Raw genomic sequence first — 115,343 nt, 5'->3', positions numbered from 1 at the left:
GTCGACGCGGGCCTTCCCGATCGCGCGCTGCCGGTCGCCGATGCGATGGCCGATGCGTCGAGGGCCGAGCGCGGCGCGGATGCTACCACCGGGGACGCCGGCGAGGCGGCGCGGGGCGACGCGAGCTCGCCTGACGCCAAGGTCGTGCTATCGACCCGCCTGGCGCAGACGGGACAGCGAGGCTGCTACTCGGCCCTGGGGGCGGCGCTGGACTGCGATGGCACCGGTCAAGACGCTGACGAGCGCGCGGGTCTGGCCTGGCCTTCGCCGCGTTTCGTCGCGGCCGCCGACGGCACGATCTCGGATGCGTTGACCGGCCTCGTCTGGTTGGCCGACGCCAACTGCATGGCGACGCACTACGCGGCCGTCGACACCGACGCGACGGCGAGCGTGGCCGGCGACGGCCGGGTCACCTGGCAGCACGCCCTCAACTTCGCGCGCGGCGTCCGCGAGGGCACCTTCCCCCTCTGTGCGGCGGGCACGAGCGACTGGCGCCTGCCGAACCTCAAGGAGCTGCAGAGCCTGCTCGATGCCGGCCAGCCAGATACCAGCACCTGGCTCGGCGCCAACGGCTTTCTCAACGTGGTGGGCATAACGCCCTATTGGTCGTCCAATACGATGGCCAGCCAGCTGAAGAAGGCCTGGACCGCCGAGCTGGTCGGGGGCAGCGTCGGCGGCTTCGACAAGACGGGCGATCATGGTCTCGTCTGGCTGGTGCGAACGGGTGCCAGCGCGGGCCCCGCGCCGGTCGCCCGCACGGGCGCGGCTCTCTGTTACGACGAAGCCGGCAGCGCCGTCGACTGTGACGCCACGGGGCAGGACGGAGAGCGGCGCGTCGGCCGCAGCTGGCCCGTCCCGCGCTTCCTCGATCGCGGCGATGGCACGGTGAGCGACGCCTTGACCGCGCTGACCTGGTTGCAGGACGCCAACTGTATCGCCACCCGCTACCCGGGCTTCGACAGCGACGGCACCGCGGATGGCCAGGTCGGTTGGGAGCGGGGCCTGAACTTCGTCCGGGGCCTGAATGACGGAACCTACCCCGACTGCGCCGCCGGCCACAGCGACTGGCGCCTGCCGAACCGCACCGAGCTTCAGAGCCTCGTCGACCTTTCGCGCGCTCAGCCCGCGCTGCCCGCCGATGCGCCCTTTCTGAACGTCAGCGCCACCGGCTACTTCTGGTCGTCGACCTCAGACCCGCTGCTCGCGCGGGCCGACTACGCCTGGGGTGTCTACCTCTTCAGCGGCTTCACCACGCGCTACCTCAAGGGTAGTGAGGCCCGGCGGGTATGGCCGGTGCGCGACACGCCCTAATCCCTGAGCAGACGCGGCGCACTCGCCACGGGTGCGTTTCGCCTCGGGGTGAAGGGCGCGATCGGAATGAAGGGCGCCGTCGAGGTGGTGACGCCCGAGCCGACGCGGCTGCCAGACGGAGCGCGAGACCACGAGCGCTGTGAGGCGGCGACGCTCTTTGAGCCAGTCCGAAGGGAAGGGAAGGCGATGAACGCTAGCCACTCAAGGACGGGCGCGGGGCCTGCGCGGCGCCGCAGGTGTGGCGTCGGGGTGCTCGCGCTGCTGGCGGTCGTGGCGGTCTCGCGATCTGGTGCTGCTCGGCAGCCCTGCAAGCTCGACCCGGAGGCGCCCGGGTTCCAGGCCGACGCGCGCGAGGCGGCCGAGCTCCGAACGATTCGGCGCTGGATGGCCGCTCATTTGGCCAAGGCGAGGGCGCGCCACCCCGAGGCCACCTTCGTCTTTCTCGGTCTGCAGCAGAACGACGCCGGGACGATCGTCGAGCAACGCAACTCATTGGATGGTGCCTGCCGCGAAGGGTACTGGGTCGTCCAGCTGACGCTGGACCGCAGGCGCTGCGCGCTCTCCGTCGAGCAGGCGCGACCCTACGCGGAGAACTGCTGCCCCAGCGAGCGCTGCCCAGATCGCACGCCGGCGGGGTGGATGTTGGAGCTCTTTCGCCGCAGCAAAGCAGACGATACCAAGGGTCTGCTCGCCCTCATCAGCCCGAGCTCTGGCTACCAGGAGACCCTCGCGCCGCCCTCCGAGGGCGAGGGCGGGACCAGGACCTTTACCCGCCGACAGGGTCGACGGGCCGCCAAGGCGATCAGCTCAGCCTGGGACCCGATCGAGAACCTCGACTGCCCGGCCGCGTTCTCTGCGGCAGGCGACGCGACCTGCAGCACCGGTCGCAGCGGCTCGCTGGCCAGCTACCGCTGGAAGCGGACGGGCGATGGCGCCTACCTGCTCAGCTATGCCTACGAGGATACGGGAGAGTAGCACCTGCCTCGGCTCGCCAGGCTCGGCCTCCCGCACGACCGAGGATTCAGCGCCGACGACGTTGCACCCGCACCACGTCGTCCCGCACCACGTCGTCCCGCACCACGCCCGCCCCGACCAGAGCCGAGGATCAAGGCAGGCTTTGGACGACCGGGAAGGGGCCGGTCAGGGGCGGGCAGGGGCAAGAGGCGCTTCACCGCGCCGCGGCGAGGCTCAATCAGCGGCGTAAACGGTAATCTCGTAGACGCTGAAGCCGGGGTGCTGCTGCGCTCTGGAGTCGCTCGCCCGGATTTCTTCGAACCCACCTGCGGCGCTAGACAAGCCCGCCGCGATGGCGTTGTGCAGGGCTGCGTTGGTGAGACGGTCGGCGCTCGGAATGAGCACGCGAACCTGTTTCCGCGTTCCGTGCGAGAGCGTGTCGCGAACCGCCCCCAGCCATTGGGTGGCGGCCTCCCTGGCCAGCGTGCTTAGCGCCCGCGGGTTCGCTCCGGGGGTGTCGGTAGCCGGGGAGAAGGCGACGATGGCGGCCGTAGCTGCGTAACCCCTGTCAACCGTCTTCAGCGAGAGGGCTGCGCTGCTGTAGTCGCCGACCACGGCTGCAGGCTGGTTGATTTGCTGTTGCAGGATCTCGGCCCCCAGGCCCTTCAGCCCTGCGCGCGGGCGCGCGATGGGGTGGACGTCGGCGGAGAGGACCGATGCCTCGCGGGGCTTGTTTTCATCGAGCTGCCGCTTGAGGGCCTCGTGCAGCGCCGCCCGAAAGTTAGCAAAACGGTAGTTGTTGGATTGCTTCGTGCCGCCCACCTCGGCCCAGTACGCAACGGCCGCGCCCAGTCTTGGGTCGTCGATCGTGATAGTGGCGCGGGCCTGTTCTAGGTCAATCGCCTTCCCCTTCTGCATCCCCCCTGCGACGAGGAACACCGTGGCTCCCGCGAAGCCGCCAGCGGGCGACAGCTTCGGCAGCAAGACGGCGCCGTCATTACCACCGCGGACGTCTCGGAGACCAAAGCCCGGGAGCAGCTCGCCCGCTGCGGGACCCCCGGGAGCCGACAGACCCCTGACAATTTCCGGATCCGTTCGCTGCTGCCCCAAAGAGTGGGTCAGTGCCTCGCCGGCGGCCGCCCGCGCGGCTCTCTGCGCGGCGGCATTCCCGGCCGGAGTGGAGTAGTAGATCGGCGCATGAATCAGCAGTTTGGTCGCGTCCCGGGGCGCTGTGGGAAGCTTCAGGTTGAACGCCGCGGCCAGCGCACGGGCGGCGTTGCTCTGCAGCAGAATCCTCTTCGCGGAACGCTTGCCGCTCGACGAGTGGCCACTTGCGGGGCCAGCTCCGAGGTGACGTTCAGAGCTGCCTTCGCCGCGCTTCTCACCCGGTGCGGACACGAAGAGCCTGCGCAAAGAGGTCAGCGTCCCCCCCCTGGTGCCGGCCCACAAGGATGGTCTTGGAACCATCCGGCAGCGTCTTCACCCGGACAACTCGGCCCGAGGAGGCCCGCGATCCGGTAAAGCGAGTGTCGATCGTCCGCACTGGTGGAGGCCCGCCCCGGCCCCCGCCGGCGCTGGCCGTGGAAGGCGCGCCCGCCGCGAGGGTGGCGATGCTCGCTGCCAGCAGCTGGGTAAAAAGCTTTCTTGTCGTCGAAGTCATTTGTTTTTCTCCAGGGGCGCGATCGCTCCCTGCGATCGGCGGAGCAGGGCAAAGCAAGGAGGATGCCATTCGGGGAGGCGAAGCCCGAAGCCCCCGCGCCGGCACTCGCCGGCACTCGCTTGCGCACCGGCATCGCGTTTGCTCCGCCCTTCTTCCGTGGCATGGCCCCGCGGTCGCGAGAACTCCCTCGTCCCGGCGGGTTGTCCTCGAAAATCACAGTTCGCCAGGCCTCCGCGCGCCGACCGCGTGGTCCTGACGGATCCTCCTGGGGGGGGCAGACTTCGAGGTGTCGCCCGTCACACTGGAGGACGCGCGCGGCGGTGGCGTGCTTTGTGGCCTCTGCCACCCGCGCAAGGACGCCGGCGACTCCGAAGGGACGATCTCAGCATGATCAGGCTCATGAGCACCAAGATCTTTCGCAACGCAATCCTCGCCGCCGCAATCGTGCTGGCAGGGCGCCCTGCGCGGGCCGACGTGGCGATCGAGGACTTCGAGGACGTCGCGGATTGGAGCGGGCTCGACGCCGAGCGGCTGACGATTCATGCGGGCCTCGGCGCGGGTCGCTGGCATGGTCACGAGCGCACGCCGACGATCAAGAAGGTCTTCAGCCCCGCGCTGGACCTCTCGCGCGAGCGGATGCTCTTTGTCTGGGTCTGGTCAGCGAAGGCCAATAACGCAGCGATCACCGTGGTGCTCGACTCCGAGGACCGCGCTGACGCCGAGGGCCGCGACTACTACCGGACGGAGTTCGTGGTGGATTGGCGCGGGTGGAAGCTGCTTGAGCTGCGCCTCGAGGACTTCGAGCGGGCGCGCCAGCCGGTCGGCTGGCAGCGGATCAACTACATCAGCTTTCACGCCAGCGGCTGGGGCAACACGCCGCAGGCCGACACCGAGCTCCTTTTCGATGACCTGGCGTTCAGCACGGGCGCGATCGCCGAGCTGCAGGTCGAACAGGGCTGGCAGGGTGCCGAGTTCGTCTACACCTACAGCGTCACGCTGGAGGATCGGCTCGGGCGGGCGCGCCGGCTGGGGCTCACGCTCGAGGTTGGGCCGGGCCTCCCCTTCCGGGCCGCCGTAGCGAACGCCGTCGTCTCGCTGGCGGCGCGCGGGCGGCAGATCGCGGTCGCGACGATCACCGTGCCGGCGTCAGAGATCACCGAGGCCAAGCGCCTGGTGCTGCAGGCGGCCCTGCTCGTGGTGCAGGAGGATGGGGTGATGCGCGACGCGCAGTCGCTCGCCGCCGCCGTGCCGCTGGCCCAGCGGGAGCACCCGCGTGTGCTCTTGACGCGGGCGGACTTCGCGCGCATCGGCGCCTGGGCCGACGCTCACGACTGGGCGCGAGCGGCGCGCGACGGCGTGGTGGCGGCGGCGCAGGGCTGGCCCGCCTCGTTTCTGAAGAAGTACGGCCTGAGCCAGTGGGCGCTGCCGCCCGAGGGTGGGCAGTGGGTTGGTTGGTATGTTTGCCCGGTGCACCACGTCAACCTGCAGTACGCGCCGCCGCTGACGCATCGTTGTCCTGTCGATGGCGCGACCTACAGCGGCTGGCCCTACGATCAGGTGGCGTACGCGCGGATGCACACCGATCTCGCCCAGGCCGCCCGTGATCAGGGCTTGGCCTGGCAGCTCGTCGGCGATCGACCGTCGGCCGAAGGCGCGGCACAGATTCTCCTAGCCTACGCTGATGCCTACGCTCTGCTTCCCCTTCACGACAAGGACGGTGGCGCGGCGAAGTCGGGCGCGCGGGTGAAGGCGCAGACGCTCGATGAGGCCGCCTGGCTGGTCGAGGTGGCCTGGGCCTACGATTTGATCGCCGACGCTGGGGTGCTGACGGCGTCGCAGCGCCTGCATGTCGAGCAACACCTGCTGCGGGCCGCGGCGGCCGTCGTCGCGCGCTATCCGCATGGTATTTCCAACTGGCAGTCGTGGCATAACGCCGCCATCGGCGCCGCGGCCTTTGCGATGGAGGATCCCGTCGGCATCGCCCGTGCGTTTCGCAGCGCCAGTGACGGCTTCGACTTCCAGTTGAGGAAGAGCATCAGCGCGGACGGTGTCTGGTACGAGGGATCGTGGGGCTACCACTTCTACGCGCTGGATGCGCTGATCAACCTGGCAGAGATGGGCGCCCGCGCCGGGCTCGATCCCTATGGGGGCCCGCTCGGCGCGAAGCTGCGTGGGATGTTCGAAGCGCCGCCGGGGCTCGCGCTGCCGGATGGGACGCTGCCGGCCTTCAACGACAGCCGCTCTCTGAGCCTGTGGAGCACGGCCCGCTACTACTCCGAGGTCGGCTACCAGCGCTATCGCGACCCGAGCCTGACGGCCTTCATGCGTCCGAGTGGTCGCGGACGCGACGCGTTGCTCTGGGGCGCCGAGGAGGTTCCCGCCACGCCGCCGCTCGTCACCCCGAGCCGTGTGCTGCCGGCGGCCGGCTTCGCCGTGCTGCGTGCCGGCGCGGGCGCAGAGGCGTCCTGCCTGGCTTTGGATTTCGGTCCGCACGGCGGCTCGCATGGACACCTGGACAAGCTGGGCCATGTTTTCTACGCCAAGGGCGGGATCCTGGGCGTGGATCCGGGGACGCAGGCCTACTCGGTGCCCAGCCATAAGACGTGGGATCGGGTCACTCTGGCGCACAATACGGTGGTGGTCGACGAGCAATCGCAGGTCGAGGCAACCGGTGCGCTACAACGCTTCGTGGCGGCGCCAGCACTCTCGATGGTCACGGCGAACGCCGGGCCGGCGTATGCGACGGCCTCGTTGACGCGCACCTTGGTGCTGTCGCCCGAGTACGTGGTCGACGGCTATCGCGTCGTCGCGACCGACGGGCAGGCGCACCAACTCGACTGGATCCACCATGCCCCGGGGACCCTGAGCAGTCCGGTCGCGCTCGAGGCGTACGGCGAGCTGCCTGTCGCGCAGGGCTATCAGCACCTGCGCGACCCGCGCGGCGCGCTGGCTGCGGGGGCGTGGCAGGTCTCGTTCGACCAGTCGCCGGAGGGGAAGCCCTACGGGTCGGTGTGGGTCAACGACAAGGAGGTCGTCGCCAGCTTCGCCCTGGCGCGCGAGCCAGCCGCGGAGGGTCGTGGCTCGGGGCGCCTTGCCTACGACTTCAGCGCGGCCGCGGGCTATGTGCTCTACAGCATGCCAACGCTCGAACCCATTGCCGAGCGGCCGACGGGCGTTCGGCTGCGGGTCTTTGGCGACGGATCGGGTAATCGGCTCGGCCTTCGGCTCTACGACGCGACCGACGAGCGCTTCTTGCGCGACGTGGGCCCGATCGACTGGACGGGCTGGAAGACGCTCGACCTGGCAGCGGTCGAGACCTGGCGGCACCACAGCGGCAATGCCGACGGGGTCTTCGATCTGCCCGCCACCCGGGTCGCGGTGGAGCTGACCGCGCAGGCCGCGGGAGGCCGGCAGGGGGCGCTTTACCTCGACGATCTGCGGCTGAGCTACGCGGACGCCGGCGACGTCTCGGTGGCTGACTTCGAGGGCGAAGCCCGGGGCCTGCGCCTCAGCATGCTCGGGCAGGAGGGCACGACGCTGGTCGTCGGCGAGGCGCCGGGCCCCGACCCGCTCGTGGCGTTGCCCTTCGCGATGGCGCGCCGGCGTGCGCAGGAGACCACCTTCCTCAGCCTGCTGGAGCCCTACGGTCAGGCACCGGTCCTGACCGAGTTTTCGTCGATCGAGAGCAGCGCGACGGCGAGCGACCAGGCCCTCGCCGTGGCCGTGCGCGGCCCGAGCTTCGACGACCGGCTGCTCGCGCTCGGCGCGGGGCAGGGGGGCAGTGAGCGCTCGTTCGGCGCGGCGGCCTGCGACGGCGTGCTCTGTCAGCTGCGGCGCGGCCCCGAGGGCGTGCAGCGCGTGGTGCTCGCGGAGGGGCGCTGGCTGCGCGATGGCGCCCGGCTGCTCGTCCGCTGCAGCGAAGCGTTGACCGCGCTCCAGCTCGACTGGCAGGCGACCGGCACCCGCCTCGAGCTCCTGGGCGAGGGGCCAGCGGGCGCCGAGCTCCGCGTCTGGGGGCCCCAGCTCGCGCGGATTGTGATCGGCGGCGCCGAGCGGCCCTTCACGCGCGATGGTGACTATGTGCTGCTGCGGCTCGGGCCGAGCGAGGCGACGGCCGGGCGCGATGCCGGCACTGGCGAGCGCGATGCCGGGCCCTCGCTCGTCGCGGATGGCGGCGGTCAGGGCGATGGCGCCCTCGGGCCGCCGGCCGAGCCCGGGGGCTGCGGCTGTAGTCAGGCGAAAGGCGGGGACCTGGCGCAGGCCTGCACCCTCCTGGCCTCGGCCCTGGGCGCCCTGCTGCTGCGGCGGCGCCGGCGCGGCCGTGGTCGCGGCCCGGCCTAACAGCGCTCTTCGGGGTCAAGGCGAGCTAGAGGGTTACCGCGCGGGTTGGATGCGCGGGCGGATGCGCGAGCGGGCGAGCGGGCTGACGCTGGACGCGCGCGGCCTGATTGCTGCGACCGCGGCGCCGGCCCCGGAGCCGGCCGCGATGCGCTATGCTCGCCGGCCACCGTCGGCCCGAGGCCGGCGACCGCAAGGGAGCATCACGGATGGCCGGATCGTTCGCGCACCTGCACCTGCACAGTCAGTACAGCCTGCTCGACGGGGCGATCCGCCTCAAGGATCTCTATCCGCGGCTACACGAGCTCGGCATGAAGAGCGTCGCGCTGACTGACCACGGCAACATGTTCGGCGCGCTCGACTTCTATAAGACGGCGCGCAAGGCGGGGATCAAGCCGATCTTCGGTTGCGAGGTCTACGTCAGCGACGGCGCGATGAATGATCGCGCCAGTCGTAAGACCTTCCACTGCGTGCTGCTGGCGCGCACGCTCGAGGGCTACCGCAATCTCGTCTTCCTGGTCAGCAAGGCCTATCTGGAGGGCTTCTACTACCATCCGCGCATCGACAAGCAGCTCCTGCGTGAGCATAGCGCGGGGCTGATCGGGCTCTCTGCTTGTCTCGGCGGCGAGGTGGCGCAGACGCTGCTGCGGCAGGGCAGCGCGCGGGCGCTCGAGGTCGTGCGCGAGTATCGTGAGCTCTTCGAGCCCGGCGCCTTCTTCCTCGAGGTCCAGCCCAATGGGCTGAATGAGCAGAACGAGGTCAACGAGGCGCTGGTGAAGCTGGCGGCCCAGACAAACCTCCCGCTCGTCGCCACCAACGATTGCCACTACCTGGCGCGCAAGGATGCGCGCGCCCACGACTGCTTGATGTGCGTGCAGACCGGCAAGCAGATCGAGGACAAGGACCGCATCAAGCACGAGGTCGACGAGTACTTCCTCAAGTCGCCGGAGGAGATGGAGCAGGCCTTCTATCACCTGCCGCAGGCGATCGAGAACGCCGCCCGGATCGCCGAGTCGTGCAACGTCGATTTGGCGCTCGGCCAGAGCTTCCTGCCGCGCTATCAGGTGCCAGCCGGCTTCGAGCTCGGGCCCTTCCTCGAGCAGCAGGTGCGCGAGGGGCTCGATCGTCGACTCGTCGAGGCGCGCGCGCGCGGGCAGGCCGTCGACGAGAAGGTCTACCGCGAGCGGGCGGCGCATGAGCTCGAGGTGATCGGGAAGATGGGCTTCTCGTCCTACTTCCTGATCGTCTGGGACTTCATCAACTACGCCAAGCAGCGCGGGGTGCCGGTCGGCCCCGGACGCGGCAGCGGCGCGGGGTCGCTGGTGGCGTACGCGCTGCGCATCACGGACATCGATCCCTTGCCCTACAACCTGCTCTTCGAGCGCTTCCTCAACCCCGAGCGCGTCAGCATGCCGGACTTCGATATCGACTTCTGCATGCACCGCCGCGATGAGGTGTTGCAGTACGTCAGCGAGAAATACGGCCGCGACAACGTCGGGCAGATCGTCACGATGCATCAGCTCAAGGCGCGCGGCGTCACCCGCGACGTGGCGCGCGCGATGGGCTTCTCCTACGCCGAGGCCGACCGCGTCGCGAAGCTGATCCCCGAGCCGATCCAGGGCCGCAGCGTGACGATCGAGCAGGCCCTCGAGCAGGAGCCGCGGCTGCGGCAGCTCGCCGGCGAGAACCCACGCGTGGCCGAGTTGCTGGACGTGGCGTCGGGTCTCGAGGGGCTGAACCGCCACGCCGGGACGCATGCCGCTGGGGTGGTGATCGCCGAGCGCCCGCTCTGGGAGTACGTCCCCTGCTTCCGCGGCCCCAACGGCGAGCTGGTGACCCAGTACGCCAAGAACGAGGTCGAAGAGGCGGGGCTGGTGAAGTTCGACTTCCTCGGGCTGAAGACCTTGACCGTGGTCGATATCGCCGCGCGCCTGGTCTGTCGCGAGGTGCCCGAGTTTCGCCTCGACGCGGTCCCGCTGACGGATGCCGAGACCTTCGCGATGCTGCAGAGCGGGCTGACGACCGGCGTCTTCCAGCTCGAGTCGAGCGGCTTCAAGGAGCTGCTCAAGCGGCTCCAGCCCGACTGCTTCGAGGACATCGTCGCGGCCGTCGCGCTCTATCGCCCGGGCCCGCTCGAGGGGGGAATGGTCGATGACTTCATCGATCGCAAGCACGGACGTAAGCCGGTCGACTACCTGCACCCATGGTTGGCGGAGATCCTGAAGGAGACCTACGGCGTGATCGTCTACCAGGAGCAGGTGATGCAGATCGCCTCACGCCTGGCCGGCTACACGCTCGGACAGGCCGATCTGCTGCGGCGCGCGATGGGGAAGAAGAAGCCCGAGGAGATGGCCGAGCAGCGCAAGATCTTCCTCGCCGGCGCGTCGGCGCGCGGCGTCGGCGATCGGCTGGCAGAGCAGATCTTCGACCTGATGGATAAGTTCGCGGGCTACGGCTTCAACAAGTCACATAGCGTGGCCTACGCATTTCTTTCGTATCAGACGGCCTGGCTCAAGTGCCACTACCCGGTCGAGTTCATGGCGGCGATGTTGACCTGCGACAAGGACAACACCGACAACCTGACCAAGTACATCACCGAGGCCCGCAAGATGGGCATCGAGGTCGTGCGACCCGACGTCGACGAGTCGGAGTCCGACTTCTCGGTGATCGCCCGCGGCGGACCGAAGTTCATTCGCTTCGGCATGGGCGCGGTGCGCAACGTCGGCGAGGCGGCGGTGCAGGCTGTGCTCGAAGTGCGTCAGGAGCGGCCCTTCGGCGGCCTCTTTGATTTCTGTGAGCGCGTCGACGGGCGGCGCGTCAACAAGCGGGTGGTCGAGGCGCTGATCAAGGCCGGGGCCTTCGACGGCACGGCCGAGCGGCTGAAGCTGCATCGCGCGCAGCTCGTGGCGGCGCTCGATGAGGCCCAGGAGCAGGCGCTGACGGCGCAGCGCGATCGCGAATCGGGGCAAACGAGCCTCTTCGGCCTGCTCGACGGCGGCTCGACGGACCAGACGACGGCGACGCGCCAGGTCGTCGAGCGCTACCCGATCGTCGCCGAGTGGGCACCGCGCCAGCGCCTGGCCTTCGAGCGCGAGAGCCTCGGCTTTTACGTCAGTGGTCACCCGCTCGATCGTTACGCCGAGGACCTGCGGCGCCACGCCTCGGCGACGACCGTGACGCTCGCTGAGCTCGCGGACCGCGCCGAGGTGAGCGTCGGCGGTATTGTCGGCGACTATCGGGAGCGGCCGCTGAAGAGCGGCAAGGGTCGCATGGCGATTTTTGGGCTCGAGGATCTCGAGGGGCAGGTCGAGGTCGTGTGCTTCTCGCGCGCCTTCGAGGAGCACGAGGCCACCATCAAGTCCGGCGAACCGCTGTTGGTTACGGGGCGACTGCGCTTCGAGGGCGAGGGCGAAGGTGTACTGCCGCGGATCGACCTGCAGAAGGTGATGACGCTGGATCAGTTCCGCGTGCAGAAGACCAAGGAGGTGCACCTGACCTTATCCGGCGAGGGCTTGGCGGAGGCGCAGCTGGAGGCGCTGCAGCGGGTGCTGCGCGAGCATCAGGGCGACTGCCGGACCTATGTGCACCTGCGGCTGGCGGAGCGCTCGACCGCGCTGCTCGAGCTGGCGGAGCGCTGGGCGGTCAACCCGACCGACGACTTCTTGTTGCAGGTTGAGCAACTCTTCGGCGAGCGCACGGCCCTCCTGCGCTAGCCGCCTAGACCATCAGCGATAGCGATAGGCGCTGTTGGAGTAGTCGCCGAGGGTGCGCGGGCCGAGGCGAGCGCCGAGGTCCCTGGGGAGGGCGGGGCGGCGCTGACGTAACGCTGACTCGAGGGGTGCAGGATGTCGGGCTCGTAGAGCCGGTCGAGACCCGCGCCTTCCCGGTACCAGCTCGAGCGCGCCAACACGTTGAGGAGAAAGCGGTCGCCCTGGAGGCGGATCAGGCCGCTCCGCCGCAAGCGGCCGGCGTGCCGTGCGCGCCAGAAGCCGAGGCGACTGACCGCGCGCCCACCGACGCCGCCAGCGTTATAGGCCGTGATGCCGCCGTCGCGGCCGTAGCGGTTGATCAGGTGGGCGAGCAGCTCGGCAGCCGCTGGAATCGCCTCCTCGGAGATCCGGGCCCGATCGAGGTCGAAGAACAACACCCGCGCACCGCGCCGCCGCCGCCGCGCGCGCAGCCGATTGACGCCGCGAACACCGGCGGCCGTGAACTGGGCGATGCCCAAGGCGCCACCGCTGACCAGCAGCCGCCGCCCGCCATGGGTGGCATAGCTGCGCTTGCTCATGCGGCTCGGATCGAGCTCCGATTCGTTGTCGAGCAAGCCCTTGAGCAGGAAGGGGTCCAGCTTCCAGCGCAGCGCGGCGGCGAGGATCAGGTCGTCGAAGGGTCCGTGCTGCGTCTCGAGGAAGATGGCCGCCTGGCGCTTGCGGGCGCTGAAGACCTGTCGAGTGCTGGCGCGCTGCTCCGGCGGCAGCGGCGCTGCTTGCGCAGGGGAGGGGCGGGCGGCCCGCGCCGACCGGGCCAGTCGCGAGGGCGCGGCGCCCGAGGCGGGGCCAGCCTGCTGCTGGTGCACGATCGCGCGCCAGCGCAGACCCACCGCGCCGACCCCGAGCGTGGCCAGGCCGAGGAGCGCAGCGAGTAGAAAGAACGAAAGTCGCATGACGAGTAAATGCCAAAAGGAACGGAGCATACGCGCTGCGCCCGAGCGCGGCAACCGGCTGATCAGCGGCCTGTAGCGGGCCCGTTGTAAGGGCGTTGACACGTTGTAAGGGCGGACCTTGCTGCACCGCGGCCGGTGTCGCATGCTCGGCGCCGATGGAGCGAGTTCTGCAATGGGCCTACTTTGGTCGCGTCGACTACGGGCGGGCGCTCGCGCTGCAAGAGGCGCTGCGGGCGGCCGTGCGTGGCGCGACCGCGCCGGACACGCTGATCCTCCTCGAACACCCCCCGGTGATTACCCTCGGGCGCAGCGCGGACCTGGTCGATGTGCGGGTCAGCCCGGCTGAGCTCGAGCGCCGCGGGGTGGCCTGCGCCCGCATCGGGCGCGGAGGGCAGGTCACCTACCATGGGCCAGGGCAGCTTGTGGGCTATCCGATCCGCGCGATCGGCCGCGCGATCCGGCCGCATGTCGACGGGATGGCCCGCGCGCTGGTGGCCTACCTCGGCGAGCTCGGCGTGGCAGCGCGCTGGGAGGCTGGTGAGCCGGGGGTCTGGACCGACGCTGGGAAGATCGCCGCCGTGGGGGTCGACGCCCGGGGCGGCGTGACGATGCACGGCTTTGCGCTCAACCTGGAGCCGGCGCTCGACGACTTCGCGATGATCGTGCCCTGCGGGAGTCCGCGGCCGGTGGCCTCGGTTCGCTCGATTGTCGGGCGCGCGCCGAGCCTGCCGAGGCCGCGCACGCGCTGGCGCAGCGGCTGGCCATCGAGTACGAGAGCAGGGCGATCGCGCTGAGCGCGGCCGAGGCGGAGGCGCTGCTCTCCGCGGCTTCGCCCCGAAGCGAAGCCTCCCGATGAGCGCCGCAAAGCGTCCTCAGCACGTCGTCGTCGCAGCGGTCCTGATTTGCGGCGCGCTGGCGTGTCGGCGCTCGGCGGTGTCGCGCGCGCGCGCGGCCGTCGAGGTGGCGGCGATCGAGGTCAAGGCGCAGGGGTGGAGGACCGCCGGCGCGGCGCCCTCGCCAGGCGAGCTGCGGGCCTGGATCGCGGCGGCCCTGCCGCGCGAGGGGGTGCTGGCGGAGGGGGCCGGCCGGGCAGCCGAGGCGCTGGTCTATCAGCTCAGGGTCGAGGTGGGGTTGGTCGCCCTGAGCGCGGAGGAGGACGCGGGTGCGGATGATCCGCCGGCGCTCGGGCTGGGGGTGCGTGCGCGGGCCACGCCACGCGCGGCGGGGCGCGGCCCGATCCTGCAGAGCAACCTGGCGGTGCGCCTGCCGGCGGGCCACGGTGGCGGTGCGCGGGCCTTGCGTGAGGTCACCCGCCGCGCCGTAGAGGGGTCGGTGCAAGAGCTGAGACTCCGCGCCGAGCTGCTCGTGGGGAGCGAGCAGCGACTCCTCGCCGCGCTCAAAGAGCAGCGCTCTGATCGCCTGACGGACGCGATCGATACCGCTGCCTGGCGCCGCAGCCGCGCCGCGGTGCCGCGCCTGATTGCGCTGCTGCGGCACGACCATGAGGCGATCGCCGATCGCGCCATCGGCGCTCTGGCGGCCATCGGCGATCGCAGCGCGGTGCCGGCGCTTACCCGTCTCGCGCGCTTCGAGGACACGGCCCGCCTCGCCAAGCTGCTCGATGCGGTCGGCGCCCTTGGCGGCGACGAGGCTCGCCGCTACCTCGCGTTCGTCGCGCGTGGCCATCCGGACCCTGATCTCGCGACGATGGCGCGCGAGGCCCTCGCGCGCATGCGGTAGTCGCGATCGCGTGCGGGCCGTGCCACAGCCGTTGACGGACGTTGACGGTCGTTGACGGTCGAGGCGCGCGGGTGGGAGCGGCGCCGTGGCTGGGAGACAACGCTAACCTACTGCGAATACAGCGCTGCTTGTCAGCAATCCACGGGCTGCGTATGGTTGGCACCTGCATTGCGTGGGGCTGGGTCGTTGTCAGTCGCCAGGCGCCACTGCTGCGGCGGGATCCGACAACAGGAGGAAACCTCGATGCGTATTTGCAAGACCGCTTCCGTCATCGTGCTCGCCGTCGCCATGGTGGCGCTGTCCTCCGCCGGCTCACCGGCTGCCGCCCAATACGCCCAGTACTACGGCCCCGGCCCCGCGCCGACCTATCAGCCGCAGCGCCCGCGGCGGCTGGCCTTTCGCCATCGCGTCCACGCCTACCTCGGCGGTCAGCTCTCCGGCGTCGCCGTACTGGCGCAAACGACGGACTACACCGATGGCTACCTCGGCAGCGGTGGCGGAGCCGGGCTCTTCGGCGGTGTGCGGCTGGGCCCCTTCTTCTCGGTTGAGGGCAACTGGAACACCAGCTTCCACGACCATCGCAGCGTTCAGGGCGACACGCTCTTCATCGACCTCGACGCGCTCTACATGATGACCTTCAGCGTCGACGGCAAGCTGCACCTGCCGACCTACGGGCCGATCGAACCCTATGCGCAGGCGGGGGTCGGGTTTGGCTATCTGGGCGCCACCTATGGCAGCAACACCCAGGGCAACTCGGTCTTCGCCAGCGGGCCGATTTTCAATCTTGGCGCCGGCCTCGACGGCTGGCTCAGTCCGTGGCTGACGCTGGGGGGGCGTGTGCTCTACCGCGGGCTCGCGTTCGGCGATGTGAACACCCGAACGGGCTCCGGGCACTCGAATTACGTCAGCGGGCTGTCCTTTGACGTCAACCTCGCCCTGCACTTCTAGCGCTCTCAGCGCTCTCAGCGGTCTTGTGCGAGCGCGTCCCGCTCAGCGCGAAACGACGACCTGGCGCGGCAGGAAGAAGGTCGCGTTGAGCCCAAGGAAGAAGTGGTGCTCGATCGACTTGTCGTCGCCATCGACGGAGGGAACCCCGTTGCGCTGCTTCTCGGCGGCCGAGAGACCGCGCGTCGTATCGCCGCCCGAGGGATTGTCGGCGAAGATCAGGTCCTTCAGCTCGATCCCGATCGCGACGTAGTTGTTGGCGAAGATCCGCGCGCCCAGGCCCCAGGCCGCTCCCGGCTGAAAGCCCTCGTTCGCCGCATCAACGCCCGGGTCGTCGCTGCCGTTGCTCAGGATTCCCATGCCGAAGCCGGCGAAGAGATAGCAGTCGTAGTGCAGGAAGAGCGCCGAGAAGAGCGAGAGCTTGCCGCTGATCGGCGTGAAGATGGCCCGCAGGTCTGCCGCGAGCTGGACGTCGGAGAGGCGGCTGTGCGCCGCGCGCCAGGCGGCAGGCTCAGCAGCATAGCTGGCCTTGAGCTCGTCGGTGAGTCCGGTGTCGAAGCCCACGCCATAGGCGACCTCGCCGCCGAGCGCGAAGGCATCGGTGAGGTGGTAGGCGAGCTTGGCGCCGAGCAGCACGGAATGCCGATAGCTGCGATTGAGGCCGAAGGCGATCGAGGGTCCGATCTCGAACCGGTCGTCGCGCAGCTCACGCCGTAGGCGCACCGCCGGCTGGCCAGCGAGCGGGCCACCTTTGGCTGCGGCCGCGAGACCGTCCTGGGCGCCGAGCAGCTGCGCGCCGAGCGGGGGCGCCAAGATCAGCGCGACCACCAACGCGGCCTGGAGCAAGAAGCGAACACCACGAGCATGCATGGCGGATTCTCCGGTGGTGGTCAGCGCGGGCTCGTGTAGCTGAAGCCAGTCGGCAGGAAGAAGCTGAAGCCGACCGTGGCGAAGACGTTATGAATGAACTGCGTATCGCTCTGCTGGGCCTTGGCCTCGGCCGCATCGGGCAGGGTGCGTCCTGCCTGTTCCAGCCGGTCGAGCATCATGTTGTCGCGCAAGGCCACCTGAAGCGCCATCCAGCGGTTGAGGTAGAGGCGCGCGCCGATCGCCACCGGGAAGGTCAGCGAGTAGTTGGAGAACGCTTCGTTGACGAAGTCGCGCGGGATGACCTCTGTCCGGGTCACACCGACGCCGCCGCTGAGCCACAGGTCCCAGTGGAAGATCGGGCGATTGAGCAGCGTGAGCTTGCCCCAGATCGGGATGTACGAGAAGTTGCCGGTCGCTTCCCAGTTGTACTTGTTCAGGCTGGGCACGCGGCCGAAGTGATAGCGGACGTAGAACTCCTCGTCCGCGACGTTGTGCAGGTAGTAGGCGCCCCGCAGCCCGACCGCGAGGATGTCGCTGATGAAGTAGTTCAACTCACCGCCGAGCGCCGTGTGCTGAATCAGCGTGTCGTTGATCGTGCTGCCGACGAAGGGAACGACCTCGAGGCGATGGCGGCGGAGGAAGGCCTTGCGCTGGACGACGACGATGTCGCGCAGCATCGAGGCGCGGGCGCGCAAGCGGGCTTCAGCCGTCGTCGTGGCCGTCGCGGCGCTAACGTCCTCGCTGCTCGCGGCGGCCGCACCGACGGCATCCTTGCCTGACAGGTCGGCATCCGTGGGTGGCGGGGGCTCCTCGGGCAGCTCGGGGATCTCCGGCTCCGCTGCCGGCTGCTCCGCGGGGCTAGCGACGGCCGCTGCCGAGGCTGCCGTCGCCGGCGGCGCCTGACGTGCCCGCCTGGCGTGCCCAAGGCCGGGAGCCAGGCCGAGGGCGCCCACGAGCAGCAGGGCGGTGATGATCTTTGCGCTCTCGCAGTGCGGAGGATGCCTCATGCCAACCTCGGACGTCTTTCGCAGCCTCGGGGGTTTACGCCTGCTAGCGGCGGATATCTCTGCGATTGAAAGCAATTACCCCGCGCAGCCAGGCCCGGACCTTAGCACGGGCGCTTATGGCCAAGCAATTAATACCAGGGGGCTATTCGTTCTCTCGAGGTGCGGCGGCAGCCTTGCGGTCCGGGCTGAAGAGCGCCTCGGCGAAGAGGGCGGCGTCGAAGGGCCGCAGGTCGTCGACTTGCTCCCCGATCCCGATGAAGCGTACCGGCAGCTTGAGCTCGTTGGCGATCCCCAGGACCACCCCGCCCTTGGCTGTGCCGTCGAGCTTGGTGAGGACGATCGCGCTGACCGCGGTGGACGCCTGGAAGAGCTTGGCCTGGACAATGGCGTTCTGGCCCGTGGTGGCGTCGAGCACGAGGAGGGTCTCGTGCGGCGCCCCCGGCGCCTGCTTGGCGATGGAACGGTGGACCTTCTCCAGCTCCTCCATCAACTCGACCTTGGTGTGCAGGCGCCCGGCGGTGTCGGCGATGACGACGTCGAAGCCCTCAGCCTTGGCCCGCTGCAGCGCCTCGACGATGACCGAGGTCGGATCCGCGCCCTCCTTGCCGCGGACGATCGCGGCGCCGGCCCGCTCGGCCCAGATGGCGAGTTGTTCGGCGGCCGCGGCGCGGTAGGTATCGCCGGCCGCCAGCAGCACGCGCCGGCCCTCGCGCTGCAGTCGGGCGGCGAGCTTGCCGATGGTGGTGGTCTTCCCCGTGCCGTTGACGCCGACGACGAGCAGCACCGTCGGCGGCGTCGCGGCAAAGCGAATCGGAGGTCCCTGGTCCAGGCCCTCGAGCATCGCCCGTGCGGCGCGTTGTAGCTCTTCCCAGGCGCGCTCGGGCGTGCGGTCGGCGCGATCGAGCTCACGCCGCAGCCCGTCGATAAGCTGTTGCGAGGTGCGCACGCCGATGTCGGCAGTGAAGAGCACCTCCTCGACCTGCGCCAGCAGCGCCTCGTCGAGGACCGCACCGCCGCGGAAGAGCTGGCCCAGCCGCGCGACGAAGCCGCCGCGGGTGCGGGCCAGGCCGCGGTCGATGCGCGCGCGGTCGTCGGCACGATCGGCCGCGCGGTCGGGGGCCCGCTCGGCTGCGCGATCGGCCGTGGTCGGGGGTCTGGCCGGCGCTGGGGCAGCGGGGCGTCTGCCGCTCCTCCGGCCCGCTTGGCTGCTGCCGTCTTGCTGCCGCCGCGGTGGCCGCGCTCGTCGCTCGCGTCGCCGGCGTCGCCCTCATTGGAGCGCCCTCGCGCCAGGCGCCGAATCGCCCGCGCGACGACGAAGAAAAACGCGATCCCGAAGAGCAGCAAGATGATCGCGCCCCAGTCGATGCCGTGGGCGGAGCTCGGGGCGAGGATCGGCAGGCCAATCATGGTGGCGCGGACTATAGCCGAGGGGCGATGGGGCGTCACGTCGAATGGCGCGCGCCTGCGAGCGATGGCACCAGCAATGGGTTGTTGACGAATTGCTGGCACAAGATGTGGTGTCCGCGCCCACTTTACAGGCCGGCAGATCCTCTGCTATGGCTGCTGCCCTATCCCTCCCAAACCGTGGACGCGGGCTCTGCCCTCAGCAGGAGCAGTATGCGCATCAAGCGAATTGATCTGAGCGGCTTCAAGTCCTTCTGTGATCCCGCCTCGCTGGACTTGCGGCAGCCGGTCTCTGCGGTCGTCGGGCCAAACGGCTGCGGCAAGTCGAATGTCGTCGACGCGCTGCGCTGGGCGATGGGCGAGCAGAGCGCGCGGCACCTGCGCGGCAAGACGATGGAAGACGTCATCTTCAACGGGTCGGACTCGCGGGGCCCGTCGGGGATGGCCGAGGTGTCGATCACCTTCGAGGTCGATCCGCGAAGCCCGGTCGCCGTGCTCGACTACAGCGAGGTTACGATCACGCGCCGGCTGCACCGGGACGGCAGCAGTGAGTATCTGATCAACAAGATCCCCGTGCGCTTGCGCGACATTACCAACCTCTTCCTCGGCACCGGGGTCGGGACCAAGGCCTACTCGATCATCGAGCAGGGGCGCGTCGGGCTGATCGTCAGCGCCAAGCCGGAGGAGCGCCGTCACTTCATCGAGGAGGCGGCGGGAATTACGAAGTACCAGCGGCGGCGGCAGCTCGCCGAGCGCAAGATCGAGGGGACGCGCCAGAACCTCCTGCGGATCACCGACGTGCTCGGCGAGCTCAGTGGCAGACTCGGCTCGCTGCGCCGGCAGGCGCAGAAGGCCGAGCGCTACCGGCAGTACAAGTCGGAGATGCGCGATATCGAGCTCTGGACCGCCTCGCATCAGCTGCTCGAGCTGACGGCCGAGCAGAAGTGCGTCAACGCCGAGCTGGTCGCGGTGACGCAGCAGCGTGAGGCGGCCGCCTTCGCGTTGGAGCGCTGCGAGCTGGCGCTGGAGCAGGAGCGCATCGCGGTCGTCGAGCAGGAGCGGGCGCTCAATCAGCTCCAGGAGCAGCTCTATCAGCTCGACAATCGGATCCGCCTCGGAGAGAGCCAGATCGAGTTTCAGTCGCGCGAGGCCGAGGAGCTGCAACGCAACGCCGGGCATGCGCGCGGCGAGGTGGAGGAGCTGCAGCGGCAGCTCGTCGACGACGAGGCGCGGCTGCAAGAGACGCGTGGGCGCGCCGCCGCGCTGCAGCAGGAGCGCGCGGAGCACGCGGGCTCGCTCGCGGGGCGGCAGCAGGGCCTCGACAGGTTGCGGGGAGCCCTCGGCGAGGTGCAGGCCGCGATCGACGGCGAGCGTCAGGCGCTGACGACGGCCGAGCGGGAGGCCGCGCGGGCCGAGGCGGATCAGCGCGCCGCGCGCCAGCGGCGTGACGATCTGACGCAGCGGGCGGCCCAGGGGGCGCAGGACCTGGACCAGCTACGGGCGCGCGGCGAGCAGCTGCGGGCGACGGCCGAGGAGCTGCGGGCTCAGCTCGAGGAGCTGGGCGGCGTCTGCGAGCAGCTCGAGGAGCGCCGGCGCAGCGCGACCACTCGGCTGGACGAGCTGCGGCAACAGGTCGGGCGCGGCGAGGCCGAGCTGGAGGTGCTGCGGACGGAGCTGCATCGTCGGCGCAGCCGACTGGCCTCGTTGCAAGAGATCCAGGCCCGCTACGAGGGCCTGGGTAAGGGCACGCGCGCGGTCATGCAGCGCCACAATGGATCGTCGCGTGAGCGTGGTGTGCTCGGTGTCGTCGCCGACGCGATCGAGGCGCCGGCAGGCTTCGAGTTGGCGGTCGAGGCTGTCTTGGGCCATCGGCTCGGCGCCGTGATCGTGGAGAGCGATGAGGTCGGCATCGACGCGATTCGCTATCTCAAGGAGAGCGCCCAGGGCCGCACCAGCTTCATCTCCCGCGCGGCTGAGCGCGGTGAGTCCTACCGCCGCGCGCTCCTGACCGACGCGCCGATTGGCTTCGTCTGGACCTCGAAGCCGGATGATCCCGGCAGTGAGCAGCCGCGCTGCGCAGAGGACCACCAGGCGGCGGCGCCGCCGCTGCTGGCGCCCGCGGCACTCGCCTACCGCGCGCCTGGGGTGCACGGACCGCTGCTCGGGCTCCTGAGTTGCCAGGACCAGTATCGCCCGGTGGCTGAAGCGCTGCTCGGGGACGTCATCGTCGTCGATAGGATCGAGACCGGTGTCGGGATCTGGGACCAGGTCGGGCGTCATACCGTCGTCACCCTCGAGGGCGACATCCTCGATCCCGACGGCACCGTGACCGGCGGCTCGCAGGATGCAGAGAACTCGGGTGTGTTGCACCAGAAGCGCGAGATCAAAGAGCTGAAGGCGATCATCGGCGAGCTGCAGGATCAGTACGATGCGGCGCTGGAGCGGCATGTCTCGGTCAAGACCGAGATCGCGACCCTCGAGCAGGTGCTGCGCGAGACCACGCAGCAGGCCCATCAGAGCGAGAAGGAGACGCTCACGCGCGAGAAGGATCTCGGGCGGGCGCAGTCGGAGCTGAGCGAGGTGATGGTGCGGCATCAGCGCCTGAGCCAGGAGCTCGAGCGCGCCGCGCTCGGGTTGGCGGAGCTCGACCGCCAGGATCGCCTGCTCGCGGAGACGCTGGTCGTGGCCTGCGATCGTCGCTGGGCGGCGGGTGATACGCTGGCGCTGCTCGGACGCGAGCACCGGCGCCTGGCCATCTTGGCGGATGACGACGCGGGCAGCGTGACAGATTTTAAGGTGGCGCTGGCGCAGGTCAACGCCACCTGCGCGGCGACCGAAGAGGCGCTGCGTCAGCTCGAGCGAGTGCGGGCGGAGCGCCAACGTCGGGTCGAGCGCCTGCAGCAGGGGATGACCACGGGCCTGGCGCGCGCGGAGGGGCTGAAGCAGGGCGTGGTCGGCGCGCGGACCGAGATCGACGACCTCGTCGGTCAGCGCGCGCAGCTCCAGGACTCCCTGTCGGGCGGTCGCACGGGCTACGAAGCGCGTGCACAGGCGCTGGGGGCGAGCGAGTCCGCCGTCAAGACGGCGCGCGAGGAGGCGGGCAGCCTCGGCGGAAGCCTGGGGCGGCTGCAGCTGCGTGGCAGCGAGCTGGCGCTGCGGCGCCGGCACCTCGACGAGCAGATTTGGGAGCGCTATCGCGAGGAGCTACCGCGCGTGGCCGGCGACTATCACCTGCGCCCGCCGGTCGGTGAGCCCGAGCGCGAGCGCATCGACCAGCTCCGCGAGCTGATTCATCGGATGGGCGAGATCAACCTGACGGCGATCGACGAGTACAACGAGCTCAGCCAGCGCCACGATCAGCTCGATCGGCATCGCCTCGACCTCGAGCAGGCGCTGGGGCAGCTCCAGCGGGCGATTCAGAAGATCAATCGCACCTGCCGCGAGCGCTTCCTCGAGACCTTCAATCGCGTCAACGAACAGTTTCAGCAGGTCTTTCCGCGCCTCTTCCACGGCGGCAAGGCGCGGCTGCTGCTGACGGAGGCCGAGGACGTGCTGCAGGGCGGTGTCGAGATCGTGGCTCAGCCTCCCGGCAAGAAGCTGGTCTCGATCGACATGATGTCGGGTGGCGAGAAGGCGTTGACGGCCACGAGCCTGATTTTCGCGATGTTCCTCGTCAAGCCCACGCCCTTCTGCCTGCTCGATGAGGTCGACGCGCCGCTCGACGATGCCAACGTCTTGCGCCTGCGCGAGCTGGTGAAGGAGCTGTCGACCGGCTCGCAGTTCATCATCATCACGCATAACCATACGACGATGGAGATCGCTGACCGGCTCTTCGGCGTGACGATGGAGGAGCCCGGCGTTTCGAAGCTGGTCTCGGTCAACCTGAGCGAGGCTCAGCTCGTCGCCGCCTGAGCCTCTCCTCTCTCTCCCTCTCCCGCGCAGAGCCCCGCGGGGCGCGCGCTCAGAGCTCCTTCAAGAGCCGTTCGCGCGTCTGGCGCAGCGCCCGCAGCGTGCGCCAGAGCGGGCTGTTCGCCGCGGTGGCGATGACGAGATAGTAGCCCTCGACGACGCGTCCGATCACGACGCGGCGCTCGGCGAAGCGCAGCACCAGGTTGGTGGGGGTGCCGAGCTCGAGCTGCTCGCACGCGCGCCGCATCAAGTTGTAGGCGATGCCCCAGTGGGCGCCGACCAGGCGGATGTTGGTCGCGCCGAGGTCGCCGGCCGAGTGGTCGACGGACTCGCCTTCCCAATCGATGAAGATCGCGCCGAGCGCCTCGGGAAGCTCGCGCAGCAGCTCGTCGAGGATCTCTGAGAAGACCGAAGCCACGTGCTCTCGTGCTCTCCCTTTCGGCGCGCGCGGGCTGCTCAGCCGCCCTTGGGCGCCAGGGCGCGCTCGACCGCGGCTTCGTCGACGACGACCGGGCCGCGCTGGCGCAGCTCGCTCAGGCGCTCGTCGAGCACGACGCGGCGCGCGTCGGCGAGGATACGCTTGCGCACCTCCCCCTCGACCTCGGCGAGCGCGGCGTTGCGGGGCGGCGTGATCGCCTTGAGGTAGATGACGTGATAGCCGAAGTCGGTGCGGACGACGCCGCTGTGCTGGCCCGGTCGAGCCAGCGCGAAGGCGGCCGCGGAGAAGGGCGCGATCGTCTCGCCGGGCGCGGTGGTGAACTCCTCGACGCGCAGCTTGATCGGCGCGCTCGTCGCCTTGAGGCGCTCGCCGAGCGCCTTGAACTCGGCAGCGCTCAACGCGGCGCGTGCGCCCGCCAGCGCCAGCGCCTTACGCGCCACCGCCCGGGCCTGGCGGTGGTGCTCAGCGTCGTCTCCCTTGGGGTCGGCGACGGCGAGGATATGCACCAGCTCGCGCAGCTCGGGATGGACGTAGCGCGTGCGGTTGAGCGCGTAGGCGCGCTCGACCAGGCGCCGTGGGATCGCGCTCGGCGGCAAGCGCTCGATGAAGTCACGCGTGATCAGGCGGCGCGCCAGCGCACGACGTTGCTCGCGGGCGATGCTTGGATCGCGCGCGAAGCCGCGTCGCACGGCCTCTTGGGCCAAGAGCTCCTCGTCGATCGCCCGCTCCAGCGCGCGCTGCGCATTCGCCGCGCCGCCGAGCTGGAGCGCTACGTCCTCGCGCAGCAGCGGGGCGCCATTGACGCGCGCGACCACCTGCTTGGGGTCCGTTACGCTGGCCCTCGTGGTGACGGTCGTGGCGGCGGGATGGGCGGTCGGCGCCGGTCGGCAGGCGGGCAGGGCGAAGAGGATCCCCAGCGCCAGCGCGCCCCGTGGCGCGACCCAAGGCCGGTGCCGGCGCGACGCCCGCCGCTCCGCCCGCCGTGTATAGGGTCTGCTCGCGACGTCGAGATCGGGGCGCAAGGCGCGTGCGGTGCAAGTCCTGGGCGCGGTGCCGGTCGCTGTGGCGATTGAGCGTGGAAGGGTGCGCGTCAAGGTCGTTCCTCTGGGCGACAGGGGCCGCGAGTATAACGGGCCCGCGCGCCGGGCGACAGCGCGGAGCGGCGAGAGTGTAGCGGAGCGGCGCGAGCCCAGCGCGGCGCGAGCAGGTGCCCCTCGGGTCGCCCCACCGCGACCGCTGGGCCACGCGCAGGCAGGCAGCTCAGGGCCGGCAGAGGCGCCGGCGCAGCTGCTCGAGGTCGTCAGCGAGCGGCGCCGCGAACGAGAGCGCGCTGCCGTCCAGCGGATGACGCAGCCCCAGGTGGGCTGCGTGCAGGGCCAGGCGGGGGGCCAGCTGCTCGCTGCCCCGCGGGCCGTAGAGCGGATCGCCGAGGACGGGAAAGCCTCGCTCGGATAGGTGTATCCGCACCTGATGCGTGCGGCCCGTCTCGAGCTTGGCGGCCACGAGCGACGCGCGAGGACCGAGGCGCTCGACCAGGCTGAAGCGCGACACGGCCTCCTTGGCCTGGCCCTGATCGGAATCGTCGCGACTGCCCCGCAGTCCATCGCCGCGGTCACGCACGAGCTTGGTCCTGACGCGGACCGGCGCCGCCGGGAAGTGGCCGCGCACGATCGCCAGGTACTCCCGCTCCACCTCGTGGCGGAACAAGAGCGCCTTGATCTGCGCCTGGCAGGCCTCCGTCAGCGCGACCATCATCAGCCCCGAGGTCGGCTCGTCGAGGCGGTGGACGGCGAAGGCGGAGCCGAGCAGGTGGCGGACGGCCTCGATCACGCTGGTCTCTTGCCGGCGCCCGGGTGCGTCTACCGCCAGCATCCCCGGTGGCTTGAGCACCACGGCGAGGTGGCGATCATGGAAGAGCACCACGAGGTCGCGATTGGGGCGGTGGCGGGCTGCATTGAGCGAAAGCACCACGCGCGCGGGGTCCACCTGGCGCCCCTCGTCGGCGGTAGGCGCGCCCCCGTAGGAGACCTTGCCGCTCGCGAGCAGCGCACGCGCAGCGCGGTTGGTGTAGCCCAGCGCGCGCAGATGATCGATCAGTCGCGGGCCTGGCGGCGCGCTCGATGCTGGCCCCCGGCTCAAGATGGCTCCCTTAAGGGTGAGTCCCCTCCGCGTCGCGGTGCGATCCACCCCGGCGCTGCGCGGCGGGTAGGGAGCGCCGTATCGGTCAACGACAAGGCGACCGTTCGTCGGCGCATCTCCTGCAGCGTCTCCTCGCGACCAGCAGCGTCGCCTTCGTTGGCATGTCCATCCGGGTCTCGGTCGGCGTGAGCAAGCCGCGCGCCGCGTAGCGGTGGCCGTGGTTGTACCAGCCGAAGAAGCGGCGGCGATAGGCGGTTGCGATGGCGATGGCGATTGGACGCTGTCCCACGCTGTCCCCGACCCGGGTTAAGGACGCTGTCCCCGACCCGCGACGCTGTCCCCGACCCGGGTACGACGCTGTCCCCGACCCGGGTTAATATGACGCGTGCAACATAGGTATGCTGGGCAGCGCAATGCGCTCGCTCTCTAAGGGCAACGGTGCGTTTTCGGGTTTGGAACGGGGCTGCTTGACTGGGGAAGAGCGCGGGTCGGGAACAGCGGGCACAGCCAGACGGCGCGCGCGACGGGCCGACGAGCCGTGGCTATTCGTACTCGATGGCCTCGATGGTTACCTCGATGACGCCCTTGGGGCGGTTGATACGCACGGTGTCACCCTCGGCCTTTCCCAGCAGCGCGCGTGCCATCGGTGCGTCGATACTGACGCGGTGCTGTTTCGGATCGTACTCGTCAGGCCCGACGATCTGAAAGCGTGAGGTCTCGCCGGTTTCGTCCTCGACAGTGACCCAGGCGCCGAAGAACACTCGTCCCTGCTGCGCCTCAGAGGGTCGCACCACCTCGAGCTCGTCGATGCGTTTGCTGAGGAAGCGCAGTCGCCTGTCGATCTCCCGCAGGCGCTTCTTGCCGTAGATGTACTCGGCGTTCTCCGAACGGTCCCCCAGCGCGGCCGCCTCGGCGACCTCCTGGGTCACGCGGGGACGCTCCACCTTCCACAGCTGGTGGATCTCATCGGTCAGCAAGCGGTAACCGCGGGCGGTGATGTAGCGCGTGATGCTGCCGGAGGCCGACTTCGTCGGCCCGGTGGGCAGCCTGGGTTTCATCGAGAAGCGCGACATGGGAGTGTTTCGTCGTCTTTCGGCGGTAGAGGGGCTCAGGCGGCCGGGGTTAATATCACGCCTGCAACGTACGCGCTGTGCCCGCTGTACGCGCTGTGCCCGCTGCACCAGTACCCCGAGCTATCTATTCCCTACGCGTCAGCCTAACCCCGCGTCACACTAACCCGGGCCGGGAACAGCGCCGTGATTCAGTACGGCAGGGACGTGGGCTTGGTGAGCGGGCAGCTGATCTTTGAGCTGGGCTATCGGCCGGCCACCGATGCCGTCCATCTACGCCTGACCGGGGAGGGGTTGGTGTGTGAGCATGCTGGGGTTCTTGCTGGCTTTGGCGGCGTGGTCGGCGAGCGGGACCCCGCTGCCGAGTTCCTGATCGGGCTCGTGGCCTATTTGCCGCTGCCGCTGGACCAGCGCTCGGCGGTCAAGCTGGAAGTGACCTTCGGTGGCTTTATGCGCATCGAAGCGGCGCCCCCGCGGGACGGCTTCTTCGTCGGTGGCCGGCTGCTCTTTCGGCACCTCTTCGGCGACGTCTGAAGGCGTCCTCTCGGGTGGCGCTGTCCCCCTGAGGTCGACGGTGCGTCTTCAGGTTTGAAGCGGGGCTGCTCGACGCGGGGTCGGGGCCGCGCTTGGACCGGACGCGAGACCTCGTGGACTCAGATTGCCATCGTTGGAACAGCTCGCCTCATACTGACCCGGGTCGGGAACTGCAGGGGACGGCCGGGCGATCGCTGGGTCAGTCGTGCTCGAAATCCAGGGCCAACACGCCCTCGCTGATCGGCTCGACGTAGCGCTCGACGACAGTCCGATGGGCCGGGTGCGGGTGGTAAGCCTCGAGCGCCGCGCGATCGACAAAGCGGGCAACGAAACCGTGCGTGTAGCCGGCGGCGCGGCCCGAGTAGTCGGCGCCAGCGCTGGCCTCGATGATGCCGGGAATGCGCTCCTTGAGCGCTACCAGCTCGGCCATCAGGCGCTGCTTGTCGGCCTCGGGGGCCTGAGCTCGCAACTTGAACCAGACGATGTGCTCGACCATGGGGTGGAGCCTACCTTCTGGCGTCCCACGGACGGAAGCGAAAAGGGGCATTGGATCCGGCCCTCGATCTGTGCGGCTCGACACCGCGCGCCTGGGCGCCAGGGTAGGCCAAAACGCCGGCTAGCGGCCGAAGAACGTCCCTAGAGCTGGCCGCAGGCGAGACCCGGGACTGGAGAGCAGATGCGACAGCCGGTGACGGCCGTCCTCACGGCGACGCTCGGCGGTCCGTGCAGTTCGGCTTCGACTCGGGCTGTGGACCCGACAGGAACCCGCTGCTCCGCACACGGAGCACGGCATCGCGACCACGAACATGTGCGGCCGCATGGTGACCACGGCGTCGGCGGAGCCCACCACGCATTCGCCGACGCGGCCGCGTTGGCCCAGGTGCTTGATGATCCGGCGCGCCACGAGTGGCAGTGTCCCGGCGATGTACTGCGCGCGATCCAGGCCACGCCGACTGCCTCGGGCCTGGCCCCGAGTAGCGTCGACCGTATCCTCGTGGTGCACGTGTGGCACCACCTCGGTGATCGCGGCGAGTACGCGCGCGGCCTCGCGGCTGCGCTCCGACCGCACGGAAGCCTGTTCGTCGTGGACTCAGCTCCAGCGCCCTCCGTGGCCCGCCGGCGAGCATGCGCGTCGTGCCCGAGGCGGTCCTCGTGGCACTCGAGGGCGCCGGCCTTTCAGCCAGGGTGTCGCCGATTGCGCTGCCCGAGCAGTACATCGTGGAGGGGTGTCGGCAACCTTCAGGGCTCCACGCCCTTCACCAGAAGCAGGAGCCGCGCGTGACTGAATTCTGGGAGACCGCGTTCACGGATATGCAACTGAATATGCAACTGGCGTGGCGAGCGGAGCCGACCGGGTCTGCTGCGCTTGCGCGCCTGCTGGAGCGCCGCTGCCGGGTCGGGGTTGCGCGCGGTCGCTCACTGCAAGAACTCCTGCAGGTTCGTCTTGCCAAAGCGGCTTCCGGTAGCTCTCTCGTGAAGCTGCTTGGCGATGAGCCCCATCAGGCGCTTCACGCCGACGGTCTTCTCGGGATCGGTCGCCGGGAGCAGCCGCACGGTGATCTGTCGGTCCTTCTGCGAGAGCTGCACGAAGAAGGGCTGCGACCGCCCCTCCTCGACCACCACGCAGTCCACGAGCGCGGTGTGCCCCGACCGGTTCAGGTAGACATCGACGACCTTCAGGATCTCACTCCCGTTTCGGACCGCCGTGAGCTGGATACTCGGGCAGGCGACTGGGAGATCGATGGCCTCTTCAAGCACGACGTGAGGCATTGGGTGCTCCTTTCTTCAGCTGATGTCCAGTGGCAGCCAGAGCAGGACGAGTGCGTTCCACAACAGGTGAGCCACCAAGGGTGGTACGAGACTCGCTGTCGTGGCGCGCAGGGTGCCCCACGCCAGTCCGCAGAAGAACGCGGCCGCCACCAGCACGGGCGAGCCGAGAGGCGTGTGCACCAGCGCGTACACGACAGCCGCCAGCGCGACGCCCCTCCAAGCTCCCAGGCGCTGGACGAGCGCAGCCTGAACGACGCCGCGCCAGACCAGCTCCTCTCCGAGGATGACGGGGACGAGCGCAACCGACGCGACGACGAGCGACGGCCTCCGAAACGCCGCGTACAGCTGCATGGTGTCGCTCGCGATGAACGGCAAGCTGCGCGCGAGCAGTGGATAGAGCAGGTAGGTGGCGCCGGCCATCAGGCCCCCCGCTGTGGCACCGAGCAGCATGAGCCTGGGGCTCGGCTGCAGCAGCGCTAGCGGTGCGGGGCGTTCGAACAGCAGGACGGCGAGGCCGAGCGCAACCGCCGCACCACCGATGGCCGGCCAGATGCCGAGTGGCCCCGTGACCGCGGCAGCAGCAAGCCACGCCGCGATCGAGGCGAACGCGAGCGTGGTGCTTCGCGACCTCGCGGTGACAACGCTGGTGACCGGGCGATTCATGCCGAGCTCTTCGAGAGGCCCCTCGCGCGCTCGATGGCGCCCCAGGCTCCTTGGACACGGTGGTCGCCGCGCTCGGCGTCGAGGGCCGACCTTGCCGCCTCGGCGAAGGACGAGCGATGTGGATGGCAGATGAGCACCCAGAAGCGGTCGTCTCGTGCCAGCAGATCCTCGGTTAGGCCGACCACCACTTCGCGTGCCACGGACCACTGTGCGCGCGTGACGAAGCGAACCCAGAGCGACGACAAGCGAGGCGATAGGAGAGGCACTTCGATCATGCGTGGGTGCCGAAGGCCCATGACCCGCGCGGTCTCCTCGAGGATCTCCTTTCCGGAGAGCGTGACCGGTCCCGCGATATCATACCAGACGCTCGCCGCCAGGGGCAGCTCGAGCGCCCGCACCAGCGCCACGACGACATCGTCGATCGCGACCGGCTGCGTGCGCGACTTCAGCCACCGCGGCAGGACCATGAAGGGCAAGCGGGCCGCCAGGTCGCGGACGATGAGCCAGCTCAGGCTGCCGTGCCCGACGATCATGCTTGCGCGCAGCTCGATCGTCTGCACCGAACCGGCGCGCAGCGCCTCGCCCACGTCGAGCCGGCTGCGCAGGTGATCGGAGCCCGTGCCGATCGGCGCGACGCCGCCGAGGTACACGATGCGTTCGACGCCCGCTGCGGCCGCCGCCTTCGAGAAGGTCGCTGCGGCCATCACCTCGTGCCGGTGGTAGTCCCCGCCCTCGCCGATCCCGTGCACGAGGTAGAGCGCTGCCTGGCATCCGTCGAGCGCGCGAGCACACGAGTCCGGATCCGCCACGTCGCCCTGCACCCAGTCGAGGGCGGGCTCGCGCTGCTGGGCCCGCGCGGCATCCCGAGTCAGGCACCGCACGCGCCAGCCCTCGCGCGCGAGGGCCGGTCTCACCGCGCCACCGACGAATCCCGTGGCGCCGGTCAGGAGCAGCAAGCGCTCTGGCTGGAGCCCCGTCATCAGCTTCTTTCCCGCGATCGAGAGTCGCCCGCAGGGGGCGGTCCCGCGACCTGTAGCGTTCGTACGATCCGGGAGGTCTGGTAGCCCTGGGCCTGGAGGCGCGTGATGAGGCCCCGGTAGCTCGCCTCCGCCATCGTCGGAGTGCGGGCGAGGATCCAGAGGTAGTCGCGACCGGGGTGACCGACGACGGCGGACGAGTAGTCGTTGACACGTTCCGTCGCCGCCACGCTCGCCCCATAGCTCGTCGCCCACCGACGGAACAGCGCCTCGAACGCGCGAGGGTCCATGGCCGCCAACATGCGCAGGAAGGTATCTTGCGAGGGGATGCCATGTTGCAGAGCACAACGGCGTCGGAACCACTCTTCGTTCTCGATACCGAAGATCTCGATGGCATCAGCGCCGTCAGCCACGGCGAGAGCTCCGACGAGCGCGACGAATAGAACTTCCCAGATCGGATGTCGCAGCCCCCGGCGTTCCCGTGGGTCTGGCATGGCACGCGTGATCGTGAGCAGCTTGTCGAATCGTGAGACGGTCATCGCAGAGGCTCCAGTGCTGGACGTAACTCCGCCCGGCACCTACCTTGGATCACGGTCGCGATCGGCGGTCAATCACGATCGCTCTGCTTGAGCCTCAAACCACCCAGCCATCGCGCCGTGCCGGTCCCCGCTAGGTTCCTCCCCCCAATGGGTTCCCGTCGACCGTCGGGACTTTGCGATCGCCCTGGGGTCGTCAGGGCCGCGGGTCGGGGTCATCAGGGCCGGGGGCGTCTAACGGATCAACTCGGGTCGGGGTTGCGGGTCGGGGTTGCGCGGGTCGGGGTTGCGCGGGCCGCGCGGCCCTTTGCCCGGCGATGCTACGCTGGCTGCCGGCATCAGCGGCGACCGTGGCTGGCCCCCGAGGCCTGGCGGGGGGGCCGCGTCAAGGGTCAAGGATGGACACTCTTCGACAAAAGATGGCGCGTGCGCTTGTTAGCAGGCGGTGGCCGCCAGTGGTCTTGGCGCTGGTATTTGTCGGCGGCGTTGCCTGCTGGTTCGTCAGCGGCCTCCCGCTGGCGCTGCGCGCGATCCTGCTCGCCGCCGCTTTCCTGGCTCCCTTGCTGAGCAACCGCCTACGCCGCGCCGCGCTCGCAACGCGCAGGCTGCGCGTCGAGGTCGATGGCGTCGGGCTCCGGCGACTGCGGGGCGACGAGGTCCTCGAAGACGTCCGCTGGGATGAGCTGGTCGCGGTGTCGATCGTGACGAGCGACGAGGGGCCAGACGCCGACGACTTCTTCCTCTTGCTCCGCGGCGCCGAAGGCGGCCGCTGCGTCATTGCGCTCGACTGCGCGTGCGAGCTCGACCTTCTCGCCAGGCTGCAGCAGCTCCCTCGCTTCGATAACGAGGCCCTGGCGTCGTCGGCCGGCAGCGCGCGCTGGCGTGAGTTCGTCTGCTGGGAGGGCGCGCCGGGCGAGGGACTCGCCGCGTCCGAGGCCGCGCCGCAGGCAGGGTCTCAGGCGCAGCAGGGGAGCGCGCAGGGCTGAGCGAGGTGGCCCAGCGGCGGCGACGGCCTGAGGTCGGCGCCCGCACGAGCGACGGGCGACCACCGCGGGCTTCCGAGCAAGCGCGGCGCTGGCGGGTGCTACCTGATCAACAACGCCTTGCCCTCGAAGGCTGCCAGCCTCAGCATCAGGCGACCGCCGATCAGTCGGTCGTCGTGGTTCGCTGGTTCGAGGAGGTTGGCGAGCGAAGACTTCCCGGCGACCGCGCTTAGCCTTAGCGACTCGCTGACGGGACCGCGGCCGAAGTTGACGGCGGTGACCTCGATGCCGCCCCCCGCAGGCAGCTGATGCACCAGCACCAGCAGACCCGGGTTTCGCACTTCCGGCACCTCGAGCTGCTTGGCCTGATTGATCCGATAGCGCTCGCGGACGGCGAGCAGCCGCTTGAGCTGAGAGGCGAAGGAGTCGGGCTGGGCGAGCTGCAGCGGCACGGGACCGTAGAGCGTCGCGGTGCGGGGTATGCCCGAGGTCGAGGTCGTCGCCTTCGGATTGTCGCCCAGGAGATCGTAGGCGCCGCGGTTGATCCAGCGCGTGTCGCCGTCGGCCATCAGCGTGCTGACGGCGGGCGCGGGCAGCGGCAGCGCGCCGACGAGATCCCAGCCCGAGAGCGCAAAGACGCCCGGCTGGAAGGCGTTGTAGAAGGCCAGGAGCAGGTGCAGCTTGCGGACCTGCGCCTGCTGGTCCTTGCTCAGCGAGCGCAGGTCCTTCAACCCCAGCGCAGCGCCGATCACCGAGGCGGTGGTGCAGGCGACGCCGTTAGAGGCCTTGAGGTTGTAGGGCACGGCGAGGAGCTTCTGCAGTAGCTCGTCGCGGATGATGGTCCGCAGCGCGGATCCCTTGAGTCGCTTGCCGCGGAAGGAGAAGACATCGTCCTTGTGCTTATTCCAGAAATGCACCAGCTCGAGCGTCAGCTCATCGTGGTTCTGCAGCGCGTGAATGAGCGTCGCAGGATCGATGCCGTGCTCGCGCGCCAGGTTGAGCATCAGGCGCAAGAAGCGCGCATCGCCGGTCACGAGCGCATGGTGGTAAGCCGGGCGGGTGACGAAGTCGTAGGAGAGATCCGCGCCGCCGCTCTGCATCAGGCGCAGGTCGTCGAGCGAGAGGTTGAGCTCCTGAAAGGTGAAGGCGCCGAGCCTGCGCGCGGTGCCGGCGATCAGCTGATTTCCGGTCACCGAGAGCGGATGGCCCTCTGAGAAGGCCGGCGCGCCGCTCGGATCGACCTCGATACCGAGGAAGCCGTTGGCATCGAGGCGCAGCATGCCGATGCCGAGCTCGCCCACGGCGTGGAGGAGGTCGCCGATGACGAGCCTGGCGGCGGCGAAGGTCGGATCGATCCAGTTGAGCGTCGGTTGGCCAGCCTTGAAATAGTGCAGGTAGACCCAGCGACGGCGCTTGCCGTCGGCGCCCTCGACCACGTCGGTCGCGCTCCAATTGGTCTCCTTGACCTTTGGCTCGAAGAAGATCACGCGGTAGAGCCGGCCGACGAGGTAGCCCTTGGCCTTGAGCTGGTCGACGACCGCGGGCTTGAGGTTGGCGCTATCCTCGCCGGGTTGGACGGGTGGCAGCAGCCCCCAATCCTTCTCGTCGATCTCGACGATGTGATAGATGCCCGGGTAGTCTTGGTAGCCGCGCTCGGCCAAGCGCCAGTCGGGGCCCTTGCCGGTATGGCCGGGGATGACGTCGGCGATCACAATCGCGCCGTTGCTGCGCGCGTGGGCCACCAGCGCGCGATACTCAGCCTCGTCGCCGAAGCCGGGGTCGATGCGCATGCTGATGCGGTCGAAGTTACCGTCGATCGTCGGGGTGAAGCGCCGCTCCGTGACGCCGCCCGAGCGCTTCATCGGCCCAGTGTGCATCGCCTTGATGCCGATCGACGCGAAGGCCCGCCACAGACGCTCGTCACCGAGCGTCTTGAGCACGCTCGCGCCCTCGCGCGTGATGGTGGCGCCCGGATAGGCGGTGAACCAGGTCGACGCCAGCGCGGACGCGGCCCGGGGCCGAATCGCGGCGTAGGGGTGCCGCCACAGCAAGCCCTTGCCGGAGTAGCGCTGCGCCAGCGCCTCCGCTTGCTTCAGCATCGAGTGCCGTTCGAGCCATTGCAGGTAGGCTGCCTGCCGGCTCGGCCGAGCGTCCGGTCTAGCCTCGGCGCTCAGCTGCCCGAGGCCCTTCTGTCGACCGAGCGGCGTCTTGGGGCTGTGGCAGCACGCGCTCAGTCCCAGCGCGCTCAGTCCCAGCGCGAGGGTCAAGGCCAGCGCGCGCGCTGGCGCTTTGCACCGGGCAGAGGGGCGGCGCGGCGCGAGCTCTGTCGCGGGTTCGTGGAGTCTTCGCATCAGGTCCCCTTTCTTCGCCGTACGCGCTGCGACGGCGGCGCCGAGCTGCACGGTTGTCGGCCAAACGAGGCAGCGAGACGATGCAGGCAGACGGAGGCGAACGCAATCCGGCGCGTTGCGGCCGGCCGCGGAGCGCACGAGCGCCGACGGCGTCGCGCGGCGCCCTCGCGGGTCTGGGGCGAATCGGCTGAACGTCGACCCAAGAGGCGCGGCGCTTGCGGAGGCGACGCTCGGGCCCGTATCGTCGGGCTTTTCGGCAGGGAGGTGCGTCGCAGCCGGGGCAGCCGGAGGCGGCCGCATGCCGTTGCCGATGCGGCGAGGTGTAGCGGTGGAACGAAACGCGGGGCCTGAAGGGGTGTTCTTGGTGGTTGCGATCGACGGGCCGGCCGGCGCTGGCAAGTCAACCGTGGCGCGCCGGGTGGCGCAGCGGCTTGGCGCCTTGCTGCTCGACTCGGGGGCGATCTATCGCGCCCTGGCCGTGGTGGCTCAGCGTCGGGCGGTGCACTGGCAGGACGAGCAGGGCTTGGCGGCGATCGCCCGTGAGTTACGGCTCGAGTTCCGTGCCGAGGGCGGCGAGCAACGGGTGTTCTTGGTCGACGGCGCGGGCGCGGAGGACGTCAGCGCGGCGCTGCGCACGCCAGAGATTGCCGCCGGGGCGTCCGCCGTCAGCCGCTGGCCGGCCGTCAGGGAGGCGTTGCTCGTGCCACAGCGCGCCTTCGCCGAAGCGGGCGCGGTCGTCGCCGAGGGGCGCGACACGGGCACCGTGGTCTTCCCGCGGGCGGCGGTGAAGATATTTCTCGTCGCCGATCCGGTCGTGCGCGCCGAGCGGCGCAGCCGTGAGCTCTGCGAGGCTGGTCATGCGGCCACTGTGGCAGAGGTCTTGAGCGATCAGCAGCGGCGCGATGACGCCGACACTTCGCGCGCGATCGCCCCATTGCGCGCCGCGCACGATGCCGTCAGGATCGATACCAGCCGACTGACGATCGACGAGGTCGTGCAACAGATCGTGGCGCTCTGCGCGTCGGCCGAGGGCGGCGCGCCGGCGCCAAGCGCTTCGAGCGAGGTGGCCCCAAAGTGACCAACGCGCAATCGCAGCAGCAATACACCTGTGAGTATCCGGCGGGGACGGTGCTCTTTCGCCAAGGCGAGCGAGGCGAGCAGATGTACGTCGTGCGCTCGGGCAAGCTCGAGCTCACGCGCAACGTGGGTGGCCGCGAGGCGCGCCTCGGCGTGCTCGAGGCCGGCGAGTTCTGCGGGGAGCTCTCGGTATTGGCGAAGGCCCCTCGCTCCGCCACGGCGCGCGTAATCGAGCGTGCGCGCCTGCTGGTCATCGAGGCCAGCACCTTCGAGACCATGATCGAGCACAGCACCGAGGTCGCCGTTCGGCTGATCCAGCAGTTGGCGACCCGCCTGGTGGACTCGAGCCGTCAGGTGGAGCTGTTGCTGCTGCGGCATCCTCATGCGCGCGTCGCGAAGTACCTGCGCCAAGAGGCGGAGGTCCGCGGTCAGCCCGACCCCGAGGGGCTGGCGGTCGAGCTCACGAGCGCGGGGATGGCGACGCACCTGGGCCTGACGCGCGATGAGGTCAATGCCGGACTGCAGCGCCTGGAGCGCGCGCGGCTCCTGCGCCAGCGCGCGGATGGCGTGTTGGTGGTCGCCGATGGTCAGCGCACGCAGGATTTCATCGATTTCCTCGAAATGAAGCAGCTCCAGGGCGGCAGCCCGACCGGCGCCGCCACCGCGCTGCCCTCGTCCTGACGGGCGCGTCGTGACCCACGGATGGCCGCGATGGGGCCGCGTGGTGCTTGACGTCTTCCTGCCCCGGGTGCGATGCTCTTGTTCTAATTTGTGTTACCGGGCACTGAATAATGCTGCGAAAGAGCGGCATCTGCGAGGTAGCAGGTAATGCGCGAGAGGTCTCACGCTCTTCGTTGGGGGGCGCTGGTGGCGACGATCGCCTGGCTGCTCGGGTCCTCGCCGCCGCTCGCTGCGGCGCCAGTCGAGGACCGTTTCGCTGGCGAGATTGTGGTTTTGCGCAAGCGCCCGCCGCCGCGCTTTCGCAGTCAGGCGGCCTTTGCGGAGTTTTTGCGGCAGCACCGCAGCACACGCCTGGCTGCCGACCGCAACAACGCGAAGCGTTGGACGCTCGAGTTGATGGCCTTCTTCAGGCGGCCGGTCGACGACTTCGAGGTCAAGGTGAAGTTCTTCGACATCACCAAGGGCCGCGTCTTCGTGGCCGGCGACAGCATCCTCACCTCGGCGAGGGGCCAGCGCATCCTGGCGACGAGCCTGGCACTCGACGGCCCCACCTTCGCCCCCAAGCGGCGCTACAAGATGTACCTGCTCGATGCCCGTGGCGTGGCGCTCGCCAGCACGCAGTTTGAGCTCGAGGGGGAGACCGAGCGCTACTCCGGCCATGTCGAGTTCAGCGACGCCGACACCACCGAGTGACGCGCTGGCGGGGCTGCGGTCGGGCAGGGCGCTTGACGGGGGCGCGGCCATCTCGTTTAGTGGTCGCTCGCGTTTCACCAATGGGACCTCGCCTGCGGCCAGGAGCTGGTGATGGGTGCGTCGATCTTCCGGGTGGCAAAGGCCCTTACGCTGGCGGCGCTGCTGAGCACCGCGTCGACGGTGCGCGCCGCGGTGCGCGAGCTGCCGACCGCCCTGGTCGATGCGCTGCATGGAGCGGACCTCAACCGCGCAGTGAGCGCAGCCGAACAGCTCGGTGTGTTGGCCACGCCGCCCGCCCGGGCCGCCCTGGTGCGCGTGCTCGGGCTCGGCGCGCCGCCGCCACTGCTGCTCGCGGCCCTTGGCGCGCTGGGGCAACCCGGCGCCGCCGACGCGGTACCGATCTTGCGCCATTACGCGACCTATCGTGCGCCCGCGGTGCGGGTGGCGGCGCTGCGGGCGCTGGCCCGCGTCGGCGGGCCTGAGGCCGACGAGACGATGATCGCGGCGCTCGGCGACGGTGACGCGGCGGTTCGCGAGGCGGCCGCCGGGCTCGCGGCAGAGCTCGGCCTGCGCACGGCCGAGGGCGCCCTGCTGATGCTCGTGCAGCGCGGCGAGGTGACCCTCCTTCCAGCCCTCGCGCGGGTGGGCGGTGCGCGCACGGTGGCGGCGATGACGACCGACGCCTCCCTGCAGGCAGCCGGGCCGGCGTCGCGCTCGATCCGCGCTCAGCTCCTGGGTGCCCTGCTGGTGCGCGAGGATTTCGGCCCCGATCCCCTGCGCGTGCGGGTCGTCCAAACGCTCGCCGCGTCGGGCGATAGCGAGGCCGCTGCCGCCTTGGCTCGCTACCTGGCTGCGGTGCCCGCGGAGCAACAGCGACCGTCACGTGCGGCCGCGGCCCGGGCGCTGCAGCGCAGGCGCCGATGACCGCGCGCGATCCCGAGGCGATGCTCGACCACTGGCGCCGCGCTGCAGGCGCCGTGCTCGTCGCCGCGCTGATGATTACGGGGCTCGAGGGCTGCGCGGGGCCGCGCGGGCTGCGGGAGTTGGCGCCGGTTCCCGATTCAACGCAGCTCGCACGGGCCCTGGCGCCCTTTGGCTCGGGCCTCAGGGCGTCGCCGCTTGCCGCCAAGGCGCCGACGGTCTGGTTGGTGGCGCAAGCGCCGCTGCGCCTCGCGGCCTACGATCTGCGTCGGCGCAGCTTCCGATTCATCGTTCGCGCCGACGTCGCCTCGCGGGTTGTCGTTGGCGGGGCCTTTGGCGCCTGCGCGCTGGACGAGGGGCGATCGCTCGCGGCCTTCGATAGCGAACACGGGCGCCTGCTCTGGCGTACGCCGGCGCCCCAGTCCGGATGGCGCGTGCTCGGTTTGGCGGCGAGCGGCAGTCTGGTGTTCGCGGTCTGGGGGCGGCGCGCCGCGCACCGTGCCCCGCGCAGCAGCGCGGCGGCGACGCCCCAGGCCGCCCTTGTGGCCTACGACGGGCGTAGCGGCGAGCGCCGCTGGGCCGTGCCGTCGTGGGTGCCGATCGGCGCGCCCCGTGCTTGGGGCGACTACCTCGTCCTTCCAACCCAGCGCCAGGGGTTGGCGCTGCTGGAGGGGCGAAGCGGCGACGTCCTTGTCCAGCTCCCCTGGCGTGGCGAGGCGATTTCCTGGATCGAGGCCAATCGAGATGGCGTGTATTTTGGCGGGCGCGCCAGCGTCAAGCGCCTCGCTCCGGGGATCGGCGCTGGGGCCGACGGCGCTGCAGGCGCGGCGCCTGTTGTGCCGCCGGTGATCACCGGGATCGCCCCGAGTTGGGGTCGCGATAGCTACGACGGTGCACCCTGGGACTACGGGGCCGGCGACCGGCAACGCTGGTTATGGCGGCGGCCCACCGGGTCTCGCCCGGCGGCGAGCGGTTGGGCGGACGATCGACTGCTGCTGCTGCACTACCGTTTTCTTCTCGGCTTCGCCGTCGAGGGGGCGCGTCCGCAGCGGCCGCAGTTGGCGTGGGTGCGGCGCGCCACACGTGGGGACTTTGTAGCGGCGACGCATACCGGCCGAGCCGTGATGCTGGTCGGCGCTGGTGGTGAGCTGCTGGTGGTCGATCCGCGCACGGGGGCGGAGCGCGAGCGCTCCGAGCTCGGCCTGCGCGTCTGGGGCGCCACCTTCGACGCGGAGGGCTTTGGCGACGTCCAGCCCGCGGCGCCGCCCGCGGCCGCGGCCGCGCTGCGCGATGCGCTGATGGGGGCCTTGCTCGAGCCCGATCGGCGCTTTCCTGGGCTCGCCAGGTTCTTCGTCTCGAGCCTCGCCGCGAGCGCGGGCCCGCCCCCAACGGCGGCCTTATTGCGGCTCGCGCGCGAGCCGCTGGTGACGCAGGAGGTGCGCGATCAGGCGCTCGACTACCTCAACGAGCACCCTGACGAGCGCGCCAGCGAGCTGTACCTGTCGCTCCTCGCCGAGCGCAACGACCAGGTCCTGGGCACGCACGCAGCCTCGCTTGAGCCGGCGGCGCGGGCGGCCGCCGCCCTGCGACTGCCCGAGGCCGTGCGGCCGCTGCTGCTCCAGCTCGCCGACCCGCAAACCCCGTTGCCGGCGCTCGCCGCGGTGGTCGACGCGCTCTGGGCGATCGGCGACCGACGGGCAATGGAGCCGCTGCGGGAGCTGCTGCTGACCTACCGCTGTGAGCCTGAGTTAGGTTGGGCGCCCCGGATTCTCGCCGCGGCGGCTGCGGCGGTGATGGAGTGGGGCGGTCGGACTGAACGCGAGCTGGTCGACTTCGTGGCCCACGATCCACACACCCTACCCGCCTTGCGCCAGCGGCTGGATCGCCTGTTGGAAGCGGCGGAGGAGAGCGAAAGACGGCCTTGAATCGGCGCAGCGGATCGACCGCCCTACGGCCGTCTTGGGCATCGCAGGGGTTATTGAGAACGTGGACCCGCGCCCCCCGAACCGCCAAAGGATTGCGTCGCGCGCCCGGCGTATGGATAATCACCCGCGCGCTGCTGCGCACCTGCCCAGCGCGGGCGATCGGCGTCGGGGATCGAACGACGCAGCGTAAGGCTAAGGCGAAGGCTGAGGCGAAGGCTGAAGATGAGGTTTGAAATGAACGCAGAATGCGGGGTTTTCGACGCGTGCCGTTGGCTGGTGCGCCGGTGTCGCGTGGTGGCTGCGGCGAGCGGCTTGGCGCTGGTCCTCGGCGCTGGCGGCGGCTGCAACAGCGAGCCGCAGGCGGGTCAGCAGCAGCTCGACCGGTCGCTCGAGGCGCTGCGCAAGTGCGAATCGGAGCGTGACCGGCTGCAGGAGGACCTCAACGCGCTCAAGGTCAAGCTGGCGCAGGCGCTGGCCAACCCGGGGACGATCAAGGTCGATCCGGCGCTGCTGACCATCGAGGGCAAGTCGCTGATGGCCCCGGCGCGCGAGGGCACGCTGACCCAGGAGCAGGTCTTCGCGGTGATCGGCCGCAGCAAGGGCTCGTTGGAGGCGTGTTACACGCGCGCGCTCAAGCGAAACTCGGCCCTCCATCATGGATCGATTACGCTCAACGTTTCGTTCAGCGTGCGCAGCACCGGTCGTCCGACACGGATCGACATTCAGCCGAATCGCGACGGACCGATGATCGCCTGCATGGTCAAGGCCATTGAGCGCTGGCCCTTCCCGGAGTTCGAGGGCCAGCCGGTCGACGTCGAGGCCCCCGTCACGTTGCTCCCCAAGCGCTAGTCGCGCTCGAAGCGGCCCTCCTAGCCCTGTCGCCGGGCCTTCGCCGCGACAGGTGGCGGCGGCGGGCTACCGGACACGCCCGACCCGCGCTGCGCGCGCGTCGTGACGCGTGCCCTTCTCATTGCTCGATCGCCAGGGGCTCGACGTCGGCGCGGTAGGGCGCGGGCGGAGGGTCTGGTGCAGGCCCCGCCATCCCAGGCGCAGGCGGCGGGCCGGTGCCGACCCGGATGATTTGCTGCGTCACGGCATAGCGCAGCGAGCGCGTTTCGACGCGGCGCGGCTGGTCGGAGCCCGCGGCAAAGAAGAGGCGTTGTCGCTCGACCAGGAAGCCAGGGACACCGCGCTGAGTGACGATCCGCTGGCCGCGCGGCAGCGTGGCATCCGGACGCTCGATCTCGCCGAAGGGATCGCGTTGCTTGACCTCACGGCGGAAGACCACGCGCTGCCATGGGCGGCGCCGACCGAGGATCGCCACGCGCACGCGTCCCTCGCTGACCCGCACCTGCAGCGCGACCGGGAAGGGATAGGGATTGCCGAGCCGCAGGTCGGTCTCAGGGTAGGCCACAGCGGCGTCGAGTCCAAGGCGGATGTACGAGCTGGGCATCGTATGCGGGCGTGAGCTGAGCAGGTCGAGGCCCGCGAAGAACGCGGCGGCGAAGAGCGTACTGGAGATCTGACACGCGCCGCCGGCCATCCCATCGATTAGCTCGCCCTGCTGAATCACCGCTGCGGTGCGGTAGCCCTGCTCCTCCGTCCGTGCCCCCACCGTGGCGTTGAAGGAGAAGCGCGCGCCCGGGGCGAGGAGCTGCCCGTCGATCCGTCCGGCGATCAACCTCAGGTTATGCGCCCTGTGGCGATCAACGTCGGCCTGGCTGTACACGGTCATGAAGTGGCCGAGCACCTGACTGACGTCGATCCCGGCCAGTGCCGGAGCCCTGGCGGCCCGCAGCCGCACCAAGGGGAGCTGCACCTCGGCGCTGCCGGCGCGCAGCGCTGCCTCGGTCGCCGCCAATGCGCGCAACGGGTCGAGCCGCAGCCCCTGGCGGCCGGGCCGGACACGGCGTCGCTCGAGGTCGAGCCGCGGCGCCGCCGGCTCACGGTCGATCGCGCCCGACAGGTCGTTGAAAAACTGCAGCGCGCGGGCCTCGTCGAGCTGGAATTGCCAGGGCACGTCGAGGCGCCCGCGGCGTGCCTTCCAGCGCAGCAGCAGCCTGGGCAGCCAGGATCCCGCGTGGCCGATGCTGAGCAGCGCCATGGCGGTCTCTGATGGGTCGGCGGTGACGCCAAGCCGCGCGAGGGCGACGCGGCGTGATCCCGTCGCCCAACGCAGCAAGATGGTGTGCGCAGCAGCCGCAGGGGCCAGTCGCGCCAAGGCGCGTTGCAGCTCGGAGGCATCGCGCCCGCCAACCTCGGCGCCGGCGAGTCGCAAGCCCGCGATCGTGAGGTGCTGCTCGACGGCGCCGTGCTGGCAGTGCGGTGCGAGCAGCCCGCCGCTGACGACAAGGACGAAGGCGGCTGCCGCCAGCAGCAGCAGCGGCAGCGCGACGCGGCGGCGGCGAGACATGCTGGGCCGGTTGCTTCTGGTTACTTGAGGTGGAACTCGACGCGGCGGTTGGCCTCGCGGTTCTGCGCCGAGAGGTTGGGCTGCGTCGGCCGCTCGGCGCCATAGCCGCGTGCCGTGAGGCGCTCGGCGGCGACCCCGCGCTGAATCAGGTGCTCGCGGATCGCGTCGGCGCGCGCCTGGCTGAGACGCTGGTTGGCGGCGGCGGGGCCGTTGCTATCGGTGTGCCCCTGGATCTCGACGTGGGTGAGCTGTGGATTGGCGAGCAGGACGTCCGCCACGACGTCGAGCATGCGCAGGGCGTCGCCGCGCGGGCTGGCCTTGCCGCTGGAGAAGTGAATCTTGCGCCGCAGCAGGAGCGCGTTGGCGGTGAGCTGGACCAGATCGCGGCTCGCGGCTGCCACGGGCTTGAGGACGGCGCCGCGCTCAAGGGCGAGGATCAGCTGCTGGGGAGCTCCGGGGTTCAGGCGAAGGGCGCGCTGCACGCGGACGTAGCCTGGCGCCGTGACGCTCAGCGTGTAGTCGCCGGGCTGCAGCTCAGTGGCGACCGCTCCAGCGGCGTCGCAGGGGAGGGCGATCGGGGTCGCTGATTCCTTGAGTCCCTTGAGCTCGACGAAGGCGGCGAGCGGCTTACCGTCGGGGTCGGTGATGCGCGCGGCGAAGGCGACCGGCTGCGGCAGCGCCGGCTGCAGCATCACATGGAGCTTGGCGGTCGCGCCGGCGGCAACCGTGACGCGTGTCTGCGTCGCCACGTAGGCGTGGTGGCGGAAGAGCACGGGCGCGATGCCCGGAGGAAGCGCTGGTGACAAGAAGCTGCCATCGGCGCCGGTCGAGAGGTTGGTCAGATCGCGTCCCGGGAAGCCGACGACCACGCCCTCGATCGGTCGCAGCGTATCGGCGTGGACGACCTTGCCCTGGATGCGGCCCAGCGCGGGGTCGGTTGCCCGGGCCGCGGCCACCGGGATGCTGGTCGGCGTACAGGGCCCCTGGGAGCGCTGGCGCAGCGGCAGCAGCGGGTCGTAGGCGAAGCCGAGGCCAGCGATCAGGTTCCAAACCGGAACGGGTGGGCCGTAGCCAAAGCCGGGGCTCGTGATTCCGAGGTCGCTCGCGACCGTAAGGCTGAGCCCGCGGAGCGGACGCACGCGCGCGCCGACCGTCAACCACGACGCCACGCGACCGCCGAACTCGCCGGCGGGGACCCGACCGGCGAAGCTGCCGTCGGCCGAGCCGGTGCCGAGATCGAGTCCCCACTCGAGCAGGGGTCGAAGGTCGATGCGCGTCCAGCGCCCGAGCAGCCCCTCGGCGCCGAGCTTGAGCTGAAGGCGGCTGCGGTTGATGCCGAGCGCGAACTTCTCGACCTGCAGGCTGGCCAGATCGTAGTTCGGCGCGAAGCTGCGCAGGTTATCCGACCGGTCGAGACGGAAACCGAGGTTGGCGTGGAGGCGCGCCGGTATCGCGTAGCGCAGCGCGTCGAGGTGGAGCGAGGTGAGCGTGCCGAGGTAGAAGCCGGTGGCCGCGCCCTTATAGAAGACGCCACCGACGGCGTTGAGCAGGTTGAGCTCGAGCTGGCCACCCACGGCGAAATAGGGCTGCAGCGGCAGCTCGACCTTGCCACCGAGCGTCAGGTCGCCGAGCGCGAAGATCACCGCCGGATCGCGTCGGTCGCCGCTGTCGGCGCGCTGGTTGTGGTTGGCCTGGCTGCGCAGATTCGCGAAGAGCTCGAGGTGGCGCCAGGGGGTGTAGGCCAGTGAGAGCGTGCCGACCAGCCGAACGTGGCGATCACCCGCCACGAGGAAGCCCGAGCGTTGCAAGAGCTCCGTATGCAGTCCGAGGCGAAAGGTGTGGGTCATGCCAAGCCCGGCGCTGACCACGCGCACGAGCCCGCTCAGACCGCCGATCGTCGAGGCCCGATCGGCGGGATCACGTTCGCCGGGGACCCCCTCGTCGGGAGCGGCCTCGCGGGTGGGGGCGGCGGGCTGGGCGGCGGCGTCTGGCTGGGCTGCGGCGGCGCGGGGCGGCGGCGCGGGCTCGGCGGCCCGCGCTGAGCGGCCCGGGAGCGAGAGCAGCGCCGTCAACAGGCCGATGGCCAGGAGCAGGGGCAAAGGCAGCGGACGGGCCGGCACCCCCGGGGCGGACGCGGGGCCTAAGGGGGGTGCACTGTGCATCGTATCGACCTCCGGCAGCCGCGACCGCCTCGAGCGGCAGCGCGGGGGTTGGCTGAAGGCCAGATTAGCCGGGGCCCTGTCCGAGCGCAAAGTCCCAGCGCAAAAGAGTGCGCGCGCGCCGGCCGCCGGCCGCGTCGTAATACGCGTCGTAACGCAGCTTGATTCTCCTCGCTGAGCGCGCCTATGCTGCGCGGCCACTGTGGGTATGGGGACGAAGGTGGAAGCAGTCAGCGAGCGCGAAGACGGGACTGTAGGGGCGGGCGCGGGGCCTGAGGCGGGCACAAAGCGCAGCCCGGAGGGGCCGTCGCCGGCGGCGCGTGGCGAGGAGGCCGCGGCCTGGCGGCAGGCGCTCGAGGCCGAGGCCGTCGCCGCGCTGAGCGGACTCGAGGACCTGGCGCTGGTGCAGCTCTCACGCCTACCGGCGAGCTATCTGGCGGTCGGGCGGCAGCGCGGGGCCGAGGACGGCGCCCGGCGATCGGTGGCCGCGCGGCAGGTCGTCGACTTCTTTCGCCAGCGTCGGCTGACGGTTTATCCGGCGCTCTACGCGCCGACGTCGTGGGCGGCCCTCGACACCGTGCTGCCACGGGGAAGCTGGGCGGAGCGGCTCTCGCCCGCCTGGGGCGTGTCGCGGCAGCTCGACTTCCAGCGCGACGCGGCGCCACAACCGCGACAGACGCGCCAGTGGTTGCTCGCCCTGCTCAAGGGCCATCGCACAGTGATCGATGCGCTGCGCGGCGGCGACCTGCCCGGGCATATCGTGCTTGGGATCTGTGCCGGGATCGCGCGTGACGTGCTGGAGCTGCTCTTCGCCACCCGTGGCGAGGCCTTCGCGGACGATTACAGCAGCCTGGCCGCGTTTGCCGCGTTCACGACGGACGGGCACTTCGCCGCCGAGGACGGCTACAGCTACTTCGAGCTGCGGGCGCTGGCCGAGCAAGCGGCGCGTCACCAGCGCTTCTTGCCGCGCGACGCCGAGGTGGAGAGCTTCGAGACTGGCAGCGCGGTGGACACCACCGAGCGCCTGATCGCGGGCCTCGAGGGGTACGCCAAGGCGCTCTATACCAGCGCAGAGGAGCGGCAGCGCCAGCGGCGTTGGCGCTTGGCCGCGCTCGCGGTCTGCGGCGCAGTGGTGCTGGTAGCGCTGGGCTTGGCGGTGCGGAGCGTCTGGCCACTGGCGCCGATCGCGAATCAGGCGCTGATCACCGCGCCGGGCGGCATCACGGGTACGTACTACCGCGGCGTGGCCTTCGAAAAGCAGGCCTTCTCGCGGGTCGACGAGCGGATCGACTTCGACAGCACCGGCGCTTTCGATCCGCGCCTCGAGGCCGACCGCTTCAGCATTCGCTGGCGTGGCTACCTCCGCTTCCCGGAGGGTGGCGCGCAGCAGCTTTGTATCAAGAGCGATGATGGCGGGCGCGTGCGCCTCGGCGGCGCGCTGATCGCCCAGGACTGGGGTGACCATCCCGAGCGCCTGGCCTGCGGCAAGGTGCGGGTACGGGCGGGGTGGTACCCGCTAGAGGTCGAGTACTACGACGCGAGCAGTCGCGGCGTCGTGCGCTTGCAGACCGGGCCCGACCTGCAGCATTTGGCCACCGTGCCGGCGGCCGAGCTGTGTTGCCGCTAGTGAGTCCGAGCGCAGTCATGATCGACTCGCACCCGTCCGCGGCGCCGCCCGCCGTCGGCGGGCTCCAGCTCTCGATCATCATCCCCGCCTTCAACGAGGCCGAGAGCCTGGTGCCGCTCTGCCAGGAGCTGGGCGAGGTCATCGAGCAGCGGCAGTATCGCGCCGAGGTGATCATCGTCGACGACGGCAGCCGCGACGGTTCTCACGCGCTCTATCCGCAGCTATGTGGGCAGCATCCTTGGTTGCGCGTGCTGCTCCTGCGGCGGAATTTTGGCCAGACCGCGGCGATGATGGCCGGGATTCGCGCGGCCCGTGGTGCCGTGCTGGTGCCGATGGACGCCGACCTGCAAAACGATCCGCACGACATTCCGCGCCTCCTCGACAAGATCGGTGAGGGCTATCAGGTGGTCAGTGGCTGGCGCCGGGAGCGACAGGATCGCCTCTTCAGCCGGCGCCTGCCCTCATTCGTCGCCAACAAGCTGATCGCCTGGATCTCCGGCGTGCCGCTGCACGATCTCGGCTGCACGCTGAAGGCCTATCGCAGCGAGACGCTCGAGGACGTCGTGCTCTACGGGGAGATGCACCGCTTCATCCCGATTTACGCCAGCTGGGAAGGCGGACGGGTGGCCGAGCTGGCCGTGCACCATCGCGCGCGGCGCTTCGGTCGCTCCAAGTACGGGTTGAATCGCACGCTCAAGGTCGTGCTCGACCTGGTGACCGTGAAGTTCCTCGGTGGCTACGCGCAGAAGCCGATCCACTTCTTCGGCATTCCCGGGATCATGATGGGCCTGGTCGGCTTCGCCCTCGCCAGCTACCTCTCGCTGCGCAAGCTCTTCTTCGGGATGGAGTTGTCGCGCAGCCCGATGCTCTTGCTGGCCATCTTGCTGCTGCTCCTCGGCTTCATGAACGTGATGCTGGGCGTGCTGGCCGAGGTGATGGTGCGCACCTATCACGAGTCGCAGGGGAAGTTCACCTACCGCGTCGCCGAGGAGCTTGGGGCCGGCGTGGACGATCCTTCGGCCCCGCGCGGGGAGCCGGTGGCGCCGTCGCCGTCGCCAAGCGCTACGAGCGCGCCCGAAGCGGCCGCCGCAATCGCGTCGCGGACGCCCCCCCCGGCCTAACGCAGCCAGCCCCTTGTCGATAGCTCGCAACGCGCGGCGGGGCGCTGCCCGGGTTGATGCACTCTCCAGCGCTCTGCCGCTGCGGCGCGCACGCCTGCAGGGCGGCGGGCTCGCGGCGTGGTGCCGAGGGACGCTCTGGCTGCTCTGGCTGCTCCTGACGGTCGTCGCCTGCGGCTATCGGCCGGTGCACGGTCCGCGCAGCCTGTTGGGGCCACGGGCGCTCTGCCTCGAGCCTGTGCGCGCGACGCGGGTCGATGAACCGCAGCTCGCTGGCGTGCTCGGATCCGCGCTGAGCGCGCGCCTCGCGGCGCAGGGCTGGCGCTGCACCGAAGCCCGCGCCCTGCGGCTGCGCGTGCAGCTCGTACGCTTGGCCACCGTCGCTACCGCGCTGCAGGCCGGTGAGCTCGCCGCCGAGCGCCGCGAGTTGATCGTCACGGCGTGGTTGCGCGACCACCTTGGTCGCACGATCTGGCGCAGCGGCCTCGTGCGTGTGCGCCGCGGCCATGCCCTCGACCGCGCAGGCGGCATCGCGCTCAGCGAGCAGCTCCGGGCGAGCGCTGGGGCTAGCTTGGCCGTGGCCGCCGCGAGCGAGCTCGCCGCCCTGCTGCAGGTCGCCGCCGAGCGCAGCCCCTAAGATCCTGCGAATCGCTGCCAACGCTGGTCAAGCCCGCGGTCGGGGCGGCTGCTTCCTCGTGGCGCTCGCAGCGCGGCCGTCGCCGTTCCGCTCAGCGCGCGCCAGGGCGGTCGCGCCAGTACTGCATCAGCACCCAGTCGACGCGGTTGGCGTCTGCGGCATCGGGTGCCAGCTCGAGGTAGAGCTGGTAGGCGCCGGCGGCCCGCGCCAGATCCTCTTCGCGCGCGCGGGCGATGCCGAGCCCGCGGTGAGCACGGGCGTTGGACGGCAGGGCCTCGATGGCACCCTCGAAGAGCTGGACCGCTTGCCCGAGGCGGCCGGCCAACAGCTGCTGGTAGCCGGAGGCGCTAAGCTTGGCGCTGTCGCGGGCGGCCGTGGGAGAGGGGGAGAGCTGCGCCGGGAGGTGCATCCCCGCCGCGCTGAGACGATCGAGCACCGGGCGTAGGGGGGTCTTCAGCGGAGCAGCCCGCAGCTGGGCCTCGAAGATGGTCTTCCAGAGCTGGACCAGCGCATAGGGTTGGTCGGGGTGCTCGACCAGCACCTGCGTCAGCGCGCCCAGCGCGGCGTCGTAGCGTCCGATGCGGCGATAGAGCAGGGCGAGGACGAGCTGAAGGCGACCACGCGCGACCTTCAGGCGGCCCGCCGCGCGAAGCTGCGCATAGGCGCGGGTCGGGTCGCCCGCGCGGGCGTAGAGCGCGCCGAGCGCCAGGTGCTGTTCCCCGATCGTCTGGGCCTGGTTGTGCATCTGCGACAGCAGCAGTCGCGCCGTTGCCGCCGTGCCCGAGCTACGCCGCTGTGCCGCGGCCTCGGTCTGCGGTGCCACCCACGACACCAGCGCAAGCCCGACGAGCGCGCCCGTCCCGCCAAGCGCCCACCGCGCGCGCCGTGATTGATCCGCCTTCAACACGCGCGCGACTCTAACGCGGCTCGCGGCCCCAGGCAGCAGAAGATCCAGACGCCGAGCGAAACCGGCCAGCTGGCAGGGTCGGCCCCCGACCCTGCGAAGGCTAGATTGGGACAGGGACCGTCGGTCGCAGCACAGCTCGCCCGTCCACGAGCCCGGACGACGGCATACGCGTCGCGCAAGCGCGCCAGACCCACTCCTGACCCTGCCAAGGCCAGAAGACCGCACCTCCGCCGCGGATCATGTGATCGTCAGCAGCTTGCGTGGGCGCTGCCACGTCGTAGCTGGTCCGAAATTGGTCGGCACACCACTCGCCGAAGAAGATCGCGCCAAGTCCGAAGGCCTTCGACGGCAATGCATTGGGCTTGGTCAGGGCAGTGACTGGCCGTAGATCTCGTCGAGGAAAAAGGTGGCTGGTGTTGTCGCCAACGAGAGGAATCCGATCCAGGTCAGGTGTGAGAAGGTCGCCGCGCCGCAGCGTAGCTGGCCGAAGACCTGTCGTTCACCATCCTCTGGTTGGACCACGAGCTCGAACGTTCCGTCGGCCGCAGCCCCCAGTGGCGCCGTGATCTCGTAGCTGACCCACCTGTCGGTCGGAACGCTCGCCAGCGAGCGACCGGCGACGACGAGGGTCCCGTCAGACCTGATGGTGAGCACGGGGCCGATGGTGTAGGGATCGGTCCGCCAGTCGCGCAGCTCGATACGTGCCGTGGAACCGGCCTGGCGGAGGAGGGCGAAGGTCAGCCGGTAGGTGCCTGCTCCATGATCGGTCCTCAGCTGGTAGTACGGTTTGTAGCTCTGCTCGATGTCCGCTGCATCTTGGAATAGCAAGCTCTGCTTCGTGCCCATCGCGCCCGCCTTGTCGCTGACACGAAGTGAGCCCGACCCAGCGCCCGCATCCGAGATGCCGCGGGTGGGGACGGCTCCGGCCAGCATATCTTCGAAGTCGACGTGCAGCGGCGCCACAGTAATGGCGGCGGGAAACGCGGCGGGCGCTTCCGGCAAGTCAGTGCTTCGGGGCCGCGAGAGCCTTCCGCTGCGTGACAGATCGACCTGCCGAATGCCAAGCAGGGCTGCGGGCGATTCGGGAGAAAAGGAAAACTCACGTGCGGCGAAATCGACGAACGCGGGATCTGCAACCAGCGAGTGCAGATCCGCCCCTTCGGCCTGCCACTGCGCGAAGCTTCGGCCACCGAAGTCGAGCGGCGAACTGCCGTAGGTCCAGTAGAGGTTGCGGTCGAAGGTGTAATTGCCGTCGGCCCAGCTGCCTTGCTGAACCGCCGCACCCGTCGACACCAGCACGTTGCGCTCGACTGTCAGGGCGTGTCGCGCCTCGGCTTTGCCCCGTCGCAGCGGGGCAGGTCCCTCGGCAACGAGAACGTTATTGAGAAGGGTGTTGTCTTCGCCGTAATGGATGATGAAGGGGGCATCCTGTGTGGCGTAGACGACATTGGAGTCGGCGACAATCCCCGAGCTGGCCTGATCGAAGTAGATGCCAAAGGCGCCGTAGTCACTGCGCGTGATCTGGTGCAGGAGGTTGTGGTGAAGGCGCGTGCCAGGCGAAATGCCAAGGGTGTAGATGCCCGCCAGATCGCTGAGGACCTGTTGACCGAGCTGGTGAGCGTGGTTGTAAGCGATCGAGTTGTGATGCGCGTTGCTGGGTGTGTAGCCCCAGTTCCAACCGACTGAGATGCCGGAATAGTAGAAATCCCGGATGTCGTTGTGCTCGACGGTGGTGTGCGACGCGTTGGTGACCAGGACACCCACCCCGGCCGGGTGCATGCGGCCTCCCGTGCTGATCAGGTTATCTCTGACAGTGTTGTCACGCGGGACCTCGGTCTCCTCGACGAGATGGGATGGGTGACCGATCCATACGCCGCCGGCACCGAGGTCCTGGAGGACTGAGCTCTCGAGCAGATTGTCGTGGCTGCCGATTCCGACGATGATCCCATGGGCGCCCGTGTGCTGGATTGTGCAGCGGCGGATCGCACAACTCCGGGTCCTCCGGAACTCGACCGCCGCGGAAAGCAACAGGCCCTCGGCTTGGCGCGATGAATAGCCCTCCGGCGGCGTTGCCCAGTGAGTGTGAGCAGGCCCGGGCCGCGCCGCGCCCCCCGCGGGGGGGGCCCCCCCCGGGGGCGGGGGGGCCCCGCCGCCCCCCCCCCCCCCCCCGGCCGGGCCCCCCCCCCCCCCCGGGCCGGGCCGGCCCGGCCGCCCGGCCCCTCCCGCGGCCCGCCCCCCGGCCCTCCGGGGCCGGGGGGGGAGGGAAGCCGAGGTCTTCGAACGAGACGTGTTGAGCGGACGGCCTGGCCTGCGGGGTCGTCGAGGGTCAAGAGGTGCTCGAGCCGCGGCGCGATCACGACCGTGGTGGCCGGTGTTTCTCCGAGGATAGGAAGATAGGTCAGCTCGCCGTTACTGGCGTCCAAGTACCACTGGCCGGGCTCGACCAGCGCCTCTCGCACGTTCTCGACGAGGTAGCGCGCGCCCTCAAGGAGCTGGCACTGGGACTGAGCACAGCGCGTTGACCCGGTGAAGGCGACAACGTGGCGGGCCGCGTCGATGGCGTGGATGCGCAGGCGGGAGATGGTCCACTTGTGCCAGGCGAGCACCTCCACGTCTCGCAGGTTGTGCCAGTCCGCACGCAGCTCGTCACGGAAGCCGAAGCGGTCATCACTGCCATCAGTGCCGGCGCTGGGCGGTACCCGCCGATCGATGAAGTGGTAGTCCTTGGTTGGCAAGCGCGGGCGGTAGCGACGTTGACCGTTGACCCACAGCTGCGTGAAGACCCAGCCGTCCTTGACGACCTGCGGCAGGGTCAGCTTCCAGCGACCCTGACTGTCGACGATCCAGCCGTCCAGGCGACGTCCTCCGCTAATCACCGGTGCCTCAGTGGCGAAGGCGCGGAAGATGGTTGGTGACAGCGCGGCGCCCGAGTCCGCGGCCGTCAGGCGGAGGGTGTCGTCCAAGAAGTAGGTCCCGCCGCGCAATCGCACCACCACCGGGTTTGTGCGGGAGGGCTCGGCGGCGCGTAACGCGCGTACCGCCGCCAGCGCCTGCTGCACGGCCGAAAACGGGCGGTCTCGTCCGCCATCACCGTCGGCGCTGCCGTGCAGGGGATCGAGGTAGAAATCAGCCTGCGAGGCCGCACAGCCCTCGCAGCTGCCCCCGCAGTCGACGTCGTCTTCGCCGCAGTCAGTGTGGCCATTTCGGCAGTGCTCGCGGCAAGCGGCGCGCCCGTCCTCCTCGGCCAGGTCTCGGTGGGCGTCGCGGGCCGTGGCGTCGGGCGCGACGCTGCCGTCTGGGCGAAGCCGGTGTGCCGACTCGCACCCGAGCAGTACGACGGTGGCCGCGACAAAGAGATACGAAGGTGTCCCCCTCTGCGGCCTCCCAGCACGGTCTGCGGGCGGGAGAAGCGCTGCACGGCGCGGACGTCGCCGCTGGTCAGGTCGAGCGCCTGCGAACCCGGTCGGTCGCCGAACCCCTCCGGATATCCTCTCCGCCAAAGCAGTCATCACGCACGTACGAAACCGTCTTTCGAAGTGTGCGAGCCTGGCGTAGCGGGTGTAGTCTTTCACGATGGGCTTCACGTGGCCGCCGGGTAAGCAGAAAGTCGTCGGGGTTCGCTGCCCCAGTCGCGGTGGCTTGCGCGAAGCCGGCCGCCTACTGACCGCCGTGATATCTCTACGAAAAAATCGCAAATTCATCCCACGCGGCGTCTATCGCTTTCGCTCGTTCGAGGAGGCCACCGAGTGGTCGATCAAGATGATGGCGCGCCGGTAGATAAGTCACAATCCCGTCCTCCCACAGTGGATGACCTGCTGCGGGTCTGTGATGCCCTCAATCGCGCTGAGGCTCGATACGTGGTCGTGGGCGGAATGGCGGTCATTCAGCTCGGCTTTGTCCGTGCCACGGAGGACATCGACCTGCTCGTTGAGAGCTCTAACGAGAATCTCGACCGCCTGAAGCAGGCCCTGTCGGTGTTGCCCGACAAGGCGGTGCGAGAGATCAACCCCGGTGACCTCGACGAGTACGTCGTCATACGTGTCGCTGATGAGGTCGTAGTCGATCTAATGAAATATGCCTGTGGAATCGACTACGAAGCTGCTTCGCGCGAGGTCGAGGTCGTGGATATCGAGGGGGTGGCGATTCCCTTTGCCAACGCCCGCCTGATGTGGCGGCTGAAGCAGACCGTACGCGTCAAGGACGAGTTGGACCGAACCTTCTTGCGGCACGTGCTGGCCGAGCAGGGGGCTGAACCTCCGCCAGCCGCGGTCGGCACCCGTGGTGGAGCGGCGTCGCCTGTCCGCAGGGCAGCCTTCGGTGTGGTGCTGGCGGTGCTGATACCGGCTGCGCTGTTGATGGTCTACCTCTGGTGGCACCGCAGTCCCCCTTGAGGCGCGGCACATGCGGCGGAATGGCTCCCCGCACCATGGCTCCCGCTGGGGGGATGCCCCAGAGCGTGTTGAAGGGGTGAGGTAGCGGCGGCTCCTTGGAGGCCCGAGAATCGGGTCGACCAAGACAACCGGTCCACAGGACCCAGGAGCCGCCATGAAGAGGAAAGCCGCAGAGACGGGCAGAAGGCAAGAGGTCTGTCCGCAGGAGCTGTCGTTCGCGATGCAGCAGCTTGCGCTGCCGATGGTGCTGGCGTCGGAGGCGATCAAGAAGGGGCTGTTCGCGTTCGTGCAGCAGATGGGCATGCTGGCGTTCACGGAGCTGCTGCAGGCCGAGGCCGAGGCGATCGTGGGTGCGAAGGGGCGCCACCTGAAGGGTCGTACGCACCACCACTGGGGCGCGGCGAGCACGCCCCTGCCCTTCGGAGGGCGCCAGGCGGTGGTTGATCCCATGTTGATCGCATGAGCGACGCACACTGCATTTCTGCGGCAGCGCGGCGATTCCTGGAAGCCGTTGATCGGTTCAAGATCTGGGCATCGGGCACTCCAGAGAACGAACGGCACGGGGAGTGGGAGTGCGACTACGCAGACTGGTCGGAGATCTACGCCTCGTGGAAGAACCTCATAGCGGACACTCCCATCCAGCAGTGGAACCAGGCGCTAATGGACCTCGCTCTTTACGCGATCGCTCGGGACAACGAATGCCAGGTCCTCGCCAACCAAGTGCCCCGGGAATCACTGCGCGCTGTCGCGGAAGCGGCGTGCACCTGCTCGGAGCCCGACGCTAGGTGGCAATTGGCTGTGGAGCTAGGCGAGCCGCCTGGCGACGGCGAAGACCTACTCTTGAAGTTGGCCAATGACGAGAATGAATACGTGCGCAGAAGGGCCTTGCAGAGTCTAGCTCGGCTCGGGTCGCCGGCGGCCACCGAGCTCGCCGTTTGCGAGTGGGAGCAAGCGGGCGACGACTTCCCGTGGTCGCGGATGAACGCGCTGTGGGTGCTGCATCGTGTCTCGGACCCGTCCCTCGAGGCCTACCTGGCAAGGGCCCAGGAATCGCCGAACTCCCTGCTCCGGGAGTACGTGGACAAAGTCCGGCGCGGCGACATCGAGGCGTGACCGGGCGGCCGCGGCCGCAGTAGCTGTCCCCCGCCCAGCCCCTCGGCGCTTTGCCCCTGTGGAGACCCTTCTCCCGCGGGCAGCGCATGGCAGACCGTCTCGACTACTACTTCCGCCATAAGGTTACCGGTAACCGTTCAGCAGGTGCAGCTGGTCCAGACGCAGCATCAGCGCCAGCTCGTCGACGCTGTCGGCCTCCGGCTCGTAGTACAGGCCCGAACGGCTCAGGCGCAGCAACTCGCACTGACGGCGGACCGAGGGCTGAGCCTCACGGTCCACCATCGTGCGACGCTGCGCTAGCGGAGCCGCGCGAGCCCGTGTGCCAAAAGATCGCGCTCCACCGTCAGCTCGCCAATCTTCTGCAGCAGCTCCCGCTCGCGCTCGCCGCCGTGGCTCGGCTCGGCCTCGCGCTCGAAGGCCTGGGCTGCCTGCTCGACGAGCTGCCGCTTCCATTTGTAGATTTGGTTCGGATGCACGCTGTACCTTCGCCTTGAACGCTGCCGTGTGTCGGGTCCGGGTGCCTTTCATCGCTGCTGCTCCTTCTTGCTGAACAGCAGGCCCCCTTTACCACCCTAGCTCCTGGTCCAAAATCCGGGGTCCACTTCAGTCTTCAGCGCAGGGTTGACCGTCTGGCGGTGGCCCGCTAATCATCGGGCCGCCGATCATTGAGCCGCCGGTGGGCGGCCCCGTTGGCGCGCTTACGAGGTGCGGGCTTTGTGCCCGCGGACATACGATCGGTCCTCATGCTTCGCTTTCACGACCGGATCCAAGGACACGCCTGGCTCAGGGGGAGCGCGCTGCCGCGGCGGGGGCGTTACGCCGCCGGCTACCTCGCGGCGGTCGCCGTGCTCGGGTTGCTCTGCGCCTGGCTGCGGCAGCCGGCGCTGGAGCAGGACGTCTTCCGCAACGAGGACGTCGCCGGCATCACCTACAACGCGGACCTGCTGCGCCACGGCAAGCTGCCGCTGGTCGACAGCCTCGAGATCAAGGAGCCCGGCTCCTACTTCGTCACTGCCGGGCTCTGGCGGGTTTTTGGCCGCAGCCTGACGGTGTTGCAGACCTTCGGCGTGTTCTGGGCCTGGCTCGCCGCGGTCGGCGTGCTGGTCGCCGGGCAGCAGCTCTTTGGGCTGAGCACGGGCGTGCTCGCGGCGCTGCTCTACACCCTGCTGGCGCCGATCAGCGACAGCCTCGACGTCAACTACAACGCCTGGATGATGACGCCCTGCATCTGGGGCCTGGCGCTCTTCGCGCTCGGCCTTCGTCGTGGTCGGCTCGGCTGGTTTGTGGCGGCAGGGATCGCCGTCACCGTCAGCGCGGTGTTCAAGCGTCAGGCCGGCCTCGCCGCGCCCGCCTATGTGCTGGTGCTGTTGATCCTGCCGAGTCTGCGCGCCGCGCCCGCTCGGGCGGCTTTCTCCAGGCGTCGTGCGCTTGCCGCCTATATCGTCGGCGGCTTGGTTGGGCTGTTGCCGATCGCGACCTTCTACGCGCTGCACGGGCAGCTCGGCGCGCTGCTGCACCAGTTTTTCATGTCCGAGGGTGGGTGGGGCTATGTCAGGGGCGAGGTCGACTGGTCCGGGCGCTGGGAACGCCTCGAGGACGGCGTGCTCGGCCTCTGGGAGTATCTGTCGCTGCCGGGCCTGCTCGCTGCGTTGAGCCTCGCAGCGCTACCGCTGCGGCGGCGCAGCAACTTCAGCGCGGCCGAGATCCTCCTGGTCCTTCATCTGGCCTGCGACGCGCTGGCGGCGAGCGTTGGCTTCCGGTTCTACAAGAGCTACTACCAACAGCTCCTGCCGCCGCTGGTCTTGTTGGCTGCCCACCCCCAGGGCGTGCTGCTGCGCTGGTTTTCGGGGGCGGCGCGGCGCGCGTGCTGGCCCGAGCTGGCGCGCCGCCTGGCGTTGGTGGGCCTGCTGGTCGTCCTCGGCGTGCCCGCGGCGCTGCGCAGCCTGGCCGAGGTCAGGCATTCCCTGCGCACCCGCAACGAGTTCTCCACGCCGCACTATGAAGCGCGGCAGATCGCGAGCTTCATCGCCCGCCACACGCAGCCGACGGAGCGGATTTGGATCTGGGGTCGCTGGGGCTGGCCGATCTACTACCACGCCGATCGACTGGCGCCGACGCGCTTCTACAAGGTGCTGGGGGTGGTCACGACCAACCTGACCAACACCTGGCGCCGGCCGACCGAGATGACGCGCTTCGTCCCGCGGGGGCCCTGGCGCGAGCTGGCGGCGGAGCTGAAGCAGACACTGCCGCCCTTCATCGTCACGGCGAATAACGAGAGCTACGCCGGCTTCACCCCCTTTGAGAGCCTGCTGCGGCAATCCTACCGGCCGCTGAGCGGGGCCGGTCTGTCGGGCTTCGTGGTTTGGGTCCGCAGCGATCGGCAGGTCCGCTGGCCGTGAGCGCCCGAAGGGTGGCGCAGTCAGGGGCGGCGGAGGGGCGGGTTGGGCTGAATCATTGGGCTGATTCGTCGGGCTGGCGCGATTGCGCTAGGCTGCGCGGCTCAACACCGACGCTCGGGGGTTGCTATGTTCCGCATCCGCCTGCTCTCCCACGACGACATCCCCAGCAGCCGTGCGGCGATCGCGCACGTGCAGGACATCCTGCGCGGCCAGTTTCCGGCGCTGCGTGAGACGGATGTCAAGAAGCTTCCCGACCAGCTCCGCGATCCGATCAAGTACCGTCTTCGCTCGCTGCTCTTCGTTGCGGAGGGGCCGCGGCGCGAGGTGCGGGGCTTTGCCCTGATCAACCACGCGCCCGATCTCGACTTCTGCTACCTCGACTACATCGCCAGCAAGAAGGGCATCACCGGCGCTGGCATCGGCGGCGCGCTCTATCAGCGGGTACGGCAGGAGGCCGCCAGCCTGCGCTCCGTCGGCCTCTTCTTCGAGTGCCTGCCGGATGATCCGGCGTTGAGCCGGGCGCCCGAGATCCTGAAGCAGAACGTCGCCCGCCTGCGCTTCTACGAGGGCTACGGGGCACGTCCGATCACTGGGACGCTCTACGAGACGCCGCTGCGCCCGGAGGACGACAATCCGCCCTACCTGGTCTTCGACCCGCTGGGCTCCGCCAAGCGGCTGCGCGCGGAGACGGCCCGCACCATCGTGCGGGCGATCCTCGAGCGCAAGTATGGGGCGCGCTGCCCGCCCGGCTATATCGATAAGGTGGTCGCTTCGATCAAGGACGATCCGGTGCGGATCCGCGCGCCGCGCTACGTGCGCAAGGAGCCCGAGCCGGTGCGCCGCGAGGTCGTGCCCGCCGATAAGAGAATCGTGCTGGTGGTCACCGACCAACACGCGATCCACCACGTCCACGATCGCGGCTACGTCCAGTCGCCGGTGCGCATCCGCAGTATCCTCAAGGAGCTCGAGCGCACCGATCTCTTCCGGCGGGTGGCGCCGCGGCACTTCTCGGAGCGCCACATCCGCGCGATCCACGACCCCGCCCTGATCGATTACCTGCGCAAGGCCTGCGCGAACCTCAAGCCGGGCGGGTCGATCTACCCCTACGTCTTCCCGATCCGCAACGCCACGCGGCCGCCGAAGGAGCTGCCTTACCGCGCGGGTTACTACTGCATCGACACCTTCACCCCGATCAACCAAAACGCCTTCGTCGCGGCCAAGCGCGCGGTCGACTGCGCGCTGACCGCCGCGAGCAGCATCGTCGACGGCGCACGCATCGCCTATGCGCTGGTGCGACCGCCCGGTCACCATGCGGAGCGGCGCTCGTTTGGCGGGTTCTGCTACTTCAACTCGGCGGCGATCGCCGCGCACCACCTCAGCGCGCTCGGCAAGGTGGCGATCTTGGACCTCGACTACCACCACGGCAACGGGCATCAGGACATCTTCTACGAGCGGAGCGACGTGCTCACGATCTCGATTCATGGCCATCCGCGCTTTGCCTACCCTTTCTTCTCGGGCTTCGAGGAGGAGCGCGGCACGGGCGCGGGCCTGGGCTCGAACATCAACTTCCCCTTGCCGGAGACGATCACGCCGAGCCGCTATCAAGAGGTGTTGGCGCAGGCGCTGCACCGCATCCGGCGGCATAAGCCGACGACCCTGGTGGTCGCGCTGGGCCTCGACACGGCGAAGAACGATCCAACCGGGACCTGGAGCCTGCTGGCGAAGGATTTCCTCGAGAACGGCGCGGCCGTCGGCAAGCTCGACCTGCCGACGCTGGTGGTGCAGGAGGGCGGCTACGACAATCGCGTGCTCGGGCGCAACGCGCGGCACTTCTTCGCCGGGCTGTGGAGCGCCGCCTATGGGCAGGACGCCGCTTCCTTCATCGCCGCGGGGCGCAGCAAGTAGCAGCCGGCCCCGCGACGGCGTGATCATGAAGCAGCGCGTTTCACCGACCGAGAGCGTGGTGGCCAGCGGGCAACGAGCTCACAGTTACACCCGCGGTGAGGAGCTCGCGGCGAGCCTCACCCATGGCATCGGTACCGCGCTGGCGATCGTCGGCCTGATCGTCGTCGTCGGTCGGGCGGCGCGCCACGGGGGTAGGCTGCAGGTCCTGAGCACGGCGGTCTACGGCCTGACGCTGGTGCTGCTCTACTTGGCCTCGACGCTCTATCACGCGATTGAGCGGCCCAGCGCGAAGCGCGTGCTCAAGCTCCTCGATCACATGGGGGTCTACCTCCTGATCGCCGGGACCTACACGCCCTTCACCCTGATTACGCTGCGCGGACGCTGGGGCTGGATCATTTTCGGCACGATCTGGGGCCTCGCAGCCCTGGGCATCGCGCTGGAGGCCTGTTGGGTGCTCCGACCGCGCTGGGTCTCTGCGGTGGTCTACGTCGCCATGGGGTGGATCATGCTGCTCGCCCTGCGGCCCTTGGTGGCGAACCTGGCCAGCAAGGGGCTTTGGCTGCTCTTCAGCGGCGGTGCTGCCTACACGCTGGGGACGATCTTCTACGTCTGGACTCGCGTCAGGTACATGCACGCGCTCTGGCATCTATGGGTGATCGCCGGCAGCGCCTTCCACTTCTTCGCCATTCTCGACTACGTCGTGGGCCCCGCGCCGGGCGGCGGCTGAAAGTGTTGCATCGCTTCCACGCTGGGGGTGAAGATGCGTGGCATCTATCGGCGAAGGCGTTGGTCTCGGAGGCAGCCCTGGAGGCCTCTGGAGCGCGCTTCGCGTAGGGAACCCGCAGCGCGCTATCAGGCGCGCTGCTCGCTGCAGCGAAGGAGGATCAGTTGACAACGAAAATATGGCTTCCGGTAATGGCTCTGGCGACGATCTTCGCAGGAGGGCTGCTCTTCTCCGCGGCGTGCAGTGACTCGGATGACGATGGCGACCGCTTGCCGCCGGATAGCGGCGTGCGGGTCAGCGACCGTGGGGTGGTGGGCAGTGACGCCACCACGATGGCTGACGCCGGAATCGACAATACCCAGGGCACCTGCACGCGCAATGACGGCAACGGGAAGTTCTGCATCGCCTACTACGGCATCCCCGCGAGCAACCTGACAGCAGTGAAGGGCGGCTGCGCCGAGAGCTGGGGTGGTAGCTGGGCAGCCGGCGAGCTCGAGTGTCCAGGCACCGGACTGATCGGGACCTGTACGCTGACCGGCAGCGCCAAGGGCGGCGCGGTCGGTGCGATCATGAAGGTCTTCACGCCGACGGATCCCGACACTGCCCGCAACAGCATCTGCGGCGATGATGGCACCTGGGAGCCGGCGGCCGGCTAGCGCTGGCAACTTGGGACGCGCCAGCGCAGGTTGGCGCGTCCGCGAGGCGTGGCCGCAGCGAGCGACGCCCATGGGGCGGGAGCGAATTCGCCCGCGTCGCGGGGGGCGGGCTGTGCTAGAAACGGGCGCGGTGTTCGTGGGCGCGGCGTGGGGCGGGGGAGGTCGGCGGGGCGGCCGGCGCGGCGCTGCGGAGACGACCGATGGCAGACGCGGCCCCGTTCGATTACCAGCTCAGCGCGCGTGAGCCCGCGGGCTTACCAGCAGCGGGCGCCGCGGTGCCTGCACTGACGCCACAAGAACAAGCAGACGACGACGACGGGCTTGACAGCCCGACGCTCGAGCTTCTCGGCGTCGAGGCCGACACGCCGAGCGAGCCGACGCCCTGGCGCTATGGCGTCGCTGCCGCGGCGAGCGGGGGCGGCGCCAGCGACCCAGAGAGCCTGCTGCAGTACGTGGAGCGCGAGCGTGCCGCCGCCAGCGGTGCGCCGGGACGACGCGCGCTGATCGACTACGAGCGCGGTGAGCGTCTGGCGCTCTTGGACTGGGATGCGAGCGGCGCGAGTGAGCGCGGGACGCGCGCAGCTCCCACGTCCGCGGCCGGTTTGTCGCCCGCGCCGACAGCGACGGCCGGGGAGTTGGCCTGGCGCAGTGCGCTGGATGCCGATCCGAGCCTTCGACCGCCCTTCTGGGCGCTTTGGCGCACGCTAACGGCGTCGCGCCGTTGGCCGGAGTTGCTCGTCTTGATCGACGAGCGGATCCGTTACGAGACCGACGGCCAGCAGCGCGCGGAGCTGTTCTTTCATAAGGGGTGGCTGCTCGCTGAGCAACTTGCCCAGCCGGCGGCGGCGGCAGGCGCGCTGCGCGCCGCCTGGACCGCGAGCGACCAGCGCTGGATCGCGCCGGCGCTGGCGCTCGAACAGCTGGGTGTGGCTCAGGGCGAGAGGTCCTGGATCGAGGAGGCGTGTCGGGCGGTGGCGAGCGCGGCGACCGACCGCGAGGCCCGGGCCGCGGCGCTGCGGCGGCTGGCGGCGCTGCGGCGCGAGGAGGGACCGGAAGGGGCCGGCGAGGCGCTCGTCCTGCTCGAGCGCGCGAGCAGCCTGCTGGAGCAGCGCTTGCCGCTGCTCTATGAGCGCGAGGCGATCGCCGCGCAGGCGGGGCTGCAGCACGAGCAGGTGCGCGCGCTGAGGGCGGTCGCCGCGGCCCTGCAGCAAGAGCCGCTGCCTGACGAAGGCAGCGATCGCGCGGCGGCCAGCGCAGAGGCAGCTTGCTGCCTGGTGCAAGCGGCGCAGCTCTGTGAGCTCACCCTCGCCGACACCGCCCAGGCGGGCGCACTCCTGGGGGAGGCGCGCTCACTGCTGCCCGGCGATCCCGTGGTCGCCGAGGCCTGCCTGGGCTTCGCGCGGCGACAGGGCGATTGGCGGCAGGTCGTTGAGCTGCTCGAGCAGCGCTTATCCTGCGGCGAGGGTGCCCTTGGCGAGGCGCGCTCGTTGGCTGCGAGCTGGCTCGAGCTGGCGCATGCGCAGCGGCGCGTGGGTGCGGGGGCCGCGGCGCAGTCCGCGTTGCAGCGCGCGCGGGAGCTCGAGCCGCTCGAGTTGAGCGTGCTGGTGGAGGCCGAGCGCGAGGCGATTGGCGCCGGACGCTGGTCGCAGTTGGTCGAGCTGGCGCTGGCCGAGGAGCGCGCGGCCGCGCTCGCGCGGCCCACCGATCGGATCACACGCGCCGCGATCCTGACGCGCGCCGCCCTCGTGGCCTATTTGCACGCGGCGAGCCCAGAGCAGGCCGTCGAGCTCTGTCATGCCGCGCTCGAGCTCGACCCCGGGGCGGAGGCGGCGCAGGACCTGCTCGCCGAGCTGCTCTTGGTCAGCGGACGCCACGTGCCGCTGGTCGAGCTTTGGGAGCAGCAACTCGCCGGCGCGAGCGCGGACCGCGTGGCCGCTGGGCTCGAGAAGATCGCCGACCTGGCGGCCGGGCCGCTGGCGGATCCGCGGCGTGCACTCGACGCGCTCGATCGGCTGGCGCCGCTGCGCCGTGGCGATCACGGCCTGACGGCGCGCAGGCTCGCGCTGAGCGAGCGCTGCGGCGAGTGGGAAGGGGCTGACGCGCTGCTCGTCGCGCTGGCGGCCGGCGCGAGCACGCCGCGCGAGCGTGAGGGGCACCTCTTGCACCGGGCGTGGCTCGCCGCGGGCCCACTCGCCGATGCGCGGCGCGCGGCCGATCGCTTTGGCGAGGTGTTGGACGCCGATCCGACGCAGCCCTACGCGTTGCTCGCTGCGGATGCCTTGCTGCGTGCCAGCGGGCAATACGCGGCACTGGCGCTCCGCTGGGAGCGCGCGGCCGAAGTTGCTGGCGACGCCGGGCAGCGCGCGATGGCCCGTGAGACGCTGGCCGCGCTCTACGCCGGACCCCTCGGCCAGCCCGCGCGCGCCGCCGCGCAGCTCGGTCAGTTGCTGCGCGAAGCGCCGCGGGACCGACACGCGCTGCGCGCGCTTCAGCGGGCGCAGCGCGCCGCTGGCCGCCACGAGCGTTGGGCCGAGAGCTTGGGCTGCGAGCTCTCACTGATCGGCGATCCGCAGGTCGCGGCGCGGCGCACCGTCCTGGCCGGCGAGGCCTGCGAGCAGGCCGGGGCCGCGGAAGCGGCAGAAGGGCATTTCCTACAGGCGGCGCGCTTGGCGCCCGGCGGCAGCGCGACCTGGCGCGCGGCGACGAGCGCGCTCGCGCGGCTCCGCCTGGCACGTGGGGCAGGAGCCGAGGCCGCCGCGGCGCTCAGCACGCTAGCCGAGACCGCCTCGACGGAGTCGGAGCGGGCGCTCTGGCGCGCTGAGGCCGCGTGGTGGGGTGCGGCGCCGGGGGCGGAGACGCTCGCAGGCTCGACGCCAGGCGCGCCGCCGCAGGAGCCACGGCCGGCGCCCGCGTTGCCGGAGGCGGGGGCGGCGTTGCCAGAGCTCTGGGGTGCGCTGCTTGCTGCGGGCCAGCGCCGCGATCCTGGCCGCCTCAGCGCCCTGCTTCACGCCCTGGGCGATCGCTGCGACGACCCGGTCCTGGCCAAGGCGCTGCGCAGGCGCGCGACCCGCTTGGGGCGAGCCATCGATCCCGGCGCTGCGGACAATGCGCCGGACAATGCGCCGGACAATGCGCCGGACAATGCGCCGGACAATGCGCCGGACAATGCGCCGGCTGAAGCGCCGGCCCGTGCGCCCGCCGAAGCGCAGGCCAATGCGGCCAGTGGCGAGACGACGGAGGACGAGGGTGCTGCCGGGCTGCTCGAGCGGCTGGGGGATCGACGTACCTCTGCCGCGCAGGGGGCTGCGTTGCTTGGGCAACTCGCCGCGCGGCTGCACGAGCGACATCGACCTCAGCTTCGGCTCAGTCTTAGTCTGGCCCACGAGCTCGCGGGTCAGCCGGTCGCGGCGCTCGAAGCGGCGTGCGCCTTGTTGCGCGAACAGCCCGATCACCTGCCCGCGCTGCTGACCGTGCAGCGCCTGTTGGCCAGCGCCGGGGAGCACGAGCCCGAAGCGCGGCTGTGGCTGCGTCTGGCGCGCCTGATGCGTCAGGCGCCCGCGCGGCAGGATGCGCTGCGTCGAGCCGGCGCCGGCTTTGAGCGCGCGGGTCTGATGTCCGCCGCGATCGCGACCTACCGCGCGCTACTCGCGGAGACGCCGACTGATGTGCCGCTGATCGAGCACCTCACGGGGCTCTGCAAGGCAGCCGGCGAGCTCGCGCAGCTCGACGACGCGCTGACGCTGCGGCTGGGCCTGACGCTCGCGCCCGCGCAGCGCCTCGCCCTCTTGCTCGAACGGGCCCGCCTGCGCGCGCAGCAGCTCTCTGACCCGCGAGGGGCCGCGCGCGATCTGCTGCGCGTCCTCGCGCTCGATGCCGAGCACGCGGAAGCCTGGCAGCGCCTCGCCGCGCTAGCAGACGAGGCTGGCGACCTGGCCCGCGCCGTCAGTTGCTATCAGCGCGTGCTCGAGTTGGACGGGGCAGGCGAGCAACGCCCAGCGGCGCTGCTGCGACTGATTGAGTTGCTGGTGCGCGCCGGCCGTGGCGCGGAGGCGGCGGTCCTCTGTCGCGAAGAACTGCAGCTCGACCCCGACAATGTCACCTTGCTCGAGCGCCTGGCGCGGCTTTACCGCGAGCAAGGGGAACCGCGGCAGGCCGCCGAGACGCTGGTGCGGCTGATCGACCACAGCGCCGCCGCGCCACGGGTTCAGGCCGAGGCCCTTGGGCGCCTGAGTCAGCTGCGTGCCCAGGCGTTGGGGGAGCCCGCGCGCGCGATCGAGGACCTCATGCGCGCCCTCGAACTCGACCCGACCAGCACCTCGCTGCTGGCCCAGGTGCATCACCTGCTGCCCGAGGCGCTCAATAGCGCTGCGCCGAATACGGATGCTCCCAGTTGGGTTTTCTTCGGCACCTGGGCCGCGACCTTCGCCGAGCGGCTGCGCGAGCTGATCCGCCACGATCCCGCGCGTCCCGAGGCGTACCGCGCGCTCTTCGAGCTGGCGCTGCGGCTGGAGGACCTCCCGCTGCAGCAGGCGGCCGCGGCCGCGCTCGAGGTCCTCGGCGCCGCCACCGAGGCGGAGCGCGCCTGCCTGGTTGGCTCGGAGCGGAGGGGCGGCGCTGCGCTGCTGATCGGTCGACTCGAGCCCGCAGATTGGTCGCAGCTGCAGCCGGCGGCAGGTCGCGGGGCCTATGGCGAGCTCTGGCGTTTGTTGGTACCGGCGCTGCCGGTACTCTTTCCGGAGCACCTGCCCCACGACGCGGCGCAGCTCGCCTGCGGCCGGTTGACTCCGCTGCACGCGGCGGACGCGCTGCCGCTGACGCGCTTTGTGGCGCAGGCCGCCGCGTCCCTCGGCGTCGAGGTCGGAGCGCTGCGGGTCAGCGCGCAGGCCGGCGATCGGGTCCTCGCGTTGCACGGCACGGCGCCGCTGCTGGTGCTCGGCGAGGCGCTGTTGGCCAACGACACGCCGCAGCAGCGCTGTCGCGTCGGCCGCTGGCTCGGGCTGCTCCGCGAGCAGGCGACTGCCTTTGCCAGCCTGACGCCTGAGGAGCTGCGCTTGGCGATGGCGGCGATCATCTATGGCGTCGAGGCCGGTACGGGCTTCGGCTTGGCGCGAGAACGCGTGGCCGCGGCCGCGCGGATTTTGCGCAAGCGACTCGGGCGGCGCACCCGACGTGCGCTGCCGCTGGCCGTGCAGCACGTGCTCCAGCGCGGCGGAAGCTTCGAGCACTGGCGACAGGCGGTAGAGACGACGGTCGATCGTTGCGGCCTCGTCCTCGGCGGCGAGCTTGGAGAGGCGCTGGTGCAGCTCGCGACGGAGCGGCCGAGCGCGGCCGGCGCTGGTCTCGGCACCCTGCCGGAGAGCGCCTCCGAGCACGATCGCTCGGAGCGAGCGCGGCGCCTCGGCTTGCTGACCTTCTCGGTGAGCAGCGAGCTGCTCGAGCTGAGGGCCAAGCTGCTCGGCGCTGGTCGCCTGTCGTGAAGGAGAGCGATCGTGAGCGTGAGGCGACGGGCAGCATGACGTATTTGCCGAGGCGAGCGAACGAGCTGTGGTGAGGGAACGATGAGCAGCGCAGCCGGCGGCCATGCGGAGGGGAGCGCAGGCGCGGGATCCGTGACCTCGGGTGCGTCCACCGTGCTCTTCAGCCCGGAGGAAATCCAGCTCGAGGAGCGCATGGGAGCGGCCCTGGGGGTCTTGCTGGGAAGCGGCGCTTCCGACGCTGGCGCGGGCGCGCCGGCGCGCGCTGCCGCGCTGGCGGCGCGGGAGGCCTGGAGCGGCCCAAGCGGCGAATCATGGAGATCGGATCGCGAGCCGGCCGCGCTGACGGCGCTGGCGGTGCTGGCGGCGCGCGACCATGGCGCCATGTCCGGGGGGCTTGCTGACGCGACGTCACCGCGGCCTACGGACACGCCCTTGGCGCAGGCCGCGGATGCGCCCTCGGATCCGCCCCAGGCCGGGGCGATGGGCTCATCCTGGTCCAACGCCGAGCTGCTGGAGCTGGGGCCGCTGACGATGGTGTCGACGGGAGAGGTGCTGCCCGAGGCCGTGCAGTTCGCGCCGGAGTTCGCGGGTGCGCTCGCGGGCGTCGAGGACGAGCTCGAGGTGCCCGAGGGCTGGCGGGTCGAGCCGACCCCGCTGGCCGACGAGCTGACGGTGGCCGAGATCGAGCGGCTGAGCCTTCCGTCGGGACGCGAGCCCTCTGCGCCGCCTTCGACCGCGGCGTGGAGTTGGCTGCTCGACGTGCTGCCGGGTGAGGCGCGCGTCGCCCCGACGCCCCAGCTCGCGGCGGATCTGCAGCTGCTTGCCGCCCACGCCGCGCGGCAACTCGGCGAGAGCAGCACCGCCGTCGAGCTCTTTCGCGAGGCCGGCGTGCAGCACGCGCGGGACGCGGGGGCGCTGGTGGGCCTCTGGTGCGAGTCCCTGCGTCAGCATGATCTGCCGGCCGCCGCGGAGGTGCTGAGCGCGCTGGCCCTGACCACTCGGGTGCGAGATCGCGCCGCGGTGGCGCTATTGCGGGCCGAGCTGCTGCTCGCGGCCGGGGCGCCGCTGGCCGAGCTCGCCCAGGCGCTGCCTGACGGCGGCGACGGCTGGGATCAGCGCTTGCTGGCGCTCGACGTGGCCGCCGCCGGGGGCGCGTTGCAGCCGCTGATCGAGGCCTTGAAGGCGGTCTTGCTGGGGACGCGGGCGGAGAGCGAGGTGCGAGCCTCCCTCGCCTTGATCGTCGGCCGCCTGCACGAGGCCAGCGGCGATCTTGGGGCCGCGGCGCTCGCCTACGACCAAGCGGCGCGCGGAGTGACGGCGGCGGCGGCGGCGCTCGGCGCCTTGCGCGTGGCCCTGCGCGGCGGGCAGCAGGCGCGGGCGGATGCGCTGCGGGAGCGGGTCGCCGGGCTGACGGGAAGCGCGCCCCTCGGGGCCTCCGGCGAGGCTGCGGCGGTGCGTGGCCCGCGCGCTGAGGGGGACGATGCCCTGACGCTCGAGCGCGCGATCGAGCTCGCTTGGGCAGCGGGCGGCGGCGCTGGCGTCAGGGAGCTGACGCTGCAGCAGGCACGGCGGACGAGGGCGTTCGGCGAGCGCGCTCAGCTCTTTGCCGATGCAGCGTGGGCGGCCGAGACCCTCGAAGGCGACGGGGCGACCGCCGCGGCGCTCTATGACGAGGCGCTGCAGAGCGATTCGTCGCACGCCGGTGCGCGGCGTGGACTTCAACGCCTGGCGGCCCAACATCCGACGGCGACGCGGGCGGCCGCGGCGCTCGATGGCTTCGCCGCCACCGAGACGGGCGCGCGCGCGGCAGCGCTCCACCTGCACGCCGCAGGCCTGCTGGAGACCCTTCCAGGGCAGGGGATCGCCGCGACGCAGCGCCTCGCGGCGGCCATCGTGGGTGATCCGGGCTGCCGGATGGCGGCGAGCTGGCTGCGGCGGCATGGGCAGTCCGGTGGTCAGCATGAGCGCATCGCCACCGCGCTGGAGACCGCGGCCGAGTCGGCGCCGGAGCGCGAGGATGCGGCCCGCCTCTGGCTGGCGACCGCCGAGGTCTACGACGGCCCGCTCGCGCTGCCGGCGCAGGCCTTGCGCTGCTATCAGCGAGCGGCGAGGGATCGTGGCGAGGAGCGCGCGACGGGCGCGGCGGCGGTCCGCCTCCTGCGCGTCGGCGTCGCTCCGTCCTCGCTCGCGCAGCCCGCTCCAACGGTGAGCGAGCGCGTCGCCTCTTGGGAGGCGTCGGCCGCGCCCTCGCTTGCCGTTGGCGGATGGGCGGGCCTACCGCGGGCGTTGGTCGAGGCCAGCCACGGCGACTGGTCCCATTTCGCGAGCTACCTCCGTCGGGTCAGCGCGGCACGCGATGGTGCGTGCGGCTGGGACGCGCAGGCTCAGACGCTGCGCCTGGCGGCGCTGCTCGAGCGCTCCTTCGACGACCTTGGCGCTGCTGCGTCGGTCTATGCGCGCCTGGCGGAGGACCCAGCGCTCGGCCGGGCGGGGCTGGCTGGTTGGTGGCGCTGCTGCGCGGCGGCCGCCGGCCCGGCCGTCCTGCCGCCGAGCACCCTAGGGCGCCTGCTCGCGCAGCTCGGCGTCGATGCGGCTCCGGGGCTGGTGCTCCTGGCCTTCGACCCCCGCCTCGCCGCGGTACCAGAGGCTCGAGCGGCGCTCGCCTCGCGGCTGCTCCAGGCGGGCCCCTGGGCCGCGGTTTGGTGCGAGCGGGGTCGCAGCGCGTTGGACGGCGTCGGGGACAGCGCGGCGGACACTAGTGCGGGTTTACGGGCCGCCGAGAGGGTCGCCCTCGCCGCGCCTGAGGCGGCGCGATCCGCTGTCGGTAAGCGCGATCACGACCGTCTGCGCGCGCTCGGGCGAGAGGCCCAGCGCGTCGCGGGTGAGGACGCCGCCGCCTATTGGTTGGTCTTTGGCGGCATGCTCGCGCGCGATCGCCGCGCGAGCAGGGATCGCTCCGCGCGCGTCGCGGGTGATGGGGTCGGCAAGGAGGGCGGGCTGGTCGCGCTGCCCACCGCGCAGAGCGCCTTCGGGCGCGTGATCGCGGTCAGCGGGAGCTGGGGGATGCAGAACGCGCTGCTGCAGCTCCTTGCCGCGGCGTGGAGCGCGCGCGATCGCCAGCGTGTCGCCGCGCTCTGCCAGGAGTGGTCGCGCCTCAGCGCGGATCCTCGCGAGCTCGCCGCTGGCGCGCTGCTCGCCGATCTCGTGCGCGCGCCTGCCGAGGGCGCTGGTGGCCCGCCGCAGCCCAGCGAGCGGGCGCTCTTCCTCGGCCATGTCTATCAACAGCGCCAGGCTGCGCTGAATGCAGGCCGCTGGGCGGAGGCCTTCGAGGCGGTGCAGGCCGAGCTGCGGCTGGCGCGCGTCCCCGAGCACCGACACGCTGCGCATTGGCTGGCCGCCGAGCTCGCCGCTTGCCAGCTCGCGCGCCCAGCCGAGGCGGTGGCGCACCTCTCGCGGCTGACGGATCTCGAGCCGGACGATCCGGCGGCGAAGGACTGCTTGACGCAGGTCTTGGTCGCGGCCGGCCAGTGGGCCGAACTGGTCCAGGCGGTCGAGTCCTGGATCGCGCGCGAGCCGAGCGCCGACCGCCGCCTCGCCTGGCATCGCCTGGTCTTTCGCGTCGCGCGTGAGCAGCTCCGGGACCTGCCGCGCGCCGAGCGGCACGCACGTTTCGCCCTCGAACTCTGCCCACATGACGGGGACGCCTTGTGGGCGCTCGCCGACCTCTGTGAGCAGCAGCAGCGCTGGCCCGAGGCGGCGGCTGCGGTCGCTACCGCCGCCGAGCTCGAACGTAGCCGTGGCGGCCGCATCGCGTTGCTGGTGCGTCTCGGCGAGCTGACCCTCCAGCGCCTCGGCAACCCGCAGCGCGCCGCCCTAGCGTACGAGGAGGCTGTCAGGCTCGATCCCACGCATCGCGAAGCGATCCGCGGTCTCGCCCAGTGCGCCCGTCAGCGCGGGCAGCTCGAAGCCGCCCTGGACCTGACGGCGCAGCTCGTCGACAGCGAGGCGGACCTGCGCCAGGGGCTGCGGGAACTGCTGCAGATGGCCCGCCATTGCGAAGAGAACGGGGCTGAGGTGACGCGCGCGGGTAAGCTCTTGCAGCGGGCGGTGGGCCTCGCCCCGGCCGATCTCGAGGCGCTCGAGGCGTTGGTGTCCTTTGGTCGGCGTTGGCCCCAGCAGGCCGATCCCTCATTGTATCTCGATCGCGCGCTGAAGCTGATGCGCTCGCGGCTTGCGGTCGATGCGGCTGAGCCCTTCGCGCTGCATGCGATCTTTCGCATCTGCGCCTGGCTCGAGCTGCCGGACGGCTGCTGGTGCGCCGCGCAGGCGCTGAGCGCGCTCGGGCAGGCTGACCGCGACGAAGGGGCGTTCCTGCGCGAGCATCCAGGCGAGGGCGGGGCGCCGACCAGCCGCGCGATCTTCGAGGACGAGGCCCAGACGCTGCTCTTGCCGACCGGGTTGCCGCGCGCGCTCCTCGAGGTGCTCGCCGCCCTGCGTCAGCCGATCAGCCGTCTGGTCGCGAGCGGCGTGGCCGAGCATGGGCTGAGCCTGCGGGACCGGCTGACGGATGTCCGTCACCCCTGGCGGGTGGCGGCGGATCGTCTGGCGCGCGAATGGGGCGTCGAGACCTTTGAGCTCTATGTCGTCGGCCACCGACCGCGGTTGCTCGCGCTGGACCCGGGCGACCCTCCAGCCGTGCTGGTCGGCTCGGCCTGGCTGCAAGACGCCACCCCAGCGGAGATGGCGTTCATCGTCGGGCGCGCTCTTTGGGGTCTGCGCCACGCCCTAACGCCGCTCGACAAGCTCTCCGACCTCAAGCTGCGACAGCTGCTGCTCGCGATCCTGCAGCTCCATGGCGTCAACGGCGCGGCGATCGGTCCGATCGACCGGGAGGTCGAGCGCTGGTCGGCGCGGCTCGGCCGCTGGGTTTCGCGCCGCTTGCGCGAGCGACTGCTCCCGCAGGTGCTGGAGTGCGCGGGCGGCGGTCTCGACGTGCTCGCGCTGCGGGATCTCGCGGAGGCCGGCGCGAATCGCGCGGGTCTGCTGGCCTGCCGCTCGCTCGTTGCCGCGGTCTCGGTCTTACGGCGCTTGGACGGTGATCCCATCGCGTCCCCTGCGGCGAGCGCAGCCCGTAGCGAAGGGCGCGCGGAGATCTTCGCGGATCTCCTGCGCTTCGCCCAATCAGAAGAGCATCTCTTGCTCAGGCGGCGCCTTGGCCTCGCGCTCCGTGGCGGGGACGATGGACCCTCCGGCTTGCGCGACGGCCGCCGATAATCATCGACGTAAGCTGAAGTCGGAGAGGTGGGAGGGTTGCCGTGGCCAGCGCCGGCGCGGCGCGCTCGCCCCCCATTGCCGCCGGCGCCTCGCGAGGCAGCGTCGCGCCCTGGCTCGGCTGATGAAGATCGCCAAAGAATGCCAGGTGCTTAGGCCAAAGGGCGAGGGCCTAGGCGGGCAGGCCATCCTCGGGCCGGCCCGAGGCCGAGCGCGCTCCTGTGACCTCGTCGATGGGGCGATCGGCCTCGGCATAGCCGTTGCATTAGAAAGGCGATACCTGGCTGCCGCGGCGGCCACTGCTCGGGTCCGGGGCGGCGTGGTAGGGACGGGGTCGGTGGCCTCTCTGGTGTCGAGGGTGGTTGGTTCGGGGCGGCGTGGCCGGAGGGGTCGGAACGAGCGTGTGGGGGGGCAGGGTCCCCGCCGCAGCCGGGTGGCTCTCCCCTGGTGCCTTCGGGAGCCAGGCGAGGAGGGTCTGGGGGGAGTGGAGAATAGGCCGTAGGGAATAAAGGGAATAAAGCGTCGACCGGGCTTCGCATAGACGACACCCACCCGACGCTGCCATGATAAGCCGGCCTCACGAAGAGGCCGGCTTTTTTAATGTCCTCTGCAGGCCTTGGTTCGACGTCGACGACACCGTTGATGACAGCGTAGGCAGCGCGGCCGGGCAGCGCGACCGCGAGCTTCGATGATGACTCCAACACCTCACGCGAGCCCTCTGGCGGCCGACGAGCGCGGGCCGCAGCGATCCATCTTGGATTTGATCCACGCCGGCGGGCACCTGCTGCTGGCTGCGGCCTACGTCGTCCTGGTCTTCGTGCTCTTGCCAGCGCGCTCGCCTTGGATTCAGGGCGGAGCCGTGGGCGCCGCAGCCGTGGCGCTGCTGACGGCGGTCGGGCTGCTCCGCGGGGGAAGGGCAGGGCGGCGTTGGGCTCAGGTCGGCGCGCTCATCGAGCTTGGGATTTGCGCGCTCGTGATCGCCCTGCTCATTGCCTCCGCCGCCTATCTGCATGGCATCTACGGCGGTCTGGGGGCGGCGGGTGTCGCCATCGCGCTGGTCGCCGCGGCCCTCGTTGCCGAGCTCTTCGGCCTGCTGCCGGCGCTGACGCTGGCGCATTTGCGGCGCCGCGCGCGCGAAGCCGGCGCGCCGCTCAACGCGCGGGGCGGAAGTCGAGATTGACGCCGCTGGGGTCGCGCGCGCCGAGCCAGATGCCAGCGGTGGCGCCGCCCGCGCCCGCGGCCACGAGTGCCCAAAACCACCAGCGGCGATAGAAGGGCCGAGCGCCGGCGTGGCTCCGCCGCTGCGCCGGCAGCTGTTGGCCGCTGGCGAGCGCGTAGAGCTCCGGCCCGAGGCAGGCGGCCAGCGCCGTGGCGTTGGCGCCGCTGCACGCGCGGATGGCGGGTGCAGCCTCGGGGGTGCCGGTCCACAGCAGCCGCGCGTTCAGCGCGGGCGCTGAGCCTGTGCGCGTGATCACGGCGCGCGCTGGGCCGAGGACGCTGGCCAGCAGGGCAGGGTCGGCGCTTGGATCGTCCGCGCTGCGATCCCGGCGCGCGTCCAGCTCGGCGAGCAGCGCCCTGGCCGCGTCGGCCGGTGCGAGCGGCGCCAGGATCAGCGCGCGCTGCTGCGCCTCGCCGGCGGCGGCGGGCCGCACTGTCCACCACGCGGTCTTGGGGTAGAAGCCGTGGTGCTCGGCGCGCACGAGATGCGGCCCCGGAAGCAGCTCCAGCTTGAGCGGCGTCGGACCCAGTCGCTTGCCGTCGATCGCGATCACCGCACCGGCGGGACGCGTGGTCGCGCGCAGTCGGCGTGGCTTGCCGCGGGCCAGCGCCTGCCGCACCTCGTCGATCACTGCCTCGACCTCGGGCGAGTATTCGCCGGCCGTGGCCTGCTCGAAGCCGAGGTGGATCGCCTTGGCGATCGACGCTCGCGCTGCCTCGGCGCGCGAGAGCGCCAATTCGCAGAGCGCGCCGCGGAGCAACAACGCCGCGAGCAAGCGATGATCGTCGGGCGCCACGGCGAGGGTGGGGAGCAGGGCGAGTGGCCCCGCGAGCGTTTCCAGCGCCTGGTGAAAGCGGAGCTTGCGGTACTCGTCGCGCGCGCGCTGCAGCGCCGTGAGCGCCTGGGCGCGGGCCTCCGAGGCGGGGGTCTGGCGCGTCGTCTCGGTGAGCGCCTGCGCGCGCAGGGCGACCCCTGCCTCCTGGGTCTGCAGGCGGAGGTAGGCATGCCGCGCGAGCGCCTGGGCCGTGGAGCGGGCGCGGGGATAGGTCACCACGCGCACCAGGACGCTTCGATCCTTGGATGGCGCGGCGGGTGTCGCGCAGGCGCTCAGGGTGAGGCCAAGCGCGGCCAGCGTGAGGGCTCCCAGCGTTGCCCTGCGCCGACCGCGTGGGGCCCCGACCGCGGGGCCGGCGCGCCGGTCGCCCTCTGGCGCGTCGGTGCTGTGGTGACGCGCGCTCATGAGTCGGGGCTGAAGCGCTCCGCCGCGGCGCCGAGCAGGCTGCCGACCAGCAGCACCGTGCCATCGGGGAGGAGCGTGGCCGTATGTCCGAAACGCGCACCGCGCAGGGTGATGAGCTTGATCGCGTCGCTGGCGATCGTGCCGCAGGCGCAGTCCACCGGCACGAGCTCGGCCGTGCTCGGCGTGTCGGGGAGCTCTCCGCCGCCACCTGCCACGAAGAGCCGCGGTCCCGCTGGCCCCGCGACGAGCGTGGCGCTGTGGCCGGAACGGCGGCGATGAAGCTCGCCGACGCGCGCGAGGCGCTCGGGGCCCTTCGTGTCCAGGCAGTAGATGTCGTTGTACATCGTATCGACCTTGGTCTCGGGATCCTCCCTGCCGCCCCCCACCAGGTAGATTGCGCCGCCCTTGCCGCCGGCGCAGGGGACGCGCACACCGGGGGCGCCGAAACGGCTCTGACCGGCGCCGAAGCCGGCGAGGGCGCGCGCGCAGGGTGGATCGCCGCAGTCGCATGGCGCGGCGAAGCAGAAGACCTGGCCGGTGATGTCGCGATCCTCCGGGCCGGCGCCGCCGGCGACCAGCACGTGGCGGCCGTCGCCGAAGTCGACCACCGTCGGCAGCAGCGCGGGCCAATCGAGCGATAGGGAGCTCGAGCTGTCGGCGCCCCGCGGGTCGAAGCGCTCGACGGAGAGCAAGGGGGCTCCCTCGCTGCCGATTCCGCCGAAGACGGCGACCTGGCCGGAAGGCAGCAGGAGCTGGCCGTGGGCGCCGCGCCCCTCGTGCAGGTCCGGAAGCGCTGCGATTCGCCCGTCGCGCAGGCGCTCGACCGTCTTGACGGCGACGAAGATGGTGGCGTCGCCGACCTGCGCCGGCGCGAAGCCGCCGCTCAGCAGGACGTCGCCACTGTCGAGCAGGGCGGCCTGCTGCAGGAAGCGCGCGCTGCTGAGCTCGACCTGCAGGGGGGTGAATTGACCAGAGACGGGGTCGAAGGACTCGATCGTCCTCAGGGCCTTGGTCTCCCCGGGGGTTTCGAGCTCGAGGGCGGTGAGGGAGGGCGTGACGCCGCCAACGAGCAGCACGCGGCCCTGCAGCCCGCCCTCGGGGACCCAGGTTGCCGTGTGGTAGACGCGCAGCTCGGGGTTGCCACCCGCCCGCGTGCCGTCGGCACAGCCGAGATAGACCTCCACGGCCTGGAGGTCGGCGGTGTAGACGAAGCTGGGGCTGAGCCCGAGGGCGCGGCGATGGAGCTCGGGTTGCTCGCTGGTGCAGCTCGCCTCGGCGAAGTGGACGTCGACGCGCAGGCGGTAGCTGTGCCCGTCGACCAGGCTGAGGCCCTCGAAGAGGCGCCGCTGGTCGGAGAGCGCGTGGGTCGGCAGCGTCGCTTCGCCGAGGAGGCGCCCCGTCGCCAGCTCGATCACGCCGAGGGTGAGTTGGCCATCGACGGCCGCGGGATCGATGCCCGAGGGCGCGAGCTCCAGCAGCAGCGTCGGCCGCTCCCTGCAGGCCCCGACGAGAGTCGCTGCCAGCAGGCCGAGCATGAGGAGGGGCGTAGTGGTGGGCGCAGCAGTGGAGCGGTGGCCGGGAAGGAAATTCATCGCCGATCACGGTCGCCCATGGGCGGCGATCTTAGGCCTAATCGCGGTCAATCGCGAGCTGCTGGGTGCACGTCCGATTCAGCGCGCCGTCGTCTCGGCGAGGGCGGCCTCGAAGACGCAGCTCGCGGCCTCGCCCTCGACGGGCACCGCCTGCACGCTGTCCTGGTAGAAGACCCGAGCGAACGACGTATCCCAGCATTCGGTCGCCGAGACGGTCAGCTCCGGCGCCAGGTCGCCGCCGCTGAAGTGCGCGTCGCCGCGCCCCGCGCCCTGCGCATTCCAGGCCGAGCTGACGATCAAGTCCTCCTCGGCGGAACCGTTCTCCTCGAGATCAGTGCGGCCCTCGATGCGAAACTCGCCGGAGCCGTCGGCCCGCTCGAGATAGCGGTAGGCGCCGTCCTTGGCCGCTTCGTCCCCGTCGGAGAAGTCCTTCATCGTCATCACGATGCTGCGCTCGTCGCCGGTCGTATCGTAGGTCGCCACCATCGTGCCGAGGCCGGGGTGGAGCGCGGGCTCGAGCGCGTGGAGCTCGCTCAGGTAGAGCGTGTACGCGCCGCGGTAGCCGCTGAACGTGAGGCGCTCACCCTTGGTCGAACTTCCGGCGAGTACCGTGCGGAAGTCACCCGCGAGATCGTCCTTCCGGCGAGCGGAGAGGTCGTAGGCATAGGCCTCGCCGTCCCCGGTCTTCTTCACCTCGAGCTGCCAGGTCAGCGGCTCGAGCGCCGGCGTGAAGGGACCCCAGACGGCGCGTCCCGCCTCGAAGGTCGTCGGCGGAAAGGCGACGATAGCCTCGACGATCTGCAGGCCGGTCCGAACCCAGCCGTTGACCTCGCGGGAAATGGCATAGGTCAGGTTGTAGAGTTCGGCGCGCTCCGCCGTCAGGGCCTGGCTCGTTTGTCCGGAGGCGTCCTCGGTGCGGCCGCCGGGAAGGTCGACCGAGAGCGCCGCGGCGGTCGGGACGGCGTTGCGGTAGGCATCGGCGCCTTCGTCGATGGCGCCGCAGGCGACGGCGCCGGAGCCGATGGTGGCCAGCATGGCAAACAGACTCAGCGTGCGGTTCATGGCTTCTTCTCCTCCGTTGTGTGTTGCGTCGCGTGTAGCCGCGTGGCGCCGTGCCGCGCGTGCCCCGCTGAGCCCGACCTAATGCAGCGCCCGTGCCGAGGGCGACCGACGGTGGAACTCTTTGCAATGACGTGAATTCTTCGACGCGGCTGGGCGTGGCCAGCCGTTGATGAGGCGCGTTTGTCTCAGCACTGCCTGAGGGAAACGCGCCTCAGGGGGGTCCCCTGGCGCGGTGCGCGGGGAGCGCTCCTCAGCGGTATTTTGCGAGGAGGCGCTTGAAGCTCATCCGGTCGAGGCCGGCGGCGCGGGCGGCAGCCGAGACGTTTTGGTCATGCCGTGCGAGCTGGCCCAGCAGATAGGCGCGCTCGAAGCTGGCCACCTTTTCCGCCTTCAGCTCGGCGAAGGGGCGGTCCAGTGCCACGGCGTCCGTGGCCTCAGGCGCGTTCGGGAGGGCCGCCCGCCCCGGGGCCTCGCCAGCCAGCGGCCCGGGCCAGGCCGTGGCGCCGGTCGGTCCACCGCTGATGATCAGGGTGCGCTCGATGAAGTTGCGCAGCTCGCGCACGTTGCCGGGCCAGCGCAGCAGCTCGAGTTGGCGCCAATGCTCGTCCGAAATGCCTCGCAGCAGCTCATTGGCGCGCGCCGGCTCCTTCTCGAGCACGCGCTGGACGAAGCGGCGCACCAGCAGGGGGAGATCGCCCTGGCGCTCGCGCAGGGGGGGGAGCTTGAGCTGCACCACCGCCAGCCGGTAGTAGAGATCCTCGCGGAAGTTACCCCGGTTGACCTCGCGCGCGAGGTCGCGGTTGGTCGCGGCCACGAGCCGCAGATCGACGGGGTAGGTGGTGTTCGACCCGAGTGGTCGCACCTGCCGCGTCTCCAGCACGCGCAGCAGCTTGGGCTGCAGCTCGCGCGGCAGCTCGCCGATCTCGTCGAGAAAGAGCGTCCCTCCGTCGGCCTCGCGGACCTGCCCCTGGTAGCGGGTGGCCGCACCGGTGAAGGCCCCGCGCTCGTGGCCGAAGAGCTCGCTCTCGACCAGCGGCGCCGGCATCGCGGCGCAGTCGAAGACCACCAGCGGACCGGTGGCGCGCCGGCTGGCGCGGTGGATCGCCGAGGTCACCAGCTCCTTGCCCGTGCCGCTCTCGCCCTCGAGCAGGATCGTGGCGTCGGTCGGCGCGACGCGCGCCAGCACCGCGAAGAGCTCGCGCATCGCCGGCGAGCGACCGATCACGCCATGGAACTCCTCCTGGTCGCTGCCGGCCAAGGTGGACTTCTCGCCGGTGAGCGTGAAGTGCAGCGTGGATTGTCCGAAGCGCAGCAGCGCGCGTGGCGGCAGGTAGGCGCGCTGCACGCGGACGCCCTCGATCCAGCTGCCATTGGTGCTGTCGAGATCGCGCAGGGTGTAGCCGGCGGGCCCAGCCTCGATGGTCGCGTGGAGGCGGGAGACGCTCGCATCGGCGAGGATCAGGTCATTGCTCGGATGCGATCCGAGGCGCAGCGCCGGGGCGCTGATGCAGCGGTCGACCCCGGGGCCGACGAGGCGATACTGATCGACCTGGCGTCGCAAATGCCCGCCGCCATCGCTGATGATCAGCGTGCCGCCGCAGCCCTCCGCGCCGCCGGGCCCGCCAAGGGTCCGCTCTTTGCCGGTGTCGCTGGTGTCGCTGGTGTTGCTGGTGTCGCTGGTGTCGCTCATGGCGCCAGCTCGACGGCCAAGCGCGTCTCTTGGTCGCGATGAATCAGAACGCTGCGGGTGGCCGTCAGTCCGCGCGCGGGGTTCTCCAACCGCACGATGTGCGGCCCGACGGCGAGGCTGTGGCCGAGCAGGGGCGTGCTGCGCAGTCGCACGCCGTCGACGAAGACGATGGCCCAGGGCTCGCTGTTGACCGAGAGCGATCCGCTGGCCGTGGGTGGGGAGAGGGCTGTCGTGGCGCCGCGCAAACGCGCGACGCGCGGCGTCTGCGCGCGCGTCCGGATGGACCTATGAAGCGTGGGAGCTGCTGCCGCGTCGACAGCGCTCAGGCCAAGCTGTGCACCGGCGTCGCCGCGGCGCTGCCCGGCGGCGAGGGCGCGCGCGGGCGGCGTCGTCGTGGGGGCGCTGGCGCGCCGCAGCGGGTCAGGGCTCAGCGCTGCGGGTGCTTCGTGCGCGGGGGTGGTGGAGGCACCGAAGCCGGCGGCGAGGTAGGCCCCACCGACGAGCAGCGCGAGGCCGGCGGCGGTGATCAGCGCCCGTGAGCGTGGGCGGTGGGTCGGTGGTCGGTGCTCGGATATGGCGGTCGGCGCCGCCTTCAGCGCCGGGCCGCCGACGCTCACGGTTCCCGGGCGCGTGCTGGCAAAGGCCGCCGGCGCGCCGCCCAGGCCGCCGCCGACGCGCTGCAGCTCCGCGCCGAGCGCCAGGTCGAAGGGATGCGGCGCCGCGGGCCGGGCCGCCGCCGCGGCCGCTGCCTGCGTGACCAGCTCGGCGAGCTCATATTCCGAGACGCGGAGGCCACCCTCGCGCATGCAGCGGTCAATCCGCCGCCCCAGCTCACCGGCGCTGGCGAAGCGCGCGGCGGGATCGGTGTGCAAGCAGCCCTCGACGAGCTCGAGCACCGCGGGGGCGAGCTGGGGCGCGCGCTGCCCCAGCGGGCGAATCGCCACGCCGGCCAGGCGCGCGTGCACGTTGACGGTACCGCGCTCGCCGAAGGGGTGCTCGCCGCTCAGCATCTCGTAGAGGATCAGCCCCAGCGCGAAGATATCGGTGCGGGCGTCCGAGGGGCGCGAGGCGAGCTGCTCAGGGGCCATGTAGGCCGCCTTGCCCTTGATCTGTCCGACCTCGGTCTCGATCCTGCTGAGCACCGACTTGACCAACCCGAAGTCCGTCACCTTGACCTGTCCGTCGCGGGAGAGGAGCACGTTGCTCGGGCTGATGTCGCGGTGAACGATCTGCAAGGAACGCCCCTGCGCGTCGATGAAGGCATGCGCGTAGTCCAGGGCGCGCGCGACCTGCATCGCGAGGTAGAGCGCCAGGGCCGGCGGTAGCGGCTGGCGCCGCACGTCGCGAAAGAAGTCCAGCAAGGCCTCGAGGGTGAGGCCCTCGACCCACTCCATCACCAGGAAGTGGTGCTCGTCGATCGTGCCGAGCTCGTAGGTTTGGACGATGTTGGGGTGGGTCAGGAGGAAGGAGACCTTCGCCTCCTCGAGAAACATCGCGACCAGCTCGGGGCGCTGCCGATGCAGCGCGCGAATGGTCTTGATCGCGACCGCTTTCTCGACGCCGTCGGGACCGATGGCGCTGCCGAGATAGACCTCGCCCATGCCCCCCTGACCCTGCCGGGAGCGCACGCGGTAGCGCCCGAAGCTCAGCCCATCCAGCGACGCCATCGGGCTACCTTACACTGTCTGCCAGCGTCGGACCGGGCGCGTGTCGCCGGATCAGCGTGGCAGCCCCTTGCTTCACGGCGCCCGTCGCGAGCCCTGGGACGGGCCGAGCGGCAGCAGGCCGTGCGCGCCGAAGCGCTCACGGGCCAGGGCGGCGATGGTCTGCGCGATCACCGGGTCGTCGGGGCGGAGGGAGTTGCGCGCGAAGCGCTCGCGGGCCGCCTTGAGGAAGGCCTCGATCGGCTCGCGCACGGTCAGGTCATGCCCCACGAGCCGAAAGACGTCGCCGACGCGATGCTGCGGCGTGAAGCGGCGGTGCAGCTCGGCCTTGGCGGCGAAGTAGGCCTCGGCCTCTGTCGCACTGGGCCAAAGGCTGAAGGCGGCGACGCGTCGCTCCGCGGCGTAGAACGCTCCGGCGGGCAACGTGCGTGGTGATCGCATGCCGTACCAAGACAGGACCCGCCGCAGCGATGGGTTGTCGGTTAGGTCGTCCAGCGCGGGGAGGGCGGCCCCGGCTGGACCCAGCACCTCGGCCAGGAACTCGGTGCAGAAGTAGGCGTGGTGATCCTCCAGGTCCCAGGCCGCGTCGAAGGGCAGCTTCGCCCGCTCGATCGCGCGCAGGCGCTGCAACACGCGCGCGCGGTCGAGCGCCTGCCGTCCCGGCTGCAGCGGCGCCTCGACGATCTCGACGTAGAGGTGCGCGCGGACGTAGTCCCAGAGCGGCGTCTTGCGCAGGCCCCCGCGGATGCCGGCTGCTGGCGAGCGCGCGAAGACGGGTTTGTATTCGCCGGCGAAGTCGTAGACGAAGGCCTCGCCCTCGTCGACGACGAGCAGCGCGGAGTGGGTGAAGCGCCAGAAATGGCGCGTGCTTAGGCCGAAGAGCAGGCGATAGGGCCCAGGGGCCTCGGAGAGCACGATCTGACCGGTGCGCAGCGGGAGCCCGAGTTGGTTCGGGGCTGGCTGCGGCCCCCGCGCCGGCGCGACCGCGAGCACGTGCAGCGGCGCGCCGGCGGCCCCGCCGTGCGTGCAGCCCGTCGCCAGCGCCAAGGCGACGAGCGCCAGTGCCAATAGGCGCGGGGCCAATAGGCGCGGTGCCAATAGGCGCGGTGCCCAAAGCGGCGGCAGCCGCCGACCTGCGCCGTGCCTAGGCGCGAGGGCCATGGCTCGTCGGCCGCGGCGCCTGGGACGCGGCTGGAGGCGTGGCCCTGTCACTTGCGGGGTCGGGAGGGTTCGGGCTGCGCGGCGGCGCGGACCGCTGGCGCGCCGGGCTCGGCTCGAACTCGCGCCGGATCTGCGCGGGAATCGTGAAGCAGCCGCCGCTCGCGCCCCCGGCGCCGATCAGCAGCAGCCCACCGAGCAAGCAGCGCCAGCACCGCGGCGCCCGCGGCGCCCGCGGCGGCGCAGGACGCGGACGGGCCGCGCCGGCGGCGCGGGCGCTGCCGGCCGTGCTGGCCGCGCGCCTAATCGTATCGCGCGCGTGCCTCATCGCGGGTTGATCGTGACCGTCGAGCGGGGGCTCCACGCATGGACACCGAGCGCCGTGCCGAGCAGCGCACCGGCGAGCGTCACGACACCAAGACTCGACCATTTCCAGCCCGCGCCCTCGAGCACGTCGGTCTGCTGCAGCGCCAAGCCCGTGCCGCCGAGGACCGCGGTGACCACGCCCAGCGCGGTCAGCGCCGGAGGCCACGCCCGCCAGCTCGCGCTGACCAGCCGCGCGTCGATGGTCGCGTCTGCGCGCGGCACGGAGAACCACGCCGTGGGCTGCATGCCGTCGGCGGCGAGTCGGTAGGGCGTCGTGTCGCGAAGCGGCAGGCGGAGCACGCAGGGCGTGAAGCAGAGGAGCTGCGCGGCCACCCCTCCGGACGCGCGCGGGCCGCCGATGCGGCGCTGCAGGGTTGCAGGCGCGTTGGCCCGCACCGCGACCGTCGCGCGCGCGCCGGGGATGCTGGCCAACACGCGATCGGCAGGGTTGTCCGAGGGCGCGAGCGGCGGCGACACCTCGAGCGGCGGCGACACCTCGAGCGGCGGTGCGCCTGGGCCGGAGCCATTGGAGGCGCTTGCCGGGGCCGCGTGGGCGGTGCTGCGGGCAAGGCCGAGCAGCAACGCCGCCAGCAGCAGCGCCCGATGGGAGCGCCAGCGCTGGGCGCGCGAGCTGGAGCAGAGGGAAGTTCGGGCCATGAGTCGCGGGCGGGAGAAAGACTCGGCGCGCACGCTGCGGAGCCTTGGCCGCTCCATCACCCGCGCCCGCGCCGAGCGGCGACGACGCGCCTACTCGCCGAGGACGCGCGTGCAGTACTTCGAGTACACGCCGAGGATATTGCTGTGGTAGCCATCCACGACCGCGACCTTGGTGATGCCCGCCATCCGCGCCGCGGTGGCGACGGAGGCGTCACCCGTGGCGATGATCCCGAGAATCGCGGTGGCGCAGGACTCGCCCATCTTGGCGCCGATCATCGCGTTGGCATCGGTCCGGTCGTTGACCTGGATCTCGCTGTAGACCGAACCGGTGCCCATTGGCTTGCCCTTGATCGGCGTCGAGGCGCAGCCCACCGCCAGGGAGGCCGCCAGGCAGAGGCCCATCGCCGCGCCGAGGGTCTTGCCGAGGGTCTTGCCGAGGGTCTTGCCGAGGGTCTTGATCGTGTGCTTGCTCATCATCGCTCCTGTCGAAACAAAGTTGGGAACAGCTACAACCGTGACTGAGTGCGCTTTATCGCCGATCCATGCCGTCGCTGTCAAACAAGAGCGAGGCTCGTCGCTGGTCGGGAGCGGTCGCAAGAAACGGGGGCAGGGGCGAGGCGCAGGGGAGCAGAAGGGGCGGGATTTGGCCTGTGCGGGCGCGCGTGGGGGAACGGGGCGGCTCCGCGGCCCGCAGGCGCGAGGACGACGGCCTGCAGAGGCGGTGCGGCGCCTCGCGCTGCCAGGTAACCCAGGCCTGGCCATCCGCAGGCAAGCCCGCTCGCAACCGGGTCAGCGCGGCGCGCTTGGCTTGGCTTCGCTCTCGGGCTTGGGCTCGCTCTTGGGTTCCTCCTGTTGAGCGTGGACGCTGGCGAGCGCCGCCTGGTCGCGGTGCCGTGGCAGCTCGACGCGAAAGCAGGCGCCGCGCCCGGGGGCGCTGGTGCAGGTCAGCGTGCCGCCTTGGCGCTCGATGGCGTTGCGGCTCATGCGCAACCCGAGGCCCGTGCCATCCTTGCCCTTGGTGGTGAAGAAGGGCGTGAAAAGCTGCTTCAGGGCCTCGGGCGCGATCCCGCAGCCGTGATCCTCGATCTCGATCCAAGCCTTGTCGACGTCGGAGCCGGTTCGTAGCAGCAGCGGCTCCCGCGGCGGGCTGGCCTGGGCGGCGTTGCGCAGCAGGTTGAGCAGCACGTGGTAGATACGGTGGCGGTCGACGCGCACGGTCGCGCCGCAGCCGCAGTCGACCTCGAGCTCGCGCGAGCGCGCCAACACGTCGCGGCGAAAGACGGCGGCAGCGCGCTGCACCAGGTCGTCGACCAGCTCCTCGCGCAAACTGAGCGCGGGCGAGCGCTGCTCGGCGAGCGCGAGCATGTCCTGCAACAAGGCCTGCATCGCGTGCGTGCTCTCGGTGGCGTGGTCGACGATCTCGCCGAGCTGGGCCGCCTCGCGCAGCGGGCCTAGCGCCGCGATGAACGCCTCCATGCTGGAGAAGTGGTGCTGGACCCGCTCCATCAGCATCCCCGTCATCTGGCCGAGCGCGGCCAGCCGCTCGCCATGGACCAGCCGCGCCTGCGTCGCCCGCAGCTCGTCCAGCGCGCCGCTGAGGCGCGCGACCTCGCCGCGCAGCTCACCCACACAGCTGCTCAAGGCCAGCTCGACCGCCAGCGCCTCGTGGGCCTTGTAGATGGTATCCGCCAGCAGTGGGGCAGGGAGATCGAGCGGCACGACGCGGAAGGCGTGCCAGGTATTGATCGCGTCGAGCAGCGTCTCGCGGGTGCGCGCCTCGCCCTGAATGATCGGCCGCCCCGGGAGCGCCCGCTGCGTCCAACTGCGCAGGGTGTCGCGCTGCGGTCCGCGCAGCGCGTCCAACGCGAGCAGCAGCACCGCGGGTCCCTCTGGCGGCGCCGTATCGGCCGGCGCGGGAATCGTCAGAATCCGCGCGCGCGCATCGAGGGTGGGCAGGAGCGCGCGCTCGCACAGCGCGTGGAGCGAGGGTGAGACCCAGAGGCGCAGCGGCAGGGCGTGGCGATGGACATAGGAGAGCACCTGGGGCGTCGCGACGCCGGGGCTCGGCGCGGCGGCCGTCTGCGGGGCGTCGATCATCGCGCCTCCTCGGCCGGCGGCGAGGGCGCGGCGAGGGCTTCGGGCAAGGCCGCGCCCAGCACGAGCGTGGCGCGGGTGCCGCGATCGGGGCTGCTGTCGAGCTCGAAGCGCCCATCATGGGCCGCGGCGGCCAGTCGGGCGATCTCGAGCCCGAGCCCGATCCCCGGCGGATCGAAGCCGCTGAAGAAGGGGCGCTGCGCCCGCAAGAGGGTGGCGGCATCCATCCCACAGCCGCTGTCGATCACCTCGATGCGGGCCTCGCGGCGCGCGTGGTGGGGGCCGGGCCGGACGATCAGCCGCACCGTCTCGGGCGGCGCGCTGGCGCGACAGCCGTTGCGCAGCAGGGCCATCACGCTCTGCCGCACGCGCGCGCGGTCGAGGTCGAGCATCGCGGCCGCCGGGTCGATCTCGATCGCGATGTCGCGGCCTGCTGCGAGCGGCTCGTGGCAGAGCAAACGCAGCGCCCCGGTGATCAGGTTCTGCGTCTCCGTCGCCTCGCGTTTGGCGGCGGCGACGTTGGATTGCGCGTAGTCTCGGATCTGCTCCAGCAGCTCGAGCAGCGAGCCGAGGCTCGCCCACGCCGTCTCGGCGCGCTGCAGCACCTCCGGTGCGTCGGTGTGCTGGCGCACGAGGTCGACGAGGATCAGGACGATCGCCGCTGTATTGCGCAGGTCATGAGCGATGCCGGCGATCGAGCGCCCGACCGTCGTCAGGCGCTCCGCGGCCAGCGCCCGCTCCTGGCTGCTGTGGAGCTCGCGCAGGGTCCGGTCGAGGCGTGCGCGGTGATCGCTGAGCGCGTTGACCAGCTGGGTCAGCGCCCAGACGCTGGTGTGGAGGCGCAGGGCCTCGACGGCGATGCTTCGCAGCTCGTCCGGATCGGCCGGTTTGAGCAGAAAGCGGTAGGCGGCGCCCCGATTGATAGCCTCGAGCATCGGTTCGAGGTCGCCGAAGCCGGTGAGCACCACGCGGACCGTCGCCGGACAGGAGACAGCCACCCGCGTCAAGAGCTCGATGCCGGTCATCTCGGGCATGCGCTGGTCGGCGATCAGCAGATCCGGTGGGCCCGTGCGCTCGATCAGGGCCAGGGCCTCCGGCCCGCTGAAGCAGGTGTGGACCTCCCACTCGTCCTCGAGCAGCGCGGTCAGCACGTCGAGGTTTTCGGGCTCGTCGTCGACGAGCATGACGCGCCCGCGCGGGGCGGGGCTGATCCCCAGATTGCTGAGCGCGGCAAGCACTTCGGCGGTCAGCATGGCCATCCTCGGCGAGCGCGGCCACGCGCACTCCAGCCGGGCACCGCCCGGAGTTAGACCGAGGCCGTGCCGGAGACTGTTGGGCGCTGGAAGCGGACGATGAGGGGCGATGATACGGCATTCGCCGCCGTCGCAACAAAACAAATGCGAAGTGCTGCGGGCGAGGCGCGGTCCGAGCGGGGCGTTTCGCGCCGGCGCCTGCCCCGAGGGGTGCTAGCCGGCGGCCGCGGCGAGCAGGGCCTGCAGCGACTCGAGCCAGCCGCGCGCGTGGTTCAGACCCCCGGGGCGGCTGCGCGCCAGCCACAGCGGGCGTTGGCGCTCGAGCAGCGCAGCGAGCGCCTGGGCGAGCGGTAGGCGGATCGCGGGGTCGAGGCTCGAGGTAGGGTCGGCCGTCCCGGCCGCGCAGCGCGCGGCGCCGAGCGCGCAGGCGAGGTGGAGGAGCTCGCCAACCCAGCGCAGCTCCGCGCCGAGCAGCGCGTGATCGGCGCCGCGGAAGGCGGCAGCGGCCAGCCGGCCGAGGGCATCGTCGAGGCGCTCCGAGGCGCTTGCGAGCCCCGCAGCGCTGATCCCGCGGTAGCGTTTGTGGCTGAGCGGTGCCTCGGGAAAGCGCAGCAGGTAGAAGAGCGCGGTGCCGTTCTTCGGATCGGCGCCGCAGGCACGGTGGGCGTCGCCGAGGTCCAGCAGGGCCTGGCCGGCGCCGCCGCGGCTGTCCTGCAGCGCGTGATGATCGAGCCAGGCGGCGAGCTCCCTCGCGCTGAGCGCGTCGGCCGAGCCGGCGTTCCAGGCCAGCGCGGCACCGGCGACCAGACCGGGGTAGCTGATCGGCAAGGGCTGCAGGTGCCCGTGGTCGCCCCAATCTGTGATCAGATAGCCGAGCGCACCCGCGGCCTCGCCGGCGCGGGCGGCGGCCGCGAGGTTGCGCAGCGCATGGTCGGGCCGTCCGGCCAGGCTGTTCCAGCTCCCGGTCCCGGGACAGAGATAGAACTCGACGCCGCTGGCGCGCAGCGTCTGCGCCTGCTCGGCGAAGGGGTGGTCGGGCTCGTAGCCCCAGGCGAGCGCGATCGCGTCCGGCGGCAGCCCGACGGCGCTGGCCGGGCTCGCCAGCACCATGTCCGCCCAGAACTGCATTCGCCGGCCATGGCGCGCGACGCGCGCGTGGACGGCGCGCAAAAAGTCGCCGTAGACGCGCGAGGTATCGCCGTCGGCGGAGCAGGCCGCGCGCGAGCGACCCCGTCCCAGATCGAAGGTCTCGTCGAGGCCGACGTTGAACATCCGACTGCTGAAGCAGGGCAGGAGCTGGGCGTAAAGATCCTCGAGCAACGCCAGACTCCCCGGATCGACCGGGCAGAGGCTGAAGGGCTCGATGGCGTCGCTGAAGGGGTGCGCGAGCCCGGCGGGACACTCGGCCAGCGCTCGGTAGGGCTCGTGGATCAGCCAGCGGTGCAGGTGGCCGAGGCTGTTTTGATTGGGGACGAGCTCGATCCAGCGCGCGCGGCAGAGCTGGTCGAGGGTGCGGATCTCCTCGGGCGTCAGCGGGCTCGCCTCGCGCCAGACGCGCTCATGGCCGCGATAGGCGAAGGTGTGCTCGGTGTAGAGCTGAAGCTGGTTGATCTTCCAGCTCGCCAGCAGGTCGATGAGTGATGCGAGGGTCTCCATCGTCGGCACGCGGTCGCGGCTGACGTCGAGCATCACGCCCCGATGGGCGAAGCTCGGCCAGTCGCGGATGTGCAGGCAGCGCAAGCGCAAGGCGGTGCGCGCCGCCGCCGCGTCCGGCTCAGCGCCTTGGCGGTGCAGCGCGATCCACTGCGCCAGGGTGCAGCCGCCGCGGTAGACACCCGCCGGATCCACGCCCGTCAGCCTGATCTCGTGGGCACTGATGGTGAGGCGATAGCCCTCGCCCGCAGGCGCCGCGGCGGGGTCGAGCGCGAGGACGATCGGCAGGGCCGAGGTCGGCGGCGCGGGCGCTGCCGGGACCACGCGCGGCTCGAGCCCGACGGCGCGGAGCCGCGCGGCGAGCTGTGCGGCGACCGGCGCGAGCAGGCCGCGCTGATCTGGGAGGGCGTAGATGAGGGGATCGCGCTCCAGCGCGCAGGTGCCGGGTTCGAGTGTCAGCTCACGGGGGCGTGGCAGCAGCAGCTCCGGCGGCACCGAAAAATCTGCGCCGCCAGGCTCCGTGGCCGGCTCCGTCGCAGGCTCCGTGGCAGGGTCAGGGTTGCTGCGAGGGGTTCGGCTCAGCATGGCGATCTCAGCATGGCGATCCAGCATGGCAGGCTGAGCAGCGCCGTCCCGAGGCTGAGGGCGCTGGGAGGCAGGGGCTCCGGGCTGTCGCGCCGGATGGTGCAGCGGATGGTGCAGCGGATGGTGATCTTGAGGCCGCCCTCAGGCCCTCCGAGCTCGAGGCGGAGGGGCCCTGGAGTCGGTCCGGTGTCGACCCGAGAGCAAGGGTGCGTGCGGCTTGTGGGCGCAGCAGGATTTGAACCTGCGACTTCCACCGTGTGAGGATGGCACTCTTCCACTGAGTTATGCGCCCAGAGGCGAAGGCTCTTAGCATGCGCGGAGGTTGGCATGCAACCGTGTCACGTCGAAAAGCAGCCCCCGATCACGACGCGCATCCGGCCGTGGGTCGGCTCCCTGGCAGTTGCCCTGCTGGCGGCGGCCGCGCTCGCTAGGACCCATGCGTCGACGATCCAGGCGGCCGATAGCGGTGAGCTCGTCGCCGTGGCCTGTGGCCTCCGGGGTGGCGCATCCGCCCGGCTATCCGCTCTATACGCTGCTGGGTGATGCATTTGCGCGTTGCCCTGGTCCAGCGCGGCGGAGCGGCTCTCGCTGCTGAGCATCATCGCCATGGTCGCAGCCCTGGTCAGCGTCTTCGCCCTGGCGCGCCGCTTGAGCGGCTCGGCCGCGGCGGCTGCCGTCGCCGCGCTGGCGCTGGCCTTCGCCCCGCTGGCGTGGCGCTATGGCGGCCTGCCGGAGGTCTTTGCGCTGCACCTGGCGCTGACCCTGGCGAGCCTCGCCGCGGCGTTCGCGGCCCAGCAAGCGCCGACGCAGCCGCGGCGCAGCGTGGGTCTGGCGCTGGCGGCGCTGGGCTTCGGCCTCGCGCTGAGCAATCACCAAACCGCGCTCCTCGTGCTACCGGTCTTGATCGCTCTCGCGATCGCCACGCCAGGTTGGCGCGGCCGCTGCGGACTGCTGCGTGCCGGCGGCATCGTCGGCGGGCTGGTCGCGGGCCTCGCGCCCTACCTCTACCTGCTGGTGGCGCGGGGCGACGCCATTCCTCGCTGGGGCGAGACGCGGCAATGGGCCGGCTTTGTCCACCATGTGTTGCGACGCGACTACGGCACGCTGCAGCTCGCCCTCGGCGAGCACGCGGGCCCGAGCTCGACGATCCTGGCCTTTAGAGCGGCGCTGCCGGCCCAACTCGGCTGGCCCTTGCTCACCGCGGCCCTCTGCGGCAGCGGCCTGCTCTTGGCCGAGGGGCTGCGGCGCGCCGCGGGCGCAGCCTCGGGTTCGACGTCACGGTCGCGCCTCGTGCCGCTCTCCTTCGCGCTCGCGCCCCTGTGGGCCGGGCCGCTCTTCTTCCTGCTCTTCAATGTCGAGGCCGAGGGCGTCGGCCGTCAGATCGTCGAGCGCTTCTTCCTCTTGCCGCTGGCGCTGCTGACGCTGCCGCTGGCGGTCGCCGTGGCCTGGCTGATCCGGCGTTGCCTCGGCGGCGGCGCCGGCGTGTCGCTCGGTGCGGCGGCCGCGGCGCGGCGCTGGCGCGCGCCGGCCTTGGCGGGGGCGCTGGCCCTCCTGATCGGCCTGCGGGCCAGCGCGGGGCTTCCCGCGGCGGATCTGAGCGAGAGCCACGCGATCGAGGACTACGCGATCAACGTCCTTGGGGTCGTTGCGCGCGGCGCGTTGATCCTCGGCGAGGGCGACGACCGGCTCTTCGCGCTCCTGCACGCCCAGCAGGTGCTCAGGATGCGGCCTGATGTGCAGTACGTCGACGTGCGGATGCTGCTGTTCCCTTGGTACGTCGCCCAGCAGCGCCGGCTCTTTCCGCACTTCGACTACCGGCATCAGCCCGGCAAGGTCGATTCGCTCGGACTGCTTCGTCGTAGCTTGCAGGCGGGGCGGCCAGTCTATCTGGCCTCGATCTACAGCACCGCGGTGCGGGCGGCCTTCGGTAGCTACCCGGTCGGTCCGCTGCAGCGACTCTTGCCAGCCGGGCAGGCGCCGCCGACGCTCGCTGCGTTGCTGGCGAGGCAGCAACGGCTGGCGGGCGCCGCGCTGCGCCGGGGAAGGGATCCGGATCCCGAGCTCGATCCGTGGTCGGCGCGCCTGCGCGAGCCCTGGGCCTGGACCTGGCTTACGCTGGCGCGGGCGTTGAACGCCACCGACCAACCGGAGGCCGCGCGCCGCGCGCATGACGCGGCCCGGGCCTGGGCGCCATGGCTGCTGGCGCCGAGGCCCGGGCCGCGGCGGGGGCTCGGCACGGTTCCTGATGCGCGCCATCGCGATCGCCGTCCACCGGCCAGGCGTGTCGCCGCGGCGTCGCACGGCTTCCTTTGAGTATATTGACCCTGCTACTTGATCTTTTGGTCTAAACGCGGCCGATATCATGGGCGTTCAGCCGCGCAGGCGCGCTGCATCGCTGGCGCAAGCCCTGATGGGAGGATGAAGCGATGACGCGCAGCAAGGTCAGCACGGAGCGGGCGCCCGCCGCGATTGGTCCCTATGCTCAGGCGGTGCGGGCAGGCGAGTGGGTCTTTTGCTCGGGGCAGATCGCGCTCGACCCGTCGAGCCTGGAGCTGGTCGGTGGCGACGATGTGGCGCAGCAGGCGCGGCGTGCCCTGGAGAACCTCGCGGCGGTGCTCGGGGCGGCCGGGAGCAGCCTGGCGGACGTGGTCAAGACGACGGTCTACCTGGTCGAGATGCGGGACTTCGCCGCCGTCAACGAGGTCTACGGTGGCTTCTTCACCGCGGGATCCGAGCCCGCGCGAGCCACGGTGGCGGTGGCCGGGCTGCCCCGCGGCGCCCGCGTCGAGATCGACGCGATAGCCTGGCGCGGCGGTGGTGGGTGAGGGTTTCGCTGCTGCGCCACGCTCGCGGCCGTAGAGGATCCGCGGCGCTGCGATGGGCCGTGTTGGCCCTCGTCGTCGCGCCGAGCGCTTGCGACGGCTGCTGGCGGCGACGTGCAGCCCGGGGGCGCGTCGATGGCGGGGATTCGCAGGGACTGCGCCTGCGCGATGGTGCCGCCCCCGCCAGCGATGCCTGGCGTCGAGGCGCCGAGGGGGGAGCGGCGGGCGATGCCGCACCAGGCGAGCGTCGACGGCCCGCGCTCGTCGCCGCCGGCGAGCTCGGCGTGCTGCCCGGGCCGGTACCTCTGATTCCGCCACCGTCGGCGGCGCTCGGCGCCGAGGTGCCGGCGCCGCTCGGCGGCGAGGTGCCGATGGCAGACCTGGAGGCGTCGCCCGCCGAGCTGCCCCTCGTCGTCGTTCGCGGTGAGGTGCGGGACTGGCGCACGGGTGCGCCGGTCCCGCGCTTCAGCGTCGATGTGAGCGATGGCACGGCGGCGAAGCCCCCGCGGCGCCGTGATGGCAGCTTCGTCTTGCGCTTGGCGCCGGGCCGGCGTCGGCTGCTCGTGCGTGCCCCGGGCTACATGCCCACCACGGTGCAGATCGCTGTGGCGGGGCCGCGAGAGGGCGCGAACGCCGCCTTGCGCGTCGAGCTGCGACCGGCCGGCGCGCTGCGCGGTGAGCTGCAGAGCAGCCTCGGGGGCGCGATCGCTGAGGCGACGGTGAGGCTCGGCGGTGGCGCCGAGGCCACGACCGATGCCCAAGGGCGCTTCGCCCTCGAGGCGCTCCCCGAGGGGATCTATTTGCTGGAGGTCGTCCTTCGCGGCCGGACGCTGCTGCGCGAGCACGGGATCGCGATTCGAGCCGGCGAGACGACCGGGCCGCTGCGCCTGCAGATCGCGCCGAGCGTCGAGCGCGGCGCCTCGCGAGCGGGTGGTGAGTAACGTGCGAGGCGCGATGCCGGCAGGTATCAGGTTGACCGCGGGCGTGCGCGAGAGCGAGGCCGAGCTGATCGCCACGCTGCGCGCGCTGCAGGGCGGCGGCCGCGCGGACGTGGCCCGCCTCGCGGGGGCGCCGGTGCGCATCATCGTTTCGTCGACGGCGCTGCGGGAGCAGCTCAGCGCGCGCCTCGTCGCGCAGCTCGGACCCGCGCTCGTCGGCGTCGTCGTGCAGACGCTGCCGATGCTCGCCGACATGCTGCTGCGCCGCGCCGGTATCGCCTTGCGCGGGGATCAAGGGCTCTTTGCCGCGCTGGTGCAGCGAGAGGTGGGCGCCGACCAGGCCTTGGCCCTGACGCTCGGCGCGCTGGAGCGCGGGCATTTGCTGGCGGCCGAGACGGTCAGCGATCTCCTGAGCGCTGGCTTGAGCGACGGGCTCGCGGCGTCGCTGCCTGCAGTGCTGGCCGGCGCCGAGCTCGACGACACCCGCCGTGTGATGGCGCTGGCGCGCGTCGCCACGCGGGTCGAGGCCGAGCTCGGCGGCCATGGCCTGGCTCGGCGCGAGACCGCGATCGCCCGCGCCTTCGAGGCGCTGCAAGCCGCCGGGCCCCGCCTGCTCGCGGCGCGGGCCGTGTTGATTCTCGGCTTCGCCGACGCGACGGGCCAGCGGGCGGCGCTGCTCCGCGCGCTGCTGGCCTGCGGCGCCGCGCTCTGGACCGAGCTGCCCGACGATCGACTGGTGCCCGCTCGTCGGGCTGCCGGCTGCGCGTTTGCCGAGCGTTTCGTGGCGCGGCTGGGCCTGCAGCCAGCGCCGCTCGCCGCGACCCGATCCGTGGCGCCGGCGTCGGCGTCGGCGTCGAGCCTCGGCTTCGTCGCCGCCAGCGGGGTCGAGTCGGAGGTCACGGAGGTGGCCTTCAGGCTGCAAGCCGCCTTGCGCGCCGGAGCGACGCCCGAGCGCGTGGGCGTGGTGCTCTACGACGTCGAGCGCTATTGCATCCCCTTGCGTCGTGCGCTCGAGCGAAGGGGCGTGCCCTATCGCGCGCTGCAGCTGCCTGCGGCGGTGGATCCGCAGCATCGGCGCTGGGGCGCGGCGCTCCAGCTCTGTCGGCGCGCTGCCGCCGCTCCGCTCGACGCTTGGTTGGACGCGCTCGCGAGCCATGCGCCGGGCGCCCCGGGGCCCGCGCCGGGGACGGGTGCCGCGCTGCTCTGGCCCTCGGTCGAGGCGATCGAGGACCTCCGTCTGGCGCTGCGCGCGGCGGGCGCCGTCGGGCTAGGCGACGTCGCCCGGCTCGAACCCGAGCTGCTGCTGGCGGGCCGGGGCGAGCTGCCGCTCTCCGTGCGCTCCGGGCTGCGACCGGCGGCGGCAGCGGGGCACGCGACGCCGCGCTGGTATGCGGCGCGCAGGCGTTTGGGCGGCGACCTGCTGCGCTGGGCAATCGACGCGGCGCGGGCGCTCGTGCGTGAGCTGGAGGCCTGGGCGCGAGCCCCCCTGGGGGCCCACCTGCGCCGGACGCGCGCGCTGCTCGGAGACCACCTCGGCTGGGCCCTCAGGGCGCCCCAGGGCGCAGCGGACACCGCCCTGTCTCAGCCCGCGGCGGTGGCGGTCCTCGCGCCGCTCGAGGACCTGCTCCCGGGTGGCCTCGAGCTCGAGACCGCCGTCTACCTGACCGTGCTCGAGCGCCAGGTAGCGGCCCAGTTGCTCCCCGCGGCCGCCAGCGGTGGCGGGGTTTGGGTGCTCGACGTCGCGCGCGCGCGCAGCCTGACCTTCGACGAGCTCTTCCTGCTCGGCGTCGATCGTGGCGCGTTGCCACGGGGCAGCGCCGAGGACCCGCTGCTCAGCGATGCCCTGCGGCAGCGCTTGCAGCGCGTGCTGGCCGAGCTGCCGCTCAAGCGCGCCGCGCAGGACGAGCAGCGCTATCTGTTTGCCCAGCTCCTGACCGCCGCGCCGCGCGTGACGCTCTGCTGGCAGGAGGTCGACGACGATGGCGGCGCGGGCGCTCCGTCGGCGCTGGTGCAGCGGCTGCGCGAGCAAACGCCAGCGGGCGGCGAGGCCGAGGGCTCGGCGCTGACCCAGGTGCCGGGATCGCTCGCGCGCCGGCTGCGCCCGCCCCATGCGGGCGGGATTCTGCGTCCGCGCACCGCCGATGAGCTGGCCCGAGTCGCCGCGCTTACCGGTGGCGGCGAGGGCCTCGCTTTCGTGCTGGGGCGGCGTTGGCTCGAGGCTCGGACGCCCTCGGCGCTCGCGGCCGCGCCGCGGCTCGAGGGCGGCGCCGCGGAGCGGCTTTCGCGGTCCCAGCTGGCGCTCTTGGCGGCCCGCGATCGGGTCTCGTGGACCGGACGGTCGGCTGAGGCGAGCGGGGCGCCTGGCGCGACCGCGGCTTTCGGTGGCCCCTATGCCGGTCTGATCGGTGCCCTGCGCGCGGGTGTCTCCGATCCGCGCGAGGGCCCGCTGGCGGTGACGCTGCTCGAGGACCTGGCGCGTTGCCCGTGGCAGGCGCTGCTGCGGCGGGTGCTGCACCTCGAGGCCGCTCGCGATCCGCAGGGCGAGCTTCCCGAACTCAGCGCGGCGATCCTCGGCTCGGCCGCTCATCGCGCGCTGGATCTACTCGTCGGCGCCGGCGAGGGCCCGAGGTGCGGCGCAGTTGCGGGCGCAGTTGCCAGCGCCGCGGGCCGCAGGGTGCCTTGGCCCAGCGCGAGGGCACGCCAGGCTGCCGTCGAGAGGGCGGTCGACGAGGTCGCTAGCGAAGGGGGCTTCGCGCTGCTGCCGGGGCTGAAGCGCGCCTTGGCGCGGCGCGTGCGCCCGCTGGTCGAGCGCGCCGTCGCCCTCGACTGGGGTGCTGCTGAGGGGGCCGCCGAAGCGGAGGCGCAGGGGCCGAGCGCCGTCCACGTCGTTGGCGCCGAGTACGCCGGCACGGTCCTGTTGCGCGATCAGCAGGGGCAGGAGCGTGTCGTCACCTTCCGCGCCGACCGCGTCGACCGGCGCGCGTCGGCGCTCGTGCTGACGGATTTCAAGACGGGGCGACCGCTCTCACCGGCGAAACGCGCCGAGACGCGGCTGGCGCATCTGCGTAGCGCCGTGCGCCGGGGTGAGCGGCTGCAGGCTGCCGTATATGCGCAGTTTCGCGGTGCGCCAGGCGGTGCCCCAGGCGGCAGCCCGATCGGTGAGCTGAGGACGATTGGACGCTACGTCTTTCTGGGGGACGACGATCCGGCGCAGCAGAGATGGAGCGCCGACGAGCCTGCGGCGGCCCTCTCCGCGGCCACGGCCTTCGCGCTGGCCGACGACGACCCAGCCGTCACCGACGACCTGCCGCGGGTGGCGCGAACCCTATTTGCGGCCTGGGACGCTGGTCTGTTCCTCCCGCGGCTCGCGCTTCCCGGCGAGAAGCCGCAGCGGCTCTGCAATCGCTGCGAGCTGCGCGCAGCCTGCGTGCAGGGCGACAGCGGGGCCCGCGAGCGACAGCGGCGCTGGCTTGCGGCGCTGGTTCGCGAGCGCGGCGGCCAGGCGCGCGGCGGCCAGGCGGGCGGCGGCCAGCCGGGGGGCGGCGAGAGCGTGTTGGCGCTCTGGAATCTGCCGGCCGCCGGCGGCGCCGCGGAGCCGTCGCGATGAGCCAAGGCCCTGCCGACCCTCGCGACCCCGCCTCGGAAGACGCTGCGCTGCGGGCGGAGGATGCGCGCGCCCGCGAGCTGGCGCGCAGCGAGCTCGTGCGCCCGGTGGTCCTCGAAGCGGGTGCTGGGACCGGAAAGACCGCCGTGCTCGTGGCGCGGGTGATCAGCTGGAGCGTCGGCGCCGGCTGGGATCGGGCCGCGCGCGCGCTGGAGGCTTCCGGCCGCGGCGGCGCGCCGAGGAGCGACGAGGCGGCCGTCGCCGCCCGGGTGCTCGAGCGCACGCTGGCGATCACCTTCACCGAGCGCGCCGCGGCCGAGATGGAGCTGCGCGTGACGGAGGGCCTCGCGGAGCTCGTGGGCGGGCGCGCCCCCTGTGGTCTCAGACGCGCCCTGCTGGTGGCGACCGCGGGGAGCGAGGCGGCGCTGGCGCGCCGCGCGGCGGCGCTCTTGGCGGCCAGCGACAGCCTGGCGGTCGGCACCTTTCACGCGCTCTGCCGCGCCCTGCTGGCCCGCTTCCCGCTGGCTGCCGGCGTGCATCCGGCCTTCGCGGTGGATGCTGATGGCCGGCGGACCGCTGCCGTGATCGAGGCCCTGCTGCAGGCCCGCATCCCCGAGGCCTATGGCGCGGCGGGCGACGAGCGTTGGACTGCGCTGGCCGCGCTCGGCCTCGGTCCCAGGCAGCTCGCCGCTGCCTTGAAGGTGCTGGTCGAGGGCGGCGTACCGGTCGTTGCGCTGCAGGGCGACGACCCCTACGGGCCGGCGCGCGTGGCCGAGTTCTGCGCGCAGCTGCTGCCGCCGCTCCAAGGCCTGCTCGCCGCCCTCCACGCGCATCCCGTTCCGGCCACCGCCCGGGTCCGGGGCGCGTTGCAGCTCGCCGAGGACTGCCTGCGACTGCGGGATCGGGTCGCCGCGGCGCCGACGCTCGAGGCCTTGAAAGAGAGCGCCGAGCCGCTGCTCAGCGACGCGCAGCGCGAGCGCCTGAGCCGCTGGGCGAGTGACGAGTTCAGCAAGAGCGAGCAGGCCTGGCTGGCCGCAGGGACGGTAGAGGTCAGCGCGGCCAGCGCCCGGCTCGGGCCGCTCCTCGATCAGCTCGGCCGCTGCGATCCGCAGCGCCTGCGGACCCTGATCGCCGTGCTCGGCGAGCTGCTGGGCGAGCTCCATCAGCGACTGCGCGCGGCGGGCGTCGTCGGCTTCGCGCAGCTCCTGCGCGACGCGCATGCCTTGCTCGTCGAGCAGCCGGCGGTGCTCGCGCAGATCCGCGCGGGGCTCGACCAGGTCCTGGTCGATGAGTTTCAGGATACGGATCCCTTGCAGGTCGCCATCGTCGAGCGCCTCGCGCTCAGCGCCTCGCCGGCCGAGCGTCCCGGACTGCTCGTTGTCGGCGACGCCAAACAGTCGATCTACGGCTGGCGCAATGCCGACCTCGCCGCCTATGAGGACTTCGTCGAGCGGGTGATCGCGCAGCGGGGCGTGCGTTGCCGACTCTCGCTCAACTTCCGCTCGCGCGCGGACATCCTCGCCGAGGTCGAGCGCGCGATCGCGCCGGTGATGCGCGCCGAGCGTGGGCTTCAGCCACGCTTCGAACGGCTGGTCTGTGCAGCGGAGGAGGCGCTGGCCCGAGCGCAGGGTGAGCAAGATCACCGCAGCGCGGGTGAGCCAGCGCCGGCGGTCGAGTACTGGGTTTCCTGGGAGCTGCCCGCGCCGTCGGTGGGCGAGGGCGAAGGCGAGGGCGAGGGCGCAGGCCAGGCGACGACGGCCGCGCGCGGCTACGAGCTCGAGGCCAACCTGCTGGTGCGCGATCTGCTCACGCAGCGCGCGCGCGCTGCGGCGCCGCAATGGGGATCGGTTGCCGTGCTCCTGCGCACGACGACGGCGCAGGAGGTCTATCTCGAGGCCTTGCGTCGAGCGGGCATCCCCTATGTCGTCGAGCGCGATCGCAATTTCTACCGCCGGCGCGAGGTTATCGACGCGGCGAGCCTGGTGCGGGTCGTGGCCGATCCGAACGACCATGTGGCGTTGGTGGCCTGGTTGCGCTCGCCGGCGGTCGGTGTGCCCGACGCGGCCCTCTTGCCCCTCTGGCAAGAGGGTTTGCCGGGGCGGGTGACGGCGCTGACGGCGCCCGATCAGGCCGCCCTCGAGGATCTGGACCAGGCCATCACCCGCGCCGAAGCCGCGCTGCCCTGCGGCGCGCCCGGGATCGGCGCGGTGGCCGGCCATTGGGCCACCGTGCTGCGGGAGGCCCTGCGCGGCCTCGCCGAGCTGCGTCGGGCGCTGCGCCTGGAGCCGGTCGATCGCTTCGTCGAGCGCCTGCGCCTGCTGCTCGGCGCCGAGCCGTTGGAGGCCGCGCGCTTCCTCGGGGAGCAGCGGTTGGCCAATCTCGAACGCTTCTTTCGCGAGCTGGAGGGGCAGCTGCTCGCGGGGGAGGGCGGACTGCAAGGGCTGCTGCGCGCGCTGCGCAGCGATGTGGGTGCGCGGCGCGAGGCGGCCGAGGCGCCGGCCAGCGAGGGCAGCGACGGGGCGCTGCGCGTGATGACGATTCACAAGGCGAAGGGGCTGACCTTCGATACCGTCTATCTGCTGGGCCTGCATGCGCGGCCGGGCGGGGGCGCCGGGGCCCAGCCCGACGAATGCGCCGCCCTCGGCCTGCGCTGGGAGTGGCGCTTCGCCGGCGCCGAGACCTTGGGCTTCGCGGGGATCCGCGCGCAGCGGGAGCGGGTCGCGGCGGCCGAGGCTGTGCGCACGCTCTACGTGGGCATGACGCGACCGCGCCGGCGGCTGGTTTTGGCCGGCTGCTGGCCCAGGCCAGGCGAACGGGCGCAGGCGCGCCTCTCGCATCTCGATCTGCTGCAGGCGCGGCGCGCGGCTCGTCCCGACCTGGAGGCGTTGCTGCGCGCGGCTGCGAGCGGTGATCCGGGGGCGGCGAGCTGCACCGACGCGGCCGGCGTCTGCTGGCGGCTGGCCGGCGCCCACGACGCGGCCGCGCCCGTCCTCGGCCCGGTCGACGCGGCGCGGGCCTTCCCCACGGCGGGCGAGCTGGACGAGGAGCTTCGCGCCGGTGCGGTGCTACGCGCGGCAGCCTGCCGGAGGATGGCTCAGCCCTTCGCGACGGTGGCCTCGGCGGCGGCGCCGGGCCCCGCCAAGGCGTCGCAGCAGCCACCCACGCCACCGCCGCTCGACGGCGTTGCGGCGCCCATCGCGCGCGCGGTGGGCACGGTGGTCCATCGCGCGCTCGAGGCGTTGGAGCTCGACGGTGATTTGTCACACGCCTGGAGTCGGCAACGCGCGCGTGTCGCGCACTACGCTGCCGAGGTCGCGAGCCCCGCCGAGCTCGAGGCCGTGCTGGCGCAGGCATCGGCGCTGCTCGAGCGTCTGGCCCACTCCGCGTTGCTCGACCGCCTGCGGCAGCTCGCCGGCCACGTCCTCGGTCGTGAGGTGCCTGTCCTGCTGCGGCCCGCGACGGGCCAGACGGCAGGACCCGCCTACGTCAGCGGCAGCATCGATCTGCTCTATCGCGACCCGAGCACGGGCGAGCTGGTCATCGTCGATTACAAGACCGATCGCGCGAGCGATGATCGCGAACTCGCCGCGCGCGTGGCGCACCACCGGCTGCAGGGGCACCTCTATCAGCAGGCGCTGATGCAGGCGCTGGACCTCCCGAGCATGCCGCGCCTCGAGCTATGGTTCCTCGCGGCCGATCGCATCGTGGCCGCAGGCTGAGGCGGGATCATAGGGCGCGGGGGTCGGCGCAGGGCAGCGCACGTACGAGCGCGCGCCGGCTGCCCCTGGAGCCCCTGCGCCGGCGGTAATCGGCGGCGGCGGCTATCGGCGGCTATCGGCGGCCGTTGCGCGGCCCGGCTGCCGGGGCCCGGGAGGCCTCGTCGGCGCTCGCCTCCGGATCGTCGTCGGCTGCGTTCAGCAGGTGCAGCAGCAGCGTCGGGGCCTCGTGCAGCGCGCGGGCGCCGCGCCCCGGCTCACCGAGGTCGAGGAGCTGCGTCGGCGCGCTGTGCAGCTCGTCCCGTGGCGGCAGGGCGCGCTGAGGATCGGTGTCGGGGCCCGGACCGGCTGCCGGTGCGAGGCTCTGTGGCGCGCGTCGCTCCGTCGCCGATTCGACGCGCGAGACTGGCGTGAAGAGCGTATGCGCCTGGCTCGGGATGCCCAGCAGATCGTCGCCGACCGCCGCGGGATCGGCTTGGCCGATCACGAACTCCTGCAGGCGACGCTGGCTCTCGGCGATCTCGCGGGCGAAGAGCTCCGACATCAGCGCCGCTAGGCGCTCGCGCGTATAGCGCGGATGCGCCCGGGCGAGATAGGCGCGCAGCTCGTCGGCGAACTGCGCCGCGGTGGCGAAGCGCGCCTCCGGACTGCGCGCCAGCGCGCGCTGAAGGATGCGCAGCACCGGACGGGGAAGGTCGGGGTTATGCCGCGTCGGCTTCTCGAAGCGGGCCTCGCGTACGCGCACGATCAGCCCCATGTCGCTCTCCGCCTCGAAGGCCGGCCGCTGCGTCAGGAGCTCATAGAAGACCGCGCCCATGCTGAAGACGTCGCTGCGGCGGTCGAGCGGCAGCCCACGCGTCTGCTCCGGGCTCATGTAGCGGATCTTGCCCTTGATCACGCCAGCGCGCGTCTGCACGTGGGAGAGCGTGGCCTTGGCGATGCCGAAGTCGCAGAGCTTCACCGCGCCCGCGTAGGAGACGAGGACGTTGGAGGGGCTGACGTCACGATGCACGATGTCGAGCGACTGGCCGTCGGCGTCGACCTGCTCATGGGCGTAGTGCAGCCCATCCAAGGCCTCGCTGACGATCAGCGCGAGGTGCTCGACCGGCACGCTCAGACCACGGCTGCGAGCGACGTCGATCAGCGCGCGGAGATCCTTGCCGTCGACGTACTCCATCGCCAGGAAGTACTCGTCCTCGCAGCGGGCGAACTCGTAGATCTGCGCGATGTTCGGGTGATTGAGCACGCTGGCGATGCGGGCCTCGTCGATCAGCATCTGCAAGAAGGCGTCGTCCTCGCCGAGTGACCGGAAGAGGCGCTTGATCGCCACCAAATGCTCGCGCCCCTCGCGGTCGAAGGTCTTGCCGCGGAAGATCTCCGCCATGCCGCCGTAGGCGATACGGTCGAGCACATGGTAGCGGCCGAGCTGTTGCGAGAATTGCATTGATTCGAGGCGCGCCCCTGGCGAGACGCTACCTAATGTAGCGGCGGCGCTCGGGGTGGGCAATGACGGCGCCCCGGCCGGCACCTGGAGCGCTGTTCGCGATGGGTCGGCGCGCAGCCTTGGGCCCTGCGCTCCGCGCGCATCGCCGTTGGTCAGCGCGGTGCCTCGTGGTAACCTGCGGCACCGGCGAACAAGGGGGTAAACGTGCGGAAGGCGCGGGCTACAGGGTGGCTGGCACAGTCGATCGTGGCTGCACAGTCGATCGCGTCGATCGCGTCGATCGCGGTGGCACTGCTGATCGCGGTGGGCGCGTGTCGCGACCCCGTGCCACCCGCGCCGCCGACCTCGAGCACGGCGCGCGCCGCGTCGGCCGGGGCCCCGCGGGCCGCGCCACCGCAGGCGGGCAGCCCGCGCACCGCCGAGGCCCGGCTCTACCGGATCGAACTGGTCGCACCGACGGCCGTCGCGCCGGGCGAAAAGGCCACCGCCACCGTGTCGGTGACGCCGCTGCCGCCCTACAAGATCAACCTCGAGTACCCCGTCAGGCTCGTGGTGCGGGCGCCCGCGCCCATTGCGCCGGCGGAGCTCCGGATGGGGCCCGGCGACGCGGCGACCTTCACGGTCAAGGAGCTGCTGCTGCGGCCCAGCTTCACGCTGCCGGCAGCGGGAGAGTATCCGCTCGCGGGCGAGCTGCGCTTCAGCGTCTGCACCGATAGCCAGTGCGAGCTGGCCACCGAGGCGGTCCGCTGGCGGGCGAGCGCCAAGTGAGTCGCTCGCGCGAGGCCGAACCCGCCGCGCCCGCCGCGGCGACGCAGAGCCTCGACGTCGCCGAGCGCCTGCAGGCGATCGGCGCTGCGGTCAGCGACGACTTCTCGGCCAACAAGCGGCTGCTCTCCTTCGCGGAGTACCTCGAGCTCGTCGCGCGAGCGCCGGGCGTCCACCTGCGCGGGGCGGCGCAGTACCTCTGCGACATGTTCGACCATTACGGCACCGCGAGCGTCAGCTCGCCGCTCGGGAAGCAGCAGCGCTTTCGGCTCTTCGACGCCCCCTGGGACGAGGGCCGGGGACGGTTGGTCGGCCAGGAGTCGGTGCAGAACGACCTCTATCGCGTCTTGCGCAACTTCGTCCGCCAGGGGCGCATCGACCGCTTCATCCTGCTCCACGGGCCCAACGGCAGCGCCAAGTCGACCGCCATCGACCTGCTCGCGCGGGCGATGGAGCACTACAGCAGCCTCGATGAGGGGGCTCTCTACTGCTTCAGCTGGGTCTTTCCGACGCAGGCCATCGAGCGTGCTGGTATCGGCTTTGGCGGCGCCGCCGAGCGCGACACGCCGCGGCTGAAGAGCTACGCTCACCTCGATGACACGGCGATCGACGCGCGCATTCACTGCGACGCCCACGATCATCCGCTCTTGCTGATCCCCGCGGCTCGACGCGCTGAGTTACTCGCCCCCGGCGCCGGTGCGGGCGGGGTCGATGGCCTGGCGCTCGGCGATTACCTGACCAAGGGTGACCTCTGCTTCAAGTGCAAGCAGGTCTACGAGGCGCTGCTCGCGGCCTACGAGGGCGACTTCCTGCGCGTGCTGAGGCATGTCCAGGTGCAGCGCCTCTACGTCTCGCGGCGCTACCGCATCGGCACGGCGCGCGTCGAGCCGCAGATGGCCGTCGACGCGACGCTGCGGCAGGTCACGGGCGACCGCAGCCTGAGCGCCTTGCCCTCGGCGCTGCAAAGCGTGGCGCTCTACGAGGCCGACGGCGAGCTGGTGCGCGCCAACCGTGGGCTGATCGACTTCGCTGACCTCTTCAAGCGGCCGATCGAGGCCTTCAAGTATCTGCTGGCGGCCGTCGAGAGCGGACAGGTGCCGCTGGCGCAGGTGACGCTCTTCGTCGACCTCGTCTTCATCGGCAGCGCCAACGAGAGTCACCTGCGCGCGCTGATGGAGAGCCCCGAGTGGATGTCCTTCAAGGCCCGCTTCGAGCTCGTCCGTGTCCCCTACCTGCTCGACTTCCGTCGCGAGCAGGAGATCTACGAGCTGCACCTGCGGGAGGCGCAACCGGGCAAGCCGGCGGCGCCGCATGTCAGCGAGGCGGCCGCCCTTTGGGCCGTCCTGACGCGCCTGAAGCGGCCCGATCCGCAGCACTTTGCCGAGCCGCTGCGCGCGCTGATCGCTAAGCTCACGCCGCGCGACAAGGCGCTGCTCTATGCGGACGGCGCGACGCCGCCCGGCCTGAGCGAAGAGCAAGGCAAGACGCTGCGGGCACACGTCGAGGCGCTGTGGCGCGAGGGCGCGTCGGCGCCGCACTACGAGGGGCGCACGGGGGCCTCGGCGCGCGAGGTCAAGACGGCGTTGATGAACGCGGCGCAGGACCCGCAGCACGCCTGCCTCGGCCCGGAGGCCGTGCTGCAGCAGCTCGAGCAGCTAGCGGCGGAGACGGCGGTCTACGAGTTCCTGCGCCAAGAGCCGCAGCCGGAGGGTTACGCCAGCCACGGCAGCTTCGCGGAGATCGTGCGCCAGTGGTGCCTCGATCGCTTCGACGACGAGCTGCATGCGGCCACGGGCCTGGTCGAGGAATCGCAGCACAGCGAGCTGCTGGCCCGCTACCTGACCCACGTCACGCACCACGTGCGCAAGGAAAAGGTCACCAATCCCGTCACCGGCGCAGCGGAGGATCCGGACTTCAGACTGCTCGCCGAGGTCGAGCGCACGCTCGGCGTGGAGGCCGACGCCGAGGGGTTCCGCCAGGGGCTGATCGCGCGCATTGGCGCTTGGGCGCTCGATCACCCCGATCGACGGCCGGAGTATGCCGAGGTCTTTCCGCGGCAGCTGAGCCGCTTGCGCGAGCGCTACTACGAGGATCAGCACGCCCGCGTGCGCCACCTGCTCGATCATGCCCTGCGCCTACTGGCCGGGGAGCAGGCGGGGCTCTCGGCGGAGGAGCTCGCGCGAGCTCGTGCGCTCGTTGAACGCCTCGAGCGTCAGTTCGGCTACGCCGAGCCCTGCGCGCGCGAGGCCCTGCTGCGGCTGGCTCGCGGCCGTTACGCGGATTGAGGCGATGGAGATCATCACACCGGTTCAGATCGAGTTTCTGCGCGCTGCTGCCACCCTCGCGGGCAAGACCGAATTCCGACACCTGCTCTATATCGGCGATCTCCCCTTGCCCGAGGAGCTGGTGCGCCCCAAATCGGCCGCGCGGCGCAAGCTGGTGCAAGCGGTGACCAGCGACGCGCAGCGGCAGGTCGTCGAGGCGATGGGCGTCGATACCCTGCCGATGCCGACCTACGACATCCCACGCCAGGAGCGCTTCAAGATCGCGCTGGTGGGCGGCATCGCCAAGGGGGTCTTCAAGGACGGCGAGGTGGTGCTCGGCATCATGGGGCGCGGTCCGGCCGCCTACCCCGACACCTTGATGGTCGTGACCATCGGCGGCGACGACTCGCAGAGCGTGGACACGGGCTTCGGCGTGGTCGGCACCGACCGCATTCCGTCGACGATCCTCGAGTCGGTGATCGACCTGGCGGTGGAGATCGCCCGCGACGGCTGGGAGGGCCACCCGCTCGGCACGATTCTCGTCGTCGGCGACACGGCGGCCGTGCTCGAGAAGTCGCGGCAGCTGACGCTCAACCCCTTCCAGGGCTACTCCGAGTCCGAGAAGAACATCCTCAATCCCAAGGTGCGTGACGCGATCAAGAACTTCGCCGTGCTCGACGGGGCCTTCATCATCCGCGAGGACGGCGTGGTGCTTTCGGCGGGGCGCTACCTCAAGTTCGAAGAGATCAAGGACAAGCAGGTCTCGCTCCCGCTCGGGCTTGGCGCGCGTCATATGGCGGCGGCCGGCATCTCGCAGGACACTGAATCGATCGCCATCGCCGTCTCCGAGACCTCGGGCGTCTCGCGGATCTTTCAGGAAGGGCGCTGCGTGCTCGAGATCCACCCGGAGCAGCGTGCCCGACGCAGTGGGGCACCGATCGCGGCGAATCCCTCCGGAGGCGACGAGCTGGCGGTCGGCGCCGGCCTGCTCGACCGATCGGCGGCGGCCGGCGAGGGCGGCGATTCGGCGGCGGCCGAGCGCGGCAAGGAGGCGCGGAGCAAGGATCCTCGCCAGCGCGAGGTGCCGCCACGGCGGGTCTGAGGCGCGATCGACCCGCGCGCGGCGGCCCGTGCCGCGTGGCCCGCACGCGCAGCGAGCGCGTGCAGAAGCAATCAGCCGGGCAATCAGCCGGATTGGGCCTGCTCGGCCCGTTCCGGGGCCTCGGCAAGGTGGGGGGCGTCGGCAGGCGTCGCGGCGCGGAGCAGCGGTGCCCAGCCCTCGAAGACGGTCGCCTCCTGCTGGAAGGCGATGTAGCTCAGATAGGCTGCCGTTTCGGCCGGGTCGTGCTGCGCCAGCAGGGTCGCCGCGCACGCACGCACCCGCTCGCCGGGCACCGCGCCAAGAAAGCTGACATCGGTCTCGCCAGCGCTGTGTTTGACCTCCAGCGCATCGAGGTAGTCGATCAGGATCTGCCGGCGGTGGTGCAGCAGGAACTGCTGCAGCAGCTCGGTCGCCAGCGCGTCGTTGCCCGCGCTGATCGCCCTGATCGCCTGCTGCCCCCATTGGGCGCGGCGGCGGCTTGGACTGACCAGGGTGGCGCTGGTCTTGCCCTTGATGCCCCCGCCCTTGAGCACGGCCTTGAGCTGCGGGACGGAGAGCTCGCCGATCAACGCGGTGAGGCGAGCGACATCGAAGTAGGTGGTGCAGATAGCGGCCGGATTCATCAGGCGACGTTAGGCAACCTCGCGCCAGCAAGCAAGCCCCCTTCGCAGCCGAGGGTCGAAGATCGCTGGCGGCCGGGGCTCGGCGGGGCGCTTGCGCTGGCCCCGAGGCGAGCGACCTGCGGCGCCTGCGTCGGCAGGTGGCGCGCGCTCAGGTCGCGTCGAGTTGGCCGCCGGTGCGCACGCGTGGCACCGTAGTGGTGGTCGGGTTTCGGGGGGGCGGCGGTCGTGCAGCGCAAGCGCTCAGAGCCACTGCGATCGTTTCAGGAGCTGGGCAAGGTGCGCCTTGGCGAGAGGCGGACCGAGTCGCCAGCGGTCGGGCCTCCGGCGGCTTCCACGACGCTCGCGCCCTCCGCGGAGACCAGCATCCCCAGTTCGGCGGTGGACGAGGCCTCCGCGGCGCGGACTGCCGCCGCGAGGCCCTCGCGCGGCGCGCGCGAGACTCACACGAGAACTCACGCGAGAACTCACGCGAGAACTCACGCGAGAACTCACGCGAGTTCTCACTGGGGCTCTTCGCCCAGGCGGTGGCCGATGTCGTACGGCAGCCAGCCGCCGCCACGGTCCCGCGGCGGCCAAGCGCGCGGCCCTCGCGCGAGGGGTTCGCGGGCCCCGCGGCGCGGGTCCTGCCCTCCGCTGTGGCCAGGCCCGAGGCCCTCGGCCCCGGCCACGGTGAGGGCGCCGCTGCCCTCGAGGCGCACGCGATCGAGGGCAGCGCGGCGGGGATCGACCCGCGCTGGCTGCGCCGCCTGCGCCGCGGTGAGGTGCCGGTCGAAGGCCGCCTCGATCTGCACGGCGCGACGCGCCAGGAGGCCAAGGATCGGGTCGAACGCTTCGTGCTGGCGAGCCGCCGGCGCGGCCTGCGCTGCGTCCTTCTCGTTCACGGGCGCGGATTGCACTCGCTCGACGGGTGGCCCGTGCTCAAGGAGGAGCTCAAGACCTGGCTGCTGCAGGGGACCCTCGGGGCCTGCACGATGGCCTTCTGCAGCGCGCAAGGGCGCGACGGCGGCCTCGGGGCGACCTACGTGTTGTTGCGACGCGCGCCAACGCCTTGCTCATAGACGCGATTTGCCGGATGCTAAGCATCGCTAGCGCAGCGTCGCCTGACTCCTGAGGAGGACCGTCGGCGCGCAACGATGAACGGGGTTCCTCTTTGGGCGGCAGCAAGACGAAGCTCCCGAGGCAGAACGCAGGACGCGCGAGGGCGCCGGGGCGCGGCGCGATCGAGCGCGCGGTCGCCGCGCCTGCACGCGTCGAGCACGAGGAGCAAGCGACGCTGATCGATCCGCCCTCGCACATCAATCCCCTCGCGGGGCGCGGCACCAACACCGGCCTCCCCCAGCCGATCGCGGGCGCGGGGCCGACGGGCCCGCGCCCTCCCGCTGATGGTGGCGCTGGCTCGGCCCCGGGGGGCGCCGGCCGGGCGCCGCGCGATCCGTCGCCGGCCCAAAAGACACCCCTCGGCACGCTCGGGCGCGACGCGGTCGCCTTGGCTTCGCTGGTCACCGCAGGCACAGCGCTGCCGGTCGCACAGCCGGAGCCTGAGGAGCCTGAGGAGTCCGAGGAGCCCGAGGAGCCCGAAGAGCTCGAGACCGTGATGTTCGGTCAACGGAGCCTCTTTCGCGAGGAGGATGTACGTAAGGCGATTCTGCGTCGGCTCGCCCGCGACGGCGATGCCCGCACGACCCAGCGCGGCGCGGTCGGTAGCGGCGAGGCGGCGCTTGGGCGTGGGGCCGCGAGCCGCGCCGGCGCGGCGACGGCCGCGACGCGGCGCGGCGAGAGCGAGCGTCCCGAGGAAGGCGAGAGCGACGCCGGCATCGGGCGCATCATCACGGAGAAGACCGCGGTCGCCGCGGGAGGGAGCGCGCGCAGTGGTGCGCGCCCGGGTGACGAGGGGAGGACCTCGCCCGGCGACCCTGCACGACGGCCGCCTGCCCCGGAGGACGAGGTTTCGCTGCCGGTGCGACGGTGCGTGGCCGAGCGCGCCCCCGCGCGTTCGCCGCTCTCATTTCGCGTCGAGACGACCTGCGACTGCCGGCTCTGCGGCCGTAAGGTCACCTGGCCGCGAAAGCGCCGTTTTCGCGGTCCGGTCTGGAGCCGACGCGGCTTTCGCTGCGACCGCTGCGGCAACGTCTACTGCGCGCATCACGTCGTACGCGTCAGCGGCTGGGCTGAATCCGTGATTCACCATGGGCGCTTTCGCTGCCAGCTCTGCGCCATCGGTCAGCCGGTGCGGTAGCGGTCAGCCGGTGCGGTAGCGGCCCGCTGCTGCTCTAGCGCCCGCGTAGCGAGCGGAGGGCCCGGCGGTCGGGGCCCTGGATCAACGAAGACCCCGAAAAACAGGGCAGGGCACACGGCTCAGCTCAGCGCGACACGGGCTCAGCGAGAGACGGCCGCGTACGCGCCTGAGGCGACCCCGTAGGTGGCGCTGAGGGTGAGCAAGAACAGCCCTCCGCGGCGGTCGACGCCACCACGGAGCGCCGCCTCGATGCGCGAGCCGCGCGCGAAGAAGCGCTGGTAGGTGCCACCGGCCAGGAGCTGGTAGGCGACACCGGCGCCCTCGAAGGCGGCCGCCCCCGGCTGGCTGATCCCCGCGCTCGCGGAGACGCCGAGCGCTCCCAGAGGGTCGAGCGCGCGGTTGTAGAGGAACCAGCGCTGCCCGGCCTGAGCGCTGAGCGCGTAGCTATCGCCTTCGACTTGATTCCAGGTGAAGCGCAGGTCCGCGAAGCGCTCACGCACGGAGCCCCGCTGCCACGTTCCCTCCGCGCTGGCGTAGAGAAACCCGAGATCGCTGTCGGCAGCGTCATGCACGATCTGGCGCGCGTAGCCGTAGCCCAGGCGCAGCATGAAGCCCGCGCGTCGCTCGGCGAGCTGCGCGTCGTCGAGCACGCGCACCAGCCGGTAGGTGGTCGCCGCATCGAGCTCGCCGCCGAGCACGCCGCTCTCGCGCAGCGTCCGTAGGGCGTACCCTAGCTGAGCATAGGAGCCGATGCTGTTGCGCAGGGCGTACCAGCGCGCCAGCAGCTTGTTCGCCAGGTCCGCGTCGAGGGGCTGCTCGAGTCGCCCCGCGCGACGCAGCACCCGCTCGAAGCGTCTCAGTCGCAGGCGCGGTCCAACATCGTAGATGCGGCCGTAGGCCGGCCCCAACCCGACGCTGGCCACCGCACCGAAGCTGGTCCGTTGGTCGAGGGCGGCGGCGGGGCTGCCCAGGCCGAAGCCGTAGTCGAGCCCGCCGCTAACCTGCCCGCAGAGCAGCGGCAGATCGGTGCGGAAGGGGTAGTAGCGCAGCTCGGGCCGCAGTTGCAGCGCGTGCTGCAGGGTCCAGCTCGTGTCGTCGTCATGCGGGGGGTCGACCACGCGGAAGTCCACGTCGGTCGCCGCTGCGAGGGAGTAGCCGATCCTCGGCCGCTCGAGCTGCCGGCGGTAGCGCGCGCCGAGGGCCAGCGCGGCCCGTACGCGCTCGGCGCCGCCGTCCCAGCCGATTTCTCCGGTGCTCCCGACGATCTCGAGCGTCTCGCTCAGGGCGAGCGCATCGTTGGCGAGCGCCGTCGCGGGCAGGGGATGGAGCTGCTCGAAGCTCGGTCGGCTCCCGTCGCCCTCGCGCGTCCCGGCGGCGCTCGGCGGCAGCGCGGCGCCGCTGCCTGTCGCCGCGCTGAGCGCGCTCCCTTCGGCACCCGTGGCCTGCTCGGTCGGATCGGCAGGGTGCGAGTCAGCCGTGGACTGCGTCGTCGGGCTGGAGGCCGGAGCCCCGAGCCTGCCGAGCGCGGTGGCGGTCGCGTCGCGTACGTAGGCGTCGATCGAGGGGTCGCTAAGCAACGCCCGCAGCGGCTCGATGGCGCGCGCGTCGCCGATGTTGCCCAGCGCATCGATCGCGATCTCGAGGATGACGTCGAAGCGCTCGGCGGCGACGATGCTCAGCAGCGTTGGTAGCGCGCGCGGCTCGCGCAGGCGCCCCAGCTCGCGCGCGGCCTCTCGGCGCTGCGCCCGCCACTGCTCGACCTCCACTCCGCGGGGACGGCGCTGGAGCAGCTCGAGCAAGGCGTCGCGCTGGTCTTGCTCTGCCGCCGTGCGGCGTGGCGAAGCAGGCGCCGCCGCGGCGGCCGTCGCGACGGGCAGCACGATCAGACAGAGCCCTTGCGCCCAGCGGCGGAGCCTCCGGCTCAGCCCGCGTCCGGGGCCGGGCCCGGGGCCAGGGCGACGGGGCGAAGGTCGGCTCCTAGTAGCGCAGCAAGCCATGATCACAGGTCGTGGCCGTCCAAACCGTCGTGTTGTTCTTGCAGTTGTAGCGATCCATCGGCTCGCGCTGACTGCCCTTGAGCTTCTGGTCCAGCGGCAGTCCCAGCGCGGTGCAAGGCGTCGTGAGGATGCAAGCGACCGCAGCGTCGCGGAGGTCTTCGTCGAGGCGTGTTCCGGCGCAGGGATTGTTGGCCGGGTTCGCCAGCGCGTCGACGCACCAGCGGTAGTCGAGCTGATGGATGCGGCCGCTGCCGCTCGGCACCAAGTATTCCGCGGCGAGGATCCCGCAGGTGACGAGCCGCTCACAGGCGCGCTCGAGCGCCGCCGGCGGTGCCAGGTTCGCGCTGCCCGTGGTCGGGCAGCCGGCGACCGCGGCCATCGGCGAGTCGCAGGGTGCAGCGAAGCCCGGCTGCGGCTTGCCCTCATCGCCACAGCCGAGGCCGGCGACACTGAGCCCGACGAGGCTGAGCCCGACGAGGCTGAGCCCGACGAGGCTGAGCCCGACGCGGCTGAGCCCGACGCGGCTAAGCCCGACGAGGCTGAGCCCGACCGACGCGAGCCTACTGGGGCGCGGGGACTTCAGGCTGAGGTCGATCGGCGGGCGCGCGCGCGGCGCCGACGGACACGCTTCGTACATGGCCGCACGATACTGACCGTCCTCGACGAAGTCAAAGCGCGGCCTTGCCGGCGATCGAGGCCGAGGACGCGCCGCTGCTCGCCTCGCGGGTCGCCCTCGCTGGCCGCTCGACGGGCCCTCAGGTGCTCGGGTCCGCCGCCGGCCGTGGCTGCGCGCCCGTGCTGCGCGCCAAGAGCTGCGCGATGTCGAGCACCTCCACCTGATCGTCGCGGTTGAGCTCTTTCATGCCGTCGCCGAGCATCACGTTGCAGAAGGGGCAGGCCGTGGCCACCACCGTGGCGCCGCTGGCCACGGCTTCGCGGCTGCGCTCGAGATTGACGCGTGGCGCGCTCTCTTCGACCCACATGCGCGCGCCGCCCGCGCCGCAGCAGAAGCTCTTGTCGCGGTGGCGGGGCAGCTCGCCCGGCGGTGTGCCGGCGCTGCTGGTCTGGGCCAGGAGCTGGCGCGGGGCCTCGCACTCGTGGTTCCAGCGGCCAAGGTAACAGGGGTCGTGAAAGACCAGGGGCTCGCTCAGCTTGGTCGTGGGCTGCAGGCGCCCCTCGCCGACCAGCCGCGCGAGGAACTGGCTGTGATGCCAGACCTCGAAGTTGCCGCCGAGCTGCGGATACTCATGCTTGAAGCTGTGATAGCAGTGCGGGCAGGAGGTCAGGATCTTCTTCACGTCATAGTGGCGCAGGCGTTCAAGGTTGCTCTCGGCGAGCGTCTGGAACAGGAGCTCGTTGCCGGCGCGACGCGCCGCATCGCCGGTGCAGCCCTCCTCGGCGCCGAGGACGGCGAAGTCGACGCCCGCTTGCTGGAGTAGCGCCACCAAAGCCCGCGCGATCTTCTGTCCGCGATCGTCGTAGGCCCCGGCGCAGCCGATCCAGAGCAGATACTCCGCAGGGCCCGTGTCGGCGAGCACGGGAACGTCGAGGCCCGCCGCCCAGTCCATGCGCTGATCGGAGCCGATGCCCCACGGGTTTTGGTTGTGCTCGAGGCCGCGAAACATCCGCGCCAGCTCGGGCGGCTGCCGCCCCTGATCGAGCACGAGGTGCGTGCGCATCTGCATGATCTTGAGCGGGTGCTCGATAAAGACGGGGCACTCGGCCTCGCAGGCGCCGCAGGTCGTACACGCCCAGAGCGTCTCGTCCTTGATCCGTCCGCCGACCAGCGGTGGCAGCGCCTGCAGGGTCGCGAGCAGCTCGCGGTCGCCCTGCGGCAGGAGGGGCATGGCGTCGTCGAGCGCGCCGGTCTTCAACGCCTCCCAGCCGGCCGTCGAGAGCCGCAGCAGCAGCTCGCCGCGCTCCTGCATCTCATCCTTGAGATCGAGCACGAGGTGCATCGGGTTCAGTGGCTTGTCGGTGTTGAAGGCCGGGCAGGCGTTGCTGCAGCGCGCGCACTCGGTGCAGGCGTAGCTGTCGAGCAGCGATTTATGGCTCAGCTGCTCGTAGCGCCCGACGCCCCAGCGCGACGGGTCCTCGAGATCGATTTGCGGCATCACGCCGGCTTGGCCGCGGTTGCGCAGCAAGATATTGGGCAGCGCCCCGAGCAGGTGGATGTGCTTGGAGTAGGGCAGGTAGTTGAGGAAGAAGAGCACTAGCGCGACGTGCAGCCAATAGGCCGCGGCGGCAACGCCATGGGCGGTGCTCGGATCGGTGCCACTAAAGATGGCCGCCGTGGCGGCCGAAATGGGCATCGTGGCGGCGTAGCCGGCGGGACCGATCGGTGGCGCCTGAAAGCGCGGCGGTACACCGTCGATCGCGACGAAGTGCAGGCCGTGCGCGAGGAAGTGCGTCAGGCAGAGGCCGGCGATCATCCCGAGGATCAACGCCGCGTCGCCGCTGATCTCGATCAGCCTCCGGCGCCGCGCCAGCCGCCGCCAGAGCGCGAAGCCGATCACGGCCAGCACGGCCCCGTTGGTCACGTCGAGCACGCCTTTGAAGGCGGCGTCGATTCGCGGAGCGACGTGCGCCAGCGAGAAGGCGGGCCAAACGCCGTTGATCAGGAGCTCCACCGTGCCCAAGGTGATGATCAGGAAGCCCCAGAATATCGGCAGGTGGTGCCAGCTCGCGCGCTCGCGCGCGACGCTGAGCTGCAGGAAGAAGAACCGCAGGACATCGCCCAGGCGGGCGCGCCACGCGCCGAAGGGACGCTCGACGGGCCGGCCGCGCAGCAGCACCAGCGCGAGCCGGCTGACGGTCCAGGAAAAGAGCGCCAGGGCAACCCCGGTCAAGAGGATGAAAGCAGCCTGACGTTCACGCATGCGCGGTCCCCTCCGATTGCCAGCACGATCGCCGCGATGATGCCCCCAGCCCGCGGCAGCCCGCAACCTTCGTGCCGCTCGCTGCTTGATCCTCGGGGCGCGAGCCTACTCTGGAGGGCGCAGCCATGGTAAGAAGGGGCGTTCTCGTCGAAACAGGCCTGTCGGCGGAGCGGGGCGGGTGCCCGAGGCACCGCCTCGTTTCGTGGTCTCTGGTGCGCTTCGTCTGGTGCTTTTCGAAGGGAGGCTGCCGTGCTCGAAGTCCTGCTCGAAGGCGTGCCCGACGGGGAGACCAGGGCGACTGAGGTCGCGGAAGGGACTCATCGCGCGGCGGCGCGCGTCGCCATCGGCCGCGCCTTCCTGGCGGGCGGCGAGCCCCTGCACTTCGTCGTGCGCGGGGCCAGCATGTGGCCGGCCCTGCGGCGGGGCGAGGTGGTGCAGGTCGACGCGGCGCGCGGCGATAGCGCTCGGATCGGCGAGGTCGTCGTCTACCGCCAGGGGGCGGTCTTGCTGGCGCACCGCATCGTCGCGACGACGGTGGACGCCGCCGGTGTTCGCTGGCTGCGCTGCCGGGGCGATACGCGCTGGGCTGCGGAGGGGCCGCTCGACGCGGGCGAGATCCTCGGGCGCGTCAGCCACACGCGGCGGCAGCGCGGCGTGCGGAAGCTCGACGGCGGCTGGTGGCGGCTGTGGGGGCGAGCGATGGTGCGCTTCGGTTGGGTCTGGGCGGCCTGTTTTTCGCTCTATCGTGCGCTCCGCTGCGTGGCTCCGCGGCTCGGGAGCTCGCGCGGCGCCGAGCGGCGGAGCGGCTGCGGCTGCTCGAGGGGGCTGGCCGTCGCGCTGGTCGCGTACGGCTCGCTGCTCTCGGCTGGTGCGACCGCGGCGACGGGCGCGAGCGCGCTGCCGCGCGACCCTGGACCGCTCACGGTGACCGAGGTCCTTGCCATCGTTCAGCCGCTGGGGGCCGGCCTCGTGCCGAAACTGCGGCGGGCCGCTGACCGCTTGCTGGGACCTACGGAGGCAGAGCGTAGCGCGGCGCTCAGAGAGTCGGTGGGGTCCGGGCGACGGGCGGCTGGGCCACCGGCGCTCACCAACGACGGTGCCCTCCGCCTCCGGCGCGCGCGGACCTATAGCGTCCAGCGCCTCGGCGCGGCGTTGCTGGTGGTTTTCGATCCCGATCCGGCTTCCCCGCCGATCCAGTGCCATGCGGACCTCGCCGACAAGAGCTTCGTCATCGCCACGGGTCGCACGGCCGGCACCGTGTGCGTGGGGCTGTCGCGCCGCGAAAAGGGCCGCGCGGGTCCAAACGCGCTCTCGCTGGTCTTCGATCCCCCCCTGCCGCGGGCGGCGGGCGATCGCGGCAGGCCTGCTGCGCGCGCCGATTCGGTCCACATCACTGAGTATCTCGCTCCGCCCCGTCGCAACGGTGCGGCGCAGGGTCGCGAGGCGCCGTCCCGCGCCCCTGCTCGTGGCGCCGGGCGAGCCAGCGGGAGCGGGCACTTGCGCGAGTACACGCTCTTCCGAGGGGTGCAGGTCTACTGACCCTCTCGGCGCGGTTATCCCCCCCGCGCTCGCGCGCCCTCGTCGTTCGGGCGCTGGTTCAGGTCGAGGAGGCGAGATGTCCGTCGACGCACCCATAGCCGCCGCGTCCTCGCCGCTGGAGCGCGTCTTTGGCTTTGGCGGCGCGGCCCAGCCCCTTCGTGTGATGATCGAGCTGACGCATCGCTGTCACCTCTCGTGCTCGCACTGCTACCTGCACGATCACCACCGCTGGGACAGCCGCCAGGACGAGCTGACGACCTCCGAGGTGCTCGGTCTCGTCGAGCAGCTCCACGCGGCCGGCTGCCTGTTTCTGTCGCTGACCGGCGGCGAGGTCTTTCTGCGGCGTGACCTCCTGACCATCGTGGCGCGCGCCCGCGCGCTTGGCCTGGCGGTTTCACTGCTGACGACGGGGACCCTGCTCAGCCCGCGGCTGGTGACGCGACTCGCCGCCTTGCAGCCCTGGCGCGTCGAGCTCTCGCTCTACAGCATCGATCCGCTGGTGCACGATGGCATCACGCAGCGTCCCGGCTCGCAGCGGCGTACGCTCGGTGCGCTGCACGCCCTGCGGGCGGCTGGCCTTCCGGTGCTGATCAAGTGCCCCGTGATGGCGGCGAACTTCGACAGCTACGAGGGGCTGCGCGACCTCGCCCACGAGCTGGGGATTCCCTTCGTCGCCGACGTGACACTGACGCCGCGGCACGACGGCGCGCTGACGCCGACGCTCGCGCGGCTCAGCCAGGCGCAGCTCACTCGCTTCTACGCCCGCAGCGAGCTGCGACGCTTTGGCGGCGCGGAGCCGCAGCTGCCGCGGCCCGACGCACCGATCTGCGCGATCGGCCGTCGGAGCTGCCTCATCGGCCCCTACGGCGATGTCTATGCCTGTGGCAGCCTGACGATGCCGGTCGGCAGTGTGCGCCAGCAGCCCTTCGCCACGATTTGGCACGAGTCCCCGCTCCTTGGCTGCGCGCGCTGACCTCCGCTGATCTGGCGATCTGCAGCGGCTGCGAGAAGTTCGGCTACTGCAACCGCTGCGCCGCGCTGGCGCTCGACGAGCACGGCGACCTGCTTGGCCCCTCGGCCTGGGCCTGCCGTGTCGCCGCGGCAAAAGAGGCGGCGTCGGGGTTGACGCCAACGCCCTCCCTCGCCGAGCGCCGGGGTTGGTCGGGCGCTGACGCGGCCTCCCACGCTGGCTGCGGCGGCGGCGTCTGCGCAGGCGCCTGCGGGACGCCCGCCCTAGCGCCCCCACGTCCGTGCGGCGAATGAGCCGCTGGTGGCGTGCAGCGATTGACGCTGCTGGGCGCTGCGGCTAGGGTGAGCGCCGTCTTGCCCGGTTGGGCCCGCGCCGTGCCGGCAGCCCCATCGGGCCCTAGCCACAAGTGAGCGAGATGAGCGCCTCCGCGTCCCAGGGCAATGACCCGCCTTTGACCTATCGCGCCGCCGGCGTCGATATCGACGCCGCCGACGAGCTGATTCGCCGCATCGGGGGCCTGGCCCGCACGACCCACGGCGCGCAGGTCGTGGCCGGGATCGGTGGCTTCGCCAGCCTGGTCGCGCTGCCGGGCGGGCAGGGGCCCTTGCTCGTCACCAGCTGCGACGGGGTCGGGACCAAGCTCAAGGTCGCCTTCGCCACCGGGCGCCACGACACCGTGGGCATCGACCTCGTCGCGATGAACGTCAACGACCTGCTCTGCTGCGGAGCCACGCCGCTCTGCTTCCTCGACTATCTGGCGATGGGTCAGCTCGACGTCGGGATCGGCGAGGCGGTCGTGCGGGGCATCAGCGAGGGTTGCCGGCAGGCCGCCTGCGCCCTGGTGGGCGGCGAGACCGCCGAGCTTCCAGGGTTCTATGCCCCCGGCGAGTACGATTTGGCGGGCTTCGTCGTCGGCACGGTGACGCGAGAGGCGCTGATCGACGGCCGCAATGTGCGCGCCGGCGACGCCGTGATCGGGCTGCCCTCGACGGGCTTACACTCCAATGGGTATTCCCTGGCGCGCCGCGCCTTGCTCGGCGAGGAAGGCGGCGGGGACGTCGATTGGCAGGCGATCGTGCCCGAGCTCGGGCGCAGCCTCGCCGACGAGCTGCTGACGCCGACGCGCATCTACGTCGACGCCGTTCGCGTCCTGCGGGCAGCGGTGGAGCTGCGCGCCGTCGCGCACATCACTGGCGGCGGCCTGATCGAGAACCCGCCGCGGGTGATCCCCGCCGCGTTGGCTTGGCGCCTCGAGGCGGAGCGCTGGACCGTCCCCGCGGTGATGCGGCTGATCGCGGCGCGCGGGCGGGTCGCGACGGCGGAGATGTGGCGCACCTTCAACATGGGGCTCGGCCTCCTGGCGGTCGTGGCGGCGGACCAGGCCGAGGCTGCGGTCGCGGTGGGCGCCGCGTTCGGCGCGCGCATCGTCGGCTCGATCATCGAGCGACGCGATCGCGCGGTCGAGCTGATCGAGGCATGAGCGCGCCCCGCCGACTGCGGGTCGCGGTGCTCGTCTCGGGCGGCGGGACCAACCTCCAGGCGATCCTCGACGCCGCGCAGAGCGGCCGGATCGACGTCGAGGTCGCGCTGGTGATCAGCAATCGGGCGCAGGCCCGCGGCCTCGAGCGCGCGCGCCAGGCAGGGGTCCCCGCGCTGGTGATCAGCGCGCGGGACCACGGCGGTCGCGAGGCCTTCGAGCAGGCGCTGATCGACGCGCTGCGCGCCCAGCAGGTCGAGTGGGTGGTGCTGGCCGGCTTCATGCGGCTGCTCTCGGGGACCTTCTTGGCCGCCTTTCCGCAGCGCGTGATTAACATCCATCCCTCGCTGCTGCCGGCCTTCCCCGGGTTGGAGGCC

The 115,343-nt window shown here is 71.3% G+C and carries 80 protein-coding genes, 1 tRNA gene and 1 pseudogene (1 of these 82 running past the window's edge); 44 read left to right on the top strand and 38 right to left on the bottom strand.

What is annotated here, in order from left to right:
- Window positions 1-1,311: the 3' portion of a DUF1566 domain-containing protein gene (locus IPL40_13600; GenBank protein MBK8482181.1), read on the top strand. The gene continues 81 nt to the left of window position 1, outside the view; the window shows 1,311 of its 1,392 coding nt (coding positions 82-1,392); its start codon lies beyond the left edge, outside the window; its stop codon occupies window positions 1,309-1,311.
- 66 nt (window positions 1,312-1,377) lie between these two features.
- Entirely contained in the window at window positions 1,378-2,286 is a 909-nt protein-coding gene (locus IPL40_13595; protein ID MBK8482180.1) for a hypothetical protein, read from the top strand.
- A gap of 213 nt (window positions 2,287-2,499) precedes the next feature.
- Here the strand turns inward: IPL40_13595 and IPL40_13590 are convergent, their stop codons facing one another.
- Window positions 2,500-3,678 carry a hypothetical protein gene (locus IPL40_13590; GenBank protein MBK8482179.1) on the bottom strand — a complete coding sequence of 393 codons (1,179 nt, stop codon included), beginning with the start codon at window positions 3,676-3,678 and terminating at the stop codon, window positions 2,500-2,502.
- Between the two features lie 634 nt (window positions 3,679-4,312).
- Between IPL40_13590 and IPL40_13585 the strand changes: the two genes are divergently transcribed.
- Both IPL40_13585 and dnaE read left to right on the top strand, forming a co-directional pair.
- Entirely contained in the window at window positions 4,313-8,266 is a 3,954-nt protein-coding gene (locus tag IPL40_13585; protein ID MBK8482178.1) for an alginate lyase family protein, read from the top strand.
- Between the two features lie 206 nt (window positions 8,267-8,472).
- Complete coding sequence (gene dnaE / locus IPL40_13580) at window positions 8,473-11,976, top strand: DNA polymerase III subunit alpha (protein ID MBK8482177.1); 3,504 nt, start codon at window positions 8,473-8,475, stop codon at window positions 11,974-11,976.
- Here dnaE and IPL40_13575 read toward each other — a convergent pair.
- The gene (locus IPL40_13575) at window positions 11,973-12,926 is read right to left on the bottom strand and encodes a transglycosylase SLT domain-containing protein (GenBank protein ID MBK8482176.1); all 954 of its coding nucleotides are present in this window, start codon (window positions 12,924-12,926) and stop codon (window positions 11,973-11,975) included. The two genes, dnaE and IPL40_13575, sit on opposite strands and share 4 nt — an antisense overlap.
- Window positions 12,927-13,081: 155 nt before the next feature.
- On the opposite strand from IPL40_13575, the gene lipB reads away from it, so the two are divergent.
- The 3 genes from lipB (at window position 13,082) to IPL40_13560 (ending at window position 15,614) form a co-directional block, all read left to right on the top strand.
- Complete coding sequence (gene lipB / locus IPL40_13570; GenBank protein MBK8482175.1) at window positions 13,082-13,720, top strand: lipoyl(octanoyl) transferase LipB; 639 nt, start codon at window positions 13,082-13,084, stop codon at window positions 13,718-13,720.
- 58 nt (window positions 13,721-13,778) lie between these two features.
- Window positions 13,779-14,666: a HEAT repeat domain-containing protein gene (locus IPL40_13565; GenBank protein MBK8482174.1), complete on the top strand. Its 888-nt coding sequence runs from the start codon at window positions 13,779-13,781 to the stop codon at window positions 14,664-14,666.
- Between the two features lie 243 nt (window positions 14,667-14,909).
- Window positions 14,910-15,614 carry a hypothetical protein gene (locus IPL40_13560; GenBank protein MBK8482173.1) on the top strand — a complete coding sequence of 235 codons (705 nt, stop codon included), beginning with the start codon at window positions 14,910-14,912 and terminating at the stop codon, window positions 15,612-15,614.
- A gap of 42 nt (window positions 15,615-15,656) precedes the next feature.
- Here IPL40_13560 and IPL40_13555 read toward each other — a convergent pair whose 3' ends face one another.
- The 3 genes from IPL40_13555 to ftsY form a co-directional block, all read right to left on the bottom strand.
- Entirely contained in the window at window positions 15,657-16,481 is an 825-nt protein-coding gene (locus IPL40_13555) for an outer membrane beta-barrel domain-containing protein (GenBank protein ID MBK8482172.1), read from the bottom strand.
- Between the two features lie 20 nt (window positions 16,482-16,501).
- Window positions 16,502-17,488 carry an outer membrane beta-barrel domain-containing protein gene (locus IPL40_13550; GenBank protein MBK8482171.1) on the bottom strand — a complete coding sequence of 329 codons (987 nt, stop codon included), beginning with the start codon at window positions 17,486-17,488 and terminating at the stop codon, window positions 16,502-16,504.
- A 142-nt stretch (window positions 17,489-17,630) separates the two neighbouring features.
- Window positions 17,631-18,566, bottom strand: coding sequence for a signal recognition particle-docking protein FtsY (gene ftsY / locus IPL40_13545; GenBank protein MBK8482170.1), 936 nt, complete (start codon window positions 18,564-18,566; stop codon window positions 17,631-17,633).
- A 539-nt stretch (window positions 18,567-19,105) separates the two neighbouring features.
- Between ftsY and IPL40_13540 the strand changes: the two genes are divergently transcribed.
- Window positions 19,106-22,804 (top strand): chromosome segregation protein SMC, encoded by a 3,699-nt coding sequence (locus IPL40_13540; protein ID MBK8482169.1) that lies wholly within the window; start codon window positions 19,106-19,108, stop codon window positions 22,802-22,804.
- A 49-nt stretch (window positions 22,805-22,853) separates the two neighbouring features.
- Here the strand turns inward: IPL40_13540 and IPL40_13535 are convergent, their stop codons facing one another.
- The 4 genes from IPL40_13535 to greB form a co-directional block, all read right to left on the bottom strand.
- Window positions 22,854-23,219: a roadblock/LC7 domain-containing protein gene (locus tag IPL40_13535; protein MBK8482168.1), complete on the bottom strand. Its 366-nt coding sequence runs from the start codon at window positions 23,217-23,219 to the stop codon at window positions 22,854-22,856.
- Between the two features lie 38 nt (window positions 23,220-23,257).
- Window positions 23,258-24,262 (bottom strand): peptidyl-prolyl cis-trans isomerase, encoded by a 1,005-nt coding sequence (locus IPL40_13530; protein MBK8482167.1) that lies wholly within the window; start codon window positions 24,260-24,262, stop codon window positions 23,258-23,260.
- A 238-nt stretch (window positions 24,263-24,500) separates the two neighbouring features.
- Window positions 24,501-25,379 (bottom strand): RluA family pseudouridine synthase, encoded by an 879-nt coding sequence (locus IPL40_13525; protein MBK8482166.1) that lies wholly within the window; start codon window positions 25,377-25,379, stop codon window positions 24,501-24,503.
- Window positions 25,380-25,921: 542 nt separating this feature from the next.
- Window positions 25,922-26,437, bottom strand: coding sequence for a transcription elongation factor GreB (gene greB / locus IPL40_13520; GenBank protein ID MBK8482165.1), 516 nt, complete (start codon window positions 26,435-26,437; stop codon window positions 25,922-25,924).
- Between the two features lie 228 nt (window positions 26,438-26,665).
- Here greB and IPL40_13515 point away from each other — a divergent pair, with 228 nt between their 5' ends.
- Complete coding sequence (locus tag IPL40_13515; protein MBK8482164.1) at window positions 26,666-26,983, top strand: hypothetical protein; 318 nt, start codon at window positions 26,666-26,668, stop codon at window positions 26,981-26,983.
- Between the two features lie 199 nt (window positions 26,984-27,182).
- On the opposite strand, the gene IPL40_13510 is transcribed toward IPL40_13515, so the two are convergent.
- From IPL40_13510 to IPL40_13490, 5 genes are all read right to left on the bottom strand, one after another.
- Window positions 27,183-27,479, bottom strand: a complete 297-nt coding sequence (locus tag IPL40_13510) for a Dabb family protein (GenBank protein MBK8482163.1) — start codon at window positions 27,477-27,479, stop codon at window positions 27,183-27,185.
- A gap of 920 nt (window positions 27,480-28,399) precedes the next feature.
- Complete coding sequence (locus IPL40_13505; protein MBK8482162.1) at window positions 28,400-28,753, bottom strand: hypothetical protein; 354 nt, start codon at window positions 28,751-28,753, stop codon at window positions 28,400-28,402.
- 15 nt (window positions 28,754-28,768) lie between these two features.
- Complete coding sequence (locus tag IPL40_13500; GenBank protein ID MBK8482161.1) at window positions 28,769-29,416, bottom strand: CPBP family intramembrane metalloprotease; 648 nt, start codon at window positions 29,414-29,416, stop codon at window positions 28,769-28,771.
- Entirely contained in the window at window positions 29,413-30,396 is a 984-nt protein-coding gene (locus IPL40_13495; protein MBK8482160.1) for an NAD(P)H-binding protein, read from the bottom strand. The genes IPL40_13500 and IPL40_13495 overlap by 4 nt, the downstream gene beginning before the upstream one ends.
- A complete protein-coding gene (locus IPL40_13490; GenBank protein MBK8482159.1) occupies window positions 30,396-30,695 on the bottom strand; it encodes a lipocalin family protein in 300 nt (99 codons plus the stop codon). Before IPL40_13490 ends, IPL40_13495 begins: the two co-directional genes overlap by 1 nt.
- Window positions 30,696-31,384: 689 nt before the next feature.
- On the opposite strand from IPL40_13490, the gene IPL40_13485 reads away from it, so the two are divergent.
- Complete coding sequence (locus tag IPL40_13485; protein ID MBK8482158.1) at window positions 31,385-31,915, top strand: hypothetical protein; 531 nt, start codon at window positions 31,385-31,387, stop codon at window positions 31,913-31,915.
- Window positions 31,916-32,013: 98 nt separating this feature from the next.
- On the opposite strand, the gene treS is transcribed toward IPL40_13485, so the two are convergent.
- Window positions 32,014-34,263, bottom strand: a complete 2,250-nt coding sequence (treS, locus tag IPL40_13480; protein ID MBK8482157.1) for a maltose alpha-D-glucosyltransferase — start codon at window positions 34,261-34,263, stop codon at window positions 32,014-32,016.
- A 361-nt stretch (window positions 34,264-34,624) separates the two neighbouring features.
- Between treS and IPL40_13475 the strand changes: the two genes are divergently transcribed.
- The 6 genes from IPL40_13475 to IPL40_13450 all read left to right on the top strand — a co-directional run bounded on the left by IPL40_13475 (window position 34,625) and on the right by IPL40_13450 (window position 40,409).
- A complete protein-coding gene (locus tag IPL40_13475) occupies window positions 34,625-35,341 on the top strand; it encodes a (d)CMP kinase (protein ID MBK8482156.1) in 717 nt (238 codons plus the stop codon).
- Window positions 35,338-36,021 carry a Crp/Fnr family transcriptional regulator gene (locus IPL40_13470; GenBank protein ID MBK8482155.1) on the top strand — a complete coding sequence of 228 codons (684 nt, stop codon included), beginning with the start codon at window positions 35,338-35,340 and terminating at the stop codon, window positions 36,019-36,021. The genes IPL40_13475 and IPL40_13470 overlap by 4 nt, the downstream gene beginning before the upstream one ends.
- A gap of 147 nt (window positions 36,022-36,168) precedes the next feature.
- Window positions 36,169-36,714, top strand: coding sequence for a hypothetical protein (locus IPL40_13465; protein ID MBK8482154.1), 546 nt, complete (start codon window positions 36,169-36,171; stop codon window positions 36,712-36,714).
- A gap of 111 nt (window positions 36,715-36,825) precedes the next feature.
- Window positions 36,826-37,638 carry a HEAT repeat domain-containing protein gene (locus tag IPL40_13460; protein ID MBK8482153.1) on the top strand — a complete coding sequence of 271 codons (813 nt, stop codon included), beginning with the start codon at window positions 36,826-36,828 and terminating at the stop codon, window positions 37,636-37,638.
- Entirely contained in the window at window positions 37,635-39,560 is a 1,926-nt protein-coding gene (locus IPL40_13455) for a PQQ-binding-like beta-propeller repeat protein (GenBank protein MBK8482152.1), read from the top strand. Before IPL40_13460 ends, IPL40_13455 begins: the two co-directional genes overlap by 4 nt.
- Window positions 39,561-39,794: 234 nt before the next feature.
- Window positions 39,795-40,409 carry an AgmX/PglI C-terminal domain-containing protein gene (locus tag IPL40_13450; GenBank protein ID MBK8482151.1) on the top strand — a complete coding sequence of 205 codons (615 nt, stop codon included), beginning with the start codon at window positions 39,795-39,797 and terminating at the stop codon, window positions 40,407-40,409.
- 118 nt (window positions 40,410-40,527) lie between these two features.
- Here the strand turns inward: IPL40_13450 and IPL40_13445 are convergent, their stop codons facing one another.
- Window positions 40,528-41,973 carry a VanW family protein gene (locus tag IPL40_13445; GenBank protein MBK8482150.1) on the bottom strand — a complete coding sequence of 482 codons (1,446 nt, stop codon included), beginning with the start codon at window positions 41,971-41,973 and terminating at the stop codon, window positions 40,528-40,530.
- A 20-nt stretch (window positions 41,974-41,993) separates the two neighbouring features.
- Complete coding sequence (locus IPL40_13440; GenBank protein ID MBK8482149.1) at window positions 41,994-44,135, bottom strand: OmpA family protein; 2,142 nt, start codon at window positions 44,133-44,135, stop codon at window positions 41,994-41,996.
- Window positions 44,136-44,352: 217 nt separating this feature from the next.
- Between IPL40_13440 and IPL40_13435 the strand changes: the two genes are divergently transcribed.
- From IPL40_13435 to IPL40_13425, 3 genes are read left to right on the top strand one after another with little or no spacing between them, the layout of a single operon-like run.
- A complete protein-coding gene (locus tag IPL40_13435) occupies window positions 44,353-45,759 on the top strand; it encodes a hypothetical protein (GenBank protein MBK8482148.1) in 1,407 nt (468 codons plus the stop codon).
- Window positions 45,760-45,776: 17 nt separating this feature from the next.
- Entirely contained in the window at window positions 45,777-46,880 is a 1,104-nt protein-coding gene (locus IPL40_13430; GenBank protein MBK8482147.1) for a glycosyltransferase family 2 protein, read from the top strand.
- Window positions 46,881-46,893: 13 nt separating this feature from the next.
- A complete protein-coding gene (locus tag IPL40_13425; GenBank protein ID MBK8482146.1) occupies window positions 46,894-47,514 on the top strand; it encodes a hypothetical protein in 621 nt (206 codons plus the stop codon).
- A 91-nt stretch (window positions 47,515-47,605) separates the two neighbouring features.
- Here IPL40_13425 and IPL40_13420 read toward each other — a convergent pair whose 3' ends face one another.
- Both IPL40_13420 and IPL40_13415 read right to left on the bottom strand, forming a co-directional pair.
- Complete coding sequence (locus tag IPL40_13420; protein MBK8482145.1) at window positions 47,606-48,259, bottom strand: tetratricopeptide repeat protein; 654 nt, start codon at window positions 48,257-48,259, stop codon at window positions 47,606-47,608.
- A gap of 528 nt (window positions 48,260-48,787) precedes the next feature.
- Window positions 48,788-50,449: a right-handed parallel beta-helix repeat-containing protein gene (locus tag IPL40_13415; GenBank protein ID MBK8482144.1), complete on the bottom strand. Its 1,662-nt coding sequence runs from the start codon at window positions 50,447-50,449 to the stop codon at window positions 48,788-48,790.
- A 1,718-nt stretch (window positions 50,450-52,167) separates the two neighbouring features.
- Here IPL40_13415 and IPL40_13410 point away from each other — a divergent pair.
- The 3 genes from IPL40_13410 (at window position 52,168) to IPL40_13400 (ending at window position 53,925) form a co-directional block, all read left to right on the top strand.
- The gene (locus tag IPL40_13410; protein MBK8482143.1) at window positions 52,168-52,812 is read left to right on the top strand and encodes a nucleotidyl transferase AbiEii/AbiGii toxin family protein; all 645 of its coding nucleotides are present in this window, start codon (window positions 52,168-52,170) and stop codon (window positions 52,810-52,812) included.
- Window positions 52,813-52,966: 154 nt separating this feature from the next.
- The gene (locus IPL40_13405; GenBank protein MBK8482142.1) at window positions 52,967-53,275 is read left to right on the top strand and encodes a hypothetical protein; all 309 of its coding nucleotides are present in this window, start codon (window positions 52,967-52,969) and stop codon (window positions 53,273-53,275) included.
- Window positions 53,272-53,925, top strand: a complete 654-nt coding sequence (locus IPL40_13400) for a HEAT repeat domain-containing protein (GenBank protein ID MBK8482141.1) — start codon at window positions 53,272-53,274, stop codon at window positions 53,923-53,925. The genes IPL40_13405 and IPL40_13400 overlap by 4 nt, the downstream gene beginning before the upstream one ends.
- Window positions 53,926-54,048: 123 nt before the next feature.
- On the opposite strand, the gene IPL40_13395 is transcribed toward IPL40_13400, so the two are convergent.
- Together IPL40_13395 and IPL40_13390 are read right to left on the bottom strand one after the other, a co-directional pair.
- Complete coding sequence (locus tag IPL40_13395; protein MBK8482140.1) at window positions 54,049-54,207, bottom strand: hypothetical protein; 159 nt, start codon at window positions 54,205-54,207, stop codon at window positions 54,049-54,051.
- Between the two features lie 14 nt (window positions 54,208-54,221).
- A complete protein-coding gene (locus tag IPL40_13390) occupies window positions 54,222-54,401 on the bottom strand; it encodes a hypothetical protein (GenBank protein ID MBK8482139.1) in 180 nt (59 codons plus the stop codon).
- 267 nt (window positions 54,402-54,668) lie between these two features.
- Here IPL40_13390 and IPL40_13385 point away from each other — a divergent pair, with 267 nt between their 5' ends.
- The 7 genes from IPL40_13385 (at window position 54,669) to IPL40_13355 (ending at window position 71,537) form a co-directional block, all read left to right on the top strand.
- A complete protein-coding gene (locus IPL40_13385) occupies window positions 54,669-56,324 on the top strand; it encodes a glycosyltransferase family 39 protein (protein ID MBK8482138.1) in 1,656 nt (551 codons plus the stop codon).
- 126 nt (window positions 56,325-56,450) lie between these two features.
- Window positions 56,451-58,229 (top strand): histone deacetylase family protein, encoded by a 1,779-nt coding sequence (locus IPL40_13380; GenBank protein MBK8482137.1) that lies wholly within the window; start codon window positions 56,451-56,453, stop codon window positions 58,227-58,229.
- Between the two features lie 25 nt (window positions 58,230-58,254).
- Window positions 58,255-58,956 carry a hemolysin III family protein gene (locus tag IPL40_13375; protein MBK8482136.1) on the top strand — a complete coding sequence of 234 codons (702 nt, stop codon included), beginning with the start codon at window positions 58,255-58,257 and terminating at the stop codon, window positions 58,954-58,956.
- A 161-nt stretch (window positions 58,957-59,117) separates the two neighbouring features.
- Window positions 59,118-59,609 (top strand): hypothetical protein, encoded by a 492-nt coding sequence (locus IPL40_13370; GenBank protein MBK8482135.1) that lies wholly within the window; start codon window positions 59,118-59,120, stop codon window positions 59,607-59,609.
- 200 nt (window positions 59,610-59,809) lie between these two features.
- Window positions 59,810-65,086, top strand: coding sequence for a tetratricopeptide repeat protein (locus IPL40_13365; GenBank protein MBK8482134.1), 5,277 nt, complete (start codon window positions 59,810-59,812; stop codon window positions 65,084-65,086).
- Window positions 65,087-65,167: 81 nt separating this feature from the next.
- Window positions 65,168-70,360 carry a hypothetical protein gene (locus IPL40_13360; GenBank protein ID MBK8482133.1) on the top strand — a complete coding sequence of 1,731 codons (5,193 nt, stop codon included), beginning with the start codon at window positions 65,168-65,170 and terminating at the stop codon, window positions 70,358-70,360.
- A 751-nt stretch (window positions 70,361-71,111) separates the two neighbouring features.
- The gene (locus IPL40_13355; protein MBK8482132.1) at window positions 71,112-71,537 is read left to right on the top strand and encodes a hypothetical protein; all 426 of its coding nucleotides are present in this window, start codon (window positions 71,112-71,114) and stop codon (window positions 71,535-71,537) included.
- Here the strand turns inward: IPL40_13355 and IPL40_13350 are convergent.
- The 12 genes from IPL40_13350 to IPL40_13295 all read right to left on the bottom strand — a co-directional run bounded on the left by IPL40_13350 (window position 71,509) and on the right by IPL40_13295 (window position 86,882).
- Window positions 71,509-72,816, bottom strand: a complete 1,308-nt coding sequence (locus tag IPL40_13350; GenBank protein ID MBK8482131.1) for a PEGA domain-containing protein — start codon at window positions 72,814-72,816, stop codon at window positions 71,509-71,511. The two genes, IPL40_13355 and IPL40_13350, sit on opposite strands and share 29 nt — an antisense overlap.
- Window positions 72,813-74,408 carry a hypothetical protein gene (locus tag IPL40_13345; GenBank protein ID MBK8482130.1) on the bottom strand — a complete coding sequence of 532 codons (1,596 nt, stop codon included), beginning with the start codon at window positions 74,406-74,408 and terminating at the stop codon, window positions 72,813-72,815. The genes IPL40_13350 and IPL40_13345 overlap by 4 nt, the downstream gene beginning before the upstream one ends.
- 78 nt (window positions 74,409-74,486) lie before the next feature.
- Window positions 74,487-75,470, bottom strand: a complete 984-nt coding sequence (locus IPL40_13340; protein ID MBK8482129.1) for a hypothetical protein — start codon at window positions 75,468-75,470, stop codon at window positions 74,487-74,489.
- A gap of 250 nt (window positions 75,471-75,720) precedes the next feature.
- The gene (locus IPL40_13335; GenBank protein MBK8482128.1) at window positions 75,721-77,160 is read right to left on the bottom strand and encodes a sigma 54-dependent Fis family transcriptional regulator; all 1,440 of its coding nucleotides are present in this window, start codon (window positions 77,158-77,160) and stop codon (window positions 75,721-75,723) included.
- Window positions 77,157-78,827, bottom strand: coding sequence for a protein kinase (locus IPL40_13330; protein ID MBK8482127.1), 1,671 nt, complete (start codon window positions 78,825-78,827; stop codon window positions 77,157-77,159). Before IPL40_13330 ends, IPL40_13335 begins: the two co-directional genes overlap by 4 nt.
- Window positions 78,828-78,899: 72 nt before the next feature.
- Window positions 78,900-79,892 (bottom strand): hypothetical protein, encoded by a 993-nt coding sequence (locus IPL40_13325; protein ID MBK8482126.1) that lies wholly within the window; start codon window positions 79,890-79,892, stop codon window positions 78,900-78,902.
- A gap of 414 nt (window positions 79,893-80,306) precedes the next feature.
- Window positions 80,307-81,005 (bottom strand): hypothetical protein, encoded by a 699-nt coding sequence (locus IPL40_13320; protein ID MBK8482125.1) that lies wholly within the window; start codon window positions 81,003-81,005, stop codon window positions 80,307-80,309.
- A gap of 90 nt (window positions 81,006-81,095) precedes the next feature.
- On the bottom strand, window positions 81,096-81,479 hold the full coding sequence (locus IPL40_13315) for a hypothetical protein (protein ID MBK8482124.1): 384 nt from the start codon (window positions 81,477-81,479) through the stop codon (window positions 81,096-81,098).
- A gap of 315 nt (window positions 81,480-81,794) precedes the next feature.
- A complete protein-coding gene (locus IPL40_13310; GenBank protein ID MBK8482123.1) occupies window positions 81,795-83,102 on the bottom strand; it encodes a HAMP domain-containing histidine kinase in 1,308 nt (435 codons plus the stop codon).
- Window positions 83,099-84,352: a response regulator gene (locus IPL40_13305; protein MBK8482122.1), complete on the bottom strand. Its 1,254-nt coding sequence runs from the start codon at window positions 84,350-84,352 to the stop codon at window positions 83,099-83,101. The genes IPL40_13310 and IPL40_13305 overlap by 4 nt, the downstream gene beginning before the upstream one ends.
- A 213-nt stretch (window positions 84,353-84,565) precedes the next feature.
- Entirely contained in the window at window positions 84,566-86,590 is a 2,025-nt protein-coding gene (locus tag IPL40_13300; protein MBK8482121.1) for a family 20 glycosylhydrolase, read from the bottom strand.
- A gap of 220 nt (window positions 86,591-86,810) precedes the next feature.
- Window positions 86,811-86,882: transfer RNA gene (locus tag IPL40_13295), tRNA-Val, on the bottom strand.
- A 263-nt stretch (window positions 86,883-87,145) separates the two neighbouring features.
- Between IPL40_13295 and IPL40_13290 the strand changes: the two genes are divergently transcribed.
- The 5 genes from IPL40_13290 (at window position 87,146) to IPL40_13270 (ending at window position 97,673) form a co-directional block, all read left to right on the top strand.
- Entirely contained in the window at window positions 87,146-88,903 is a 1,758-nt protein-coding gene (locus tag IPL40_13290; GenBank protein ID MBK8482120.1) for a DUF2723 domain-containing protein, read from the top strand.
- 113 nt (window positions 88,904-89,016) lie between these two features.
- Window positions 89,017-89,415 carry a RidA family protein gene (locus IPL40_13285; GenBank protein MBK8482119.1) on the top strand — a complete coding sequence of 133 codons (399 nt, stop codon included), beginning with the start codon at window positions 89,017-89,019 and terminating at the stop codon, window positions 89,413-89,415.
- A gap of 62 nt (window positions 89,416-89,477) precedes the next feature.
- A complete protein-coding gene (locus IPL40_13280; GenBank protein ID MBK8482118.1) occupies window positions 89,478-90,353 on the top strand; it encodes a carboxypeptidase regulatory-like domain-containing protein in 876 nt (291 codons plus the stop codon).
- A 13-nt stretch (window positions 90,354-90,366) separates the two neighbouring features.
- The gene (locus tag IPL40_13275) at window positions 90,367-93,957 is read left to right on the top strand and encodes a PD-(D/E)XK nuclease family protein (protein MBK8482117.1); all 3,591 of its coding nucleotides are present in this window, start codon (window positions 90,367-90,369) and stop codon (window positions 93,955-93,957) included.
- Window positions 93,954-97,673, top strand: coding sequence for a UvrD-helicase domain-containing protein (locus IPL40_13270; GenBank protein MBK8482116.1), 3,720 nt, complete (start codon window positions 93,954-93,956; stop codon window positions 97,671-97,673). The genes IPL40_13275 and IPL40_13270 overlap by 4 nt, the downstream gene beginning before the upstream one ends.
- Window positions 97,674-97,785: 112 nt before the next feature.
- On the opposite strand, the gene IPL40_13265 is transcribed toward IPL40_13270, so the two are convergent.
- Window positions 97,786-99,114 (bottom strand): serine/threonine protein kinase, encoded by a 1,329-nt coding sequence (locus tag IPL40_13265; GenBank protein MBK8482115.1) that lies wholly within the window; start codon window positions 99,112-99,114, stop codon window positions 97,786-97,788.
- Between the two features lie 204 nt (window positions 99,115-99,318).
- Between IPL40_13265 and IPL40_13260 the strand changes: the two genes are divergently transcribed.
- The 3 genes and pseudogenes from IPL40_13260 to IPL40_13250 all read left to right on the top strand — a co-directional run bounded on the left by IPL40_13260 (window position 99,319) and on the right by IPL40_13250 (window position 103,071).
- Window positions 99,319-99,882 (top strand): hypothetical protein, encoded by a 564-nt coding sequence (locus IPL40_13260; protein MBK8482114.1) that lies wholly within the window; start codon window positions 99,319-99,321, stop codon window positions 99,880-99,882.
- Window positions 99,883-99,950: 68 nt separating this feature from the next.
- Window positions 99,951-102,164: a serine protein kinase PrkA gene (locus tag IPL40_13255; protein MBK8482113.1), complete on the top strand. Its 2,214-nt coding sequence runs from the start codon at window positions 99,951-99,953 to the stop codon at window positions 102,162-102,164.
- Window positions 102,165-102,168: 4 nt separating this feature from the next.
- Window positions 102,169-103,071 (top strand): annotated as a pseudogene (locus IPL40_13250) (DNA integrity scanning protein DisA nucleotide-binding domain protein).
- 257 nt (window positions 103,072-103,328) lie between these two features.
- On the opposite strand, the gene IPL40_13245 reads toward IPL40_13250, so the two are convergent.
- The gene (locus tag IPL40_13245; GenBank protein MBK8482112.1) at window positions 103,329-103,868 is read right to left on the bottom strand and encodes a hypothetical protein; all 540 of its coding nucleotides are present in this window, start codon (window positions 103,866-103,868) and stop codon (window positions 103,329-103,331) included.
- A gap of 524 nt (window positions 103,869-104,392) precedes the next feature.
- Between IPL40_13245 and IPL40_13240 the strand changes: the two genes are divergently transcribed.
- A complete protein-coding gene (locus IPL40_13240) occupies window positions 104,393-104,926 on the top strand; it encodes a Smr/MutS family protein (GenBank protein MBK8482111.1) in 534 nt (177 codons plus the stop codon).
- Window positions 104,927-105,018: 92 nt separating this feature from the next.
- On the top strand, window positions 105,019-106,104 hold the full coding sequence (locus IPL40_13235) for a hypothetical protein (protein ID MBK8482110.1): 1,086 nt from the start codon (window positions 105,019-105,021) through the stop codon (window positions 106,102-106,104).
- Between the two features lie 140 nt (window positions 106,105-106,244).
- On the opposite strand, the gene IPL40_13230 is transcribed toward IPL40_13235, so the two are convergent.
- From IPL40_13230 to IPL40_13220, 3 genes are all read right to left on the bottom strand, one after another.
- Window positions 106,245-107,984: a HEAT repeat domain-containing protein gene (locus IPL40_13230; protein ID MBK8482109.1), complete on the bottom strand. Its 1,740-nt coding sequence runs from the start codon at window positions 107,982-107,984 to the stop codon at window positions 106,245-106,247.
- A gap of 97 nt (window positions 107,985-108,081) precedes the next feature.
- Window positions 108,082-108,738, bottom strand: a complete 657-nt coding sequence (locus tag IPL40_13225; protein ID MBK8482108.1) for a hypothetical protein — start codon at window positions 108,736-108,738, stop codon at window positions 108,082-108,084.
- Window positions 108,739-108,856: 118 nt separating this feature from the next.
- Window positions 108,857-110,980 carry a (Fe-S)-binding protein gene (locus tag IPL40_13220; GenBank protein MBK8482107.1) on the bottom strand — a complete coding sequence of 708 codons (2,124 nt, stop codon included), beginning with the start codon at window positions 110,978-110,980 and terminating at the stop codon, window positions 108,857-108,859.
- A gap of 249 nt (window positions 110,981-111,229) precedes the next feature.
- On the opposite strand from IPL40_13220, the gene IPL40_13215 reads away from it, so the two are divergent.
- From IPL40_13215 to purN, 5 genes are all read left to right on the top strand, one after another.
- The gene (locus IPL40_13215; GenBank protein ID MBK8482106.1) at window positions 111,230-112,519 is read left to right on the top strand and encodes a S26 family signal peptidase; all 1,290 of its coding nucleotides are present in this window, start codon (window positions 111,230-111,232) and stop codon (window positions 112,517-112,519) included.
- Window positions 112,520-112,595: 76 nt separating this feature from the next.
- Window positions 112,596-113,492, top strand: a complete 897-nt coding sequence (locus IPL40_13210) for a radical SAM protein (protein ID MBK8482105.1) — start codon at window positions 112,596-112,598, stop codon at window positions 113,490-113,492.
- Window positions 113,456-113,782 carry a hypothetical protein gene (locus IPL40_13205; GenBank protein ID MBK8482104.1) on the top strand — a complete coding sequence of 109 codons (327 nt, stop codon included), beginning with the start codon at window positions 113,456-113,458 and terminating at the stop codon, window positions 113,780-113,782. The genes IPL40_13210 and IPL40_13205 overlap by 37 nt, the downstream gene beginning before the upstream one ends.
- A gap of 122 nt (window positions 113,783-113,904) precedes the next feature.
- A complete protein-coding gene (locus IPL40_13200; protein ID MBK8482103.1) occupies window positions 113,905-114,969 on the top strand; it encodes a phosphoribosylformylglycinamidine cyclo-ligase in 1,065 nt (354 codons plus the stop codon).
- The coding region (purN, locus tag IPL40_13195) for a phosphoribosylglycinamide formyltransferase (GenBank protein ID MBK8482102.1) at window positions 114,966-115,343 on the top strand (378 nt) is incomplete at its 3' end. The genes IPL40_13200 and purN, both read left to right, overlap by 4 nt.

This window comes from Pseudomonadota bacterium, assembly GCA_016711215.1.
GTDB lineage: Bacteria > Myxococcota_A > Polyangia.
Note: the sequence above shows the minus strand (reverse complement) of the source record. Positions and strands in the feature narration are given on the sequence as shown.

What these genes read in the sequence shown, in the direction of transcription:
- IPL40_13595 (MBK8482180.1), top strand. Translation starts at nt 1,378, where the DNA reads ATGAAGGGCGCCGTCGAGGTGGTGACGCCCGAGCCGACGCGGCTGCCA.
- IPL40_13585 (MBK8482178.1), top strand. Translation starts at nt 4,313, where the DNA reads ATGATCAGGCTCATGAGCACCAAGATCTTTCGCAACGCAATCCTCGCC.
- dnaE (MBK8482177.1), top strand. Translation starts at nt 8,473, where the DNA reads ATGGCCGGATCGTTCGCGCACCTGCACCTGCACAGTCAGTACAGCCTG.
- IPL40_13575 (MBK8482176.1), bottom strand. Translation starts at nt 12,926, where the DNA reads ATGCGACTTTCGTTCTTTCTACTCGCTGCGCTCCTCGGCCTGGCCACG.
- lipB (MBK8482175.1), top strand. Translation starts at nt 13,082, where the DNA reads ATGGAGCGAGTTCTGCAATGGGCCTACTTTGGTCGCGTCGACTACGGG.
- IPL40_13565 (MBK8482174.1), top strand. Translation starts at nt 13,779, where the DNA reads ATGAGCGCCGCAAAGCGTCCTCAGCACGTCGTCGTCGCAGCGGTCCTG.
- IPL40_13560 (MBK8482173.1), top strand. Translation starts at nt 14,910, where the DNA reads ATGCGTATTTGCAAGACCGCTTCCGTCATCGTGCTCGCCGTCGCCATG.
- IPL40_13555 (MBK8482172.1), bottom strand. Translation starts at nt 16,481, where the DNA reads ATGCATGCTCGTGGTGTTCGCTTCTTGCTCCAGGCCGCGTTGGTGGTC.
- IPL40_13550 (MBK8482171.1), bottom strand. Translation starts at nt 17,488, where the DNA reads ATGAGGCATCCTCCGCACTGCGAGAGCGCAAAGATCATCACCGCCCTG.
- IPL40_13540 (MBK8482169.1), top strand. Translation starts at nt 19,106, where the DNA reads ATGCGCATCAAGCGAATTGATCTGAGCGGCTTCAAGTCCTTCTGTGAT.
- greB (MBK8482165.1), bottom strand. Translation starts at nt 26,437, where the DNA reads ATGAAACCCAGGCTGCCCACCGGGCCGACGAAGTCGGCCTCCGGCAGC.
- IPL40_13510 (MBK8482163.1), bottom strand. Translation starts at nt 27,479, where the DNA reads ATGGTCGAGCACATCGTCTGGTTCAAGTTGCGAGCTCAGGCCCCCGAG.
- IPL40_13505 (MBK8482162.1), bottom strand. Translation starts at nt 28,753, where the DNA reads ATGCCTCACGTCGTGCTTGAAGAGGCCATCGATCTCCCAGTCGCCTGC.
- IPL40_13500 (MBK8482161.1), bottom strand. Translation starts at nt 29,416, where the DNA reads ATGAATCGCCCGGTCACCAGCGTTGTCACCGCGAGGTCGCGAAGCACC.
- IPL40_13495 (MBK8482160.1), bottom strand. Translation starts at nt 30,396, where the DNA reads ATGACGGGGCTCCAGCCAGAGCGCTTGCTGCTCCTGACCGGCGCCACG.
- IPL40_13490 (MBK8482159.1), bottom strand. Translation starts at nt 30,695, where the DNA reads ATGTTGGCGGCCATGGACCCTCGCGCGTTCGAGGCGCTGTTCCGTCGG.
- treS (MBK8482157.1), bottom strand. Translation starts at nt 34,263, where the DNA reads ATGCGAAGACTCCACGAACCCGCGACAGAGCTCGCGCCGCGCCGCCCC.
- IPL40_13465 (MBK8482154.1), top strand. Translation starts at nt 36,169, where the DNA reads ATGCGCGAGAGGTCTCACGCTCTTCGTTGGGGGGCGCTGGTGGCGACG.
- IPL40_13460 (MBK8482153.1), top strand. Translation starts at nt 36,826, where the DNA reads ATGGGTGCGTCGATCTTCCGGGTGGCAAAGGCCCTTACGCTGGCGGCG.
- IPL40_13455 (MBK8482152.1), top strand. Translation starts at nt 37,635, where the DNA reads ATGACCGCGCGCGATCCCGAGGCGATGCTCGACCACTGGCGCCGCGCT.
- IPL40_13450 (MBK8482151.1), top strand. Translation starts at nt 39,795, where the DNA reads ATGAACGCAGAATGCGGGGTTTTCGACGCGTGCCGTTGGCTGGTGCGC.
- IPL40_13445 (MBK8482150.1), bottom strand. Translation starts at nt 41,973, where the DNA reads ATGTCTCGCCGCCGCCGCGTCGCGCTGCCGCTGCTGCTGCTGGCGGCA.
- IPL40_13440 (MBK8482149.1), bottom strand. Translation starts at nt 44,135, where the DNA reads ATGCACAGTGCACCCCCCTTAGGCCCCGCGTCCGCCCCGGGGGTGCCG.
- IPL40_13430 (MBK8482147.1), top strand. Translation starts at nt 45,777, where the DNA reads ATGATCGACTCGCACCCGTCCGCGGCGCCGCCCGCCGTCGGCGGGCTC.
- IPL40_13420 (MBK8482145.1), bottom strand. Translation starts at nt 48,259, where the DNA reads ATGCACAACCAGGCCCAGACGATCGGGGAACAGCACCTGGCGCTCGGC.
- IPL40_13405 (MBK8482142.1), top strand. Translation starts at nt 52,967, where the DNA reads ATGAAGAGGAAAGCCGCAGAGACGGGCAGAAGGCAAGAGGTCTGTCCG.
- IPL40_13400 (MBK8482141.1), top strand. Translation starts at nt 53,272, where the DNA reads ATGAGCGACGCACACTGCATTTCTGCGGCAGCGCGGCGATTCCTGGAA.
- IPL40_13395 (MBK8482140.1), bottom strand. Translation starts at nt 54,207, where the DNA reads ATGGTGGACCGTGAGGCTCAGCCCTCGGTCCGCCGTCAGTGCGAGTTG.
- IPL40_13385 (MBK8482138.1), top strand. Translation starts at nt 54,669, where the DNA reads ATGCTTCGCTTTCACGACCGGATCCAAGGACACGCCTGGCTCAGGGGG.
- IPL40_13380 (MBK8482137.1), top strand. Translation starts at nt 56,451, where the DNA reads ATGTTCCGCATCCGCCTGCTCTCCCACGACGACATCCCCAGCAGCCGT.
- IPL40_13375 (MBK8482136.1), top strand. Translation starts at nt 58,255, where the DNA reads ATGAAGCAGCGCGTTTCACCGACCGAGAGCGTGGTGGCCAGCGGGCAA.
- IPL40_13365 (MBK8482134.1), top strand. Translation starts at nt 59,810, where the DNA reads ATGGCAGACGCGGCCCCGTTCGATTACCAGCTCAGCGCGCGTGAGCCC.
- IPL40_13360 (MBK8482133.1), top strand. Translation starts at nt 65,168, where the DNA reads ATGAGCAGCGCAGCCGGCGGCCATGCGGAGGGGAGCGCAGGCGCGGGA.
- IPL40_13350 (MBK8482131.1), bottom strand. Translation starts at nt 72,816, where the DNA reads ATGAGCGCGCGTCACCACAGCACCGACGCGCCAGAGGGCGACCGGCGC.
- IPL40_13345 (MBK8482130.1), bottom strand. Translation starts at nt 74,408, where the DNA reads ATGAATTTCCTTCCCGGCCACCGCTCCACTGCTGCGCCCACCACTACG.
- IPL40_13340 (MBK8482129.1), bottom strand. Translation starts at nt 75,470, where the DNA reads ATGAACCGCACGCTGAGTCTGTTTGCCATGCTGGCCACCATCGGCTCC.
- IPL40_13335 (MBK8482128.1), bottom strand. Translation starts at nt 77,160, where the DNA reads ATGAGCGACACCAGCGACACCAGCAACACCAGCGACACCAGCGACACC.
- IPL40_13330 (MBK8482127.1), bottom strand. Translation starts at nt 78,827, where the DNA reads ATGGCGTCGCTGGATGGGCTGAGCTTCGGGCGCTACCGCGTGCGCTCC.
- IPL40_13320 (MBK8482125.1), bottom strand. Translation starts at nt 81,005, where the DNA reads ATGGCCCGAACTTCCCTCTGCTCCAGCTCGCGCGCCCAGCGCTGGCGC.
- IPL40_13315 (MBK8482124.1), bottom strand. Translation starts at nt 81,479, where the DNA reads ATGAGCAAGCACACGATCAAGACCCTCGGCAAGACCCTCGGCAAGACC.
- IPL40_13310 (MBK8482123.1), bottom strand. Translation starts at nt 83,102, where the DNA reads ATGATCGACGCCCCGCAGACGGCCGCCGCGCCGAGCCCCGGCGTCGCG.
- IPL40_13305 (MBK8482122.1), bottom strand. Translation starts at nt 84,352, where the DNA reads ATGCTGACCGCCGAAGTGCTTGCCGCGCTCAGCAATCTGGGGATCAGC.
- IPL40_13300 (MBK8482121.1), bottom strand. Translation starts at nt 86,590, where the DNA reads ATGCTGAGCCGAACCCCTCGCAGCAACCCTGACCCTGCCACGGAGCCT.
- IPL40_13285 (MBK8482119.1), top strand. Translation starts at nt 89,017, where the DNA reads ATGACGCGCAGCAAGGTCAGCACGGAGCGGGCGCCCGCCGCGATTGGT.
- IPL40_13275 (MBK8482117.1), top strand. Translation starts at nt 90,367, where the DNA reads ATGCCGGCAGGTATCAGGTTGACCGCGGGCGTGCGCGAGAGCGAGGCC.
- IPL40_13270 (MBK8482116.1), top strand. Translation starts at nt 93,954, where the DNA reads ATGAGCCAAGGCCCTGCCGACCCTCGCGACCCCGCCTCGGAAGACGCT.
- IPL40_13265 (MBK8482115.1), bottom strand. Translation starts at nt 99,114, where the DNA reads ATGCAATTCTCGCAACAGCTCGGCCGCTACCATGTGCTCGACCGTATC.
- IPL40_13245 (MBK8482112.1), bottom strand. Translation starts at nt 103,868, where the DNA reads ATGAATCCGGCCGCTATCTGCACCACCTACTTCGATGTCGCTCGCCTC.
- IPL40_13225 (MBK8482108.1), bottom strand. Translation starts at nt 108,738, where the DNA reads ATGTACGAAGCGTGTCCGTCGGCGCCGCGCGCGCGCCCGCCGATCGAC.
- IPL40_13220 (MBK8482107.1), bottom strand. Translation starts at nt 110,980, where the DNA reads ATGCGTGAACGTCAGGCTGCTTTCATCCTCTTGACCGGGGTTGCCCTG.
- IPL40_13210 (MBK8482105.1), top strand. Translation starts at nt 112,596, where the DNA reads ATGTCCGTCGACGCACCCATAGCCGCCGCGTCCTCGCCGCTGGAGCGC.
- IPL40_13200 (MBK8482103.1), top strand. Translation starts at nt 113,905, where the DNA reads ATGAGCGCCTCCGCGTCCCAGGGCAATGACCCGCCTTTGACCTATCGC.